Source organism: Pseudomonas paraversuta (genome assembly GCF_904067025.1).
Classification (GTDB): domain Bacteria; phylum Pseudomonadota; class Gammaproteobacteria; order Pseudomonadales; family Pseudomonadaceae; genus Aquipseudomonas; species Aquipseudomonas paraversuta.
Window position 1 is genome coordinate 1,190,827 of record NZ_CAJFDA010000001.1, and the last position, 112,571, is coordinate 1,303,397.

General features: G+C 58.4%; 103 protein-coding genes, 10 tRNA genes, 2 pseudogenes and 1 riboswitch (2 of these 116 only partly in view). Of the genes and pseudogenes, 81 read left to right on the forward strand and 34 right to left on the reverse strand.

Annotated features, from left to right (window positions below; translation table 11 throughout):
- The 7 genes from JQ848_RS05670 to JQ848_RS05700 all read left to right on the forward strand — a co-directional run.
- Positions 1-603, forward strand: partial view of a response regulator transcription factor gene (locus JQ848_RS05670; RefSeq protein ID WP_010655749.1) — the 3' portion only. It extends 126 nt beyond the left edge of the window; the window shows 603 of its 729 coding nt (coding positions 127-729); its start codon lies off the left edge, out of view; the stop codon is at positions 601-603.
- Positions 593-1,957, forward strand: coding sequence for a sensor histidine kinase (locus tag JQ848_RS05675; RefSeq protein WP_202210343.1), 1,365 nt, complete (start codon positions 593-595; stop codon positions 1,955-1,957). The genes JQ848_RS05670 and JQ848_RS05675 overlap by 11 nt, the downstream gene beginning before the upstream one ends.
- 201 nt (positions 1,958-2,158) lie before the next feature.
- Positions 2,159-3,061: a cysteine synthase CysM gene (cysM, locus tag JQ848_RS05680; RefSeq protein ID WP_029612294.1), complete on the forward strand. Its 903-nt coding sequence runs from the start codon at positions 2,159-2,161 to the stop codon at positions 3,059-3,061.
- Positions 3,061-4,413 (forward strand): 23S rRNA (uracil(1939)-C(5))-methyltransferase RlmD, encoded by a 1,353-nt coding sequence (gene rlmD, locus JQ848_RS05685; RefSeq protein WP_010655751.1) that lies wholly within the window; start codon positions 3,061-3,063, stop codon positions 4,411-4,413. The genes cysM and rlmD overlap by 1 nt, the downstream gene beginning before the upstream one ends.
- 119 nt (positions 4,414-4,532) lie before the next feature.
- Positions 4,533-6,785, forward strand: coding sequence for a GTP diphosphokinase (gene relA / locus JQ848_RS05690; protein WP_003442805.1), 2,253 nt, complete (start codon positions 4,533-4,535; stop codon positions 6,783-6,785).
- Positions 6,786-6,880: 95 nt separating this feature from the next.
- Positions 6,881-7,714: a nucleoside triphosphate pyrophosphohydrolase gene (mazG, locus tag JQ848_RS05695; protein ID WP_003442803.1), complete on the forward strand. Its 834-nt coding sequence runs from the start codon at positions 6,881-6,883 to the stop codon at positions 7,712-7,714.
- Positions 7,715-7,736: 22 nt separating this feature from the next.
- Positions 7,737-8,282, forward strand: coding sequence for a DUF2058 domain-containing protein (locus JQ848_RS05700; RefSeq protein WP_003442800.1), 546 nt, complete (start codon positions 7,737-7,739; stop codon positions 8,280-8,282).
- A gap of 102 nt (positions 8,283-8,384) precedes the next feature.
- On the opposite strand, the gene JQ848_RS05705 is transcribed toward JQ848_RS05700, so the two are convergent.
- The 4 genes from JQ848_RS05705 to purM form a co-directional block, all read right to left on the reverse strand.
- Positions 8,385-8,567, reverse strand: a complete 183-nt coding sequence (locus tag JQ848_RS05705; RefSeq protein WP_003442797.1) for a hypothetical protein — start codon at positions 8,565-8,567, stop codon at positions 8,385-8,387.
- A 323-nt stretch (positions 8,568-8,890) separates the two neighbouring features.
- A complete protein-coding gene (locus JQ848_RS05710; protein ID WP_003442792.1) occupies positions 8,891-9,604 on the reverse strand; it encodes a DUF3108 domain-containing protein in 714 nt (237 codons plus the stop codon).
- A gap of 8 nt (positions 9,605-9,612) precedes the next feature.
- Positions 9,613-10,263, reverse strand: coding sequence for a phosphoribosylglycinamide formyltransferase (gene purN / locus JQ848_RS05715; protein ID WP_003442790.1), 651 nt, complete (start codon positions 10,261-10,263; stop codon positions 9,613-9,615).
- Positions 10,263-11,321 carry a phosphoribosylformylglycinamidine cyclo-ligase gene (purM, locus tag JQ848_RS05720; protein ID WP_003442788.1) on the reverse strand — a complete coding sequence of 353 codons (1,059 nt, stop codon included), beginning with the start codon at positions 11,319-11,321 and terminating at the stop codon, positions 10,263-10,265. Before purM ends, purN begins: the two co-directional genes overlap by 1 nt.
- 378 nt (positions 11,322-11,699) lie before the next feature.
- Between purM and JQ848_RS05725 the strand changes: the two genes are divergently transcribed.
- From JQ848_RS05725 to JQ848_RS05745, 5 genes are all read left to right on the forward strand, one after another.
- Positions 11,700-12,707 (forward strand): DUF2066 domain-containing protein, encoded by a 1,008-nt coding sequence (locus JQ848_RS05725; RefSeq protein ID WP_160626915.1) that lies wholly within the window; start codon positions 11,700-11,702, stop codon positions 12,705-12,707.
- 33 nt (positions 12,708-12,740) lie between these two features.
- Positions 12,741-13,814, forward strand: a complete 1,074-nt coding sequence (locus JQ848_RS05730) for an AI-2E family transporter (RefSeq protein ID WP_202210344.1) — start codon at positions 12,741-12,743, stop codon at positions 13,812-13,814.
- 227 nt (positions 13,815-14,041) lie between these two features.
- Positions 14,042-14,746, forward strand: a complete 705-nt coding sequence (gene hda, locus JQ848_RS05735; protein ID WP_003442781.1) for a DnaA regulatory inactivator Hda — start codon at positions 14,042-14,044, stop codon at positions 14,744-14,746.
- A 235-nt stretch (positions 14,747-14,981) separates the two neighbouring features.
- Positions 14,982-15,605 carry a C40 family peptidase gene (locus JQ848_RS05740; protein ID WP_010655754.1) on the forward strand — a complete coding sequence of 208 codons (624 nt, stop codon included), beginning with the start codon at positions 14,982-14,984 and terminating at the stop codon, positions 15,603-15,605.
- Between the two features lie 144 nt (positions 15,606-15,749).
- Complete coding sequence (locus JQ848_RS05745; RefSeq protein ID WP_003442777.1) at positions 15,750-16,289, forward strand: C40 family peptidase; 540 nt, start codon at positions 15,750-15,752, stop codon at positions 16,287-16,289.
- A 51-nt stretch (positions 16,290-16,340) separates the two neighbouring features.
- Here the strand turns inward: JQ848_RS05745 and JQ848_RS05750 are convergent, their stop codons facing one another.
- On the reverse strand, positions 16,341-17,648 hold the full coding sequence (locus JQ848_RS05750) for a PQQ-dependent sugar dehydrogenase (RefSeq protein WP_037001549.1): 1,308 nt from the start codon (positions 17,646-17,648) through the stop codon (positions 16,341-16,343).
- A 109-nt stretch (positions 17,649-17,757) separates the two neighbouring features.
- A riboswitch (cobalamin riboswitch) is annotated at positions 17,758-18,000 on the forward strand.
- An 80-nt stretch (positions 18,001-18,080) separates the two neighbouring features.
- On the opposite strand from JQ848_RS05750, the gene cobO reads away from it, so the two are divergent.
- The 14 genes from cobO (at position 18,081) to JQ848_RS05815 (ending at position 29,479) form a co-directional block, all read left to right on the forward strand.
- The gene (gene cobO, locus JQ848_RS05755; protein WP_003442773.1) at positions 18,081-18,692 is read left to right on the forward strand and encodes a cob(I)yrinic acid a,c-diamide adenosyltransferase; all 612 of its coding nucleotides are present in this window, start codon (positions 18,081-18,083) and stop codon (positions 18,690-18,692) included.
- Positions 18,693-18,702: 10 nt separating this feature from the next.
- Positions 18,703-20,016 carry a cobyrinate a,c-diamide synthase gene (locus tag JQ848_RS05760; RefSeq protein ID WP_010655756.1) on the forward strand — a complete coding sequence of 438 codons (1,314 nt, stop codon included), beginning with the start codon at positions 18,703-18,705 and terminating at the stop codon, positions 20,014-20,016.
- Positions 20,013-20,663, forward strand: a complete 651-nt coding sequence (gene bluB / locus JQ848_RS05765) for a 5,6-dimethylbenzimidazole synthase (RefSeq protein WP_127196167.1) — start codon at positions 20,013-20,015, stop codon at positions 20,661-20,663. Before JQ848_RS05760 ends, bluB begins: the two co-directional genes overlap by 4 nt.
- On the forward strand, positions 20,660-21,568 hold the full coding sequence (gene cbiB / locus JQ848_RS05770; protein ID WP_202210345.1) for an adenosylcobinamide-phosphate synthase CbiB: 909 nt from the start codon (positions 20,660-20,662) through the stop codon (positions 21,566-21,568). The genes bluB and cbiB overlap by 4 nt, the downstream gene beginning before the upstream one ends.
- A complete protein-coding gene (gene cobD, locus JQ848_RS05775; protein ID WP_010655757.1) occupies positions 21,561-22,553 on the forward strand; it encodes a threonine-phosphate decarboxylase CobD in 993 nt (330 codons plus the stop codon). The genes cbiB and cobD overlap by 8 nt, the downstream gene beginning before the upstream one ends.
- The gene (locus JQ848_RS05780; RefSeq protein ID WP_127196168.1) at positions 22,550-24,001 is read left to right on the forward strand and encodes a cobyric acid synthase; all 1,452 of its coding nucleotides are present in this window, start codon (positions 22,550-22,552) and stop codon (positions 23,999-24,001) included. Before cobD ends, JQ848_RS05780 begins: the two co-directional genes overlap by 4 nt.
- A 76-nt stretch (positions 24,002-24,077) precedes the next feature.
- Entirely contained in the window at positions 24,078-24,599 is a 522-nt protein-coding gene (gene cobU / locus JQ848_RS05785; RefSeq protein WP_202210346.1) for a bifunctional adenosylcobinamide kinase/adenosylcobinamide-phosphate guanylyltransferase, read from the forward strand.
- Positions 24,596-25,651, forward strand: coding sequence for a nicotinate-nucleotide--dimethylbenzimidazole phosphoribosyltransferase (gene cobT / locus JQ848_RS05790; protein WP_010655758.1), 1,056 nt, complete (start codon positions 24,596-24,598; stop codon positions 25,649-25,651). The genes cobU and cobT overlap by 4 nt, the downstream gene beginning before the upstream one ends.
- Positions 25,648-26,223, forward strand: a complete 576-nt coding sequence (gene cobC / locus JQ848_RS05795) for an alpha-ribazole phosphatase family protein (protein WP_202210347.1) — start codon at positions 25,648-25,650, stop codon at positions 26,221-26,223. The genes cobT and cobC overlap by 4 nt, the downstream gene beginning before the upstream one ends.
- A gap of 2 nt (positions 26,224-26,225) precedes the next feature.
- Positions 26,226-26,963, forward strand: a complete 738-nt coding sequence (locus JQ848_RS05800) for an adenosylcobinamide-GDP ribazoletransferase (RefSeq protein WP_161718164.1) — start codon at positions 26,226-26,228, stop codon at positions 26,961-26,963.
- 115 nt (positions 26,964-27,078) lie between these two features.
- A complete protein-coding gene (locus tag JQ848_RS05805) occupies positions 27,079-27,492 on the forward strand; it encodes a MarR family winged helix-turn-helix transcriptional regulator (RefSeq protein WP_003442752.1) in 414 nt (137 codons plus the stop codon).
- 52 nt (positions 27,493-27,544) lie between these two features.
- Positions 27,545-28,753, forward strand: a complete 1,209-nt coding sequence (locus tag JQ848_RS05810; protein WP_010655760.1) for an MFS transporter — start codon at positions 27,545-27,547, stop codon at positions 28,751-28,753.
- Entirely contained in the window at positions 28,750-28,872 is a 123-nt protein-coding gene (locus JQ848_RS22825) for a hypothetical protein (protein WP_003442738.1), read from the forward strand. The genes JQ848_RS05810 and JQ848_RS22825 overlap by 4 nt, the downstream gene beginning before the upstream one ends.
- Positions 28,873-28,927: 55 nt before the next feature.
- Positions 28,928-29,479, forward strand: coding sequence for a glutathione peroxidase (locus JQ848_RS05815; RefSeq protein ID WP_003442723.1), 552 nt, complete (start codon positions 28,928-28,930; stop codon positions 29,477-29,479).
- Positions 29,480-29,565: 86 nt separating this feature from the next.
- On the opposite strand, the gene JQ848_RS05820 is transcribed toward JQ848_RS05815, so the two are convergent.
- The 3 genes from JQ848_RS05820 to JQ848_RS05830 all read right to left on the reverse strand — a co-directional run bounded on the left by JQ848_RS05820 (position 29,566) and on the right by JQ848_RS05830 (position 31,951).
- On the reverse strand, positions 29,566-30,834 hold the full coding sequence (locus tag JQ848_RS05820; RefSeq protein WP_010655762.1) for an OmpP1/FadL family transporter: 1,269 nt from the start codon (positions 30,832-30,834) through the stop codon (positions 29,566-29,568).
- Between the two features lie 146 nt (positions 30,835-30,980).
- Complete coding sequence (locus JQ848_RS05825; protein ID WP_003442713.1) at positions 30,981-31,460, reverse strand: hypothetical protein; 480 nt, start codon at positions 31,458-31,460, stop codon at positions 30,981-30,983.
- A gap of 266 nt (positions 31,461-31,726) precedes the next feature.
- The gene (locus JQ848_RS05830) at positions 31,727-31,951 is read right to left on the reverse strand and encodes a hypothetical protein (protein ID WP_003442709.1); all 225 of its coding nucleotides are present in this window, start codon (positions 31,949-31,951) and stop codon (positions 31,727-31,729) included.
- 971 nt (positions 31,952-32,922) lie between these two features.
- Between JQ848_RS05830 and JQ848_RS05835 the strand changes: the two genes are divergently transcribed.
- On the forward strand, positions 32,923-33,246 hold the full coding sequence (locus tag JQ848_RS05835; protein WP_202210348.1) for an SEL1-like repeat protein: 324 nt from the start codon (positions 32,923-32,925) through the stop codon (positions 33,244-33,246).
- A 173-nt stretch (positions 33,247-33,419) separates the two neighbouring features.
- Positions 33,420-34,784: a DNA recombination protein RmuC gene (locus tag JQ848_RS05840; RefSeq protein WP_177412972.1), complete on the forward strand. Its 1,365-nt coding sequence runs from the start codon at positions 33,420-33,422 to the stop codon at positions 34,782-34,784.
- A gap of 99 nt (positions 34,785-34,883) precedes the next feature.
- Here the strand turns inward: JQ848_RS05840 and JQ848_RS05845 are convergent, their stop codons facing one another.
- Entirely contained in the window at positions 34,884-38,354 is a 3,471-nt protein-coding gene (locus tag JQ848_RS05845; RefSeq protein ID WP_160626927.1) for a PAS domain-containing hybrid sensor histidine kinase/response regulator, read from the reverse strand.
- A gap of 238 nt (positions 38,355-38,592) precedes the next feature.
- On the opposite strand from JQ848_RS05845, the gene JQ848_RS05850 reads away from it, so the two are divergent.
- Entirely contained in the window at positions 38,593-39,744 is a 1,152-nt protein-coding gene (locus JQ848_RS05850) for a TDT family transporter (RefSeq protein ID WP_202210349.1), read from the forward strand.
- 133 nt (positions 39,745-39,877) lie between these two features.
- Entirely contained in the window at positions 39,878-41,752 is a 1,875-nt protein-coding gene (locus JQ848_RS05855) for an MFS transporter (RefSeq protein ID WP_202211246.1), read from the forward strand.
- A gap of 71 nt (positions 41,753-41,823) precedes the next feature.
- Here JQ848_RS05855 and sugE read toward each other — a convergent pair whose 3' ends face one another.
- The 3 genes from sugE to rdgC form a co-directional block, all read right to left on the reverse strand.
- Positions 41,824-42,138, reverse strand: coding sequence for a quaternary ammonium compound efflux SMR transporter SugE (sugE, locus tag JQ848_RS05860; RefSeq protein ID WP_003442696.1), 315 nt, complete (start codon positions 42,136-42,138; stop codon positions 41,824-41,826).
- 118 nt (positions 42,139-42,256) lie between these two features.
- Positions 42,257-43,222: a bile acid:sodium symporter family protein gene (locus tag JQ848_RS05865; protein WP_127196171.1), complete on the reverse strand. Its 966-nt coding sequence runs from the start codon at positions 43,220-43,222 to the stop codon at positions 42,257-42,259.
- 72 nt (positions 43,223-43,294) lie between these two features.
- Positions 43,295-44,215 (reverse strand): recombination-associated protein RdgC, encoded by a 921-nt coding sequence (gene rdgC, locus JQ848_RS05870; protein ID WP_003442690.1) that lies wholly within the window; start codon positions 44,213-44,215, stop codon positions 43,295-43,297.
- Between the two features lie 160 nt (positions 44,216-44,375).
- Between rdgC and JQ848_RS05875 the strand changes: the two genes are divergently transcribed.
- The 4 genes from JQ848_RS05875 (at position 44,376) to JQ848_RS05890 (ending at position 44,938) form a co-directional block, all read left to right on the forward strand.
- Positions 44,376-44,451 (forward strand) — tRNA-Val (locus tag JQ848_RS05875).
- Positions 44,452-44,470: 19 nt separating this feature from the next.
- Positions 44,471-44,547: transfer RNA gene (locus JQ848_RS05880), tRNA-Asp, on the forward strand.
- A 219-nt stretch (positions 44,548-44,766) separates the two neighbouring features.
- A tRNA-Val gene (locus JQ848_RS05885) sits at positions 44,767-44,842 on the forward strand.
- Between the two features lie 19 nt (positions 44,843-44,861).
- Positions 44,862-44,938 (forward strand) — tRNA-Asp (locus JQ848_RS05890).
- Between the two features lie 196 nt (positions 44,939-45,134).
- On the opposite strand, the gene JQ848_RS05895 is transcribed toward JQ848_RS05890, so the two are convergent.
- From JQ848_RS05895 to rloA, 8 genes are all read right to left on the reverse strand, one after another.
- A complete protein-coding gene (locus JQ848_RS05895; RefSeq protein WP_202210350.1) occupies positions 45,135-47,573 on the reverse strand; it encodes a TonB-dependent siderophore receptor in 2,439 nt (812 codons plus the stop codon).
- A 76-nt stretch (positions 47,574-47,649) separates the two neighbouring features.
- On the reverse strand, positions 47,650-48,636 hold the full coding sequence (locus JQ848_RS05900) for a FecR family protein (protein ID WP_202210351.1): 987 nt from the start codon (positions 48,634-48,636) through the stop codon (positions 47,650-47,652).
- A 7-nt stretch (positions 48,637-48,643) separates the two neighbouring features.
- Positions 48,644-49,162, reverse strand: coding sequence for a sigma-70 family RNA polymerase sigma factor (locus JQ848_RS05905; RefSeq protein WP_003442682.1), 519 nt, complete (start codon positions 49,160-49,162; stop codon positions 48,644-48,646).
- Positions 49,163-49,306: 144 nt separating this feature from the next.
- Positions 49,307-50,041: a phosphoadenylyl-sulfate reductase gene (locus JQ848_RS05910; RefSeq protein WP_003442671.1), complete on the reverse strand. Its 735-nt coding sequence runs from the start codon at positions 50,039-50,041 to the stop codon at positions 49,307-49,309.
- A 68-nt stretch (positions 50,042-50,109) separates the two neighbouring features.
- Positions 50,110-51,453 carry an aminodeoxychorismate synthase component I gene (gene pabB, locus JQ848_RS05915; RefSeq protein ID WP_202210352.1) on the reverse strand — a complete coding sequence of 448 codons (1,344 nt, stop codon included), beginning with the start codon at positions 51,451-51,453 and terminating at the stop codon, positions 50,110-50,112.
- A gap of 205 nt (positions 51,454-51,658) precedes the next feature.
- Positions 51,659-52,642, reverse strand: coding sequence for an alpha-L-glutamate ligase-like protein (locus tag JQ848_RS05920; protein WP_003442658.1), 984 nt, complete (start codon positions 52,640-52,642; stop codon positions 51,659-51,661).
- Entirely contained in the window at positions 52,642-54,174 is a 1,533-nt protein-coding gene (gene rloB / locus JQ848_RS05925; protein WP_003442656.1) for an osmotic stress tolerance membrane protein RloB, read from the reverse strand. The genes JQ848_RS05920 and rloB overlap by 1 nt, the downstream gene beginning before the upstream one ends.
- A 5-nt stretch (positions 54,175-54,179) precedes the next feature.
- Entirely contained in the window at positions 54,180-54,716 is a 537-nt protein-coding gene (rloA, locus tag JQ848_RS05930; protein WP_003442655.1) for a retropepsin-like aspartic peptidase RloA, read from the reverse strand.
- Between the two features lie 279 nt (positions 54,717-54,995).
- On the opposite strand from rloA, the gene JQ848_RS05935 reads away from it, so the two are divergent.
- The 5 genes from JQ848_RS05935 (at position 54,996) to prpF (ending at position 61,795) form a co-directional block, all read left to right on the forward strand.
- On the forward strand, positions 54,996-55,718 hold the full coding sequence (locus tag JQ848_RS05935; protein WP_003442652.1) for a GntR family transcriptional regulator: 723 nt from the start codon (positions 54,996-54,998) through the stop codon (positions 55,716-55,718).
- Positions 55,715-56,602, forward strand: coding sequence for a methylisocitrate lyase (gene prpB, locus JQ848_RS05940; RefSeq protein ID WP_003442649.1), 888 nt, complete (start codon positions 55,715-55,717; stop codon positions 56,600-56,602). The genes JQ848_RS05935 and prpB overlap by 4 nt, the downstream gene beginning before the upstream one ends.
- Before the next feature lie 101 nt (positions 56,603-56,703).
- The gene (prpC, locus tag JQ848_RS05945) at positions 56,704-57,831 is read left to right on the forward strand and encodes a bifunctional 2-methylcitrate synthase/citrate synthase (RefSeq protein ID WP_003442646.1); all 1,128 of its coding nucleotides are present in this window, start codon (positions 56,704-56,706) and stop codon (positions 57,829-57,831) included.
- Positions 57,832-57,965: 134 nt separating this feature from the next.
- Positions 57,966-60,557, forward strand: a complete 2,592-nt coding sequence (gene acnD, locus JQ848_RS05950; protein ID WP_003442643.1) for a Fe/S-dependent 2-methylisocitrate dehydratase AcnD — start codon at positions 57,966-57,968, stop codon at positions 60,555-60,557.
- Positions 60,558-60,604: 47 nt separating this feature from the next.
- Positions 60,605-61,795 (forward strand): 2-methylaconitate cis-trans isomerase PrpF, encoded by a 1,191-nt coding sequence (gene prpF, locus JQ848_RS05955; RefSeq protein ID WP_003442640.1) that lies wholly within the window; start codon positions 60,605-60,607, stop codon positions 61,793-61,795.
- 253 nt (positions 61,796-62,048) lie between these two features.
- Here the strand turns inward: prpF and pyk are convergent, their stop codons facing one another.
- Entirely contained in the window at positions 62,049-63,500 is a 1,452-nt protein-coding gene (gene pyk / locus JQ848_RS05960) for a pyruvate kinase (RefSeq protein ID WP_003442637.1), read from the reverse strand.
- Between the two features lie 153 nt (positions 63,501-63,653).
- Between pyk and JQ848_RS05965 the strand changes: the two genes are divergently transcribed.
- The 3 genes from JQ848_RS05965 (at position 63,654) to sbcB (ending at position 66,077) form a co-directional block, all read left to right on the forward strand.
- The gene (locus JQ848_RS05965) at positions 63,654-64,034 is read left to right on the forward strand and encodes a tetratricopeptide repeat protein (protein WP_003442634.1); all 381 of its coding nucleotides are present in this window, start codon (positions 63,654-63,656) and stop codon (positions 64,032-64,034) included.
- 176 nt (positions 64,035-64,210) lie between these two features.
- A complete protein-coding gene (locus JQ848_RS05970; protein WP_003442630.1) occupies positions 64,211-64,570 on the forward strand; it encodes a PilZ domain-containing protein in 360 nt (119 codons plus the stop codon).
- 61 nt (positions 64,571-64,631) lie between these two features.
- A complete protein-coding gene (sbcB, locus tag JQ848_RS05975) occupies positions 64,632-66,077 on the forward strand; it encodes an exodeoxyribonuclease I (RefSeq protein ID WP_003442627.1) in 1,446 nt (481 codons plus the stop codon).
- An 80-nt stretch (positions 66,078-66,157) separates the two neighbouring features.
- Here sbcB and mvaT read toward each other — a convergent pair whose 3' ends face one another.
- Entirely contained in the window at positions 66,158-66,535 is a 378-nt protein-coding gene (gene mvaT, locus JQ848_RS05980; protein WP_003442624.1) for a histone-like nucleoid-structuring protein MvaT, read from the reverse strand.
- Positions 66,536-66,883: 348 nt separating this feature from the next.
- On the opposite strand from mvaT, the gene purU reads away from it, so the two are divergent.
- The gene (gene purU, locus JQ848_RS05985; RefSeq protein WP_003442621.1) at positions 66,884-67,732 is read left to right on the forward strand and encodes a formyltetrahydrofolate deformylase; all 849 of its coding nucleotides are present in this window, start codon (positions 66,884-66,886) and stop codon (positions 67,730-67,732) included.
- 114 nt (positions 67,733-67,846) lie between these two features.
- A complete protein-coding gene (locus tag JQ848_RS05990; protein WP_202210353.1) occupies positions 67,847-68,044 on the forward strand; it encodes a hypothetical protein in 198 nt (65 codons plus the stop codon).
- Positions 68,045-68,051: 7 nt separating this feature from the next.
- Here the strand turns inward: JQ848_RS05990 and JQ848_RS05995 are convergent, their stop codons facing one another.
- The 4 genes and pseudogenes from JQ848_RS05995 to JQ848_RS22940 all read right to left on the reverse strand — a co-directional run.
- Positions 68,052-68,819 carry a DUF2334 domain-containing protein gene (locus tag JQ848_RS05995; protein WP_127196179.1) on the reverse strand — a complete coding sequence of 256 codons (768 nt, stop codon included), beginning with the start codon at positions 68,817-68,819 and terminating at the stop codon, positions 68,052-68,054.
- Positions 68,812-69,924: a glycosyltransferase family 4 protein gene (locus JQ848_RS06000; protein ID WP_202210354.1), complete on the reverse strand. Its 1,113-nt coding sequence runs from the start codon at positions 69,922-69,924 to the stop codon at positions 68,812-68,814. Before JQ848_RS06000 ends, JQ848_RS05995 begins: the two co-directional genes overlap by 8 nt.
- Positions 69,925-70,054: 130 nt before the next feature.
- Entirely contained in the window at positions 70,055-70,894 is an 840-nt protein-coding gene (locus JQ848_RS22935; protein WP_369826387.1) for a methyl-accepting chemotaxis protein, read from the reverse strand.
- A gap of 18 nt (positions 70,895-70,912) precedes the next feature.
- Positions 70,913-71,944: pseudogene (locus JQ848_RS22940) on the reverse strand (HAMP domain-containing protein); the annotation flags it as partial.
- Between the two features lie 196 nt (positions 71,945-72,140).
- Here JQ848_RS22940 and JQ848_RS06010 point away from each other — a divergent pair.
- Complete coding sequence (locus JQ848_RS06010; RefSeq protein WP_003442606.1) at positions 72,141-73,613, forward strand: helicase HerA-like domain-containing protein; 1,473 nt, start codon at positions 72,141-72,143, stop codon at positions 73,611-73,613.
- A 96-nt stretch (positions 73,614-73,709) separates the two neighbouring features.
- Here the strand turns inward: JQ848_RS06010 and JQ848_RS06015 are convergent, their stop codons facing one another.
- Complete coding sequence (locus JQ848_RS06015) at positions 73,710-74,168, reverse strand: DUF721 domain-containing protein (protein ID WP_003442603.1); 459 nt, start codon at positions 74,166-74,168, stop codon at positions 73,710-73,712.
- A 308-nt stretch (positions 74,169-74,476) separates the two neighbouring features.
- Between JQ848_RS06015 and secA the strand changes: the two genes are divergently transcribed.
- From secA to JQ848_RS06035, 4 genes are all read left to right on the forward strand, one after another.
- The gene (secA, locus tag JQ848_RS06020; protein ID WP_202210355.1) at positions 74,477-77,230 is read left to right on the forward strand and encodes a preprotein translocase subunit SecA; all 2,754 of its coding nucleotides are present in this window, start codon (positions 74,477-74,479) and stop codon (positions 77,228-77,230) included.
- A 116-nt stretch (positions 77,231-77,346) separates the two neighbouring features.
- A complete protein-coding gene (argJ, locus tag JQ848_RS06025; RefSeq protein WP_003442593.1) occupies positions 77,347-78,564 on the forward strand; it encodes a bifunctional glutamate N-acetyltransferase/amino-acid acetyltransferase ArgJ in 1,218 nt (405 codons plus the stop codon).
- Positions 78,565-78,613: 49 nt separating this feature from the next.
- The gene (locus JQ848_RS06030; protein ID WP_202210356.1) at positions 78,614-79,246 is read left to right on the forward strand and encodes a glutathione S-transferase; all 633 of its coding nucleotides are present in this window, start codon (positions 78,614-78,616) and stop codon (positions 79,244-79,246) included.
- Complete coding sequence (locus JQ848_RS06035) at positions 79,243-80,187, forward strand: Nudix family hydrolase (protein WP_160626938.1); 945 nt, start codon at positions 79,243-79,245, stop codon at positions 80,185-80,187. Before JQ848_RS06030 ends, JQ848_RS06035 begins: the two co-directional genes overlap by 4 nt.
- Before the next feature lie 115 nt (positions 80,188-80,302).
- Here the strand turns inward: JQ848_RS06035 and JQ848_RS06040 are convergent, their stop codons facing one another.
- A complete protein-coding gene (locus JQ848_RS06040; RefSeq protein WP_202210357.1) occupies positions 80,303-81,058 on the reverse strand; it encodes a hypothetical protein in 756 nt (251 codons plus the stop codon).
- A gap of 307 nt (positions 81,059-81,365) precedes the next feature.
- Here JQ848_RS06040 and JQ848_RS06045 point away from each other — a divergent pair.
- From JQ848_RS06045 to JQ848_RS06100, 12 genes and pseudogenes are all read left to right on the forward strand, one after another.
- A tRNA-Glu gene (locus JQ848_RS06045) sits at positions 81,366-81,441 on the forward strand.
- Positions 81,442-81,443: 2 nt separating this feature from the next.
- Positions 81,444-81,519, forward strand: a tRNA-Gly gene (locus JQ848_RS06050).
- Positions 81,520-81,622: 103 nt separating this feature from the next.
- A tRNA-Glu gene (locus tag JQ848_RS06055) sits at positions 81,623-81,698 on the forward strand.
- Between the two features lie 5 nt (positions 81,699-81,703).
- Positions 81,704-81,779 (forward strand) — tRNA-Gly (locus JQ848_RS06060).
- A gap of 174 nt (positions 81,780-81,953) precedes the next feature.
- Positions 81,954-82,029: transfer RNA gene (locus tag JQ848_RS06065), tRNA-Glu, on the forward strand.
- Positions 82,030-82,034: 5 nt separating this feature from the next.
- A tRNA-Gly gene (locus JQ848_RS06070) sits at positions 82,035-82,110 on the forward strand.
- A gap of 188 nt (positions 82,111-82,298) precedes the next feature.
- Positions 82,299-83,240 carry a fatty acid desaturase gene (locus tag JQ848_RS06075; protein WP_202210358.1) on the forward strand — a complete coding sequence of 314 codons (942 nt, stop codon included), beginning with the start codon at positions 82,299-82,301 and terminating at the stop codon, positions 83,238-83,240.
- An 18-nt stretch (positions 83,241-83,258) separates the two neighbouring features.
- Positions 83,259-84,045 (forward strand): annotated as a pseudogene (locus JQ848_RS06080) (phosphate/phosphite/phosphonate ABC transporter substrate-binding protein).
- Positions 84,046-84,170: 125 nt separating this feature from the next.
- On the forward strand, positions 84,171-84,719 hold the full coding sequence (locus tag JQ848_RS06085; RefSeq protein WP_003442573.1) for a sigma-70 family RNA polymerase sigma factor: 549 nt from the start codon (positions 84,171-84,173) through the stop codon (positions 84,717-84,719).
- Entirely contained in the window at positions 84,716-85,738 is a 1,023-nt protein-coding gene (locus tag JQ848_RS06090) for an ABC transporter substrate-binding protein (protein ID WP_010655782.1), read from the forward strand. The genes JQ848_RS06085 and JQ848_RS06090 overlap by 4 nt, the downstream gene beginning before the upstream one ends.
- 26 nt (positions 85,739-85,764) lie before the next feature.
- The gene (locus JQ848_RS06095) at positions 85,765-86,616 is read left to right on the forward strand and encodes an ABC transporter permease (protein WP_161718149.1); all 852 of its coding nucleotides are present in this window, start codon (positions 85,765-85,767) and stop codon (positions 86,614-86,616) included.
- Positions 86,613-87,446, forward strand: a complete 834-nt coding sequence (locus JQ848_RS06100; protein ID WP_127196186.1) for a quaternary amine ABC transporter ATP-binding protein — start codon at positions 86,613-86,615, stop codon at positions 87,444-87,446. The genes JQ848_RS06095 and JQ848_RS06100 overlap by 4 nt, the downstream gene beginning before the upstream one ends.
- On the opposite strand, the gene JQ848_RS06105 is transcribed toward JQ848_RS06100, so the two are convergent.
- Positions 87,439-88,065 carry an alanyl-tRNA editing protein gene (locus JQ848_RS06105; RefSeq protein WP_010655783.1) on the reverse strand — a complete coding sequence of 209 codons (627 nt, stop codon included), beginning with the start codon at positions 88,063-88,065 and terminating at the stop codon, positions 87,439-87,441. The two genes, JQ848_RS06100 and JQ848_RS06105, sit on opposite strands and share 8 nt — an antisense overlap.
- Positions 88,066-88,152: 87 nt before the next feature.
- On the opposite strand from JQ848_RS06105, the gene JQ848_RS06110 reads away from it, so the two are divergent.
- Positions 88,153-89,079 carry a LysR family transcriptional regulator gene (locus JQ848_RS06110; protein ID WP_202210359.1) on the forward strand — a complete coding sequence of 309 codons (927 nt, stop codon included), beginning with the start codon at positions 88,153-88,155 and terminating at the stop codon, positions 89,077-89,079.
- Positions 89,080-89,169: 90 nt separating this feature from the next.
- Here JQ848_RS06110 and JQ848_RS06115 read toward each other — a convergent pair whose 3' ends face one another.
- Both JQ848_RS06115 and JQ848_RS06120 read right to left on the reverse strand, forming a co-directional pair.
- The gene (locus JQ848_RS06115; protein ID WP_003442567.1) at positions 89,170-89,586 is read right to left on the reverse strand and encodes a PA2817 family protein; all 417 of its coding nucleotides are present in this window, start codon (positions 89,584-89,586) and stop codon (positions 89,170-89,172) included.
- Positions 89,587-89,648: 62 nt separating this feature from the next.
- The gene (locus JQ848_RS06120) at positions 89,649-92,096 is read right to left on the reverse strand and encodes an acyl-CoA dehydrogenase (protein WP_003442566.1); all 2,448 of its coding nucleotides are present in this window, start codon (positions 92,094-92,096) and stop codon (positions 89,649-89,651) included.
- Between the two features lie 149 nt (positions 92,097-92,245).
- On the opposite strand from JQ848_RS06120, the gene JQ848_RS06125 reads away from it, so the two are divergent.
- The 3 genes from JQ848_RS06125 (at position 92,246) to JQ848_RS06135 (ending at position 94,724) form a co-directional block, all read left to right on the forward strand.
- Positions 92,246-92,869 (forward strand): glutathione S-transferase family protein, encoded by a 624-nt coding sequence (locus tag JQ848_RS06125; protein ID WP_127196188.1) that lies wholly within the window; start codon positions 92,246-92,248, stop codon positions 92,867-92,869.
- Between the two features lie 146 nt (positions 92,870-93,015).
- Positions 93,016-93,948 (forward strand): ABC transporter ATP-binding protein, encoded by a 933-nt coding sequence (locus tag JQ848_RS06130; protein WP_003442562.1) that lies wholly within the window; start codon positions 93,016-93,018, stop codon positions 93,946-93,948.
- Positions 93,945-94,724, forward strand: coding sequence for an ABC transporter permease (locus JQ848_RS06135; protein WP_003442560.1), 780 nt, complete (start codon positions 93,945-93,947; stop codon positions 94,722-94,724). Before JQ848_RS06130 ends, JQ848_RS06135 begins: the two co-directional genes overlap by 4 nt.
- A 218-nt stretch (positions 94,725-94,942) precedes the next feature.
- Here the strand turns inward: JQ848_RS06135 and JQ848_RS06140 are convergent, their stop codons facing one another.
- On the reverse strand, positions 94,943-95,458 hold the full coding sequence (locus JQ848_RS06140; RefSeq protein WP_003442559.1) for a DUF2062 domain-containing protein: 516 nt from the start codon (positions 95,456-95,458) through the stop codon (positions 94,943-94,945).
- A gap of 133 nt (positions 95,459-95,591) precedes the next feature.
- Here JQ848_RS06140 and JQ848_RS06145 point away from each other — a divergent pair, with 133 nt between their 5' ends.
- From JQ848_RS06145 to JQ848_RS06185, 9 genes are all read left to right on the forward strand, one after another.
- A complete protein-coding gene (locus JQ848_RS06145) occupies positions 95,592-97,808 on the forward strand; it encodes a DNA internalization-related competence protein ComEC/Rec2 (protein ID WP_202210360.1) in 2,217 nt (738 codons plus the stop codon).
- Between the two features lie 118 nt (positions 97,809-97,926).
- Positions 97,927-98,562 carry a MotA/TolQ/ExbB proton channel family protein gene (locus JQ848_RS06150; protein ID WP_003442555.1) on the forward strand — a complete coding sequence of 212 codons (636 nt, stop codon included), beginning with the start codon at positions 97,927-97,929 and terminating at the stop codon, positions 98,560-98,562.
- Complete coding sequence (locus JQ848_RS06155; protein ID WP_003442553.1) at positions 98,559-98,987, forward strand: ExbD/TolR family protein; 429 nt, start codon at positions 98,559-98,561, stop codon at positions 98,985-98,987. The genes JQ848_RS06150 and JQ848_RS06155 overlap by 4 nt, the downstream gene beginning before the upstream one ends.
- Positions 98,987-99,997, forward strand: coding sequence for a tetraacyldisaccharide 4'-kinase (gene lpxK, locus JQ848_RS06160; RefSeq protein ID WP_202210361.1), 1,011 nt, complete (start codon positions 98,987-98,989; stop codon positions 99,995-99,997). The genes JQ848_RS06155 and lpxK overlap by 1 nt, the downstream gene beginning before the upstream one ends.
- Before the next feature lie 26 nt (positions 99,998-100,023).
- Positions 100,024-100,209 carry a Trm112 family protein gene (locus JQ848_RS06165; RefSeq protein WP_003442540.1) on the forward strand — a complete coding sequence of 62 codons (186 nt, stop codon included), beginning with the start codon at positions 100,024-100,026 and terminating at the stop codon, positions 100,207-100,209.
- Entirely contained in the window at positions 100,206-100,970 is a 765-nt protein-coding gene (gene kdsB / locus JQ848_RS06170; RefSeq protein WP_003442538.1) for a 3-deoxy-manno-octulosonate cytidylyltransferase, read from the forward strand. The genes JQ848_RS06165 and kdsB overlap by 4 nt, the downstream gene beginning before the upstream one ends.
- Positions 100,970-101,434: a low molecular weight protein-tyrosine-phosphatase gene (locus JQ848_RS06175; protein ID WP_003442536.1), complete on the forward strand. Its 465-nt coding sequence runs from the start codon at positions 100,970-100,972 to the stop codon at positions 101,432-101,434. The genes kdsB and JQ848_RS06175 overlap by 1 nt, the downstream gene beginning before the upstream one ends.
- Complete coding sequence (gene murB / locus JQ848_RS06180; protein ID WP_010655786.1) at positions 101,431-102,450, forward strand: UDP-N-acetylmuramate dehydrogenase; 1,020 nt, start codon at positions 101,431-101,433, stop codon at positions 102,448-102,450. Before JQ848_RS06175 ends, murB begins: the two co-directional genes overlap by 4 nt.
- 25 nt (positions 102,451-102,475) lie before the next feature.
- Positions 102,476-103,087, forward strand: a complete 612-nt coding sequence (locus tag JQ848_RS06185; protein WP_202210362.1) for a transglycosylase SLT domain-containing protein — start codon at positions 102,476-102,478, stop codon at positions 103,085-103,087.
- A 117-nt stretch (positions 103,088-103,204) separates the two neighbouring features.
- On the opposite strand, the gene rne is transcribed toward JQ848_RS06185, so the two are convergent.
- A complete protein-coding gene (rne, locus tag JQ848_RS06190; RefSeq protein WP_202210363.1) occupies positions 103,205-106,432 on the reverse strand; it encodes a ribonuclease E in 3,228 nt (1,075 codons plus the stop codon).
- Between the two features lie 707 nt (positions 106,433-107,139).
- On the opposite strand from rne, the gene rluC reads away from it, so the two are divergent.
- From rluC to JQ848_RS06205, 3 genes are read left to right on the forward strand one after another with little or no spacing between them, the layout of a single operon-like run.
- A complete protein-coding gene (gene rluC, locus JQ848_RS06195) occupies positions 107,140-108,099 on the forward strand; it encodes a 23S rRNA pseudouridine(955/2504/2580) synthase RluC (protein WP_003442528.1) in 960 nt (319 codons plus the stop codon).
- Complete coding sequence (locus JQ848_RS06200) at positions 108,089-108,751, forward strand: HAD-IA family hydrolase (protein WP_202210364.1); 663 nt, start codon at positions 108,089-108,091, stop codon at positions 108,749-108,751. The genes rluC and JQ848_RS06200 overlap by 11 nt, the downstream gene beginning before the upstream one ends.
- A 20-nt stretch (positions 108,752-108,771) precedes the next feature.
- Complete coding sequence (locus JQ848_RS06205) at positions 108,772-109,758, forward strand: S49 family peptidase (protein ID WP_003442525.1); 987 nt, start codon at positions 108,772-108,774, stop codon at positions 109,756-109,758.
- 50 nt (positions 109,759-109,808) lie between these two features.
- On the opposite strand, the gene JQ848_RS06210 is transcribed toward JQ848_RS06205, so the two are convergent.
- Complete coding sequence (locus JQ848_RS06210) at positions 109,809-110,387, reverse strand: Maf family protein (RefSeq protein ID WP_127196191.1); 579 nt, start codon at positions 110,385-110,387, stop codon at positions 109,809-109,811.
- Positions 110,388-110,492: 105 nt separating this feature from the next.
- Between JQ848_RS06210 and JQ848_RS06215 the strand changes: the two genes are divergently transcribed.
- The 4 genes from JQ848_RS06215 to fabD all read left to right on the forward strand — a co-directional run.
- A complete protein-coding gene (locus tag JQ848_RS06215; protein WP_003442521.1) occupies positions 110,493-111,020 on the forward strand; it encodes a YceD family protein in 528 nt (175 codons plus the stop codon).
- A 13-nt stretch (positions 111,021-111,033) separates the two neighbouring features.
- Positions 111,034-111,216 carry a 50S ribosomal protein L32 gene (gene rpmF / locus JQ848_RS06220; RefSeq protein ID WP_003442519.1) on the forward strand — a complete coding sequence of 61 codons (183 nt, stop codon included), beginning with the start codon at positions 111,034-111,036 and terminating at the stop codon, positions 111,214-111,216.
- A gap of 4 nt (positions 111,217-111,220) precedes the next feature.
- Positions 111,221-112,231 (forward strand): phosphate acyltransferase PlsX, encoded by a 1,011-nt coding sequence (plsX, locus tag JQ848_RS06225; RefSeq protein WP_202210365.1) that lies wholly within the window; start codon positions 111,221-111,223, stop codon positions 112,229-112,231.
- 126 nt (positions 112,232-112,357) lie between these two features.
- Positions 112,358-112,571, forward strand: partial view of an ACP S-malonyltransferase gene (gene fabD / locus JQ848_RS06230; protein WP_029612305.1) — the beginning only. It continues 725 nt past the right edge of the window; only the first 214 of its 939 coding nucleotides appear in the window; its start codon is at positions 112,358-112,360; its stop codon lies beyond the right edge, outside the window.

The window sequence follows — 112,571 nt, forward strand, 5'->3', positions numbered from 1 at the left end:
GAGGGGCTGGCACGTGCCCGGCAAGAGCCGTTTGACGTGGTGCTGATGGATATCCTGCTGCCGGGCATGAATGGCCTGCAGGTGCTCACGCAATTGCGCCAGACCCATGCACTGCCAGTGATTCTGATGTCTGCCCTGGGGGCCGAGGCGGATCGTATCAGCGGCTTTCAGCTGGGAGCCGATGACTACTTGCCCAAACCGTTCAGCATGGCCGAATTGCGGGTGCGGATTCAGGCCATCCTGCGCCGGGTCGCGCTGGACCGCATGCCGCGCCAGGCACCGGTGGCGGATGGGGCCCCGGGCGAGTGCGAGCTGTTTGTCGATGAAGAAACTGCCGATGTGCGCTATGGCCAGCAATGGGCCGGCCTGACCCGCAGTGAATACCGTTTGCTCGACACGCTGCAGCGCAATCCCGATGAAGTACTGAGCAAGGCATTCCTCTATCAACAGGTGCTGCAGCGTGGCTATGCGGCCCACGACCGCAGCCTGGACATGCATATCAGCCAGATCCGGCGAAAACTCAAAACCATCGGCTACCACACACGGGAAGTGCGTACGGTGTGGGGCAAGGGGTACGTCTTGAGTGCCAGCGATGCGCTGTAAGGTGCCCGGCAAGCATTCGGTGTTCTGGAAACTGGCGTGTTTGCTGGTGGCTTTTTGTTTGTTGATGATCTGGCTCAGTTGGTCCTGGGGCCGCTACATGGACAAGCGCACCGGCTATTTAACCGAGCTGGCACAGAGCACCCTGGTGCGCTATGCGGGGGAGGCCGAACGCGCCTGGGAGACCGGCCAGCAAGCGGGTGTCGACCAGTGGTTGCAGAAGATGGGGCGCAAGGAGCCTGGCTGGATCGGTGTGGTGGGGCAGGACCTGCAAGCACTCAGCAGTTATCCGTTGAGCGAGACCGAAAGTCAGCGAATGACCTTTCTGCGCGGTCTGGACTGGCCCATCAGCCACGTCAGAACGGCCCGGCCGTGGATCAAGGTGCCGTTCCCCAAGGATACTTCTGCGGGGTACCTGATTATTGAACTGCCCCAGCGCTTTATGCCGGGCCATTCGCAACTGATCTGGCGCATTCTCACCAACGGTGTGATTCCGGGCCTGTTCACGTTGCTGCTGTGTGTGGGGCTGTATCGCTTACTGATCGTGCCGCTGAACCATTTGCGCGAGCAGGCCAGCGCCTGGCGGGCCGATCAGCTGGGTACAAGGCTGTCGAGCCAGACCCCCAGCCGTCAGGACGAGCTGGGGGACCTGGGGCGGGCATTCGATCAAATGTCCGAGCGCCTGCAAAGTACCGTCAACCAGCAGCAACAACTGCTGCGCGATTTGTCCCATGAGCTGCGAACGCCTTTGAGTCGGCTGCGGGTGGCCTGTGACAGCGAGCAGGACCTTGAGGCCCTGCGCGAACGCCTGGGCCGTGAAGTTGACGGCATGCAGCGGCTGGTCGAAGACACCCTGCAACTGGCCTGGCTGGATGCCGAACGCGGGCCGTTGCCGGTGGAAGACATTCAGATCCAGGCGCTGTGGGAGATGCTCACTGAAAACGCCGGCTTTGAAAGTGGCTGGCCGCAATCGCGTTTGCCCTGCTTTGTTGAAGCTGATTGTTGGGTGCGAGGGCATTTGAACAGCCTGGCCCAGGCCCTGGAGAACATCCTGCGTAATGCCATTCGTCACTCTCCGGCCGAAGGTACTGTCAGTCTGAACGGGCAGCGCGAGGGCGAGATGTGGCATTTGTGGCTCGATGATCAGGGCGGCGGGGTGGCGCCTGAAGAGCTGGAACGGATCTTCGCCCCCTTTACCCGGCTCGATGGTTCACGCCCGGGTGATGGTGGCTTTGGTCTGGGCTTGAGCATTGCGCGCAATGCGCTGCGGCTGCAGGGCGGCAGTTTGTGGGCGGAAAATGTCGGGCCGGGCTTGCGGGTGCATATCCGGTTACCGGCCAGTTCCGGGCAGTCCTGATTACTTGTGGGGGCTTGCCGGCGCTGGGGGGTTTCCAGCCCCGGTTGTTCACCTCACAGGCAAGCCGTGTGCCACCGGGTTTGCAGTGTTTGCCCGGGAGGCTTATAGCCTTTCGCCATAAGCACCGTACTTTGCGTGATATGGGCTGTGGGCGTTTGTCGGTATGATGTGCGGCCCCGCGGTCTGGATTGCGAATACGCCATGATATTGCAGTACCCAACTATCGCCGATTGCGTCGGCAACACCCCGCTGGTGCGCTTGCAGCGCCTGGCGGGAGACACCACCAATACCTTGTTGCTCAAGCTCGAAGGGAATAACCCTGCGGGTTCGGTCAAGGATCGCCCGGCTCTGTCGATGATCAGCCGCGCCGAAAACCGCGGCCAGATCCAGGCCGGCGATACCTTGATTGAAGCCACCTCGGGCAATACCGGGATTGCGCTGGCCATGGCTGCCGCGATCAAGGGCTACAAGATGATCCTGATCATGCCCGACAATTCCAGTGCCGAGCGCAAGGCCGCCATGACCGCCTATGGCGCCGAGCTGATTCTGGTCAGCCAGGAAGAGGGCATGGAAGGGGCCCGCGACCTGGCCGACAAGATGCAGGCCGAAGGCCGTGGCAAGGTGCTCGATCAGTTCGCCAACGGTGATAACCCCGAGGCGCATTACACCAGCACCGGCCCGGAAATCTGGCGCCAGACCCAGGGTACGATCACCCACTTCATCAGTTCGATGGGTACCACCGGCACCATCATGGGCGTTTCGCGCTATCTCAAAGAGCAAAACCCGAACGTGCAGATCGTCGGTTTGCAGCCGATGGAGGGCGCCGCCATTCCGGGCATCCGTCGTTGGCCACATGAGTATCTGCCCAAGATTTATCAGGCCGACCGGGTTGACCGGATCGTCGACATGGCCCAGCGCGAAGCCGAAGACGTGACGCGTCGCCTGGCCCGGGAAGAAGGCATTTTCTGCGGTGTGTCTTCAGGCGGGGCAGTGGCAGCGATGCTGCGCTTGTCCCAGGAAGTCGAAAATGCGGTGATGGTCGCGATCATTTGCGACCGGGGCGATCGTTATCTGTCGACCGGCATTTACGATGAGCCGAACTGATGGCTAAGCAAGAAAGAGGGCTGCGCTTCCAGCCAGCTGGCGGTACCAAGGCTGCGCAAGTGCCTGTGGGCAAAAAACAGCGTTTGAACATCGAGCGTCTGGCCAACGATGGCCGTGGCATAGCCTTTGTAGAAGGGCGTACCTGGTTTGTCTCGGGCGCCCTGGCCGCAGAGGAAGTAGAAGCACGGGTTCTGGGCGCGCACGGTAAAGTCGTCGAAGCGCGCACCGAGCGCGTGTTCAAGGCCAGCGACGTACGACGCGTGGCCCCTTGTGCCCATGCAGGTAAATGCGGTGGTTGCAGCCTGCAACACTTGCCCCATGAAGAGCAGCTTGCACTTAAACAGCGCATGCTCGCCGAGCAACTGTCCCGCGTGGCCGGTGTCGAACCTCAGGAGTGGGCGCCGCCGCTGACCGGCCCCGAGTTCGGCTATCGCCGCCGGGCACGCATTGCCGTGCGCTGGGATGCGCGGGCCAAGCACCTGGAGGTCGGTTTCCGCGCTGCCGGCAGTCAGGACATCGTGGCCATCGATCACTGTTTGGTGTTGGTACAGGCATTGCAACCTATCATGGCCGGGTTGCCTGCCATGTTGCGTCAACTGAGCAATCCCAAGGCTTTGGGGCATGTCGAACTGTTCAGCGGTTCGGCGATTGCCGTGTTGCTGCGTCATATGGCACCGCTTAACGATGCCGACATGCAGGTTTTACAAGCATTTTGCCGTACCCATGACGCCCAGCTGTGGCTGCATGGCGACGCCGGGCCACAGCCGGTCGATGTGAACCAGAACCTGGGCTACCGTTTGCAGACGTGGAATCTGGAGTTGGCCTATCGCCCGGGCGATTTTGTTCAGGTCAACGCCGGCGTCAACGAAGCGATGGTGTCCCAAGCATTAGCGTGGCTTGCTCCGCAAGCTGATGAACGGGTTCTTGACTTGTTCTGTGGGCTGGGTAACTTCGCATTACCGCTGGCGAGCCAGGTGCGCGAGGTGGTGGCTGTCGAAGGTGTTGCGACCATGGTCGAACGCGCCGCGCAAAACGCGGTCAGTAACAAGCTGAATAATGCAGCGTTTTTCCAGGCGGACTTGTCGCAGCCGCTGGACGACGCAGCCTGGGCCAAAGAGGGCTTTGCCGCCGTACTGCTCGACCCGCCGCGTGACGGGGCTTATGAAGTGGTGCGCAAACTGGCGGGGCTGGGTGCCAAACGTTTGGTGTATGTGTCGTGCAACCCGGCAACGCTGGCGCGCGACACCCTTGAGTTGATGAAGCAGGGTTATCGGTTAAAACGTGCCGCAATCCTCGATATGTTCCCGCAAACAGCGCATGTCGAGGCGATGGCGTTATTTGAAGCAGACTAGGACGTCTGTCTATTTCAACTGGCCCGCAACCCCGTGCTGCTGAGCCCTGCAGCGCGTGGTTGGTATTAGGGGCGGTGATTTTGACACATTGAATCTGTGTCGTAGGGAAGGTAAGCAAGATGGTACAGGTCAGAGCACACCAGCCGATCAACACCGACGGCAGTCTCAACCTCGAGGCATGGCTTGATCACGCGGTGAGTGTCGATGCGGCGCTGGACCGTGAAGCCTTGAAGGAAGCGTGCGAGTTTGCGCGTGAGGCGGAACAGCAGGCCAATGCGGCTAAAAACCTGTGGGCCGAAGGCATGTCGAGCTTTCGCACCGGTTTGGAAATCGCCGAGATTCTCGCTGATCTCAAGCTGGATCAAGACTCTCTGGTGGCAGCGATTCTTTACCGCTGTGTTCGCGAAGGGCAGGTGCAGTTGCCTGCCGTCAGTCAGCGCTTTGGTCCGGTGGTGGCCAAACTGATTGATGGCGTGCTGCGCATGGCGGCCATCAGCGCCAGTCTCAGTCCCCGTCAGTCCATGGTGCTGGGCACCCAGGGCCAGGTCGAAAACCTGCGCAAGATGCTGGTCGCCATGGTCGATGACGTGCGTGTGGCACTGATCAAGCTGGCCGAGCGCACCTGCGCCATTCGTGCGGTCAAGAATGCGCCGGATGAAAAGCGCAACCGGGTTGCCCGCGAAGTGTTCGATATTTACGCGCCGCTGGCACACCGTCTGGGTATCGGCCATATCAAGTGGGAACTGGAGGACTTGTCCTTCCGCTACCTCGAGCCTGAACAGTACAAACAGATTGCCACTTTGCTGCATGAGCGCCGGCTTGATCGCGAGCGCTTTATCAGTGACGTGATGAACCAGTTGCGCACTGAACTGGTGGCCACCGGGGTTGACGCCGATATCAGCGGCCGGGCCAAACATATCTATTCCATCTGGCGCAAAATGCAGCGCAAGGGCCTGGCCTTCAGCCAGATCTATGACGTGCGTGCGGTCCGGGTTCTGGTCCCGGAGATGCGCGACTGCTATACCGCGCTGGGTATCGTCCACACGTTGTGGCGACACATTCCCAAAGAGTTCGACGATTACATCGCCAACCCCAAGGAAAACGGCTACCGCTCGCTGCACACTGCGGTGATCGGGCCTGAAGGCAAGGTGCTGGAAGTGCAGATCCGCACCCACGCCATGCACGAAGAAGCGGAGCTGGGGGTTTGCGCGCACTGGCGTTACAAGGGCACCGACGTAAAAGCCGGGTCCAACCAGTACGAAGAGAAAATCTCGTGGTTGCGCCAGGTGCTGGAATGGCACGAAGAGCTGGGAGACATTGGCGGCCTTGCCGAGCAGCTGCGGGTCGATATCGAGCCGGACCGGGTTTATATCTTCACCCCTGACGGTCATGCGATCGACTTGCCCAAAGGCTCCACACCGCTGGACTTCGCTTATCGGGTGCATACCGAGATCGGCCACAACTGCCGTGGCGCCAAGATCAACGGGCGCATCGTGCCGCTCAACTACACCCTGCAAACGGGTGAGCAAGTCGAGATCATCACCAGCAAGCACGGCACGCCGAGCCGCGACTGGCTGAACCCGAACCTGGGCTACATCACCACGTCCCGGGCGCGGGCCAAGATCGTTCACTGGTACAAGTTGCAGGCCCGCGACCAGAACGTTGCCGCCGGTAAAACCTTGCTCGAGCGCGAGCTGAGCCGTTTGGGCTTGCCGGGTGTGGACTACGAGAAGCTCGCTGACAAAGCCAACATGCGAACCGCCGAGGACATGTACGCGGCCCTCGGTGCCGGCGATCTGCGGTTGGCGCAACTGATCAACCTGGCGCAACAGCTGGTGGAGCCGGAGCGCGGCAACGAGCAGATGGAGCTCATTCCCCGCAAGGCCACCGGCTACAAGCCGGGCAAGCGTGGAGATATCCAGATCGAGGGCGTGGGCAACCTGCTGACCCAAATGGCCGGATGCTGCCAGCCACTGCCGGGCGATGCGATTGTCGGCTACATCACCCAGGGTCGTGGTGTGAGCATTCACCGTCAGGACTGCGCCTCGGTGCTGCAACTGGGTAGTCGTGAGCCAGAGCGGATCATTCAGGTCAATTGGGGGCCGATCCCGGTCTCGACCTATCCGGTCGATATCGAGATCCGTGCCTACGACCGTTCGGGATTGTTGCGTGACGTGTCCCAGGTGCTGCTCAATGAGCGGATCAACGTGCTGGCGGTCAATACCCGCTCGAACAAGGAGAACAACACGGCGTTGATGTCCTTGACCATCGAGATCCCGGGGCTGGATGCATTGGGGCGTTTGCTGGGGCGGATTTCGCAGCTGCCGAACATCATCGAAACCCGCCGCATAGGGCGCAGCGAGCCACGCTAGCGGCGAGCTTTGAGCAGCAAGCAGCAAGTTAAAGCCGGGCGCGGTCTGTCTTTGTTTTCTCTTGCAGCTTGCCGCTAAAAAACTGAAGGATCCTGATGCATACCTTGGACGATTTGCTGTTTTTGATGACCCGACTGCGGGATCCGCAGTACGGCTGCCCGTGGGATATCAAGCAAACCTACGCCACGATCGTGCCCTATACCCTCGAAGAAGCCTACGAAGTGGCTGATGCCATTGAGCGCAGCGACTTCGAGCATTTACAAGGCGAACTGGGCGATCTGCTGTTTCAGGTGGTGTATTACAGCCAGCTGGCCCGCGAAGAAGGGCGGTTTGAATTCGCCGGGGTGATCGACAGCATTACCCGCAAGCTGATTCGTCGTCATCCCCATGTATTCCCGACTGGCGATCTGTATGCGCCGCTGGATGTGCCGCGCCTGAGCGAAGAGCAGGTCAAGGTGCGCTGGGATGAGATCAAGGCCCAGGAGCGAGCAGAAAAGTCTGCGGCACCCGAGCAGTTGTCGTTGCTCGATGACGTGCCTGTGGCCTTGCCGGCCTTGTCCCGGGCCGCCAAGTTACAAAAGCGCGCGGCTCAGGTCGGGTTTGACTGGCCTGCTGCTTTGCCGGTACTGGACAAGGTTCGTGAAGAGCTGGACGAAGTGCTGGAGGCCATGGCGGATAACGATTCGGTGGCGATCCATGATGAGATTGGAGACCTGCTGTTTTCAGTGGTAAACCTCGCCCGGCACCTTAAAGTTGATCCCGAAACAGCCTTGCGCGGTGCCAATGCTAAATTTGACCGACGTTTCCGGTTTATTGAGCAGGCATTGCGCGATACCCTGCGTCCCATTGAAGATTGCACCCTTGAAGACCTGGACGCCCTGTGGGGCGAAGCCAAGCGTCAGGAAAAGAATTTACCCAGCTGCGGCTGAGTTTGCCTAAGTGAGTAAGTAGATGAGCATTTCCCTACGCGACCAGTTGCTCAAAGCCGGACTGGTCAACGAGAAGCAGGCCAAACAGGCCGGCAAAGAAAAGCAGAAGCAGCAACGCCTGGTACACAAAGGCCAGATTGAGCAGGACGATACTCAGCAGCGTCTGGCTGCCGAAGCCAAGGCCGAAAAGGTCAAGCGCGACCAGGAGCTCAATCGTCAGCAACAGGAAAAGGTCGAGCAAAAGGCCCGCGCGGCGCAGATCAAGCAACTGATCGAAGTATCGCGTCTGCCCAAGCTGACCACCGAGGACTATTACAACTTCGTTGACGACAAGAAGGTCAAGCGCCTGTCGGTCAACACCTTGATGCGCAACAAGCTGGCCAATGGTTCGCTGGCAATTGTGCAGCACCAGGGTGGTTACGAAGTGATTCCCCGTGAGGCCGCACTGAAGATCCAGGAGCGCGACCCGCGCCGTATTGTCCAGCTCAACATCCTGGTGGAGTCGAAGACGCCGGAAGAAGACGATCCGTACGCGGCTTATCAGATTCCGGACGACCTGATGTGGTAACCCTGCAGGAGCGAGCTCGCTCCTGCAGGTGTTGATTGCCCCGGATACGACAAACCCCGCTTCGGCGGGGTTTGTGTTTTTCAAGTCTGTGGTTTTAGTGACTCATGCCTGATGTTTCTGCGCTTCCAGCTTTTCCAGCTCAGCCTTGTAGCTTTGAGCGTCGCTTTCGCGGTGGAACATACCAACCAGTACGTCTTCCTGATGCACGTCCCACAGGTGAATACCGTGGGCTACAAGCTGGTGGAACATACGTGAATCGTCGCGTTCAGTTACTTTGATAGTCATCTGCTTGCTCCAAATTCTGATGGGGATCTGCGGCAAGGCGTCGCAGGTCTTCTTTATAGAATTTGTTAGCTTCCTAAGTAAATAGCCAATTGTCATGCTGTCATGTTGTTAAAAACGTCATATCGCTGCAGCCCTTTAACTACGGGGTGTTTACGAAATGATCCAATAGTTTTATGACAAATGTTTCATGTTGGAAGGCTTTCTGATGGCAGGAGAGGCGGCTCCTGCGGGGATAGCGCTTTGCACTCAGATCAGGCTCAGAAACGAAAAAACCTCGCCGAAGCGAGGTTTTGTCTTATAGCTTGCAGCTTAGGGCTTGCCGCTTAGTTGCCCTTGACTGTTTTGCCATTCACCGTGCCGTCCAGCAGCATGATGTTGTATTCCTTGCCGTCTTTTTCGACCTGACGCAGTTTTACCAGCAGACCATCCCAGTTCTTGGCGAACCACATTTCAGTGATGCGCTTGTTCTGGGACGGGTCGCGAACACGTTCGACCTTGATCGCGTCTACCTTGCCGGCTTTGGTCTCGACCACTTCCGGGCCGATGACGCGGAAGTCATAGGTATCAACATCGTTGCCATCGACCACCTGATAGCTCATCGACTTTTTGCCCGCAGCCACATCGCGCTGCAGGGCCAGTTGGTAGGTGGACTTGTCGAGCATGCCAGTCAGCAACTTCACGTTTACCGGCTCTTTATTGTCGGTGCCGGTGACGGTCATGTCGGACCAGTCGAAATTGAGATCGATGTTCTTGGCCTTGCCCAGACCGCCACGTTCGAAGTGGTAGGTCAGCGGAACCGGCTTGTCTTTTTCCAGCTTGAGGGTGCTTTCTTCGTTCAGGCTGGCCACCAGCATCGAGGCCTTGAAGTTCAAGGTCCAGTTGCCGTCGCTGTTTTTAGTCAGGCTACGCTCGGCAGAACCGCTCATCGGCAACTGTTTCCAGTCTGCGGTGTAGCTGGCGTTGAAAGGCTGAAGATCGGCCGCCTGCACTGCTGGAATAGTCAGCAGGCTGAGGGCGAGGAGCAGGGCACGACGCATAATGTCTCCTAGGTTCGTATCAAGTGGCCGCTGGCCGCAAGTAATTGACCGTCTAATAATGCGCCTTGCTCGTCAAGTGCCAAACGACCTTCGGCAAACCAGCGCACTGCAAGCGGATAAATCCGGTGTTCCTGGGTATGAACCCGTTGCGCCAGACTGTGTGGCGAGTCGTCGGACTTTACCGGCACTACTGCCTGTACGACCAGAGGCCCGCCATCGAGTTCCTCGGTTACAAAGTGCACGCTGCAGCCGTGCTCGCGATCACCCGCCTCCAGCGCGCGCTGATGGGTATGCAAGCCTTTGTATTTGGGCAGCAACGAGGGGTGGATATTGAGCAGGCGACCCTGATAGTGGCGTACGAAGTCTGCGCTGAGAATGCGCATGAATCCGGCCAGAACCACCAGTTGCGGTTTGAAAGTGTCAATGACTTCGATCAGTGCAGCATCGAAGGCCTCTCGGCCCTCGAATGCTTTGTGATCCAGTACGCAGGTATCGATACCTGCGTCTTTGGCGCGTTGCAGGCCGTAGGCATCTGCGCGGTTGGAAATCACCGCGCGAATTTTAGCCGGGCTGTCCTTGATGTCATTGCTGTCGATCAAGGCCTGCAAGTTGCTGCCGGTGCCGGAAAGCAGCACCACTACATCACAGGTGTCAGGCATTAGTGCGCCTTGAGGTTTTGCAGCTCAACTTGTGGCGCGCCTTCGGCGGCCGTTTCGATATGGCCGATCACCCATGGCTGCTCGCCAGCTTCACGCAGTACGTTCAGGGCGGTCTCTACGTCGGCCTGGGCTACGCAGATCACCATGCCTACGCCGCAGTTCAGCACGCGATGCATTTCGGTTTCGGCCACGTTGCCTTTTTCCTGCAACCAGTCGAATACCGCCGGGCGCTGCCAGCTGGCAACATCAACTACCGCCTGAGCGCCTTTTGGCAGAACGCGCGGGATGTTGTCGAGCAGGCCGCCACCGGTGATGTGGGCCATGGCTTTGACAACGCCGGTGTCTTTGATCAGCTTGAGCAGCGGCTTGACGTAGATGCGGGTCGGAGCCATCAGCAGATCGGTCAGCGGCTTGCCGTCGAGCTGGATGTTTTCGATGTCGGCACCGGACACTTCGATGATCTTGCGGATCAGCGAGTAACCGTTGGAGTGCGGGCCCGAAGATGGCAGGGCGAGCAGGGCATCACCGGCAGCAACCCGGGAGCCGTCGATGATTTCGGACTTCTCTACAACGCCAACGCAGAAACCGGCTAGGTCGTAGTCTTCGCCTTCGTACATGCCCGGCATTTCAGCGGTTTCGCCGCCTACCAGCGAGCAGCCGGACAGTTCACAGCCAGCGCCGATACCGGTTACCACCTGGGTCGCGGTTTCTACGTTGAGCTTGCCGGTGGCGTAGTAATCGAGGAAGAACAGTGGCTCTGCGCCGCACACGATCAGGTCGTTAACGCACATTGCAACCAGGTCGATGCCGATGCTGTCGTGTTTGTTCAGGTTCAGTGCCAGGCGCAGCTTGGTACCTACACCGTCGGTGCCGGAAACCAGAACAGGCTGCTTGTAGCCAGCCGGAATTTCGCAGAGGGCGCCAAAACCGCCGAGGCCGCCCATCACTTCCGGGCGTGCAGTGCGCTTGGCCACGCTCTTGATGCGTTCGACCAATGCTTCACCGGCGTCGATGTCTACACCGGCGTCTTTGTAGCTCAGGGATGGTTGCTTGCTCATAATCCAGGCCTTTAGGGGGGATTCGGGGGTATCGACCGAGTTCAGAGGGCTGGCTTGCACGTGCTCAGGTTTTGAACGGAGCATTTACATGGCGCCCGGCTGTTGCCGGTCTGCGAAGGCGCGCGATTTTATCAGGCTTGAAGGGCAGCGGCCATCCTCGGGCCGACAGGCAGGGTTATATCTGTCGAAAAAAACCTTTTTTAGTCGTATTAGGGTCTGTGCCCGGGCCTGTATAAGGTATAGATGTCTGGTTTCTATTTGTTATACCGAATGAAAACTGCTGGGTTGGGGTGAATGATTCGGCTGCGGCCCTGTCTGAAGCCTTGTCGAGTGTTTTTATACGGCTTTTATAGTGTCTTTTGCCGTCGGGAATTTTTCATGCGCTTTCATCAATTTTTAGCTGTGGGCTGTTTGTCATTTTTTAGCCTGGCCAGTCACGCCGAAATTCTGACCGGTCTGTATCAAGTTCGGGAACCGGTCTCCAGTCAAACTCCAGAAGAACGTACCCAAGCCACGCAAAAAGCCCTGGAAACCCTGGTTTTGCGCCTCACGGGCGATGCCAAGGCTGTACAGAACCCGGCGCTGGAAGCGATTCGCAAAGACCCGCAGCAAATCATCAGCCAATACGGTTATGACGCAGGCCCGCCCGAAAGCCTGCAAGTTGACTTCGATCCTGTGAGCACTGACCGGGCTCTGCGCCAGGCCGGATTGTCGTTGTGGGGCACCAACCGTCCGGCGCTGCTCGGCTGGTGGTTGAATGATTCGGTTGACGGATCGAGCCTGGTCGGTGATGGCCAGTCGGCTGCCGGACCTTTGCGGCTCGCGGCGCAACACCGCGGCTTGCCGCTGCGCCTGCCGTTGGCGGACTTGAGTGAGCAACTGGTCGGAACTGCGGAAAATCTCGAGGGCAGTAACCCGGCCCCCTTGAAGGATGCTTCCGAGCGTTACGGCGCAGATGCGTTGCTGGCCGTGCATGCCCGTGAGGATGATGGCAAGTGGAGCGCCAAGTGGCGTCTATGGGTTGGCGATCAGCAAGAACAAGGCACTGCTGAAGCGTCCGATCAGGCCGCTCTGGCTGATGCGGTGATGCTGGCCGTGAGTCAGCGGCTGGCCCCGCGCTATGCAGTCAAGCCCGGTATTTCCACTGAGCAGTTGCTGCAGGTGCAGGGCATGACGCTGGAGCGTTACGCGCAGTTGGGGCGTTTGCTCGAGCCGTTTGGTGGTCAGCTCAAAAGCGTCGAGGGTGACCGCATTGTTTATCAGGTCAACGGTAGTGCCGAACAGTTGCGCTCACAGCTGGGCTTGGCCCAGTTGCATGAAGTGACTGCTGATCAGGCGCAGGGCGCAACTGATGCGCCGGGCGTGCAGTTACGGTTTCGCTGGTAGGTTTTTTTCTTCTATATAAAGGATGGGTAGTTCATGGCAGATTCGCGGCGTTGGGTATGGTGGGGCGTAGCGTTTGCAGCGGCCTTGTTCGTGTATTTTTTGCATCCAATACTCACGCCGTTTCTGGTCGCGATCGTTCTGGCCTACATGTTCGACCCTGTGGTTGATCGTCTTGAAAAGTACGGTTTTTCAAGAACCTGGGGCGTCGTCACGGTTTTCGCGCTGTTCACCGTCATTTTCATGACTCTGCTCCTGGTGTTGGTGCCGTTGCTGGCCAAGCAGTTGCTGAAACTCTATCAACTGGCACCTCTGGTGCTGGATTGGCTGCAGCACACGGCCATGCCCTGGGTACAGGCCAAGTTCGGGTTGAGTGACGGTTTCTGGCAGTTTGACAAGATCAAGGCGGCGATCACCGAGCACGTGGGGCAGGCCGGCGACATCGTCGGGGTGGTGTTGTCCAAGGCGACCGCTTCAAGTCTGGCGCTGGTAGGCTTTCTGGCGAATCTGGTGCTGATTCCGGTGGTGGCGTTTTACCTGTTGCGGGACTGGAACATCTTGCTGGAAAAAATCCGCAATTTGCTGCCGCGTGACAGTGAAGAGCGGATTGTGTCCCTGGCCAAAGAATGTCACGACGTACTCGGTGCGTTTGTTCGCGGTCAGTTGCTGGTGATGCTGGCGCTGGGGGTTATCTACTCGGCCGGGCTGATGCTGGCCGGGCTTGAGCTGGGGCTGTTGATTGGACTGATGGCAGGTCTGGCGGCCATCGTGCCCTACATGGGCTTTATCATCGGGATCGGCGCGGCGTTGACCGCAGGCCTGTTCCAGTTCGGCGGTGACCTGTACCCGATGCTCGGCATCGTTGCGGTGTTCATGGTCGGGCAGGCGCTGGAAGGCATGGTGCTCACGCCATTGCTGGTGGGAGACCGGATCGGCCTGCACCCGGTAGCGGTGATCTTTGCCATTCTGGCCGGTGGCGAACTGTTCGGTTTTACCGGGGTGTTGCTGGCGCTGCCGGTGGCGGCCGTGATCATGGTGCTGGTGCGCCATGTGCAGGATGCATACAAGGACTCCCAGGTATACAAAGGCGATGAGGACCCTCAGCTGTAACGGTGTGAGGGTTTGACGAAGGCCGGTTCATTCTGCAATGAACCGGCCTTTTTTCTTGCCCCGTGATTTTGCCGATCCATGAGATAAAGCTCATTCAATCCAAGACCTTAACGCAAACCTTTGATTTTGTTCGTGGTCTGTTACATTGTGCGCCCGGCTACACGGGTATAAACTTTGCAAACTTTACACAGAGGCCACTAACGGTTCGTTTGAACTGTTCAGTCAGCATGAAACCGATTCAGCTGCCCCTAGGTGTGCGTCTGCGTGATGACGCTACCTTCATAAACTACTATCCAGGCGCCAATGCCGCTGCACTAGGCTATGTCGAGCGTCTGTGCGAAGCCGACGCCGGCTGGACAGAAAGCCTGATCTATCTTTGGGGCAAGCAGGGCGTAGGTCGTACGCACTTGCTACAGGCTGCATGCCTGCGCTTTGAACAGATGGGGGAGCCGGCAGTCTATCTGCCGCTGGCCGAGTTGCAGGATCGCGGGATTGAAATCCTGGATAACCTTGAACAGTACGAGCTGGTCTGCCTGGACGACCTGCAGGCGGTGGCCGGGCGTGCTGATTGGGAAGAAGCGCTGTTTCACCTGTTCAATCGTCTGCGCGACAGCGGGCGCCGCCTGTTGATTGCAGCTTCGGCATCGCCCCGTGAGTTGCCGATCAAGCTGGCCGACCTCAAGTCACGCCTGACCATGGCTCTGGTTTTCCAGATGCGCCCCCTGTCCGATGAAGACAAATTGCGCGCCTTGCAATTGCGTGCATCCCGTCGCGGCCTGCACCTGACCGACGAGGTGGGGCATTTTATCCTCACCCGCGGTACCCGCAGCATGAGCGCGCTGTTTGATCTGCTGGAGCGGCTTGATCAGGCGTCCCTGCAAGCGCAGCGCAAGCTGACCATCCCCTTCCTGAAAGAAACCCTCGGCTGGTAACTCGCCCTCGTTCGTCCACGCCTTGTCATGTGTGCCTGCGGGGCTGCTGACAATATTCAGGCGTCAGAAAACCTGCGTGGCAGAGGGCTGCGCGCACAAAATCGATTGTCAGGGGTGTAAAGCCTTAGATGTCATGACAAAACGCTCAGGTCACATTTAGATCGATTGAATTTGCAAATGAGGATCATAGAAGGCATAGTCGCGGCTACTTTTCTTTCAAGCCACGGTCGTGCCCATGCTAAAGCGCTTCGCACCCCTCGTGCCCCTCGCACTCGTTACCCTGTTGTTCGGCTGCGCTGCACACACACCAGTGTCACAGCAAGTTGTGCAACAACAGGTTCAAAAGCCATCAGCGTCCCAGGCTTCCGCTGTTTATCAGGAAGAACTGGCGACTGAAAAAGAACTGGCCCAATTTTCCGCCAACAGCAAGCCTTATGAACTGCCAGCCCTGGCTGACAGCATTCTTGAGCGTGGCATGTCCTTGATCGGTACCCGTTACCGTTTTGGCGGCACCTCTGAGGCAGGCTTTGATTGCAGCGGGTTCATCGGCTACCTGTTCAAAGAAGAAGCGGGCATGCAACTGCCCCGTTCAACGCGGGAAATGATCAACGTAAAAGCACCGTTGGTCGCGCGAAACAACCTCAAACCGGGTGACTTGCTGTTCTTCAGCACCAATGGTCGCGGCCGTGTCAGCCATGCCGGGATTTACCTGGGCGATGACCAGTTTATTCACTCCAGCAGCCGCCGTAGCGGTGGTGTGCGGATCGACAGCCTGGGCGATACCTACTGGAACAAGACCTTTATGGAAGCCAAGCGTGCATTGGCGATGGCGCCTACAAACGTTGTAGCGCGCAAGTAAAGTTAAAGTCTTACTTGAAGTTTGGCCTCTAAGGTCTAGAATTCAGTCGCATAGTTAATTCCTGAAGCCGCGAAGGTGCCCCCTGTCGCGGTTTCGGGTTTCGCGGCCCCAGTAGCCGTATCCAGAATCAGGAACATTCTGTTTATGTCGACCATGGCCCGCGTTGCCCTTCTGACTCTAGCAGCACTGCTCAGTGCCTGCGCCAGCCACCCCCCGCCAGCCCCCGTGGTGCAAAAGCAGGTGGTGTTTTCCAACTCCCCTGAAGACGCTTCGCCGATTGCTGCGGATGTGCTGTTCCGTGCCCTGGGGCTGGTCGGTACGCCTTATCGCTGGGGCGGTAATACCCCGGATTCCGGTTTTGATTGCAGTGGTTTGATCAAGTACGTCTACAACGATGCCGCAGGTATTTCCTTGCCCCGTACCACTCGCGAGATGATCGTGATGCGGGTGCAGAGTGTTGGCAAAGACAAGCTGCAAACCGGTGACTTGCTGTTTTTCGCTACCAGTGGTGGTTCCCGGGTCAGTCATGCCGGGATTTATGTCGGCGAGGGCCGCTTCGTGCATGCGCCTGCAACAGGCGGCACGGTCAAGCTGGACAGCCTGAACAAGGCCTACTGGCAGAAAGCCTATCTGGAGGCCAAGCGTGTACTGCCGACCGAGCAGCATCTGGCCCACAACCCGTAAGCCAAAGCCGAACCAGTAGGAGCGAGCCCTTGAGCGGCTCGCTCCTGCAGTTTATTTCCCGGACACCCGCCAGATCTTGTTGCCAACATCATCGGCAACCAGCAGATCCCCCTGTTTATCAATCACTACCCCTACCGGGCGGCCCATGGCTTTCTCATCGGCATTGAGAAAACCGGTCAGCACGTCCACCGGCATGCCGGCAGGTTTGCCTTCAGTGAACGGCACGAAAATCACTTTATAGCCACTGTGGGGTTTGCGGTTCCAGGAGCCGTGCTGGCCAATAAATGCGCCCTCGGTAAAGTTGGGCAGCTTGCTGTTTGTCGCAAAACTGAGCCCCAGGGATGCCGTATGCGGGCCCACGGCATAGTCCGGCGCAATGGCTTTGGCTACTAGCTCCGGGTTTTGTGGATTAACCCGTGTATCCACGTGTTGCCCGTAGTAGCTGAAAGGCCAGCCATAGAAGCCGCCATCCTGTACCGAGGTGATGTAGTCAGGCACCAGATCGCTGCCGATTTCGTCGCGTTCGTTAACCGCAGTCCAGAGTTTTCCTGATTTTGGCTCCCAGTCCATGCCGTTGGGGTTGCGCAGGCCCGAAGCGAAAATACGGTGGCTGCCAGTAGCCGGGTCCACTTCCCAGATCGCGGCGCGGCCTTGCTCTTTGTCCAGGCCGTTTTCGCCCACGTTGCTGTTGGAACCCACGCTGACATAGAGTTTTTTGCCATCCGGGCTGGCGATGACGTTTTTGGTCCAGTGGTGGTTCAACGGGCCGCCGGGCAGGTCGACGACCTTGGTCGGCGGGGCGCTGATGGATTGCTCGCCGGCCTGATAGGGGAAGCGCAGCAGTTTGTCGGCGTCTGCGACATACAGATCATTGCCCACCAGGGTCATGCCGAACGGGGAGTTGAGCTTGTCGATAAAAACCGTGCGGGTTTCTGCCACGCCGTCATGGTTGCTGTCGCGCAGCAGCGTGATTCTGTTGGCGCTGGGGACTGCGGCCCCGGCCCGGCCCATGACTTTCTCCATCACCCAGCCGCGGATGCCCTTGCTGTCATCCGGCTTGGGCGGTGCATTGGTTTCTGCCACCAGTACATCACCATTGGGTAGCACGTAGAGCCAGCGGGGGTGGTCGAGGCCTTCGGCGAAGGCTGCCACTTTCAGTCCCTGGGCGGCAGTCGGCGTAGTGCCCTCGGGCCAGCCTATGGCCGGTGCGATGTTGACTGTCGGAATCAGCGTCTTGTTCGGTTCCGGCAGCTTGGGTGAAGGGCCGGTGCCATCCACCACTTGCAGGGTCGAACTCTCGCCACAGGCGGCCAACCCTGCTGCAAGTACGATGACAATGGCGTGCTGGCGCTTGAGCATGAAGATCTCCATCAGTTCTTGGGCTTGTCAGTCATAGAGGAGCGTAGCTGCTCAAAGGTTCAAGTCGTTGCTGCCGGCTTTAATTGACGCTCCACCCCCAACCCTCTAACCTTCGCGGCTTGTTTCAGGTGCTCTGTGGCCAAAGGTCGACAGGGTGAAACAGGGAAGCCGGTGAGGGCGTGTTTGATCCACACAACCGCTTTGATCCCGGCGCTGCCCCCGCAACGGTAAATGAGTAAAGGCTGCGCTCGATGTCACTGTGTTTTTGCACGGGAAGACGCGTGGTCAGGGTTGCTCCGTCTGGAGTATCCCGCTTGTGAGCCCGGAGACCGGCCTGATCCATCCAACACCTCGCGGCGGGCGATGGTGTGCTTTTTGTTGCAATGTCCCCCGCCTCCCGTTTGCATGATTGAGCCCCAACGGAGAGCTGCCATGAACGAATCCCCCGAACGCGACGAACGTCACCAGGCGCGCATGCTGCGCAAAAAAGCCGTAATGGATGAGCGCATTGCCAGCGCCCCTAACGAGTGCGGGCTGCTGCTGGTACTGACCGGCAACGGTAAAGGCAAAAGCAGTTCGGCCTTTGGCATGCTGGCACGGGCCATGGGCCACGGCATGCAGTGCGGTGTGGTGCAATTCATCAAGGGTCGCAACAGCACCGGCGAAGAGATTTTCTTCCGCCGTTTCCCGGAACAGGTGCGTTACCACGTGATGGGTGAAGGCTTTACCTGGGAAACCCAGGATCGCCAGCGTGATATCGCCGCGGCCGAGGCTGCGTGGGAAGTATCCCGCGAGATGCTGCGCGACCCCTCCATCGGTCTGGTGGTGCTGGATGAACTGAATATTGCGCTCAAGCACGGCTATCTCGACCTCGAGCAAGTGTTGAGCGACCTGCAAGCCCGTCCGCCGATGCAGCATGTATTGGTCACCGGACGCGGCGCTAAACCTGAACTGATAGACCTGGCCGATACCGTGACCGAAATGGGTGTGATCAAACATGCCTTCCAGTCCGGGATCAAAGCCCAGAAAGGCATCGAATTGTGAGTGTTCAAGCATGAGAGAGTCGCGTCATTGCCCGGCGGTATTGATCGCCGCACCGGCCTCGGGCCAGGGCAAGACCACCGTCACCGCCGCCCTGGCCCGATTGCATCGCAATCAAGGGCGCAAGGTGCGGGTATTCAAGTGTGGCCCGGATTTTCTCGATCCCATGATCCTCGAGCGCGCCAGCGGGGCGCCGGTATATCAGGTGGATTTGTGGATGGTGGGCGCCGATGAAAGCCGCCGCCTGTTGTGGGAAGCCGCAGGTGAAGCGGACCTGATTCTGATTGAAGGGGTGATGGGCTTGTTCGACGGCACGCCGTCCAGCGCTGATCTGGCGCGTCATTTTGGCGTGCCGGTGTTGGGCGTGATTGATGGCACTGCCATGGCCCAGACCTTTGGTGCGCTGGCGTTGGGCCTGGCGCGGTATCAGCCGGACTTGCCGTTTGCCGGGGTGCTGGCCAACCGCGTCGGTACCGTGCGCCATGCGCAGTTGCTGGAGGGAAGCCTGACTGAAGGTCTGCGCTGGTATGGCGCGCTGTCCCGTGAAACCGCAATCGAACTGCCAAGCCGTCACCTGGGCCTGGTCCAGGCCAGCGAGTTGAATGATCTGGACGCACGCCTTGATGCGGCAGCCGCAGCCCTGGCCAGCACCTGTGAGGTAGCGCTGCCACCGGCGGTGGAGTTCGCTGCACCGCAGTTGGTACCTGCCGAGCCATTATTGGCCGGAGTGCGTATTGCCGTGGCCCGGGATGAAGCCTTCGCCTTCACCTATGGCGCGAGCCTGGCGCTGTTGCGGGACATGGGCGCCGAATTGCTGTTCTTCTCGCCGATTCACGATGCCCGCTTGCCCGAGGCTGACAGTCTGTATTTGCCGGGCGGTTATCCTGAACTGCATCACCTTGAGCTGTCGCGTAATACGCCGATGCTGCAGGCCATTCGCGCGCACCATGCTGCGGGCAAACCCTTGCTTGCGGAATGCGGTGGCATGCTCTATCTGCTGGATGCCCTGACCGACGTCGACGGCCAGCGTGCCGAGCTGGTGGGGCTGCTGGCCGGTGAAGCGACCATGCAAAAGCGCCTGGCGGCACTGGCGTTGCAGGCGGTCGAGATGCCCGAAGGGCTGCTGCGCGGTCACACCTACCATCACTCGTTGACCACTACTGAGCTTGAGCCCATTGCCCGGGGCCTGAGCCCCAATGGCGGGCGTGGTGCTGAAGCGGTGTATCGTGACGGGCGGATGACAGCGTCTTATGTGCACTTTTACTTTCCGTCCAATCCCCAGGCCATTGCTGCGTTGTTCGCGCCCTGTGCCGTGAAGGTGTCATGAGCGACAACGCATTCAGTCCTGACGAGCGAGCCGCTGTCTATCGCGCCATCGCCGAACGCCGCGACATGCGGCACTTCAGCGGTGGCACGGTGGCTCCTCAACTGTTATCACGGCTGCTTGAAGCCGCGCATCAGGCCCCCAGTGTGGGCCTGATGCAGCCGTGGCGGTTCATCCGCATCAGCGATCGCCAGTTGCGCAGCAAGGTGCAAGCCCTGGTGGAAGAAGAACGGGTACGCACTGCTGAAGCGTTGGGTGAGCGTTCCGATGAGTTCATGACCCTCAAAGTAGAGGGGATCAACGATTGCGCCGAAGTGTTGGTGGCTGCGTTGATGGATGACCGTGAGAAGCACATTTTCGGTCGCCGGACCTTGCCGGAGATGGACATGGCATCCTTGTCCTGTGCGATCCAGAACCTGTGGCTGGCCGCCCGGGTCGAGGGGTTGGGCATGGGCTGGGTGTCGCTGTTCGAACCCCGGGCGCTGGCCGAGCTGCTGGGCTTGCCTGCGGGCGCCAAGCCGTTGGCTGTACTGTGCCTGGGCCCGGTCGAGAGCTTTTATCCAGCACCTATGCTGATACTCGAAGGATGGGCCAAAGCGCGTCCCTTGAGTGAACTGGTCTATGAGAATTATTGGGGAGTGAGCCCATGAGTGTGGCGTTGCTGTGCGTCGCCGGAGTGGCACTGGACGCGCTGTTCGGTGAGCCCAAGCGCAGGCATCCGCTGGTTGCGTTTGGCCGGATGGCTGAGCGTATCGAACAACGTTTCAATTCCGGTGGCCGGGGCTGGCGCAGCCATGGCGTGACAGCCTGGGTGCTGGCGGTTGTGCCATTTACGATCCTGGCCACAGCCTTGTCGTGGCTGCCTTACATCGGCTGGCTGGTGGACATTCTGGCGCTGTACTGCGCGCTGGGCATGCGCAGTCTGGGCGAGCATGTGCAGCCGGTGGCACAAGCCCTGCGCAGCAATGATCTGGACGAAGCCCGTACCCGGGTCGGCTACCTGGTCAGTCGCCAGACCAGCGAACTGGATGCGACTGAAGTGGCCCGCGCCGCCACTGAATCGGTACTGGAGAACGGCAGCGATGCAGTGTTCGCCGCCTTGTTCTGGTTTGCCGTGGCCGGTGCGCCGGGTGTAGTGCTCTATCGTTTGAGTAATACCCTGGATGCCATGTGGGGCTATCGCAACGAACGCTTCGAGCGTTTTGGCTGGGCGGCTGCGCGGATCGATGATGTGCTGAACTACATTCCTGCGCGTCTGGTTGCCTTGACCTACGCCGTACTGGGTAAAACCCGACTCGCCCTTAAGTGCTGGCGCAAACAGGCGCCGCAATGGGACAGCCCTAATGCAGGGCCGGTGATGGCGGCGGGCGCAGGTGCCCTGGAGGTCGAGTTGGGCGGCCCGGCGATTTACCACGGTGAACTGCACGAGCGCGGGCAATTGGGCGAAGGTGCGCCGGCGGATGCCGATTCGATCAGTCGCGGCTGGCAGTTGGTGCAACGCGGGGTGTGGCTGTGGTTATTGATCCTGTGCGTGGGGAGTGAATTCTATGCTTGAGCACGGCGGACGTTTACGCCAGGCAGTCCTGCACTACGGCATTGCCGAGGCCGACTGGCTGGACCTGTCCAGTGGCCTGGCGCCCTGGCCATTCGCAATTCCCGAGATTGATCAGCGTGCCTGGGCGCGCTTGCCGGAAACCGACGACGGGCTTGAGCATGCGGCCTGTGCCTATTACGGCGCACCCAATGTGTTGCCGGTGCCGGGTTCGCAGTGCGCCATTCAGTTGCTGCCGCGCCTGCGTCGGGGGGGCAAGGTCGGTGTGCTGTCGCCCTGTTATGCCGAGCACGCTGAGGCATGGCGGCGCAGCGGGCACATCGTGCGCGAAATCATGGAACAGGAAGTCGATTTCTACCTCGATACCCTGGATGTACTGGTGGTGGTTAACCCCAATAACCCCACAGGCTTGAGCCTGTCCGCCGAGCGCCTGCTGGAATGGCACGCCAGGCTGGCCCAGCGCGGAGGCTGGCTGGTGGTGGACGAGGCCTTTATGGACAACACGCCGGATTTGAGTCTGTCGGCCCAGAGCTGGCGTACCGGACTGATTGTGTTGCGCTCCTTCGGCAAGTTCTTTGGCCTGGCCGGCATACGCCTGGGCTTTGTTCTGGCGGAACTCAAATTGCTCAAATTGCTGGCCGAACAAGTCGGGCCATGGGCCGTCAGCGGGCCGACCCGGATTGTCGGTCAGGCCTGCCTGCTAGACACCGCAGCCCAGGCGCTGCAGCGCGAGCGCAGCGTACTGGCCAGCGGGCGTCTGGCGCGATTGCTTGGCGTACATGATTTGCCGCCCCAGGGCGGATGCGCGCTGTTTCAGTGGCTGATTACGCCCCATGCCGACCGTCTTTACGAATTCATGGCCCAGCGCGGCATTTTGCTGCGTCTGTTTGCCCATAACAGCAGCGTACGTTTCGGTCTGCCGGCCACCGAGGCTGACTGGTTGCGGCTGGAGCAGACGTTGCTGGCCTACACCAAGGAAGTTGCATGAGTACTTTGATGGTGCAGGGCACCACCTCCGATGCCGGTAAAAGTACCCTGGTCACGGCCTTGTGCCGCTGGCTGACCCGTGAGGGTGTGCGTGTGGTGCCGTTCAAGCCGCAGAACATGGCACTCAACAGTGCCGTAACCGCTGAGGGCGGCGAGATCGGCCGGGCGCAGGCAGTTCAGGCGCAGGCGGCCGGCCTGGCGCCGCACACGGATATGAATCCGGTGCTGCTCAAGCCCAACAGTGACACCGGCGCGCAAGTGATTATCCATGGTCGTGCGGTGACCAGCATGAACGCGGTGGCCTACCACGACTACAAGGCCATTGCCATGCAGGCGGTGCTGGCCTCGCATCGACGTTTGAGTGCCGAGTACCCGGTGGTGATGGTCGAGGGCGCGGGTTCGCCTGCCGAGATCAACCTGCGTGCCGGTGACATCGCCAACATGGGCTTTGCCGAAGCCGTGGATTGCCCGGTGATCCTGATCGCCGATATCAACCGCGGCGGCGTGTTCGCGCATCTGGTCGGCACTCTGGAGTTGCTCAGCGAAACCGAGCAGGCACGGGTCAAGGGCTTCATCATCAACCGTTTCCGTGGCGACATTGCCTTGCTCCAGCCCGGTCTAGACTGGCTCGAGCAGCGCACGGGCAAGCCGGTGATCGGGGTCTTGCCCTATGTGATGGATTTGCACCTCGAGGCCGAAGACGGCATTGATCAGCGTCAGACCGACAAGGCGGATCAAGTGCTCAGGGTGGTAGTGCCGGTGCTGCCGCGTATCAGTAACCACACCGACTTCGACCCGCTGCGTTTACACCCGCAGGTGGACTTGCAGTTTGTCGGGCCGGGCCAGCCCATCCCGGCTGCAGACTTGATCATTCTGCCGGGTTCCAAGAGCGTGCGCAGCGATCTGGCCTATTTGCGGGCCAATGGCTGGGACACTGCCATCAACCGTCACTTGCGCTATGGCGGCAAGTTGCTGGGGATTTGCGGCGGTTTACAGATGCTCGGCGAGCAGGTTCACGACCCGTTGGGCCTGGAAGGTACTGCGGGTTCAAGCGCGGGGCTGGGGTTGCTGGCATTCAGCACCGAGCTCGCCGCCGAGAAGCAGTTGCGCAATGTGCGCGGGCATCTGGCTCTGGAAAACGCTGAAGTCTGTGGTTACGAAATCCATGCGGGGGTGACTACCGGCGTGGCGCTGGAGCGGCCGGCGGTGCAACTGGAAGATGGCCGCTGTGACGGCGCGCAAAGCGCCGACGGGCAAATTTTCGGCACCTATTTGCATGGCTTGTTCGAGTCGCCTGCGGCCTGCAGTGCCTTGCTGCGCTGGGCCGGCTTGCAGGATGTGCAATCGGTGGATTACCACGCCCTGCGTGAGCGGGATATCGAACGCCTGGCGGACCTGGTGCAAAACCATCTGGATACCGGGCTGCTTCGTCAATTATGCGGGCTCTGATATCCCTGCGGGGGCCCGGCTTGCCTGCGTTAGCGTCAGTGGCCAGAGCGCCTTCTTCTGCTAGAGGTTCCAAAACATGCTGCAACTGATTCTGGGCGGAGCCCGCTCGGGGAAAAGTCGCCTGGCCGAGAAGCTCGCGGCCGGGTCCGGTCTGGCCGTCACCTATATTGCCACCAGCCAGCCGCTGGACGGTGAGATGAACGAGCGCGTGCGTCACCATCGTGAGCGCCGCCCCGGGCATTGGGCGCTGGTTGAAGAGCCGGTGGAGCTGGCCCGGGTACTGCGCGACAACGCCCAGGCAGATTCTTTTCTGCTGGTGGATTGCCTGACGCTATGGCTGACCAACCTGTTGCTGCTTGAAGATCCACAGCGCCTGAGCGCCGAGCGTGATGCGCTGCTGGAGTGCCTGGCTGAACTGCCGGGTGAAATCGTGTTGGTCAGCAACGAAACCGGAATGGGTGTCGTACCGCTGGGCGAATTGACTCGCCGCTATGTCGATGAAGCCGGTTGGTTGCATCAAGCCTTGGCCGAGCGCTGTCAGCGAGTAGTGCTGACGGTGGCGGGCCTGCCCCTGACGTTGAAAGGAACTGCACTATGAATACCCCGTGGTGGCTGACCCCGTGCAAGCCGGTTGATCATGCAATGTCGACGGCAGCGGCCGAGCGTCAGCAGCAATTGACCAAGCCGGCAGGTTCTTTGGGCCAGCTGGAAGCTTTGGCAGTGCAGCTGGCCGGGTTGCAGGGGCGGTTGAAACCCCGTGCCGATCAAATATGGGTTGCGATTTTTGCAGGTGATCACGGCGTGGTGGCGGAGGGTGTATCGGCTTATCCGCAAGCGGTCACCGGGCAAATGCTGCACAACTTTGTCAGCGGCGGCGCGGCAATCAGCGTGCTGGCCCGTCAGTTGGGCGCGCAACTGGATGTGGTGGATCTGGGCACAGTTACCCCGATGCTCAATCTGGCGGGGGTCCGGCATTTGCAGCTGGGGGCCGGCACGGCCAACTTTGCCACGGGCGCGGCGATGACCGACAGTCAGGGCTTGAAAGCTCTGCAGGCGGGTCGTGACAGCGTATTGCGTGCACTGGCAGCGGGCAGTGAGTTGTTTATCGGCGGTGAAATGGGTATCGGCAATACGGCGTCGGCCAGTGCCGTGGCCTGTGCGCTGCTCGATTGCCCGGCTGCGCATTTGACGGGGCCGGGTACCGGTCTGGATGCGGCGGGTGTGAGCCATAAAGCCCGGGTGATCGATCAGGCGCTGGCGTTTCACGACGGACTGCTGGATGACCCGTTGCAGACTCTGTTTCGCTTGGGCGGCTTTGAAATTGCAGCCTTGGCCGGGGCCTATGTGGCGTGTGCGCAAGAAGGCCTGGTGGCGCTGGTCGATGGCTTTATTTGCACGGTTGCGGCCATGGTCGCCGTACGCTTGAATCCCGAATGCCGAGAGTGGCTGATCTTCGCCCATCGCGGCGCCGAGCAGGGGCATCGCCATGTGCTGGAAAGCCTGCAGGCACAACCGTTGCTCGACCTCGGCTTGCGCCTGGGCGAGGGCAGCGGTGCTGCGCTGGCGGTCCCCTTGGTGCGTCTTGCCTGCGACCTGCACGGGCAGATGGCAACCTTTGCCGAGGCCTCCGTGGCGGACCGCCCGGCATGAGTGTGCAGCTGGATCTGTTGCGCCATGGTGAAACCGAACTGGGCGGCGGTCTGCGCGGCAGTCTCGATGACGCGCTGACGGCCCTGGGCTGGGAGCAGATGCGGGAGGCGGTCAAAGGCCGCGGGCCGTGGGATCGTATTGTCAGCTCGCCATTGCAGCGTTGTGCCTTGTTCGCGCAGGAATTGAGCCAGCAGCTGGCGTTACCGGTGTCTTTCGACAAGGACCTGCAGGAGCTGCATTTTGGTGCATGGGAGGGCTGTAGTCCTGCCGCGCTGATGGAGACCGATGCCGAGGCGCTGGGCTTGTTCTGGACAGACCCCTACGGCTTTACTCCGCCGCAAGGCGAGCCAGTGCTGGAGTTCTCGGCGCGGGTGCTGTCAGCGGTTAGCCGTTTGCAGCAACAGTTTGCCGGCGAGCGGGTGCTGGTGGTGTGCCACGGCGGGGTGATGAAACTGCTGCTGGCCCGGGCCCGGGGTCTGCCCCGTGAGCACTTGTTGCAGGTGCAGGTGGTCAATGGGGCGCTGTTCGGCCTGCGTGTCGCAGCGCATGGCGTATTGAGCGAAGAGGGTTGAGCATGCTGCCATTCTGGATCGCCCTGCAGTTTTTAAGCAGTTTGCCGATTCGCCTGCCCGGCATGCCTGCGCCGCAGGAGCTGGGGCGTTCGCTGCTGTTCTATCCGCTGGTGGGTTTGTTGTTCGGCCTGTTGCTTTGGGGGCTCAATGGCTTGCTGGCCGGTGCACCGTTGATGCTGCACGGGGCCTTGCTGCTGACGGCGTGGGTGCTGCTCAGCGGCGGGCTGCACCTGGACGGTCTGGCTGACAGTGCAGATGCCTGGCTGGGCGGTTTTGGTGATCGCGAGCGCACCCTGAGTATCATGAAAGACCCGCGCAGCGGACCGATTGCCGTGGTCACCCTGGTGTTGCTGTTATTGCTCAAGTTTTGCGCGCTGCTGGCATTGATAGTGCAACAACAGACGGCGGTCTTGCTGATTGTACCGTTGATCGGCCGCAGCGCTTTGCTGGGAGTGTTCCTTACCACGCCCTATGTTCGTGCCGGTGGCCTGGGGCAGGCGCTGGCTGATCACTTGCCACGCAAGGCGGGATGGCAGGTGCTGGGGCTCAGTGCTGTGGCGTGTGTGGTGATAGCCGGTTATGCAGGGTTGTACGCGCTGGTGCTGGCTGCGCTTGGGTTTGTTTGGCTGCGCAAGGTGATGCTGCGTCGTTTGGCCGGCACCACGGGTGATACCGCCGGCGCCTTGCTTGAATTGCTTGAGGTTCTGCTGTTGGTGGGGCTGGCGCTTATTCAAGTGTGACCCTGCTATGCGTCAGCCTGGATATCCTGAGAAGCCGTGTCGCTGGCATACCGGCCCCCTCAAGGGTGTGTTTATAAATCTTGATTCTGTTTAATTGCGGGTATATACATACAAAATGTTACCGACCCAGTGTTTATGCACCAATCTGCGTCGCGCTTCCCGCGGCATCAGCAGGCATTACGACGGCGCTCTTGATGGCTTCGGGATCAACGTTGCCCAGTATTCCTTGTTGTGTAATCTCAAGCGTCTCGATCAGCCGAGTATTTCCACTCTGGCCGAAGCCATGGGGCTGGATCGCAGTACCTTGGGCCGTAATTTGCGGGTGCTCGAAGCTGCAGGCCTGGTGAAGCTGGCCGAGGGCGAAGACCATCGCAATCGACTGGTGTGCCTGACCAAGGCCGGTGAAGAGCGGCTCGAGGCTGCCCTGCCTGCCTGGGAGGCTGCACAACAGCGTCTGATTGACCGTTTGGGCGAAGACCGGCGTGAACAACTGTTGCAGCTGCTGGATGAGTTGGCGGGCGCGGACTGAGCGCCTGTTTCACGAATAGAAATGGGTATATACCCGCATTAGGAGAATAATAATGACATCGGTGTGGCGTACCAGCGGCTGGGTGCTTTTGGGCAGTGCATTGATTCTGGCGCTGTCCCTGGGGGTAAGGCATGGTTTCGGGCTGTTTCTGCCGCCCATGAGTGCGCAGTTTGGCTGGGGCCGTGAGGTTTTTGCGTTTGCCATCGCCCTGCAAAACCTGATCTGGGGCCTGGCACAACCGTTCACCGGTGCTCTGGCTGACCGTTTCGGTGCAGCCAGGGTGGTGATCATTGGGGGCATTTTGTATGCCGCCGGTTTGATTCTGATGGGCATGTCGGACTCATTGATGACCTTGTCACTGAGTGCGGGGTTGTTGATTGGTATCGGTCTGTCCGGTACTTCTTTTTCGGTGATTCTGGGGGTGGTGGGGCGCGCCTTGCCCCCGGAAAAACGCAGCATGGGCATGGGGATTGCCAGTGCGGCGGGGTCGTTCGGTCAGTTCGCCATGCTGCCAGGCACCCTGGGTTTGATCGGCTGGCTCGGCTGGTCGTCGGCTTTGCTGGTTCTGGGCTTGCTGGTGGCGCTGATCGTGCCCCTGGTGAGCATGCTCAAGGATCGCCCGCTGCCGAGTCTGGGTGGCGAGCAAACCCTCAAGGAAGCCCTGGGTGAGGCCTGCTCGCACTCCGGCTTCTGGTTGTTGTCCTTCGGTTTTTTTGTCTGCGGGTTTCAGGTGGTGTTTATCGGCATCCACCTGCCGGCCTATCTGGTAGACCAGCATCTGCCAGCGACCGTTGGTACGACTGTGCTGGCGCTGATTGGGCTGTTCAATATCTTCGGCACCTACACGGCGGGCTGGCTCGGCGGACGCATGTCCAAGCCGCGTTTGCTGACCGCCCTGTATCTGGCGCGAGCGGTAGTGATTGTGCTGTTTTTGTGGGCACCGGTGACGCAATTCAGTGCCTATCTGTTTGGTATGACCATGGGTTTCTTGTGGCTGTCGACGGTGCCGTTGACCAATGGCACCGTCGCCACTCTGTTTGGTGTGCGTAACCTGTCAATGCTGGGAGGCATCGTGTTCCTGTTCCATCAGTTGGGCGCGTTCCTTGGCGGCTGGCTGGGCGGTGTGGTCTATGATCGAACCGGTAGCTACGATCTGATCTGGCAGGTTTCGATATTCTTGAGTCTATTGGCTGCAGCCTTGAACTGGCCGGTGCGTGAGCGTCCTGTTGCCCGTTTGCAGGCGCAGGGGAGTATGGCGTGAGCTCGATGTGGTTGTGGGTCGCGGGCCTGGGCGGCGGTTCATTGCTGCTGGCTCTGGCGTGGTGGGGCTGGCATCAAGGCGGGCTGGCGCTGATGCAGTTGGGCATGGGTGCTTGCTAGTATGTTGTCGGGGCGAGTAAGTTCTGGGTCTGCCTCTATTTAAAGGACTTTCATAATGCTCAAGCGCTGGATTGCGATGCCCGTACTGTTATTGGCGTGCGCCGGTTCGGTATGGGCGACAGATTGCCCACCGTTACTGGAGGGCTCGTTGCCCAAGTTGCGGGCCAAGGAGTCTATCGATCTGTGCCAGCGTTTTGCCGGTAAACCGCTGTTGATCGTCAATACCGCGAGCTTCTGTGGCTTTGCTCCACAGTTCAAAGGGCTTGAGGCGTTGAATCAGCGCTTTAAGGGGCAAGGGCTGGAGTTGATCGGGGTGCCGTCCGATGACTTTAAACAAGAAGCCAAGAGTGGCGAGGAAACAGCCAAGGTCTGCTACGTTAATTACGGCGTCACGTTCACCATGATTGATCCGCAACATGTACGTGGCCCTGACGCCGCACACATGTTTAAAGTGCTGGCTGAACAGAGCAGTGCTCCGAAGTGGAATTTCTATAAGTACGTTGTTGATCGCAAAGGTAACGTAGTTGCCAACTTTTCGAGTCTGACCAAACCCGACAGTCCCGAGTTGATTGACGCGATAGAAAAAGCCATTGCTTCAAAACCCTGACTTCCGTTCATTAAAAATCCCCGCCTCGGTAACGAGAGCGGGGATTTTTTTAATTCAGTTGGCGAGGGGTCAAGTCTCGCGCTGAATTAGAACTTGTAGGTTGCACCTACACCAAACCCGTTTGCACTGTTGTGGTAAGAGGATTTGTAGTTGCCTTTGGCTGGCAGGTTGACGCTAACCGACTCTTCCTTGAGGTAGGAATAAGCGGCATCAATAGTCAGATCATCAGTTGGGCTCCAGCCGACGCCAAAGCTGATTGCTTTACGGTCGCCAGTCGGGATGCGAACCGAACGGTCAGTATTGTTGGTAGGTGACTGATCAACCGACAAGCCGGTGCGCACTGTCCATTGCTTGTTGATCTTATAGGCAGCACCAATGGCCGAAGCCCAGGTGTCATGCCAGTTCTGATCCTCTTTAATGGTCCCGATCGGGCCGACACTGCCGCCTAGCGCAGGTGGAACACCATTGTTTTCAACGGTGATGTCTTTCAGGCGGCTCCAGCGAGTCCAGGTACTACCTGCATAGATGGTCCACTGGTCATTCAGCTCATGGGTAACCGAGAAGTCAACAGATTCGGGCGTAGTGATATCCAGGCCGGCATCGTATTTAGTGCCATTGAAAGGCCCGAAACCTATGCCCGAGATTTTGGTGTTTCCATCCAGGCTGTATTTGACTTTAGAGTGATAAGTCAGACCCAGGCGAGTCCTGTCAGTGGCCTGAACCAGGATGCCGGCGTTGAAACCAAGTGCAGTATCGTCACCCTTGATTTTAACTTCACCGTCGCTGGCGGGGCCGCGTGGACCAGGCGTAGCGGAAGTCAGGGTGCCGTCAATGCGGTTGATGGTAGGACCAAAACCGATCGAAACTACATCGTTGAAGGCGTAGCTGACAGTAGGCTGGAAGGTAATAACCTGAACCTTGCTCTCTTTACCAGCATAGCGACCGGCAAAGCTGCTTTCGTAGTCAGTGACCAAGCCGAAAGGAGCATACAGGCCTACACCAAATGCCCAGTGCTCATCAATTGGCTTCACGTAGAAGCCCATTGGCACGGCAGTGAAAGGAACCATGTCGCCTTTGTTGGTGCCGCCTGGAGCGCCGCCACTTGCGTGCTTGATATCGGTGCTTGCGTCGATTGCAGCAACACCACCGGTAACTTGTTCGCGCTTGATGCGGGACATGCCTGCCGGGTTGCCGAAAACGGTGCTCGCATCTTCAGCAGAAGACGAACGCCCTGCGAAGCCGGTCCCCATACCGCTAATGCTTTGTTCGTTGAGGGCGAAGCCACTTGCGAAAATATGGCTGGAAGCCAAAGTGACGGCGAGGCTAAGTGTGGTCTTGAGCATTACTTTTTTCATTATTAGAACTCCTTTTGATCACCGGACGAAAACTACCAACATTTTTGTTTAAGCGCTATAGGCTAAATCGCAGAAGTTAGCGTTGTTTTGTAGGACAATCCGACCGGTTTCCGATCATTTAAATATTATTGTAGGTGGGTGAAATCTCAGGCGACATGGCCAAGAGGAGAAACAAAGTTGTTCCATGCGTGAGTGAAATCACGCAAACGTCCTTGTGGTTCAAAGGCTTGGCGCCAAACTCTGGCCATACCGAGCAGGTCATCTGCAGCGGGTATGGTTAGTTGCTGCTGTTCTATCAGCAACCACGCTATGGCCGTTGCGTAACGTAAATTAACCGTGAGTTCCAAATGCGGGCTGCACAAGAATGCATGCTGACTGGCCAGTCCGCGAACCAGGCTCGCCAGTTCGGGGTCTTGCGCCAGGTACTGATCCCACAAGGCGGCGTGACGGGGTTCGCGAATGCAGTACAGGCCATGACCGCGCCGATCATGCAGGGCTGAGCCCAAACTTGACTGGCTGGCTGCAATACCCAGCAACAATGCTTCTGCATCCGGGTTGTTCTGGCCCAGATACATCAGCGTTGGCCGAATTACATAAAGGCTCAACTCCCTGGCAGCGATACCCATATCGTCCTCGACGCCTGAAAATGGCCGGCGGTCCCAAGAGCTTGGCAGCAGTGGGTCGTAAGGGATCGCCGGAAGCGGATTATGCCGCTTGAGTTGAAGTGTAGTCTCATATCTTTGTTCTAAAGTTCTGTTTTTAAAACATTTATAGCTTCGAGTTGTTAGCTATATATCCGCAAGTAATTAAACGATGCCGGATATTTCTTAAATTTTTAGCAACAAAAAGCCCTGCGGATCAGGCAGGGCTTGTTGGGTTACCGCTTATCAGATCAGGCAATAAGTGCCTGACGAGTACGCTCGATCACAGCTTGCAGAGGTGCTGCGCTGGAATATTGATCGGGGTACAGGCGTTCGCTGTGACGAGCGATGCCGTGTTCGTTGACCAGGGTGAAGCTGAAGCATCCTTTGCGAGCGGCCATAATCAGGCAGTTCATTGGAGCAAAGGCGTTGGTTAGGGTGCGAATGGCATCCTGAGTATGGATTTGAGTAGACATAGTTATTAGGTGTTCCTACAAATGACACGGATTAGAACCGTGCAACGTTAAAACGTTCCAGTGACGTCGAGCCATCTTTGGCTGGACGAAGAACCTGACTGGAACAAAGCCGCCAGTTGGAGCGCATTAAGTATGTGGCGCTTGGGCTGGCAGGTAGGTACTTAGGAGGGCAGGCAATCACAACAGGAGCTAAGGTTCCGTGCTCCGGGTGAAGATCCTGATCAATTTGCAGGTTGGTTCGGTCAGAGTAAGAGCTTCGCGATACCCTTTGCTTTTCAAAGGCAGTATCGTCGCAAGATTTACCTGGAAACCATCGAGGGGGTCGATCCCGTTTTATCAGCGTGTCTTCAATTTATTGAAGAGTGCTTGAGGGATTTGTTCGGCCCGAATTGACTTTCAGCTTGGTACTAACGCTGCGGATACTAACGGGTTGAAAAATTAAACGCAAGTGTGCTAGCGAAAAATACCTCATAAAGACCTTGGGTATGGGCTTGTCGCGGCTGCCGATGGGCGCTTTTAGCCCATTTTTACCGGTGCGCAAGCCCCGTCCGGCAAGCAATGGCCGCTTGAACCTGCGTTGGAGGCTACTCATTAGCAGTGCGCAGGCCTACAGGTTCTGCCCTGCATTTGTCCTGTTTACTGGGGGGAGTGTGAACTTGTGCACATTTAAGGTGCTGCGTACAAAATGCCGGCAGGGGCTGGATTTACCCCGCTCATAGCCTGTTCGCCAAATTTAAGTCAATGAAAAACATCGTTTTTTTTAATTGGTGAAAAAATCGTCAGTTTGACCTGAGGCCCCGTAGGGTGGGCGTTTGCGGCGGTTAAATGCAGGTTGTCCACTGACTTATCCACAGGATCTGTGGATTGTCCCGTGGGCTTGCTCTAGATCGCGGGTGTAGTACTTTTTCGACTTTACCCAAACGAAAAAAGGAGTAGAGTTGCGCGCCTTCTGTTCTGCCCTACAGTGTCATATGAAGTTTCGCACAGCTACTTCCTCCGTTACCCGTCCTGCTCCTCCAGCAGAAGCCCCAAAACGCTTTTCTCTGCGGGTGGCAATCTGGTTACTGGATAATCCTCGATTGGGCGCTAACCCCAGCGTCAAGCACGTTGCCGGGCATTTGCTGAAACAACCCGCACGACAAGGCGTAGTACTGGCCCAGAGTCGTCTGGGGCAATTGATGTGCCGTGATTGCGGGAGTGCCCGGGATCAACGAATCGGTCATGAACTCTTGCGCCAGGCAGCCCGTGCCGGTGACCGCGCTGCACAACAGGAACTGAGCAAAACCGAAGACTGAGCTGTCTTCAGGCCTGTTGCTTGGTTAACCTTGCTCTTTTATCTCGTGCGGAGGGGGCTATGGCCCTGGACTTGAGCAGCATTTTGCTGGGCCTGGCGTTGGCAGGTGTGCCGCTGCTGGCAGTTTTATGGCAGGTGCAGCGTCGCGCCAGTAGCCTTGATGCAGAGCTGGCGATGTTCAGCGAGCGCCTGAGTACGGCGCAGTTGGCCCAGGAAGGCCTGAGCGCCCAACTGGATGCCAGTCGCGATGAAATCAGTGATCTGGGCCAGGCCAATGCGGCCAAGCAGGCAGAGCTCGCGGCATTGCGGCGAGAGGTCGAGTTGTTGCAGCTGGAGCGTGACAATACCCGCGATGCAGCCCATGCCTGGAGCCTGGAGCGCAGCCAGAAAGAAACCGAGTTAAGGCGTCTGGACGCGCATGGGGCCGCCCTGGCCGCTGAACTGCGGGAGCAGCAAGACAGCCATCAACAACGATTGAACGATCTGCAAGGCTCCCGTGATGAGTTGCGGGCTCAATTTGCGGAACTGGCCGGCAAGATTTTCGATGAGCGCGAGCAGCGTTTCGCCGACACCAGCAGTGAACGCCTGGGGCAGTTGCTCGACCCCCTCAAAGAGCGCATCCAGTCGTTTGAAAAGCGGGTCGAAGAAAGCTATCAGCAAGAAGCCCGGGAACGATTTTCCTTGGGTAAAGAGCTGGAGCGTCTGCAGCAGCTCAACCTGCGCCTGAGTGATGAAGCCACCAACCTGACCCGGGCCCTGAAAGGTCAGAAAACCCAGGGCAACTGGGGGGAGCTGATTCTGGAACGGGTGCTTGAACATGCCGGGCTTGAGAAAGGCCGCGAGTACCAGACCCAGGTCAGCCTCAAGGGGCCGGACGGCGAGCGTTTTCAGCCCGATGTCCTGATCATGCTGCCGGGTGACAAGCAGGTGGTGGTCGACTCCAAGGTCAGCCTCACGGCGTATCAGCAATATGTAGGGGCAGATGACGAAGTCATCGGCCAGGCGGCACTCAAACAGCATGTACTGTCGTTGCGCAATCATGTGAAGGGGCTGGCCGGTAAGGACTACAAGCGACTCGAGGGGCTGCACAGTCTGGACTTCGTGTTGCTGTTTGTACCGATCGAAGCGGCCTTTTCCGCCGCGTTGCAAGCCGAGCCCAATCTGTTTCAGGAAGCATTCGATCGCAATATCGTGATTGTCAGCCCGACCACCTTGCTCGCGACCTTGCGGGTCATTGACAGCCTGTGGAAGCAGGAGCGGCAAAGTCAGAACGCGCGGGAAATTGCCGAGCGGGCAGGCTGGCTATATGACAAATTCGTGCTGTTTATTCAGGATCTGGATGAGGTCGGCAATCGACTGCAGCAACTGGATAAAGCCTATGCCGCCGCGCGTAACAAGCTGACAGAAGGTCGGGGCAACCTCGTCAGTCGCAGCGAACAGCTCAAACTGCTGGGCGCAAGGGCCAGTAAAAGCCTGCCGGCAGACCTGCTGGAACGGGCGATGACCGATGTGGATGGCGTGGCGCACCCGGCTGAGTGAGCGGGGGATGGTATCTCTGTAGTCGCTGCCGAGGCCCCGTTGCAAAACCCAAGGCCCTTCGGTCCTTTCGGCAGCGACTACAGATTTAATACGGCGTGATCACAGCGGCACATGCCGACTCAGCAGGGCCCGCAATACTGCGGGTTTTACCGGCTTGGGCAGATACTCCAGACCTGCGGCATGCACTTCGGCAATCATCTCCGGGCGTCCATCAGCGCTGATCACCACCCCTGGCACCGGCTCCCCCAGCTGGGCCCGCAGCCAGCGCATCAGGTCGGTTCCCACTTCGCCGTCATCCAGATGGTAATCAACCAGCACCAGCTGTGGACGTACGCCCTCATTGAGCAGGGCCGCGCATTCGTCGCGATTGCGTGCGGTCCAGACCCGGCAGCCCCAGCGTGTCAGCAAGCTCTGCATGCCGATCAGAATGCTGTCTTCGTTATCGATGCACAGCACTTGGGCGCCATTGACCGGCTGACCATTTTGCTCCGCAGCCACGGGCTGTGGCGCAGCCTGGGTCCTGGCCAGCGGCACCCTGACACTGAACACGCTGCCTTTTCCCTGCCATGAACGCACTTGCAAACTGTGCCCCAGCACGTGGCACAAGCCGTCGGCAATCGCCAGGCCCAGGCCCAAGCCTTTTTCGGCGCGGGTCTGGTGGCTGTCCAGGCGTTTGAACTCTTCAAAAATGACTTGCAGCTTGTCGGCAGGAATACCCGGTCCGCGATCCCACACTTCAAGGCACAGCTCTCCCCCGCGGCGGCGTACGCCCAGCAACACCGGACCTTTGGCGTAGCGGAAGGCATTGGTCAGGAAGTTCTGCAAGATGCGCCGCAGCAGCTTGATATCGCTACTGACGCGCAAACGACTGCTGCGAACCCTGAAACTCAGGCCTTGTTCCTGCGCTTGGGCGGTGAATTCATTGCCCAGGGTCTCAAACAGGTCATTCAGTGCAAAAGGCTTGATGTCCGGAGTTATTTTTCCGTTTTCCAGGCGCGAAATATCCAGCAGGTCACTGATCAGGTCTTCGGCGGAACGCAAGGAACTGTCCAGATGCTGCACCAGTTTCTGCGCTTCCGGACTCAGCCCTTCATCCTGGTGGGACAGCGCGGAGGAGAACAGGCGTGCCGCATTCATGGGCTGCATCAGGTCATGGCTGACGGCTGCCAGAAAACGGGTCTTGGACTGGTTGGCCGCTTCGGCCACGCCTTTGGCGTCGGTCAGCTCCTGATTAAGCTGCGACAACTCATGGGTGCGCTCGGCCACCCGTTGCTCAAGACCTTCGTTGGCCTCGGTCAGCGCCTGCTCGGCTTCGCGGAACGCCGTAATGTCGGTGAAACTCATGACAAAGCCGCCGCCCGGCATGGGGTTGCCAATCAGTTCGATCACCCGGCCATTGGGGAACAGACGTTCGGATGTATGCGCCCGGCCTTGACGCATCCAGTGCAGGCGGCGGGCCACATGCACTTCGGCTTCACCGGGGCCGCACAGGCCGCGTTCAGCATTGTGGCGAATGATGTCGGCAATCGGCCGTCCTACGCTGATCAGCCCGTCCGGATAGTTGAACAATTCCAGATAGCGACGATTCCAGGCCACCAGCTTGAGCGACTGGTCGACCACGCTAATCCCCTGGGTGATGTTTTCAATGGCGCCCTGCAGTAATGCGCGGTTGAACTGCAGCACTTCCGATGCTTCGTCGGCAATGCGTACCACGTCTTCGAGCTGCATCTCCCGGCCTTCAATGGCCGCTTTGACCACCGCCCGGGTAGAAGAGGCGCCGAGTACCCCGGCCAGCAGGCGTTCGGTGTGGGCGATCCATTCGCCGTTGGCATTCTGGTTCGGATTAAAGCCTTTGCCCTGGCGATAGGCGAAACGGATGAAGCTCTGGTGGGCACGTTCCTCGCCGACAAAACGCGCCGCGAGGGCCAGCAAGTCGTTGATCTGCACCGCGAGCATGGAGCGTCCGCTAGGGTGACTGCTCAGCTCCTGGCCGATAAAGCGTCCGGCTTGCCAGTGCTCCGAAACCCGGGTGCGCGACAGCACCGAAACCCAGGCAAACAGAGTGAAGTTACCGGCCAGCGACAACACCACGCCTTGGGTCAATGGTGTGATCGACAGCCCCAGCGGGTTGCTGTGCAGCCAGGTCAGACCCGGGAAAAGGCTCAAAGGCCAGCCGGCACTGTGGGCGATGAGCGGCAGCACCAGGGTGTAGAACCAAATGAAGGTACCGGTGGCGAGGCCGGCAAATACGCCCCGGCGGTTGGCTTGCTTCCAGTACAGGGCGCCGAGCATGGCAGGGGCCAACTGGGTGACTGCGGCGAAGGCAATCTGGCCGATGGTGGCCAGGCTCGCCGTGGAGCCCAGCAGGCGGTAACTCACATACGCCAGCAGCAAGATCACCACAATCGTTACGCGGCGTACCGAAAGCATCCAGTGGCGGAACACCTCGAACGGGCGCTCGGCGTTTTTGTGGCGCAGCAGCCAGGGCAGCAGCATGTCGTTGGAGACCATGGTCGACAGTGCCACGCTGGCGACGATCACCATGCCGGTGGCCGCCGATGCGCCGCCAATAAATGCCAGCAATGCCAGTGCCGGGTGAGCCTGGGCCAGTGGCAGGCTGATCACGAACGAATCCGGCAGCACCGAGCTGGGCAGCAGCATTTGTCCGGCCAGTGCAATCGGCACCACGAACAGGCCGGCCAGAATCAAATAGGCCGGAAACACCCATTTGGCCAGTTGCAGGTCCTGCGGCTCGATATTCTCGACCACGGTTACGTGAAACTGTCGGGGCAGGCAGATGATTGCCATCATTGCCACGCCGGTTTGTACCACCATCGACGGCCAGTTGATGGTTTCCTTCCAGTACTGCTCAAGGCGCGGTGCAAGCATGGCCTGGTTGAAAAGATCGTCGAAACCGTCATACAGGCCGTAGGTCACAAAGGCACCTACGGCAAGAAAGGCGAACAGTTTGACCAGCGACTCGAAGGCAATTGCCAGCACCATGCCGCGGTGGTGTTCGGTGGCATCGAGGTTGCGCGTGCCGAATACGATAGTGAATAGCGCCAGAATCAGGGTCACAATCAGGGCCGTGTCCTGGGCGCGGGTGCCCGTGGCGTCTGCTCCGGCACCGATCAGCAGGTTCACGCCGAGCACAATGCCCTTGAGCTGCAGGGCGATGTAGGGCAGCACGCCCACCAGGCAGATCAGTGCCACCACAATCGCCAGAGATTGGGACTTCCCGTAGCGCGCGGCAATAAAGTCGGCAATCGAGGTGATGTTCTCCTGCTTGCTGATCAGCACCATCTTTTGCAGGACCCAGGGCGCGCACACCAGCAGCAGCACCGGCCCCAGGTAAATCGGTAAAAAGGCCCAAAGCTGCTCGGCGGCCTGGCCGACGGCGCCGAAGAATGTCCAGCTGGTGCAGTACACCGCCAGCGACAAGCTATATACCCACGCGCGGACCCGCGGCGGCAGCGGTGTGCTGCGCCGGTCACCATAAAAGGCAATGGCAAACATGATGGCCATATAGGCCAGGGCGACGGCGGCAATGAGCCCGCTGGACAGCGACATGGTGACTCCTGGAGGTGTAAGGCCACAGCAATCCGGCTGTGGCGGGTTAGTCTCGCATGATGTTTATGCGCCGTCAGTGTCGACCATGGTCTGATCGCGGCCAAGGGTCGCAGGGTTTGCAGCGGGATGCAGAGACGAATATCTGCAAAATAGATAAGTGTTAGAGAAATTACCCGTTATATAGATATTCGATTTGGTTCTACTCTAATTTCACCTCATGAGAGGAAAGGAGGAACCCATGACTTGCCCAAACAAAGCCCAGCCCGGATTTCGGCCATTCAGCCAGTTGCAGTACCCCCGGGAAGTGATTCGCCAGTTCACCCCGAACTGGTTTGCAGCCACCATGGGCACGGGGGTTCTGGCGTTGGCGTTGGCCCAGTTGCCGGTGCATATCCCCGGTATGCATGTCTTTGCCGAAGGGTTGTGGCTGTTCAATATCGGTTTGTTCATTCTGTTCAGCGTGCTCTATGGCGCGCGCTGGGTGCTGTACTTCGACGAAGCGCGGCGGATTTTCGGGCACTCCACCGTGTCGATGTTTTTCGGCACCATTCCCATGGGGCTGGCGACCATCATCAATGGTTTTCTGGTGTTTGGAGTCCCGCGTTGGGGCAGCGACATGGTGCAGGTGGCCGAGTTTTTATGGTGGATAGATGTAGCCATGGCCCTGGGTTTCGGGGTGATCATCCCGTACCTGATGTTCACCCGGCAGGACCACAGCATTGATCAGATGACCGCGGTCTGGTTGCTGCCAGTGGTGGCGGCGGAGGTAGCCGCGGCCAGCGGCGGGCTGTTGGCACCGCATTTGAGCGACACCCTCGCGCAGTTTCATGTGTTGATTACCAGCTATGTACTGTGGGCGTTCTCGGTACCGGTGGCGTTCAGCATTCTGACTATCCTGATTTTGCGCATGGCACTGCATAAATTGCCCCACGAAAGCATGGCCGCTTCAAGCTGGCTGGCTTTGGGGCCGATCGGCACTGGCGCCCTGGGTTTGCTGCTGCTGGGTAGCGATGCTCCGGCGATTTTCGCGGCCAATGGCCTGGGCCGGGTCGGTGAAATTGTCGAGGGCCTGGGCCTTATCTCTGGCGTGATCCTGTGGGGCGTGGGCTTGTGGTGGATTGTGATGGCTTTGATGATCACGGTTCGCTACTTCCGGGCGGGTATCCCGTTCAATCTTGGCTGGTGGGGCTTTACCTTCCCGCTGGGCGTGTACTCATTGGCCACTTTGCGTCTGGGTAGCGTTCTGCATCTGGCATTTTTTGATATTGCCGGCTGCGTGCTGGTGGTGATGCTGGTGCTGATGTGGTTGATCGTTGGCACGCGAACCGTGAAGGGTGCCTACCGTGGCGAGTTGTTTGTGTCGCCCTGCATCGCCGGGTTGAAGAAGTAGATACGGCGCTCAGGTTCTGTGCGAAATGGCTGAACAGGCTGATTTAGTACAGAACCTGAGCAAGCTTGTGCCCTGAGTGATACAACGGCCCTCCAATGAGAAAGCCGTTCGGCGCAACGTGAGTACATGGATGATGAGTCACCCCTCGCAGTTCAGTTTGCTGAGGAAGCGCCGCTTCCTGCCCTTCTTCGTGACCCAGTCCCTGGGCGCACTCAATGACAACCTGTTTAAACAGTCGCTGATTCTGGCCATCCTTTACAAATTGAACATCGAAGGTGATCGCGGGATCTGGATCAACCTGTGTGCGCTGCTCTTTATAGTGCCGTTCTTTTTGTTTTCGGCACTGGCCGGGCAGTTTGGCGAAAAGTACCCGAAGGATCGTTTGATCCGCCTGATTAAACTGGGCGAGATTGCGATCATGGTGGTGGGTGCCATCGGCTTTGCCTTCGATCACCTGGCGTTGATGCTGGTGGCGCTGTTCGCGATGGGGACCCACTCGGCACTGTTTGGGCCGGTGAAGTATTCGATCCTGCCGCAGACCTTGCATGAAGACGAGTTGGTGGGCGGCAATGGCCTGGTCGAGATGGGCACTTTTCTGTCGATTCTGGCCGGCACTATTGGTGCCGGGATCATGCTCTCATCCAGCAACTACACGGCGATTGTGTCCGTGGTGATAGTGTCGGTCGCAGTGCTCGGCTATCTGGCCAGTCGCGCAATTCCGCGGGCGGCGGCGGACACCCCGGACCTGAAGTTGAACTGGAATATCTTCAGCGAGTCCTGGGCCACCTTGCGGATGGGGTTGAACCAGACGCCTGCGGTGTCGCGTTCTGTAGTCGGAAACTCATGGTTCTGGTTTGTCGGTGCGATTTACCTGACGCAGATCCCGGCCTACGCCAAAGAGTGGCTGTATGGCGATGAAACCGTGGTCACCCTGATTCTTACGGTGTTTTCGGTGGGGATTGCGCTGGGCTCGATGCTTTGTGAAAAGCTCTCGGGACATAAGGTCGAGATTGGCCTGGTGCCCTTTGGCTCGTTTGGTCTGACCCTGTTTGGCTTGTTGCTGTGGTGGCATTCGGGGCACATGCCACAAAACATTCAAGCCAATGACTGGCTGGGCGTGCTGGGCTTCAGTCAGGCCTGGTGGGTACTGTTGGATATTCTCGGCCTGGGCGTGTTCGGCGGCTTCTACATTGTGCCGCTGTATGCGCTGATTCAGTCGCGCACGGCCGAAAACGAGCGGGCCCGGGTGATTGCGGCCAACAACATCCTCAATGCGCTATTCATGGTGGTGTCGGCAATTGTCACCATCCTGCTGCTGAGCGTGGCCAGGCTGACGATTCCCGAGCTGTTCCTCGTGGTCTCGTTGATGAATATCGCGGTCAACACTTATATCTTCAAAATCGTCCCTGAATTCAGCATGCGTTTCATGATCTGGCTGCTCGGCCATTCCATGTACCGGGTGGAGCACAAGAATCTGCAGCTGATTCCGGATGAAGGCGCCGCGTTGCTGGTGTGTAACCACGTTTCGTTTGTCGATGCGCTCTTGATTGGTGGCGCTGTACGCCGGCCGATTCGCTTTGTGATGTATTACAAAATCTACAACTTGCCGGTACTCAACTTTATCTTCCGCGCCGCGGGCACGATTCCGATTGCCGGGCGGGCTGAAGATGAAGCGATTTATGAGAAAGCCTTCAGCCGCATTGCCAGGTATCTGGAAGATGGCGAATTAGTGTGCATCTTTCCCGAGGGCAAGTTGACCACCGATGGCGAGATTGGCGAGTTCAAGGCCGGGGTGACGCGGATTCTGGAGCACACGCCGGTGCCGGTGATTCCGCTGGCGCTGCAGGGGTTGTGGGGCAGCTTCTTCAGCCGGGATCCGCACAAGGGGTTTTTCCATCGACTCTGGTCGCGGGTGACATTGGTTGCAGGTGCACCGATACCGGCCAGTGAGGCCAGTCAAAAGCTGTTGCGCGAAAGGGTCTGTGAGCTGCGGGCGCAGAAGAGGTAGATAGTGCTGGCGGGGCGGGAAGCGGTTTGCCGGCGATGGCGTCGATGCCATCGCCGGCAAATTGTGCCGGATCAAGTGCTTATTTTGAGACCAACCAGGCCGGCAATGATCAGCGCAACACTGGCCAGTCGGAACAGCGCCATGGATTCGCCAAACAGGATAATCCCGGCGATCACGGTACCGACTGCACCTACCCCGGTCCATATGGCGTAGGCAGTGCCCAGCGGCAGGTCTTTCATGGCCAGCCCGAGCAAGCCGAGGCTGATAATCATGGCGCCGACCGTCAGGGCTGTCGGCAGCGGGCGACTGAAGCCGTCGGTGTATTTGAGGCCTACGGCCCAGCCAACTTCAAACAGGCCGGCGAAAAACAGAATAATCCAGGGCATTGCAATCTCCATCAACGGATGGGGCCGTCCCCAGAAAAATCACTCGATGAGTCGCGAGGTCGTCCTCGCAGTGCGCAGTATATTGCACATGATTGATCTGATAGACAACCCCGAAGCGTTACTCGGTAACAGTTTTTTCTGCCGCGAGGCGGTCTTCTTTCTCGCTCATGCGTCGGAAGTACGTCGAAAGCAGTGCCCCTGAGATGTTGTGCCAAACGCTGAACAGCGCACTGGGTACCGCCGCCAGAGGCGAAAAGTGCGCGCTGGCCAGGGCGGCTCCCAGGCCGGAGTTCTGCATGCCGACTTCCAGAGCCAGGGATTTACGCTGGGCCAGGGGCAGTTTGAACAGGCGGCCGGTAAAGTAGCCAAGCAAATAGCCGAAGCTGTTGTGCAGTATGACCACGGCCATGATCAGCAAACCGGACTTGGCGATCTGGGCCTGACTGGCCGCCACCACGGCCGCCACGATAATCACGATGCTGATCACCGAAACCAGCGGCAGTACGTCCACCGCGAAGCGTACGCGGGCGCCAAGCAGTCGCTGGGCCACAACCCCCAGTACGATCGGCAGCAAAACCACCTGCAGAATCGACCAGAACAGTTCCATGAACGAAACCGGAAGCCATGCCGAAGCCAGCAACCAGATCAGCGCCGGCGTCAGTAGCGGAGCGAGCAGGGTGGTGACGGCAGCAATGGCAACGGACAGGGCCAGGTCGCCCCGGGCCAGCCAGGTCATGACATTGGACGAGGTGCCGCTCGGGCAGCAGCCGACGAGAATCACGCCAACGGCAATTTCGGGCGGCAGGTGGAAAACCTGGCACAGCAACCACGCCACACCGGGCATGATCACGAAATGAGCAACCACGCCCAGTGCCACGCGCCACGGGTGGCGGGCAACTTCGGCGAAGTCTTCGAGTTTGAGGGTCAGGCCCATGCCGAACATCACCAGGCCCAGCAGCGGCACGATGAAGCCTTTAAGGCCGACAAACCAGGCGGGTTCAAGAAACGCCAGTACGGCGAATATCAGTACCCAATAAGCAAAGGTATTACCGACAAAGCGGCTTAAAGCAGCAAGTGCGCGCATGGTGTTCCTTTATTGTGATTATGGGATATCCCCTGCAGTAGCACGCTCGCTCCTGCAGGGGATATGGGTGGGTCAGATTCCCTGGGGAATCTCTTCGCCACCCAGTGCTTCAAACAGCTGCGGCAAGAACTCGCCGAATGTCAGCATCATCAGGGTGAAACTGGCGTCCTGCTGGCCCAGGTCGTCGTCACCGCCGTCCTGTTCAGCCTGGTCTTGCAGCAGGTCTTCAAACTTGAGGCGTTTGACCACCAGTTTGTCGTCCAGTACGAATGACAGCTTGTCCTGCCAGGCCAGTGACAGTTGAGTCACGACTTTTCCGGTGCTCAGATGCAGCTGGATTTCGTCGCTGGTCAGGTCCTGACGTTTGCAGCGAATGATGCCGCCGTCTTCGTGGGTATCGCGCAACTCGCATTCATCAAGGACAAAGAAGTTGTCGGCAGCTTTTTGGGTTTTGACCCATTCGGTCATGACCGCGCTTGGAGCCATTTTCACCGCCAGCGGGCGAACCGGTAATGAACCGATGACTTCCCGCAGGGTGGAGAGCAAGTCTTCGGCACGTTTAGGGCTCGAAGCATTAACCAGGATCAGGCCCTGTTTAGGGGCAATGGCAGCAAAGGTTGCCGAGCGACGAATAAAGGCGCGCGGCAAGAAGGCCTGGATGATTTCATCCTTGAGCTGATCGCGCTCCTTCTTATAGACCTTGCGCATTTGTTCGGCTTCGATCTCTTCGACCTTGTCCTTTAATGCATCGCGAACAACGCTGCCCGGCAGGATGCGTTCTTCTTTACGGGCCGCGATCAGCAGGAAGTCCTGGCTGACGTGAACCAGCGGTGCGTCCTCACCTTTACCGAAAGGGGCAACGAAACCGTAGGTGGCTAATTCCTGGCTTGAACACGAGCGGGCCGGTTTGGTGGCCAGTGCAGTTTCCAGCACCTGCGCATCAAAAGGCAGATCTTGGGTCAGGCGATAGATAAGCAGGTTTTTGAACCACATGGGGTGAATCACTCCTATATACAAAGCAGGCATTATTCGCTTCATGGAGCCATAGGCCAACCCTGCGCTAACCCTTTGGCAGGCTTAGAAAAATTATTTTAAAAAGTGCTTGCCAGACTATAGGTCGCTCCGTAGAATGCGCGCCACACCGAGAGTGAAAGGGTGATTAGCTCAGCTGGGAGAGCATCTGCCTTACAAGCAGAGGGTCGGCGGTTCGATCCCGTCATCACCCACCATTCGCTCACAGTGTTACGCGCAGCGGTAGTTCAGTCGGTTAGAATACCGGCCTGTCACGCCGGGGGTCGCGGGTTCGAGTCCCGTCCGCTGCGCCATATTTTTACCACAAGCCCCTTGAACGCTTGTGGTTGGGGAAAGCCCGCTGAATGCGGGTTTTTTCTTGAAAGTCTTCGGTTCTGCAGTTCGCTGCCGGATCAAAGTGCAGGACGCAGGAAACGGAAGTTTTTACCGGGTTTTGAAAAAAACTTGAATAAAAACAACCACTTACACGAAAAGTGTGAGAGAATGCGCCCCGCAACGAGAGTGAAGTGAAAGGGTGATTAGCTCAGCTGGGAGAGCATCTGCCTTACAAGCAGAGGGTCGGCGGTTCGATCCCGTCATCACCCACCATTCGCTTTCAGTGTTACGCGCAGCGGTAGTTCAGTCGGTTAGAATACCGGCCTGTCACGCCGGGGGTCGCGGGTTCGAGTCCCGTCCGCTGCGCCATATTAGAGTCACAAGCCCCTTGAACGCTTGTGACACGCGAAAAAGCCTGCCTTGTGCAGGCTTTTTTGTGCGCCCGGGTTTTGTAGATCCTGTAGGAGCGAGCTTGCTCGCGAGCATTTCAACGCAGCAACGAAGAGCTCGCGAGCAAGCTCGCTCCTACAGGGGGGTTATTGCAAAAAATTCAGTTCAGCCTGTTTTAGAAATCCCAGCGGGTACTGACCATCACATTGCGCGGGTCACCGTAGTACGACGAGTTATAGAAGCCGATGTTGGTGTAGTACGACTTGTCGAACAGGTTGTTCAGGTTGACGCTGGCCGAGAGGTTTTTCGTAAACTGGTAGCGAGCCATCAGGTCAACCAGCCAGTACGGATCCTGTGAAAACTTCTCCTCGACCCCGCCTTTATTCCAGTTGGTCAGCATTTGCCAGCCCGTACCCTGCCAGCGAACCCCGCCACCCAGGGTCAGTTTGTCGAGGTCGCCGGTCAGCTTGTAGCTGGTGTACAGATTGATTTGATCCTCGGGCTCCCAGGTCGATACCTTTTTACCGTTCTGATCACGGCTGATCTTGTGCGTATAACCCGCCTGCAACTGCCAGCCGGGCATGAGCTCGCCAGAAATTTCCGCTTCGTAGCCTCTGGTTTTGGCTTTGATGCCTTTATAGGCGTATTCAATGTCCGGATTGGTCGGATGGGCGTTGTAGGCAGTGTCTGCTTCAGGCCGGTTGTCCTGATGGACCTCGAAGTAGGCCAGACTTGAATTGAGGCGACCATCAAAGAACTCGCCCTTCAAGCCCAGTTCATAGTTGGTGCCTTCATCGGGCTCAAGCATCTTGTTGTCGCGATCGCGGTAATACGACTGCGGCAAAAAGATTTCGGTATAGCTGGCATAGGCAGAAATATTTTCGTTGAGGTCGTAGATCACCCCGGCGTAGGGCAGTACCTTGCCGGTGTCTTTTGCATGGCTGGTGCCCGTCAGGGTGTAATCGGCCACCCGTGTACCGAGCATTAGCGTCAGATCATCGGTGAGGCTCAAGCGTGCGGTCATGTAAGTGCCGGTCTGGCGCGTTGTTTCATCGTTGTAGGAGGTTACGTTGCCCCAGTCCGGTTCCAGGCTGTCGCCATCCCAGTTGTAGTAGTCATAGGCGTTGTCGACCATTTTGGCGTTGGTGTAGTCCTTGCCGGTCCAGTGCGATTTAGCTACCGAGCCGCCGACCACCAATTGATGTTCGCGCCCCAGCAAGCTGAATGGACCGCTGGCAAACAGGTCGCCACTGTCGCTGACGTATTCGCCGGTGTACTTGCGGGCCAGCATTGGCGCCAGTCCGGTGCTTGCGTCCGGGTCCAGCAATGCGCCGAGCGGTGCGTTGTAGCCGTTGACCTGGTGGTTGTACTGGCCTTTGACTACCCAGCCGTTATCAAAGCTGTGCTCCAGGGTTGAAAAAACCGTGCGTGTGTATTGCTCCCAACTGCTCCATTTGGCGCCGTTGTTGAACGAACGAGGGGTGCTGATGCGCTCGCCGGCGGAGTTGAACAGCGAGGCACTGCCCGACCAGCTGGAGCCTTTTGGATGGTTGTTCTGATAATCGGCGCCGAGAGTCAGCAGGGTGTCCGGGGTCAGGTCCACTTCCAAAATGCCGTAGTAAACCTCGCTGTCGCGCTGGTAGTGGTCCATGAACGAGTGCTTGTCCTGATAGGCCGCTACGGCCCGGCCACGCACATTGCCGCTTTCGGTCAGCGGGCCGCTGACGTCGATCTCGGAACGGTAGTTGTCCCAGGACCCTGCGCCCACATCCACGTGGGCCTTGAACTCGCTTGTCGGTTTTTTGCGCACCATATTGATGGTGCCGCCGGGGCCGCCTGCGCCGGTGAGCAACCCGGTTGCACCCTTGAGAACTTCGACCCGGTCGTAAATTGCCGTGTCGGTAAGGGTGTGCCCGGCAGAGTACTGCGGGTCTTGCAGGATCGGGATGCCGTCGTACTGAAAGTTCTTGATCGCAAAACCGCGGGAATAGTAGCTGGTGCGGTCACTGTCATAGGTCGCAACGGTGATGCCGGGGGTGTGGCGCATCACGTCATCGATCGAGTTGAGACCGAAATCGTCCATCGCCTGGCGTGTTACCACAGAGATCGACTGTGGGGTTTCGCGCGGTGTCAGCACCATGCGCGTAGCAGTCGCAATGCTGCCGGGGGTGTAGGAGCCCGAACCTTCAGTGATGGTGCCCAATTGGTTGGCGCTGACTTGGGTGGCGCCCAGTTCCAGGCTGCCGCCCGCCGCAGGTAGTGCCTCGAGCATGTAGCCATTGGCACTTTTTACTGCGGTATAGCCACTGCCACGCAACAAGGCTTCGAATCCGGAAGGCTCGTTGTAGGTGCCGTGCAGGCCGGGAGTCGTCAGCCCCTCAAGGTTGGCGGGCTGAAAAATAATCGCTACCCCGGCCTGTTGTGCAAAACGGTTCAGGGCACTGCTCAGCGGGCCGGATGGAATGTCATAGGTCTGTATCGATGCCGACTGCGCCTGGGCGACGGTGCTGCACAGCACGCCAGTCGCCGAAGCGACAATCAAGTGAATGGCCAGGGCCAGCGGGGTGCAGGCCCGCGGGCTAAAACGCCCGCGAGGGTGGGAGGAAGTCAGCATGGAGAGCGCAGTCCTTTAGGGTTCTATGTATCTACCTTGACGGCTGGCTAGAAAAAAGCGGAACTAATGCGAATAATTATTCTTTAGATTGTTGCCCCTGGCTGATCACCACCAGCCACGGGGTATAGGTTTTTATCGTCAGCGGCAGGGTTTCAGCGATCAATTGCAGCGCCCGATCGGTGTTATCCAGCGGCAATACAGCCGATACACGCAAATTGGCCAGGGCCTGACGGTCAAACTGAATATGGCCGCGCCGATGTCGGGAAATTTCATCGAGCACCCGGGTCAGGGGCTGGTTATCCACCACCAGTTGGTGATCTCGCCATGCCTGATCAATGCTGGCGGGGTCGAGCGTACCGGACAGCTCGACCGAGTCGCGGCGGATCAGCGCCCGGGAGCCAGTGTCGACCTCCAGGGTCTGTCGTTCGTCAGCGCTCTGTGCGGCGACGCGCGACTGCAGCATGCTCAAAACAGTGGTGTCGTGCAGATGTTTGACCACGAAGCGGGTGCCCAGCGCGCGCATGCTGCCCTCGTCGGTCTGCACAATAAAGGGCCGGGCGCTGTCGTGAGCAACCTCCACCAGGACTTCGCCTAGCAGTACCTCGATACGCCGTTCCTGGCCGTTGAAGTGCACATTCACTGCACTGGTACCGCTAAGAGTGAGCGTTGAGTTGTCGGCCAGACGCAGGGTTTTCCAGTCATTGGGGCCGGTCCTGATGTCGGCCATCCATTGCTTTGGATACTGGCTTTGCAATAGCAGTGCGCCGGGTAGGCCCAGGCAGCCTGCAATCAGTAATGCGCGTAATACCCGCTTGCCTCGGGCAGCAGGTTTGCGCCCGCCAAAGGCGGCAGTGAGTGCGGCCTTGGCCGGGGCGGATTGCCCGCGCAACGCTTGCAGGCGGCTGATCACCTCTTGCATGCGCAGGGCGGCGGCTGCGTGTTGCGCACTTTGTTGTTTCCAGCACTCGAACTGCAGGCGCAGCGCATCGTTGGCGGCCTCTTCATGCAGTTGAAGAATCCACTCGGCGGCTTGCTCGTCAATGGTCGGGTGGGGCTCGGGCATGGCTTTATCAGGTATCCAGACTATGGCTGCAGTGCAGCAAGGCCTGGATCAGGTACTTGCGCACCGTGCGATCAGACAGTGCCAGTTGACGGGCGATCTCGCTCTGTTTCAGGCCATCGAGGTAGTACAGGACAAAGGCCTGGCGAACCTTGTCCTGCATGCCTTCCAGAATGAACGCGATGTGTTCGAGAGCTTCCAGCGTGGTGAGGATCTGCTCGGGGGATTGAAAGCCTTCAAGGGCTTGTGCGGTAAGCGCAAGTTCTTGCAGATAGGCGTTTTCGATTTGTTTGCGGCGCACCTGATCAATGATCAGGCGTCGTGCCGTGGTGCTCAAAAACGCCCGGGGCTCACGCAGGGTGGCTACCGACTCGCGGGCGTTGAGGATTCGGGTAAAGGTGTCTTGTGCCAGGTCTGCGGCATTCTGGGCGCAGCCGAGTTTTCTGCGCAGCCAGCCAAACAGCCAGCCGTGATGCTCGCTGTACAGATTGGAAATCGCAGCCTGGAACGCGGGTTCACCCGTTGACATAGGTCGTGGCTCAGACGTTATTGAGAATTATTACTAATTCTGAATGCAAGTCCGGGGTAAACGCAACTGAGAATGAATGCAGGAGCAAGCTTGTTTGCAGGCGCGAGCTGTTCAAGAGCTCGCGCCTACAGGGGGAGGGGGGGATCAGTTTTTGGCGATCAGGTTGCCGGCATGCAGGCCGCACTCTTTTTGCGTGGCTTCTTCCCACCACCAGCGACCTTCGCGCTCGTGCTGATTTGGCAGCACCGGGCGGGTGCAGGGTTCGCAGCCGATGCTGATAAAACCGCGCTCGTGCAGGCTGTTGTACGGCAACTCCAGCATGCGGATGTAGCCCCAGACTTCCTCGCTGGTCATTTGTGCCAGCGGGTTGAATTTGTACAGCGCACGTTCGGGGGTGGAGAACGCACCGTCAATTTCCAGTGCTGCCACCTGGCTGCGGGTGCCCGGGCTCTGATCGCGACGCTGGCCGGTGGCCCAGGCCTTTACGGTCGACAGTTTGCGGCGTAGCGGCTCGATTTTGCGCACGCCACAGCACTCGCCGTGGCCGTCCTTATAGAAGCTGAACAGGCCTTTTTCTTTAACGAACGGCTCAAGTTTGCTTTGATCCGGCGAAATCAGCTCGATCTGGATCTGGTAGTGCTCGCGCACCTGCTCGATAAACCTGTAGGTCTCGGGGTGCAGCCGGCCGGTGTCGAGGCTGAAGACTTTGACGTTCTTGTTCAGCTTCCAGGCCATGTCCACCAGCACCACATCTTCGGCGCCGCTGAAGGAAATCCAGAGCTCGTCGCCAAAATGTTCAAAGGCGAGTTTGAGAATGTCCTGGGGGGACTTGCTGGCGTATGTCGCGGCGAGTTCGGCGACGTTGAACGTATGGCTCATCAGGCGGCTTCCTACAGTGAATGGCGCTTGGCGCTCTCTAGTGCGGCGATGTTAGCAAAAACCGCGGGCTACAGGGTTTGCAGCGTATCGAGCAGCACTTTGACCTTGGTGATCGATTCCTGGTATTCGTCCTGCCAGTGCGAGTCGGCGACGATACCGCCGCCGCCCCAGCAGCTCACTTGCCCGTCCTTGATCAGCAGGCTGCGAATCGCAATGGAACTGTCCATCTCGCCGCGTACGTCCAGATACATGAGCGAGCCGCAGTAAATGCTGCGTCTTGTCGGTTCCAGCTGATCAATGATTTGCATCGCGCGGATTTTCGGGGCGCCGGTAATCGAGCCGCCAGGGAAGCTGTCGCCGATCAGGTCGAGGGCGTCTTTGCCTTCAGCCAGTTGCCCGGTCACGCTGCTCACCAGGTGGTGAACATTGGGATAGCTTTCGAGGCTAAACAGCTGCGGGACGCTGACCGAGCCAGTACGGCAGGTACGCCCCAGGTCATTGCGCAGCAAATCGACAATCATCAGGTTTTCAGCGCGGTCCTTGGGGCTGGCCAGCAGTTCGGCGGCGTTCGCCGCATCTTCGCTGCTGTCTTTGCCCCGCGGGCGGGTGCCTTTGATCGGGCGGGTTTCCACCTGATTGTTGCTGACCCGCACAAAGCGCTCCGGTGACAGGCTCAAAATCGCGTTGCTGTCCGTCAGGCGCATAAATCCTGAAAAGGGTGTCGGGCAGGCGGCCCGCAGTGCGCAATAGGCGGTCCAGCTATCGCCCTGGCAAGGGGCGCTGAAGCGCTGGGTGTAGTTGACCTGGTAGCAGTCGCCGGCCTGGATGTAGCGCTGAATCTGCTCCAGTGCCTGCTCATACTGGCTGGCGCTGATATCCGGCTGCATGGGCCGCTTGAGCGAGAACCTCGGGTTCGCCGCCGGCGCCGGCTGGCTGAACAGCGCAATCAGGCGTTCGCGTTCGCCGCCAGCCAGGCGCGGGTGAAACACCAGTTGGCTGGTGAGTTGCTGGTGATCGCTGATCAATGCCCAGGCGTACAGGCCCAGTTGCGCGTCGGGCAATTGCAGGTCATCCCGTGACCGGGCAGGGAGCTGCTCAAGCCGACGGCCGAAGTCGTAGCTCAGGTAGCCGATCAGGCCGCCGGCAAACGGCAGTTCATAGTTGGCCGGAAGGCTGGCGTTGCCGAGCTGGTTCAGGTTTTCCCGCAGGCGCTGTAAAAATTCGCGCCCCGACTCGCTTGGCCCCACAGTCAGCTCTTGCAGTGGCCAGGCGCTCAGCAGGTCATAACGGCCGCGCTCGGCTGCAGGGCGGCCGCTGTCGAGCAGTACGGCACCGGGCGCATGGCGTATCGCCGCAAAATACTCGGCGGGATTGGCGTGGTAGGGCAGGGGGTGTACAGAGCAGGTCAACATGCGAAGCCAATCAGCCATCGGAGCGGGGTGGCGATTGTAATCCTGTGCAGGGCAGCAACCAAGCCTTGAGGGAGCGGTGGCAAGAGTCTGTGGGAGCCGGCTTGCCAGCGATGCCTGTAATGCGGTTGTCTGTCGGGCCGCATTGAGGCCATCGCCGGCAAGCCGGCTCCCGCCGGGCTTGTCAGCGTCTTGTGGGGGGCCGGCTTTATTCGGCGGAGTGAATATGCCCGAACAATTCCTGGGCAAAGCGCATGCGCTCTTCCGGGGTTTCCTTGATGCCTTTGGCGGCCAGCTCTTCGAGGTGTGCTTCTACTGCGTGGGTACGCAGCGTCAGGCCACAGTCGTTGGCAATCTGGATATTCAGGCCCGGGCGGGCATTGAGCTCCAGAATCAGCGGGCCTTTTTCCTGGTCGAGCACCATGTCGACCCCGATATAGCCCAGCCCGCACAATTCATAGCAGCCGGCAGCCAGCTTCATGAAGCCGTCCCAGTTGGGCAGTTGCACGCCGTCCACCGCATTGGTGGTGTCGGGGTGTTTGCTGATGATGTTGTTCAGCCAGGTGCCCCGCAGGGTCAGGCCGGTCGCCAGATCGACACCGACCCCGATCGCGCCCTGGTGCAGGTTGGCCTTGCCCCCCGATTGTCGGGTCGGCAGGCGCAACATGGCCATCACCGGGTAGCCCATCAAGACAATGATGCGAATATCCGGCACGCCTTCGTAGCTGATGCTTTTGAATATCTGGTCCGGGATCACCCGGTACTCGATCAGTGCCCGGTCGCGGTGGCCGCCCAGCGAGTAAAGGCCGGTCAGAATGCTCGAAACCTGATGCTCGATTTCTTCGTGGCTGATGATCTTGCCCGAGACCGTGCGAAAACGGTCTTCGAAACGGTCAGCTATCACCAGAATGCCGTCGCCGCCCGCACCCTGGGCGGGCTTGATCACAAAGTCGTTACGGCCACCGATGATCTCGTCGAGTTTTTCGATTTCTTTTTCGGTGGAAATCACGCCATACATTTCCGGTACGTGAATGCCGGCTGCAATGGCGCGTTCCTTGGTGATGATCTTGTCATCCACAATCGGATACAGGCTGCGCTTGTTGTACTTGAGTACATAGTCCGCGTTGCGCCGATTGATGCCCATGATGCCTCGGGCTTCCAGGGCCTTCCAGGTTTTCCAGAAGCCAAACATCAGGAGTCAGCCTTCAGGAAGGCCTTGAAACGCACCAGTTCGGTCAGGCGGTAGCCGCGATAGCGACCCATGGCCAGCATGAAGCCCACCAGAATCAGCAGCACTGCCGGGAAGGTGAAGATGAAGTACACCAGCTCCGGAATGCTCATGATCAGGTACGCCAGCGTAGCGGCAAACAGGGTTCCGACTGCGACTTTCATCGCATGGCCGCCGCCACGTTCTTCCCAGGTAATCGACAGGCGCTCGATGGTCATGGTCAGAATCACCATCGGGAACAGTGCCACCGACAGTCCGCGTTCCAGGCCCAGTTTGTGACTGAACAGGCTGATGGCCGCGATCAGTATCACCACGAAGGTCAGTACCACGGACAGTCGCGGCAGCATTTGCAGCTTCAGGTGCTCCAGATAGGAGCGCAACATTAATCCAAGTGCCGTTATCACCGTAAACAGGATGATGCCGAACTCCAGCTGGGTTTCGCGGAACGCCAGGGCTATCAGTACCGGGGTGAAGGTACCCAGGGTTTGCAGGCCGATCAGGTTGCGCAGTACCAGAATCACCAGCACGCCAATCGGGATCATCACCATGATCATGAAGGTTTGCTGGGTTTGCAGTGGCAAGCCGTACAGCGAGTACTCAAGGAAGTTGGCGTCGGTGTTCTCGTCCGTCAGCTTGGCCAGGCGAATGGCGTTCATTTCGCTGTTGTTCAGGCTGAAGGTCACGTTGGGCTTCTTGCCGCCATCGACGGTGACCATTGGCTCATCGCCGATCCACCACAGCAGGCGGTCGGAGGGCAGGCCCTGCTCACCGGTTTCCGGGTTGAAATACAGCCAGTCGTTACCGTTGAAGCTGCGCAGCCACAGTTCAGGGTTCTGTGGTTGATCGGCCACCAGGCGGATGGTGTGGACTTTTTCCATCGGCACGTGGGCAATCGACAACAGCAGCTCGATGACCTGGGCTTTGTGCGGGGTGGAGGGGTCACCCGCCAGCAGCAGTTTCACGTTGTCATCGTTAGGGTTGTTCACCCGTTTGATGGTTTCGCTGATAAAGGTTTCGACGTCGGCAGAGTGCTGGCGAATGGGCGCCAGCAGTGCTTCGGCGGCGATTTTTTCCGGGCCTTCAACGGCAATGCTGTCACGGAAGACCGGGCCTTTGAGCTTGGTCTTGTCACCCGAATAGCGCTTGGTCAGCACCAGGCGGTAATAAAGGGTCTGCTTGCCGCTGACCCGGCGTGCGGACCAGGTGACCTTGCGGTTGCCATCCACCCGGTTGACGCTGACACCGTAGTTATTGGAGATAAAGCTCTCGTTCAGGCTGACGTAGTCGCGGTTGAGCGGCGGTACGAACATCTGGATCTTGACCGGGTCTTTAGAGCTGGCGACGAACTCGACTTTGGCATCGATGTTCCACAGGTCGTCGGTCGCGTCTTCGGTCACAGGAATGCCGAGAGCAAAAATCTGATAGGCAGTAATCGAAATGCCCAGCACCACGAGGACGGTGATCAGGATTTTCAGGTGAAGGGTAAGCGCGCGCATTTCAATTACTCTGCGGTTTGAGCGTTAGCGACGCAGGCAGGTTTGCCAGCAGCGTATTTAAGACTTGGGTCGACCAGCGCATCAAAGCGCTTGAGTGCTTCGGAGCCGATCAGCAGCGGGTATTGGAACGCACTTCTATCAGTCAAGTTCACTTCGATTGTGCGTAAAGCTTTGCCCATGCAGATTTCCAGGGCAATGACCGGGCGCGAGGTGTAGTTCTTGTCGGACTGGGGATCATAGTCACCCGAGCGGCGTTTGATCTTGCTGACCCGGGCCAGCGGGCGTTCGATGGGGTGCGAGTGGGCGTCATCGATGGCCAGATAAAAGCGGACCCAGCTCTCTCCATCGCGTTTGAAACGCTTTATGTCGCGTGCGCTGAGGGATGCGGTTTTGGCTCCGGTATCGAGTTTGGCGGCCACTTGCAGATCGATGCCGGCCAGTTCGGCATATTCATTGAGGCCGTACACGGTTTTCTCGGCACCAAGGCTCAAGCCCGGTACGCACAGCAGACAAAGAAGGGTGTAGAGGGGGAAAAATTTCATAAATCGGGGCACGTCTCTTGCAATCTTCAGTTCAAGGCACTGGCAGTACAGAGCAAGTTTCCTCGTGCGGCTGCCCGTGGACGGGGCAGGGCGGATGCGGCCGGCATTCTAACATGAAGGTTTTATGGCGCCAGCGTTGCGGCGCTTTTATGGGGGGGAACTGGCTGTCGATTAAACTAAGGTCGTATCGGGATATTGTCGACAATACCTATTTATACTTTGACTATTTGGCGTTGAATCGCTAGTTTTGGTGTCATTGATTTGAAAGGTGTCGACAATATGCTGCAAGCACTAGAGCCCGCCGCTATCGCCCAGGACGATTCTGAAACCCTGTCGGAGAACGTGTTTCGGCGTATTCAGGCGGCTATTGTCAAAGGTGAAATCGCCCCCGGCAGCAAGATATCCGAGCCCGAGCTGGCCCGCACCTACGGCATCAGCCGTGGGCCATTGCGTGAAGCCATTCACCGTCTCGAAGGTCAGCGCCTGCTGGTGCGCATCCCCCATGTCGGGGCCCGGGTGGTGTCGCTGAACCACGCCGAACTGATCGAACTCTACGAAATTCGCGAGTCCCTCGAAGGTATGGCCTGCCGCCTGGCCGCCGAGCGCATGAGTGATGAAGACATCGCCGAGTTGCGTCGGGTGCTCGAAACCCATGAGCGCGATGAGGCGTTCCAGGCGGGTGTCGGTTACTACCAGCAGGAAGGCGACTTCGATTTTCATTACAAGATCATTCAAGGCAGCGGTAATCGCACCCTGACCCAGATGCTGTGCGGCGAGCTGTACCAGCTGGTGCGTATGTACCGCATCCAGTTTTCCACCACCCCCAATCGCCCGCACCAGGCATTCGCCGAGCACCACCGGATTCTTGATGCCATTGCCGATCGCGACGGCGAACTGGCCGAGTTATTGATGCGCCGCCATATCGGCGCGTCGAAACGCAATATTGCGCGTCACTACCAAGACAGCGCCCAGCAGACAGCCACTCCACGAGGTGAGTCATGAGCAATAAAAACAGTCCAGGCCAGCGTTTCCGTGACGCAGTCGCCAGTGAACATCCGCTGCAGGTTGTGGGTGCGATCAACGCCAACCATGCACTGCTGGCCAAGCGTGCCGGCTTCAAGGCAATTTATCTGTCGGGTGGCGGTGTTGCAGCGGGATCTTTGGGGGTGCCGGACCTGGGCATTACCGGCCTGGACGATGTGCTGACCGACGTCCGTCGCATTACCGACGTCTGCGACCTGCCGCTGCTGGTGGACGTGGATACCGGCTTTGGCTCCTCGTTCTTCAACGTGTCGCGCACCGTCAAGTCGATGATCAAGTTTGGCGCGGCGGCGATTCATATCGAAGACCAGGTCGGTGCCAAGCGTTGCGGTCATCGCCCGAACAAGGAAATCGTCTCGCTGCAAGAGATGGTCGACCGCATCAAAGCAGCAGTTGACGCCCGTACCGATGACAGTTTCGTGATCATGGCACGCACCGATGCGCTGGCGGTCGAGGGCCTGGAGTCGGCGCTGGAACGTGCAGCAGCCTGTGTTGAAGCCGGTGCCGACATGGTCTTCCCGGAAGCCATTACCGAACTCGAGATGTACAAACTGTTCGCCAATCGGGTGAAGGCGCCGATTCTGGCCAACATCACCGAGTTTGGCTCGACACCGCTGTACACCACCGAGCAACTGGCCGGTGCTGATGTATCGCTGGTGCTGTACCCGCTCTCGGCTTTCCGGGCGATGAACAAGGCTGCTGAAAACGTCTACGGCGCCATCCGCCGTGACGGCACCCAGCAGAACGTGATCGACACCATGCAAACCCGCATGGAACTGTACGACGCCATCAACTACCACAGCTTCGAGCAAAAGCTCGACGCCGTGTTTGCCGCCAAGAAGTAACACAATTCCATGATCCTGCAGGAGCGAGCTTGCTCCTGCAGGGATAGGTATAGAACCCTGTAGTTGCCGAATCCCTAACAAATTCAAGATTGGAGAGCGCAATGGCCGAAGCAAAAGTATTGAGTGGCGCCGGATTACGCGGCCAGGTGGCCGGGCAAACAGCCTTGTCGACCGTTGGCCAGGAAGGCGCAGGTCTCACTTATCGTGGTTATGACGTCCGTGAGCTGGCCGCCGAAGCCCGCTTTGAAGAAGTAGCCTATCTGCTGCTGTACGGTGAACTGCCGAACAAAACCGAGCTGGCGGCCTATATGGCCAAACTCAAAACCCTGCGTGATTTGCCGCAGGCCCTCAAGGAAGTGCTGGAGCGCATCCCCGCCGACGCCCATCCGATGGATGTGATGCGTACCGGCTGCTCGTTCCTGGGCAACCTTGAGCCCGAGCTGGATTTTGCCCGTGAGCGCGATGTAACCGATCGCCTGCTGGCCGCTTTCCCGGCAATCATGTGCTACTGGTATCGCTTCAGCCATGACGGTCTGCGCATCAATTGCGTGACCGATGAAGAGTCCATTGGCGGGCACTTCCTGCACCTGCTGCACGACAAGAAGCCGAGCGAACTGCACGTCAAAGTGATGAACGTGTCGCTGATTCTGTATGCCGAGCACGAATTCAACGCCTCGACATTCACCGCCCGGGTCTGTGCTTCGACCCTGTCCGACCTGTACTCGTGCGTCACGGCCGCCATCGGCACGTTGCGCGGGCCACTGCACGGTGGCGCCAACGAAGCGGCAATGGAAATGATCGAGCGTTTCGGCTCGGCAGAAGAGGCGGTCAAGGGCACTCTCGAAATGCTGGCGCGCAAAGACAAGATCATGGGCTTTGGCCACGCGATCTATAAAGACAGCGATCCGCGTAACGAAGTGATCAAGGGCTGGTCGAAAAAACTCGCTGACGAAGTGGGTGACACCACGTTGTTCCCGGTTTCCGAAGCCATCGACCAAACCATGTGGGAGCAAAAGAAGCTGTTCCCCAACGCCGACTTCTACCATGCCTCGGCGTATCACTTCATGGGCATTCCAACCAAGCTGTTCACCCCGATCTTTGTCTGCTCACGCCTAACCGGCTGGGCTGCGCACGTGTTCGAACAGCGCGCCAACAACCGCATCATCCGCCCGAGTGCCGAGTACATCGGCGTCGAACAGCGCAAGTTCGTGCCAATCGAGCGCCGCTGACCAGCAGGCGGCTTGAACCTGTCCACCCTGCAGGAGCGAGCTTGCCCGTGAGCTCTTTGAAAAGCTCGCGAGCAAGCCCGCTCCTGCAGGAGGGGTGAGCCGCCTCAGACCTAACCGTGATCGAGTCCCACGCCATGAATACTGAATTTCGCAAAACACTACCGGGCACCCGGCTGGATTATTTCGACACCCGCGCGGCAGTCGATGCGATCAAACCCGGTGCTTATGACACCCTGCCATACACCTCCCGGGTACTGGCCGAAAATCTGGTGCGTCGCTGTGATCCTGCGACCCTGAACGCCTCATTGAGCCAGTTGATTGAACGCAAACGCGATCTCGACTTTCCGTGGTTCCCGGCGCGAGTGGTGTGCCACGACATTCTCGGGCAGACCGCGCTGGTCGACCTCGCCGGTTTGCGCGACGCCATTGCCCTGCAAGGGGGCGACCCGGCGCAAGTGAACCCGGTGGTCCCGACCCAGCTGATTGTCGATCACTCGTTGGCGGTTGAGCGTGACGGCACCGATCCCGAGGCGTTTGAAAAGAACCGCGCCATCGAGGATCGCCGTAACGAAGACCGGTTCCACTTTATTGAGTGGACCAAAAAAGCCTTCAAAAACGTCGATGTGATCCCGCCAGGCAACGGCATCATGCACCAGATCAACCTGGAGAAAATGTCTCCGGTGATTCAGGTGCGTGACGGTGTGGCATTCCCCGATACCTGCGTCGGCACCGACAGCCACACCCCCCACGTTGATTCGCTGGGCGTCATTGCCATTGGCGTCGGCGGTCTTGAAGCCGAGAGCGTGATGCTCGGTCGTGCCTCCTGGATGCGCCTGCCGGAAATCGTCGGCGTCGAGCTGACCGGCAAGCTGCAGCCGGGCATTACCGCTACCGATATGGTGCTGGCGCTGACCGAGTATCTGCGCAAGCAAAAAGTCGTCGGTGCCTGGCTGGAGTTCTTCGGCGAAGGTGCTGCGGCGCTGACCCTGGGGGACCGCGCCACCATCTCCAACATGGCCCCGGAATACGGCGCCACGGCTGCGATGTTCTACATCGACCAACAAACCATCGACTACCTCAAGCTGACCGGTCGTGAAGACCAGCAAGTGCAGTTGGTCGAAAACTACGCCAGGCTCACCGGGCTGTGGGGCGACAGTCTCAAGCATGCTGAGTATGAGCGTGGCTTGAGCTTTGACCTGTCCAGTGTCGTGCGCAACATGGCCGGCCCGAGCAACCCCCACGCCCGCGTCGCCACCAGCGACCTCGCGGCCAAGGGCATTGCCGGTCAGTGGGACGACGTGCCGGGGCAAATGCCTGACGGCGCGGTAATTATTGCGGCCATCACCAGCTGCACCAACACGAGCAACCCGCGTAACGTGATTGCGGCAGGCCTGATCGCCCGCAACGCCAACAAACTGGGGCTGACCCGCAAGCCTTGGGTCAAGTCGTCGTTGGCACCGGGTTCGAAAACCGTCGCGCTGTATCTGGACGAAGCCGGTCTGACCGATGAGCTTGAGCAACTGGGCTTTGGTGTGGTCGCTTTTGCCTGTACCACCTGCAATGGCATGTCCGGTGCGCTGGATCCGCAAGTGCAGCAGGAGATCATCGATCGCGATCTCTACGCGACGGCCGTGCTCTCGGGTAACCGCAACTTTGACGGGCGGATTCACCCGTACGCCAAGCAGGCATTTCTGGCTTCGCCGCCTTTGGTAGTGGCCTATGCAATTGCCGGGACCATCCGTTTCGATATCGAAAAAGATGTGTTGGGCCTGGATGCCAGCGGCAACGAAGTGCGTCTGAAAGATATCTGGCCAAGCGACGAAGAAATCGACGCCGTGGTCAAGCGCTCGGTCAAGCCGGAGCAGTTCCGCCAGGTTTATATTCCGATGTTCGCCATTCACGAGGACACCGGCCCGAAAGTCGAGCCGCTCTACGACTGGCGTCCGCAAAGCACTTACATTCGTCGTCCGCCGTATTGGGAAGGGGCTCTGGCCGGTGCACGTCCGCTCAAGGGCATGCGCCCGCTGGCAGTGCTGCCGGACAACATCACCACCGATCACCTGTCGCCGTCCAACGCGATCATGCTCGACAGTGCCGCAGGTGAGTATCTGGCGAAAATGGGCCTGCCGGAAGTCGACTTCAACTCCTATGCAACCCACCGTGGCGACCACCTGACCGCGCAACGTGCCACCTTTGCCAACCCCAAACTGTTCAACGAAATGGTGATCGAGGACGGCAAGGTCAAGCAGGGCTCATTGACCCGTCTTGAGCCTGAAGGCCAGGTGATGCGCATGTGGGAAGCGATTGAAACCTATATGGATCGCAAGCAGCCGTTGATCATCATTGCCGGCGCCGACTACGGTCAGGGCTCGTCCCGTGACTGGGCGGCCAAGGGCGTGCGTCTGGCCGGGGTCGAAGCCATTGCGGCAGAGGGCTTTGAGCGGATTCACCGTACCAACCTGGTCGGCATGGGCGTGTTGCCGCTGGAGTTCATGCCGGGCACCAATCGTAAAACCCTGCAGATTGACGGCAGCGAGACTTACGACGTGATCGGCGAGCGCACCCCGCGTGCCACGCTGACCCTGGTGATTACCCGCAACAACGGCGAGCGCGTCGAGGTGCCGGTGATGTGCCGTCTGGACACCGCTGAAGAAGTCTCGATCTACGAAGCGGGCGGCGTGTTGCAGCGCTTTGCCCAGGACTTCCTGGAATCGGCCACGGCTTAATAGCAGTGCCGGGGCCTGGCGCCCCGGCCCTAACAGGAATCAGTTTTATGGCCTATGCAGCGCAAATCAAAATCCCTGCGACTTATATGCGCGGCGGTACCAGTAAAGGGGTATTTTTCAGTCTGCTTGACTTGCCCGCCGTGGCCCAGGTTCCGGGCGCGGCCCGTGATGCCCTGTTGTTGCGGGTAATCGGCAGCCCGGACCCGTACGAAAAGCAAATTGACGGCATGGGCGCGGCGACCTCCAGTACCAGCAAAACCGTGATCGTCAGCCAAAGCCTGCAAGCCGATCATGATGTCGACTATCTGTTTGGCCAGGTGTCGATCGACAAGCCGTTCGTGGACTGGAGCGGCAACTGCGGCAACCTGTCGGCGGCCGTCGGTTCGTTTGCCATCAGCAGCGGCCTGGTGGATGCGGCCCGTATCCCGCAAAACGGCACGGCCGTGGTGCGTATCTGGCAAGCCAATATTGGCAAAACCATTATTGCCCATGTACCGATCACCGATGGCGCAGTCCAGGAAACCGGTGATTTTGAGCTCGACGGGGTGACCTTTCCTGCCGCCGAGGTGCAGCTGGAGTTCATTAATCCGGCGGCTGACGAGGAGGGTGCAGGGGGTTCGATGTTCCCTACCGGCAACCTGGTTGACGACCTTGAAGTGCCAGGGCTCGGCACCTTGAAAGTCACCATGATCAACGCCGGTATCCCGACCATTTTCGTCAATGCCCAAGCCATCGGTTACACCGGTGCCGAGCTGCAAAACGACATCAACGGCGATCCGAAAGCCCTGGCCATGTTCGAAACCATTCGTGCCCATGGTGCGTTGCGCATGGGCCTGATTGAAAGGCTCGAAGATGCGGCCAAACGTCAGCACACGCCCAAGGTGGCCTTTGTTGCCGGGCCGACCGATTACCTGTCATCCAGCGGCAAGCCGGTGCCTGCACAGAGTGTGGACTTGCTGGTGCGGGCATTGTCGATGGGCAAGTTGCACCACGCGATGATGGGGACGGCGGCGGTGGCGATTGGCACTGCGGCAGCGATTCCGGGCACCCTGGTCAACCTTGCCGCGGGCGGCGAGTTGCGCAGCGCCGTGCGTTTTGGTCATCCATCGGGCACCTTGCGGGTGGGCGCGCAGGCGCAGCAGGTTGATGGCGAATGGACAGTTACCAAAGCCATCATGAGCCGCAGCGCGCGGGTTTTGATGGAAGGTTGGGTGCGGGTACCGGGCGATGCCTTTTAACCCTGATTGCTGAATCCGACGCATAAAAAAGCCCCGCATCGCTGCGCAATGCTGTTCGCCTAAACGACTGCTATCTCAACTGTAGGAGCGAGCTTGCCTCGCGATGGTCTCGAAATGCCGTGTTTAATCTGTAAACACGGCGTTTTCGTTAACAATCATCGCTAGACAAGCTCGCTCCTACAACGGCAGGGTTTAGTTCTGTGAACAGCTTTGCTCATCGTTGCGGGGCTTTTTAGTTCAAGTCCTGTGGGACTTAAACCATTTTGTCGCCGACATGCAGAATCTTCATGCCGTTGGTGCCACCGATGGTGTGGTAGCTGTCGCCCTTGGTCAGGATGACCCAGTCGCCATTTTCTACGACGCCACGCTTGAGCAGTTCGTCGATGGCAGCCTGGCTGACTTGTTCTGGCGGCAGCGATGCCGGGTCGAACGGCACGGTGTAAACGCCACGGAACATGGCAGCACGGGCCTGGGTTTCACGGTGCGGGGAGAACGCGTAGATCGGCACCGAAGAACGGATGCGCGACATGATCAACGGCGTGTAACCACTTTCGGTCAGCGCGATGATCGCTTTGACGCCAGGGAAATGGTTGGCGGTGTACATGGCCGCCAGCGCAATGCTCTGGTCGCAGCTTTCGAAAACCTTGCCGATACGGTGGCTGGAGGTTTTGCTGGTCGGATGCTTTTCAGCGCCGACACAGATCCGCGCCATGGCCTGTACCGCTTCCAGCGGGTAAGCGCCGGCAGCACTTTCAGCCGAGAGCATCACGGCGTCGGTGTAGTCGAGAACGGCGTTGGCAACGTCGGACACTTCGGCGCGAGTCGGCATCGGGTTCTGGATCATCGACTCCATCATCTGGGTCGCAACGATCACCGCTTTATTGTGGCGGCGTGCATGCAGAATGATTTTCTTCTGAATGCCCACCAGCTCGGCATCGCCGATTTCCACGCCCAGGTCGCCACGGGCAACCATTACTGCGTCACTGGCCTTGATCAGCCCGTCGAGGGTTTCGTCATCCGCTACGGCTTCAGCGCGTTCAATCTTCGCGACCAGCCAGGCAGTACCGCCGGCTTCGTCACGCAGTTGACGGGCGTATTCCATGTCGGCGGCGTCCCGCGGGAACGACACGGCCAGGTAGTCGACTTGCATTTCGGCAGCCAGCTTGATGTCAGCCTTGTCTTTTTCAGTCAGGGCCGGCGCGGTCAGACCACCGCCGCGACGGTTGATGCCCTTGTGGTCAGACAGTGGGCCGCCGATCAGCACGGTGCAGTGCAGGGCGTCATCGGTGGCGGTGTCTACACGCATTACGACACGGCCGTCATCGAGCAGCAGCTCGTCGCCGACGCCGCAGTCCTTGACCAGATCCGGGTAGTCGATGCCGACTACTTGCTGGGTGCCTTCGGTCAACGGATGGCTGGTGGAGAAGGTGAATTGATCACCGACCTTCAGCTCGATCTTCTTGTTGGCGAATTTGGCGATACGAATTTTCGGGCCTTGCAGGTCACCCAAGAGGGCAACGAAACGGCCATGTTTGGCAGCGATTTCACGCACCAGCTTGGCACGAGCCTTATGCTCATCCGGGGTTCCGTGGGAAAAGTTCAGACGGGCGACGTCCAGGCCAGCGAGGATCAGCTGTTCCAGCATCTCCGGTGAATTGCTGGCAGGGCCAAGTGTGGCAACGATTTTAGTTCGACGAACGGACATGCAAAGACTCCTGAGTTCAAGCGCAGCCAAAGGCTACTATGGTCTTTGGCTGTAGTCATTGTTCCTCTGCACTACTTTCGACTTAAGTTGTGGTGCCGCAGCTTGAAGAATTTTCCCGCGGGGTCGATACAGTGTTAAGAACAGGAGATCCCCATGCGTTTTTTGCTCATTCTATTGATGGCCGGCAGTGTCGTCGGTTGTACCCGCTGGTCGATGAATCATCACCTGAACAGTGCCTACCGTGCCTATGACCGGGGTAATTGCGAAGCGGTGATGCTGGAGTTGTCCGAGGTGGATCGCGAGAGCCGCAGTCGCCCGTATATCTGGCCGCAGACTGCAATGTTGCGCGGACTATGCCTGGAACGAACCAAGTTCTATCTGGACGCTGCCCAGACCTATCAATACATCATCAATGAGTTCCCGAAGAGCGAGTATGCCTATCGCGCCAAGGCGAGGATCGAGACGTTGAGAATTCTTAAATTCATTCCGGGCCCCGGTGCAGGAGCGACTCCGGCACTGCCTGCTACCATTTGATGAAGTATCAACTGGCTAGTGGCTATATGATATCGCTGTGCTGCTGTTAGAGTATTCCGGGCTTTTTATGGATTAATAAAGGTATCGATGTCTGCTGGTTGGCCTGAGAGCGAGCTGCGGAACATTTCAGGTAGTAGCGCGGTCATGCTTAATGGCCTTTCAAAGTGATATTCGCCATGGTTATAGATCGCCGTATCCAGCGTCATCAACTGACAGGCTTCCTGGGCGTGCTCAACCGGTTTACAGGCAAACCTATCGGGTATCTGGGCAATGTGTCCGAGGGTGGGCTGATGCTGATCAGCCAGTTGCCGCTGCTGGTGGGAGCTGATTTTGAACTCAGGCTGCAAGTGCCCGGGCCTGACGGGGAGCTGCAGCTGGTGGATCTGACGGCACGATGCCTGTGGTGCATTGAAGACGTCAGCCCACAGTGCTACGACTCCGGTTTTATGCTGTATCAGCCTCCTGCGCAATACCTCGTGCTGATCGACAGCTTGCGCGAGTATTTCAGTTTCCTGCCGTTACAGGCCTCGGCTTAGGTCTGGCCTTGCACCGGTTTGAGCGCCTAGACTGACGGGGTCTACAGCTCAGGAACACCCCGTGACCTCTATTTTTTGGTACGACTATGAAACCACCGGCATCAACCCGCGCTGCGATCGGGCTGTGCAGGTTGCCGGTATCCGCACCGATGTCGACCTCAATGAGATTGATCAGCCGCTCAATCTGTATTGCCAGCCCAGTGACGATATTCTTCCTCACCCCATGGCTTGCCTGATCACCGGTATTACCCCCGGGCGCCTGGAAGACAAGGGCCTGGGGGAGGCCGAGTTCATGACCCGCACCCACGCGCAACTGGCATTGCCCGGCACCTGTGGCGCAGGCTACAACTCCTTGCGTTTCGATGACGAAGTCACGCGCTACAGCCTGTACCGGAATTTCTTCGATCCTTATGCCCGCGAGTGGCAGGGCGGCAACAGTCGCTGGGATTTGATTGATGTAGTGCGAACCGCGTATGCCCTGCGTCCGGAAGGAATTGTCTGGCCTGAAGACGAGGGGCGAGTGACCCTCAAGCTCGAGCGTTTGACGGCAGCCAACGGGATTGATCATGGCCAGGCCCATGATGCCTTGTCCGATGTGAGGGCCACCATCGCGTTGGCGCGGCTGATTCGTGACAAGCAACCCAAGTTGTATGAGTGGTTATTCAAGCTGCGCACGAAACAGCGGGTGCTTGATCAAGTTCGGTTATTGCAACCCATGCTGCATATTTCGGGGCGCTTCTCTGCGGCCAGGCATTATGCGGGGGTGGTATTGCCGCTGGCCTGGCATCCGAAAAACCGTAATGCACTGATTGTGTACGATCTGCATTTTGATCCTCAGCCATTACTGGACATGGATGCAGAGTCCCTGCGCCAGATGCTCTATACCCGGCGCGAAGACTTGGCTGAAGGCCAGCAGCCGGTTGCGCTGAAGCTGATACATGTTAACCGTTGTCCGGTGGTGGCCCCCTTGAATGTAGTGCGGGCCCAGGATCAACAGCGTTTGCAACTGGACATGGCGCTTTATCAAGCGCGTGCGGCGACGCTTATTGAGGCTCAGCAAGTTTGGCAGGACAAGTTATCGGCTATTTATGCCAGCGAAGATTTCGTCCCCGCTGCCGATCCCGAGCAACAGTTGTATGACGGTTTTCTCGGTGAGCGTGATCGTCGATTGTGTGAGCAAGTCAGGCTCAGTGATCCGGAGCAATTAGCAGGTACTACTTGGCCTTTTGATGACGAGCGTTTACCTGAATTATTGTTTCGCTACCGTGCGCGAAACTTCCCCCATACCTTGAGCGCGGAAGAACTTGAGCGTTGGCAATTGTTCTGTCGGCAGCGTTTGACCGACCCGGCCATGGGCGCGCCCCTGACCCTGGATGATTTCACCCGCGCAGCGCTGGAGCTGTCACGCAGTGCCAAGCCCGCCCAACTGAAGCTGTTGAGTGAATGGCAGCGCTATGCGCAAGGTCTTGGCCGCCGTCTGGGGATGAACTCGCAGGCGCAGGACTGACACTAAAAGGCAGGCAATAAAAAACGCCAGCAAGCTGGCGTTTTTTATTAGCGGTGCATAACGCAGCGCGAAGGGGGCACTTAGTCCAGCAGAGTTGCCCAGCCTTCAACTACGTCGCCGCCCCACTTGGCTTTCCACTCTTTCAGGGTCTTGTGGTTGCCACCTTTGGTTTCAATCACTTCACCGTTATGCGGGTTTTTGTATTGTTTAACCTTGCGGGCACGTTTGGTGCCGGTGGTTTTAACAACACCGCGTGGTGCTTTGCTTACTTTGGCTTCCGGATCCAGAAGGGCGATAATATCGCGCAGCGATTTTTGGTATTCGCCCATCAGCGTGCGCAGTTTGCCTTCGAATTCCAGCTCGGTTTGAAGTTTGTCGTCTTCCGACAGGTTTTTCAGGCGAGCTTGCAGTTCTTTGATCGCTTCTTCAGTTGCACGGTATTCGTTGATCAGGGACATGAGGATAACCTTATGTTGGAAAGGGTTTACAGGGAGACAGTGATGCAATAATAGTCAGACAGTTACTGCAAGTAAATATGCAAGGCTCGATTAATTTTAAAATTTAATTATTAACATTTTCCCATTCCTATATCAGCGCTATTAAATAAGCCGTTGTCAGGTGAATGTTAAGAAAGATTAATAAATGTCCTGGTTCACCAATAAAAACCCTGAAGGCCCCGCTCCCGAAGGCGTAGCAGGTGGGTGATGCGACCCTGGGGCGCACGCAATAAGCCTCAAGGAAGACTGTAGTTTTGCTGCGCACTCGCTAGAATGGCGGCCTTAGTAAAGTTTTGGAGTTTTTCCCTGATGCGCACTTTTCGGTTGGTGATCGCCTGCCCCGACGGCGTTGGTATTGTTGCCAAGGTCAGTAATTTCCTGGCCTCACACAATGGCTGGATCACTGAAGCGAGCCACCACTCGGATGATCAAAGCGGCTGGTTCTTTATGCGTCACGAAATTCGTGCCGACTCCCTGCCATTTGGACTTGACGCTTTTCGCGAGGCGTTTGCCCCGATCGCCGAAGAGTTTTCGATGGAGTGGCGCATTACCGATACCGCACAAAAAAAACGCGTGGTCTTGATGGCCAGCCGCGAATCCCACTGTCTGGCAGATTTGTTGCACCGCTGGCACAGCGATGAACTGGACTGTGATATCTCGTGCGTGATTTCCAACCACAATGACTTGCGCAGCATGGTCGAGTGGCACGGCATTCCTTTTTACCATGTGCCGGTTGACCCGAAAGACAAAGAGCCGGCCTTCGCCGAAGTCTCGCGTCTGGTTAAGCATCATGCTGCCGAGGTCGTGGTTCTGGCGCGCTACATGCAAATTCTGCCGCCGGATCTGTGTCGCGAATATGCCGGCCAGGTCATCAACATTCACCACAGCTTCCTGCCGTCATTTGTTGGGGCCAAGCCTTATCACCAGGCTTCGATGCGCGGTGTAAAATTGATTGGTGCAACCTGCCACTATGTGACCGAAGAACTGGACGCCGGTCCCATCATCGAGCAGGACGTCGTACGCGTCAGCCATAGCGACAGTATTGAAGACATGGTGCGTTTCGGGCGTGATGTCGAGAAGATGGTGCTGGCCCGTGGCCTGCGCTATCACCTCGAAGACCGTGTACTGGTGCACGGCAATAAAACCGTAGTGTTCTGATGCCGCAATCGATTACAGGGGTCGGCTGACCGGCTCCTGTATCGCCGCCTTCGTTGCTCTGCAGCGACTACACCCAGGGTTAGTGCAACATAAAACCTTCAAAGGATTTGTGTCATGACCGATCCGTTCGATAAAGCCACTTCCACGGCACCGGCAACCCTGGGTGAGGGCTGTCTAAGCCGTTACGACCCGCAAGCGTTAAGCCCGCAGGACGGCACAGAGTTTTCAGATGCCCGGGCCTTGTGGCTGGCGTTACACCCGCAACTTCCCGGCGATCAACCCTCGGATACGCTCTCACCGGCTGCTGACTGAGATGAACTCATGCTGGCGACGAGCCTGTGGGCGCACTTAAAGAGTCGAGCCATGCGCTTTTGGTGACGGGCCTGCGGCCGCTGTCGATCAGACGCTTGAGGGTTTCAAGCCAGTAATCGCGGGAGAATCCATGGCGCATATCCACAGGATGCAGGCCCAGTCGTATCAAAGGTGCATTTTGCCACTGGCGTTCACGCAGATCGCACACCACTTTTGACACCCCTCGACGCCATGCACTGCCAGCACTCCAGACCAGCCCCGGCGCATCAATGGCTGAAAAATCGGGCAGACGATAAAGGTGCTGTTGATCGCTGGTATAACTCAAGGGCAGTTGGCGCAAGGCCAGGCGTGTGCCTTCGCTCATCAGCCACGCCGGGGCAACAAAGCCGCGGACTGGCCATTGATAGCGCTCAAATACTTCAAGCCCACGCTCCAGCCGGTTCAGTGCCTGGGTTTCGGACAATTTGTAGAACTCCCCCTCCCAGGTATACACCCGGCGCATGAACCAATCGCGCGGGGTGCGCGGTGCAGGCATGTCATCGGCATGGAAGTAACCATGCAGTACCAGTTCGTCGCCCCTGGCCACGCGGCTGTCGAGCGTGTTGCGCAATTGGTCGGCACCGGCCAAAGAGCCGCCATGGTGAAAGTCCGGAACCACCAGCCAGGTGATCGGGATTGCGCCCATGGCATCGACAGCTTCGACAAACGGTTGATAATCGGCCCAGGTTTGCGGGGCGACATCGTGCAGCACCAGCGCCACCACCGGATCAGACATGGACAGGTACAGCCTGATGGGTGCCGGTCAATGCGTGATAATGAACCAGCAGGTCCTGCACCACGCGATCCCAGGAGTAATGCAGTTCGGCCCGTTGGCGGGCCTGCCGGCCAAGTTGCGCCGGATTGTTGGCGAACAGCTCACGGACGGCGTTGGCCATCGCCTCAGGGTTGTTCGGTTGGCACAGCAGACCCACCTCATCGTGCACGATTTCCCTGAAGGCCCCGGCGTCAACGGCCACCACCGGAATGCCGCTGGCCATGGCCTCGAGAATGACCAGGCCAAAGGTTTCCTGGTCTCCGGCATGTACCAGAGCATCGGCACTGGCCATGAGGCGGGCCAGTTGAGCGGGGGGGCAGAAGTCGTCAATGACTGTCACGTTATCCGGCACCAGGGATGGCATCTGTGAGCCCACCAGCAGCAGGTGCCAGTTCTGGCCCAAGTCGCGAATGCAGTCGAGCAGAACCGGGAGATTTTTTTCCTTGGCGCCGCGCCCGGCAAAAATCAGCAAATGGGCGTCAGGACTTATCTGCAGCTCTGCACGCAGATCGGGGTCGCGGTGCTGAGGATTGAATGTCTGCAAGTCGACGCCCAGGGGTTGCACGAACACATTGTCGACCCCCAGGCCGATAAGTTTGTTGGCCATGACCTGGCTCGGGGCCAGGACCCGGTCGAAATGCCGGTACAGCCGGCTGACATAGGCTTCTACATTAGGTGTCAGCCAGTTGCCCATGCGGTTGCGCACCAGCAGCGGCAGATCCGAGTGATAAAAGCCAATGACCGGTATGTCCAGCTGCCGCCGGGCATCGAGTGCGGCCCAGGCGGTGAGGTAGGGGTCGCCGACTTCGATCAGGTCCGGTTGCAGGTCTTGCAAAATATTGCACCAGGGCGCCAGGCGGATCGGGAACCGAAAACCGTTGCCAAATGGCAGGGCCGGGGAGGGGACCTGGTATATGCCGTCGTGCACTGTCCGGTTGCTGCCCGGCACCAGCAGGCTGTGACGGGTGCCCGGCAAACGGCTCAGGCGTCGGTGCTTGGCGTCCAGATAAGTGCGCACGCCGCCACTGGCGGGCGCATAGAACATGGTGATGTCAGCAATATGCACGGCCTTGAGCCCTTTAAATGTCTATCGTCCATGGGGTTGACCTTAATGGATGATAGATGTTCGCAGGAATTGAGCCGGGTAAAAAACGCGTAACCGCCAAGTGCGGGGTTACGCGTTGAGTGCAGGGCGATCAGATGCGGAAACTGCCCACCAGTTGCTTGAGGCGTGCGGCCTGTTGTTCAAGGTCCGTACAGGCTCGCAGGGTGGATTGCAGGTTCTCGACGCCCTCCTGGTTCAGGGTGTTGATCTCGGTGATGTCCATATTGATCGACTCAACCACCGAGGTTTGCTCTTCCGTGGCGGTAGCGACGGACTGGTTCATGCCGTCAATTTCGCCAATGCGCTCGGTGACGCTGACCAGACGTTCGCCTGCACGGTTGGCGATTTCCACACTGTCCTGACTGTGGCGCTGACTTTCCTCCATGGTGCTCACCGATGCGCGCGCGCTGACTTGCAGCTCCTCGATCATGGTTTGTACTTGCTGCGCCGACTCCTGGGTGCGGTGCGCCAGGTTGCGCACCTCGTCAGCGACCACGGCAAAGCCGCGTCCGGCTTCACCGGCGCGGGCGGCTTCAATCGCGGCATTGAGCGCCAACAGGTTGGTTTGCCGGGAAATGCTGGTAATCACTTCAAGGATCTGGCCGATGTTCACTGTCTTGTCATTCAGTGATTCGATGTGGCTACTGGAGGTGCCCAGCATTTGCGACAGTTGCTGCATCGAACCGATGCTGCGCTCAACCACTTGCTGACCTTCTTCTGCCAGGCCGCGGGCGTCGCTGGCTTGATGCGAGGCCAGGGCAGCGTTGCGGGCGATTTCCTGGGCAGCTGCGCCCAGCTCGTTGATCGCTGCTGCAACACTGTTAGTGCGGCTTGCCTGTTCGTCAGAGTTGAGCATCGATGAGTTGGAAGCACTGACCACCCGCAGGGCGACTTCGTTTACCTGTTCGGTAGCCGATGATACTTCGCTCATGGAGGTATGAATGCGCTCGACAAAGCGGTTGAAAGCGCTGCCCAGGGTGCCGAACTCGTCGTTGGATTCAACCACCAGGCGCCGGGTCAAATCACCTTCACCTTCAGCGATGTCTTGCATCGCGCGGGTCATCACATGCAAAGGTTGCAACAACAGGCGAATCAACAGGCCGAGCAGGGCGATGATCGAGACCAGGGCAATGCTGGTGGCAATGATCGCTGATGTGCGAAATGTGCTGAGCATTGCGAAGGCTTGTTCTTTATCTATAGACAGCCCGACATACCAGTTGACCGAACCCAGCCCTTTGACCGGGCTAAAGGTCACGATCCGTGTTTTGCCATTGGCCTCGGTTTCGCTGATAACCGGACTGATCGATGGTGTGTTTTGCGGGTAAATATCCTTCAGGTTCTTCGACACCAGATCCTTGTCCGGGTGAACCAGGATTTTGCCGTCGGCACTCACCAGGAAGGCAAAGCCCATGCCATCGAAATCCAGGGTGTTGATACTGTCAGCGATGGTTTTCAGGGTCAGGTCCGAGCCGACCACGCCCAGGGTTTGCCCGGCCTTTTTCACCGCGGTACCGATGGAGATAATCATCTGCCCGGTTACAGCATCTATATAAGGTTCGGTCAGGCTTGCGCTGCTGCTGTTGAGCGCGTCCTTGTACCAGGGCCGCGTGCGGGCGTCGAAGCCCTCGGGCATCTTGCTGTTGGGGCGAATGGTAAAGTCGCCCTGGCTGTCGCCAAAGTAGACTGCCATAAAGGTGCTGCCCAGGGCTTTTTGTTCGAGCAGGCTGGCCACTTGCGCTGGGTCTGAAGCAATGGCTATGGATTCTGCAAGATTTTCCGTGAGCAGAATCCGCCCTCCCATCCAGGTTTGAATGTTATTGGCTGTGATGTTGCCCATCTCGTGCAGATAGTTATCCAGATCATTGCGAATGGCATTGCGTTGCAGGTAATCGTTGTACAGCGTAAATAGCGAGAAGGCGGCTATTACGATCAGGGACGCGGCAAGCAGGATTTTATGGCTGAAACGCAGGTTTTTATTCATGGCTTGAAGGGTCCGCTAAGGTCTAAAAGTTTGAGGCCTACTCTGTGGAAACATGCCCATGCGACAAATCACTGTCAGAACCTGAATGGGCTCTATATTTGTCAGTACTGTTTCCTACGCTAAATCCGGTTTTATCTGATCTAGCATTAAGGATGTATCGACTCGCGATCGCGAAAGATTAATCAAAGGTGGAAAAATGCCGGACTTATCTGCTCTTGTTCTTGGTGCTGACCTTGCGGGTCAGCCCGTGGCCCAGTCTTTGCGCCTGGCAAACCGTCATGGCCTGGTGGCGGGCGCCACGGGGACAGGTAAAACCGTGACCCTTCAGCGCCTGGCTGAACAGTTCAGCGATGCTGGCGTGGCTGTATTTGCCGCTGACATCAAGGGCGATCTTTGTGGGCTGGGTGCGGCCGGCAACCCTCAGGGCAAAATTGCCGAGCGGATTGCCGGCATGCCATGGCTCGATTATCAGCCGAAGGCGTATCCGGTTACGTTGTGGGACATACAAGGCAAGACCGGTCATCCATTACGCACAACATTGAGTGAAATGGGACCGCTGCTACTGGGCAGTCTGCTGGAGTTGACGGACAGCCAGCAGTCGGCCCTGTATGCCGCGTTCAAAGTGGCAGATCGCGAGGGTTTGCTGCTGCTTGATCTAAAAGACCTGAAAGCCTTGCTTAATCATCTGCGCGACAACCCCCAAGTGCTGGGCGATGACGCGGCTTTGATGACCACCGGTTCCAGCCAGGCCCTGCTGCGGCGCCTGGCAACACTTGAACAGCAGGGCGCCGAGGCCTTGTTCGGCGAGCCGGCGCTGCAACTGGAAGACATTCTGCAGCCGACCAGTGACGGTCGCGGCCGGATTCATCTGCTCGATGCCAGTCGCCTGGTGCATGAAGCGCCCAAGGTTTACGCCACGTTCCTGTTGTGGCTGTTGGCGGAGCTTTTTGAACAGTTGCCGGAGCGCGGGGATGCCGACAAGCCTTTGCTGGCGCTGTTTTTCGATGAGGCCCATTTGCTGTTTGCCGGGACGCCCAAAGCATTGCAGGACCGCCTTGAGCAAGTGGTACGTCTGATTCGTTCCAAAGGTGTTGGTGTGTACTTTGTAACGCAATCGCCAGCGGACTTGCCGGACACTGTGCTCGCGCAACTGGGTTTGCGGATTCAGCATGGACTGCGGGCTTTTACCTCTAAAGAGCAGAGATCGTTACGGGCTGTAGCCGACGGATTTCGGCCTAACCCGGCTTTCGATGCGCTGGCGGTGCTGACCGAGTTGGGCACCGGCGAAGCGTTGGTGGGCATGCTTGAAGAAAAAGGCACGCCGGCCATGGTTCAGCGAGTATTGATTGCACCGCCGCAATCGCGGATCGGCCCGCTGACCGAGGCTGAGCGGGCGGCCTTGATTGTCGGTTCGCCGTTGCAAGGGCGCTATGACAAACCGATTGACCGGGAGTCGGCCTACGAAGTGTTGTTGGCCCGCAAGGGCGTAGCACCGCAGGAGCAAGTCAAGCCACAGGAACCGGGTCTTCTGGATCAGGCCGGGGACTTCCTGGGCTCCACGGCGGGCAAAGCATTGCAATCCATGGCGCGTCAGGCGGCGGGCCAGATGGGGCGGCAGTTGGTTCGCGGGTTGCTGGGCTCATTGCTGGGTGGCAGCAAACGCAAGTAGTGGCTGGCGTAGGCTGGGAAGGGTTGCGCAGCAGCCCGACTCAGCTGATGGGCCGGGCATTTTCATCGCTGGCAAGCCAGCTCCCGCACGTATCGGTTACTGAGGCTTGGGCTTGGCGTGACTGGCCAGCCGCTCAAGGGCGGCGCGCAGGGCCGGGTCGCTGATACCATCGGCCGTTGCCTGGATGGTCTGGGCGGCATTGACCGAAAGGTCGAGCGTATGTCCGGCAACTTTGGCCTGCACCGTCGGTGGCTGCACTTTAAACAGGATCCGGGTCAGGCTGGCGAACTCGTCAAATGCCTGCAACTGGCGCTGCAGGCGCTTTTGCTGATAACGCAGGCGAGTGGCCCAGTGGCCATCGGTCACAATCAGCAACAGGCTGCCTTCACGCCATGAAGCGACGTGGCAATGTTCGCGGGCGGCCGGCTGGAGCTGGCTTTCAAGAAGGCGTTGCAAGTGTGCCAGACGTTTGGCGTGGCCAAAAATGGCCTTCAGGGGCTTGGCCTCGCGGAGCAGAACGGAGGGTGCCCGTGCTGGGTGTGGGCGAAATGCCATGTTCAGACACCTGAGGAAACAGAGCCGCAATCTTAGCAGAAACCGCCTGTTTCACTCGATATGATCCTGATTTCAAAAACTTTATTTGTGGAATCAATGAGTAACTTCTGCTCTCCATGGGTTGAAGTTCAGCAAAAAGCCCTTATTTTAGTGAGGCCCCGTCACAACGCTGCACCAGTATCGTGGAATAACGCCACTTTCCTCACCGACGTTTCCGGGTAGAATGCTCGCTCGCATGCGGCCATCAGGGCTGCTCGGGCGACTCTCGGGGCCGCCCTCCATCCCTATGTGTGGAAGATCCTGCCGATATGTTTGCGCCTTTGTTAAAGAAACTTTTTGGAAGCAAGAACGAGCGCGAAGTCAAACGCATGCTCAAGACAGTACAGGTCGTCAATTCCTTCGAAGAGCAGATGGTTGCCCTGACCGATGAGCAATTGCGCGCCAAGACCGAAGAGTTCAAGGCCCGCATAGCCAAAGGTGAGACCCTCGACCAGTTGTTGCCAGAAGCCTTTGCGGTGTGCCGCGAAGCGGGTAAGCGGGTCATGGGCATGCGCCACTTTGATGTCCAGCTGATCGGCGGCATGACCTTGCACGAAGGCATGATCGCAGAAATGCGCACCGGTGAAGGCAAGACCCTGGTAGCAACCCTGGGTGTTTATCTCAACGCATTGTCGGGCAAGGGCGTACACGTTGTAACCGTGAACGACTACCTGGCTCGTCGAGATGCCAACTGGATGCGTCCGCTCTATGAATTCCTGGGCCTGACGGTCGGTGTTGTCACGCCGTTCCAGCCGCCTCAGGAAAAGCGTGAAGCCTATGCTGCCGACATCACTTACGGCACCAACAACGAATTCGGTTTCGATTACCTGCGCGACAACATGGCTTTCAGCATGGAAGAGAAATTCCAGCGCGAGCTCAATTTTGCCGTAATCGACGAAGTCGACTCGATCCTGATCGACGAAGCCCGTACTCCGCTGATCATCTCCGGCCAGGCCGAAGACAGCTCCAAGCTGTACACCGAAATCAACAAGCTGATCCCGCGCCTTGAGTTGCATGTCGAGGAAGTCGAGGGCGAAGTGACCAAAGCCGGTCATTTCACTATCGATGAAAAGACCCGTCAGGTTGAGTTGAACGAAGCCGGTCACCAGTTCGTTGAAGACATGCTGACCCAGATCGGTCTGCTGGCAGAGGGCGAGAGCCTGTACTCCGCACACAACCTGGGCCTGCTGACCCACGTCTATGCCGCATTGCGCGCCCACAAGCTGTTCAACCGCAACGTTGAATACATTGTTGAAGACGGTCAGGTATTGCTGGTCGACGAACACACCGGCCGTACCATGCCGGGCCGTCGTCTGTCCGAAGGCTTGCACCAGGCTATCGAGGCCAAAGAAGGCCTGAGCATTCAGGCTGAAAGCCAGACCCTGGCATCGACCACCTTCCAGAACTACTTCCGTCTGTACAACAAGCTGTCCGGCATGACCGGTACGGCTGATACCGAAGCGTTCGAATTCCACCAGATCTACGGTCTGTCGGTGATGGTCATTCCGCCGAACAAGCCCCTGGCACGTAAAGACTTCAACGACCTGGTGTTCCTCACCGCTGACGAGAAGTACGCGGCGATTGTGGCTGACATCAAGGACTGCATGGCCAAGGGCCGTCCGGTGCTGGTAGGTACGGCCACCATCGAAACCTCCGAGCACATGTCCAACCTGTTGAAGCAGGAAGGTATCGAGCACAAGGTTCTGAACGCCAAGTTCCACGAAAAAGAAGCTGAAATCATTGCCCAGGCCGGTAGTCCTGGGGCACTGACCATCGCTACCAACATGGCCGGTCGTGGTACTGACATCCTGTTGGGCGGCAACTGGGAAGTGGAAGTGGCTTCCCTTGAGAACCCGACTCCGGAGCAGATCGCACAGATCAAGGCCGACTGGCAAAAACGTCACCAGCAAGTGCTGGAATCGGGCGGCCTGCATGTGATCGCTTCCGAGCGTCACGAGTCGCGCCGTATCGACAACCAATTGCGCGGTCGTGCCGGTCGTCAGGGTGATGCGGGTTCCAGCCGTTTCTACCTGTCCCTTGAAGACAGCCTGATGCGCATCTTCGCCTCTGATCGGGTGAAGAACTTCATGAAGGCCCTGGGCATGCAGTCCGGCGAAGCGATTGAGCACCGTATGGTGACCAACGCGATCGAAAAGGCGCAGCGCAAGGTTGAAGGCCGCAACTTCGACATCCGCAAGCAATTGCTGGAGTTCGATGACGTCAACAACGAACAGCGTAAAGTGATTTATCACATGCGTAACACGTTGCTTGCTGCGGACAATATCGGTGAAACCATCGCCGACTTCCGCAAGGACGTTCTTGAAAGCACTGTCAGCGCGCATATTCCACCGCAGTCGTTGCCGGAACAATGGGACGTCAAAGGTCTGGAGTCGGCTATCGAAACCGGTTTCGGGGTGAAGCTGCCGATCCAGCAATGGCTCGATGAAGACGACCACCTGTACGAAGAAACCCTGCGTGAGAAGCTGCTGAACGAGTTGCTGGCGGCTTATAACGAGAAAGAAGAGCAGGCGAGCCCGGAAGCGCTGCGCACCTTCGAGAAACAAATTGTGCTGCGTGTACTGGATGACTTGTGGAAAGACCACCTGTCGACCATGGATCACCTGCGCCACGGTATCCATTTGCGCGGCTATGCGCAGAAGAACCCGAAGCAGGAGTACAAGCGCGAGTCGTTCAACCTGTTCTCCGAGCTGCTTGACTCGATCAAGCGCGATTCGATCCGTGTGCTGTCCCATGTACAGGTTCGTCGCGAAGACCCGGAAGCAGAAGAGGCTCGTCTGCGTCAGGAAGCGGAAGACCTGGCTTCACGCATGCAGTTCCAGCATGCCGAAGCACCGGGCCTCGATCAGCCCGAAGCGCTGGCTGAAGTGCTGCAGGGTGCCGATGTTGAAGACGTCGTACCGGCTACCGAGCCTGTTCGTAATGAGCCGAAGCTGGGTCGCAATGAGCTGTGCTACTGCGGCTCGGGCAAGAAATACAAGCATTGCCACGGGCAAATCAATTAAAACCCGTTCCAACTGCTGAAGTACCTGCGCCGCGACCGGCATTAGCCGTCGCGGCGTTTTACCATTGAATTTGCGTGCTTTCGCGGCGGCGCACAGAACTTATTTAGGAGCGCGTCATGGCTGTTGGTCTTGGTCCTTTGCCTACTTTGCACCCGGTTGCCGGTTTTGAACTGGGTATTGCTTCTGCCGGTATCAAGCGTGTGGGACGCAAGGATGTCGTGGTAATGCGCTGCGCCGAAGGCTCCAGCGTTGCAGGCGTATTCACTTTGAATGCGTTTTGCGCTGCGCCGGTGATCCTGGCCAAGCAACGTTTTCAGGGCGCGATCCGCTACCTGCTGACCAACACCGGCAATGCCAATGCGGGCACCGGTACCCCGGGTCTGATCGCGGCTGCCCGTACCTGCGACAAGCTCGCTGAACTGGCAGGGGTTGATGCCAATTCGGTTCTGCCGTATTCCACGGGGGTAATCGGTGAGCCGCTGCCGGTCGAGAAAATCGAAGGCGCACTGCAAGCCGCTCTGGACGACCTTTCCGAGGACAACTGGGCACAAGCGGCCACCGGTATCATGACTACTGACACTTTGCCCAAAGGTGCCAGCCGCCAGTTCGAGCACGAGGGTGTAACCATCACCGTGACCGGTATCAGCAAAGGCGCGGGGATGATTCGTCCCAACATGGCCACCATGCTCGGGTACATCGCGACCGACGCCAAGGTTTCCCGTGAAGTGCTGCAAAACCTGCTGCTTGACGGTGCCAACAAGTCGTTCAACCGCATCACCATCGATGGTGATACGTCGACCAACGATTGCTGCATGTTGATTGCTACCGGCAAAGCCGACCTGCCTGAGATCACCGAAGCCAACGGCCCGCTGTTCGCTGCCCTGAAACAGGCAGTGTTAGAGGTCTGCATGGAAGTGGCGCAAGCCATTGTGCGTGACGGTGAGGGTGCAACCAAGTTCGTCACTGTTGAAGTGAATGGCGGCGCTAACCATCAGGAATGCCTGGACGTGGGTTACACCGTTGCCCATTCGCCACTGATCAAAACGGCACTCTTTGCATCTGATCCGAACTGGGGTCGCATCCTGGCCGCTGTAGGCCGTGCTGGCGTACCTGATCTGGACGTGAGCAAAATCGATGTGTACCTGGGTGAAGTATGTATCGCCAGCGGTGGTGCGCGTTCGGTCAGTTATACCGAAGAGCAGGGCTCGGCAGTGATGGCCCGGGAAGAAATCACCATTCGTATCGAACTGGGCCGCGGTGTGTGCAGTGAAACCATCTGGACCACTGACCTGTCCCACGAGTACGTGAAAATCAACGCCGAATACCGCACTTAAATCCGGTTCTGCAACAAGTACCCTGTATTCGTCAAAAGGACGGCCCACCATGAGCTTGCATCTGATCATTGGCGACAAGTTGTACTCATCCTGGTCCTTGCGTGCCGCTCTGGCGCTGGAACTTGCAGGTGTTTCGTATAGCGAACAGATGATCAAGCTGGGTCAGCCCGATACCCGGGCTTTGATCCTGCAGTACTCGGCAACGGGCAAAGTACCCTTGTTGCAGACCGAACACGGCACCATTGCCGATTCTCTGGCAATTGCCGAATACCTGAATGAGCAATTCCCGGCTGCTCAATTGTGGCCGGCAGATATCGCCGCGCGGGCCCAGGCCCGATCGGCATGTGCGCAAATGCACAGCGGCTTTTTTGGCTTGCGGGCAAACTTGCCCTTTGATTTGAGCCACGATCAGGCGTTGGCGTCCATGCCTGCCGAAGCTCGGGCCGATATCGAAAGAATCAGTGCGTTGTGGGCAGAGTGCCGCGCACTGGCAATCGAAAGCGGGCCGTATCTGTTCGGGCCTCTGAGCCTGGTGGACGCTTTTTTCGCACCGGTGGCAGTCCGTCTTCATACCTATCGTGTAGCTCTGTCGGCTGAAGATGCCGCCTATGTTGAAGCCATTTACCAATGGCCCGCGTTCAAAGCCTGGCAACAGGCCGGATTAGAGGAAGTACAAGGGTGAAACGAGTTCATGTGGCTGCGGCCGTTATTCGAGGTACAGACGGTAAAATCCTGATCGCACGTCGTGCAGATTCCCAGCATCAAGGCGGGCTTTGGGAGTTTCCTGGCGGCAAGGTTGAGGCTGGTGAGTCGGTTGAGGCTGCTCTGGGTCGTGAACTGCAAGAAGAGTTGGGGATCAGGGTTGAATCGGCTCGCCCCTTGATCAAGGTGCAGCATGATTACCCTGACAAACAGGTCTTGCTGGATGTCTGGGAAGTCTCGGCCTTTGCAGGTGAGCCACATGGGGTAGAAGGCCAGCCAGTGGCCTGGGTCTCTGCGCGCGAATTGGCTGATTACCAGTTTCCGGCGGCTAACGAGCCGATCGTGGCCGCTGCCCGTTTGTCTGATCAGTACCTGATTACTCCGGACGGGCTGGAAACGCCGGAACTGCTACGGGGGCTGAAGAAGGCCATTGCTGGCGGCATCAAACTGGTTCAGCTGCGAGCCCCCAATGGTTATGACCCCAAGTACCGTGATCTGGCTGTAGATGCTACGGGGTTGTGTGCGGGCAAGGCGCAACTGATGCTCAAGGGGCCACTGGAGTGGCTGGGTGACTTTCCTTCGGCGGGCTGGCATTTAACTGCTGCGCAACTGCGCAAGTACGCGTCCAAGGGGCGGCCTCTGGCGAAAGATCGCTGGCTGGCAGCCTCATGTCACAACGCAGAAGAGTTGGCGTTGGCTGAGCAAATGGATGTGGATTTCGTGACCCTGTCACCGGTTCTGCCCACTCAGACCCACCCTGATGCGCAACCTTTGGGTTGGGAGCAGGCTCAGCAACTGGTTGCCGGCTTCAGCAAGCCGGTATTTTTGCTGGGCGGCCTGGGGCCGGATGATCTTCAACAGGCATGGGCGATTGGTGCGCAAGGTGTTGCCGGGATTCGCGCACTCTGGCCTGAGGCTTGATACGCAATCTGCAGGGGTTCTGGCAGTCGAGTGATTGCGCCCTGATTTAAAACGCTGTGCCTGAATAACCAAACCCGGCGCCTGCCGGGTTTTGCTATGCAGGGCGCGTCGGCCTTCAGTCGTAAATGGCTTTTTTCTTCCAGTCGCCGTCGGTCTCATCTGTTCTGAGTCCCTCGGTCAGTTCATTGACCTCGTCCGTGGACGGCTCAAGCCCGTTCTGCAACATTGCGTTGGCGCGGGCCAGCTGAGCTTCAAACGCCTTGAGCTGGGCGCTGTACTGCGCGTCAGGCTGTTTACGCAGGTATTGCACGCCACGCTCAAAGGCCAGGCGCGCCTGGCCCGGCTGATTCTGCTGCAGGGCCAGCTGGCCAAGGTTGTTGAAAAATTCGATATGCAAGATCACCAGCAGGTGACGGATTTCTTTGAGCCACTGCTTGGCTTCGTTGGTCGCCAGCACTCGATCCTTGGTGGCGCGGGTGATCTGGCCGTGCAGTGTTTCCAGCTGGAAACGCACATCCTTGGCTTTGGCTTCGGTGAGAATCGGGCGCGGAGGGTTGTTGACCGGTATCGACTCGCCTTGCACGAGCAGGGCATTGAGCTCGGCAACCCGGGCTTTCAATGCAGCACTGGATTTGTTCAGGAGTAACAGTCGCTGGGTGGCGTTGAGCTCGAGCCGAGTCAGTAGAAGTTTCAGGGCAGGGGACATCATTTGCCCTGGAAACGTTTCGTTCACTTCACTCAGGCGACGGATGCGGTCGTTGTGCTCGACCTTGAGGCGGGCCTTTTCCAGGTTTTTGTTTTCCACCACATGGTTCATGTAACCGATGGCGATCAGAAGTGCGATCCCGCCTATGACAAGCAGGGCGATCATGGAAGGAGTCAACGTTAGAACCTCTTCAGGGTGGTCTGCCGGCTCTATAAAAAGAAGCTGGGAATCGATAGGTACAAATTGCCATCACCTAATGCTGTCAATCATAACGCCTTGGGAGATGACGGAATATAGACGTCAGGAGTTCGGCGACATACTGCGCATGAAAAAGCCTAAAGGAGAGGGAAGTCATTGATTTCAATATATTTTAAGAATGGGGTTGACGACTTCCCAATCCATCCCTAGAATGCGCGCCAATTGCAGCGTAAAGCGAACAGCCAAACGCATGTAACCAGTGAAGTTGTAGCGTGTCCCCTTCGTCTAGTGGCCTAGGACACCGCCCTTTCACGGCGGTAACAGGGGTTCGAGTCCCCTAGGGGACGCCATTGCGGGAATAGCTCAGTTGGTAGAGCACGACCTTGCCAAGGTCGGGGTCGCGAGTTCGAGTCTCGTTTCCCGCTCCATTTTTAAGCAATCACGCTCTCGGGCGGGGTTGAGTGAAAGCCAAAGCATTAACTTCGGTAAATGTGGTTGGCACTGAAATATACAGTGTATGTTTCGGGCAACGTCCCCTTCGTCTAGTGGCCTAGGACACCGCCCTTTCACGGCGGTAACAGGGGTTCGAGTCCCCTAGGGGACGCCATTATTGCGGGAATAGCTCAGTTGGTAGAGCACGACCTTGCCAAGGTCGGGGTCGCGAGTTCGAGTCTCGTTTCCCGCTCCAAATTTTGTTTTTTGGAGCTACGCATAGTCCAGGAAACATGAAAAATCAGCCATTGGCTGTTTTTTTTTTGCTTCACCCAGCAACTTTGTTTCGACAAGGTTGAGTGAAAAGTCAGAGCGTTAACTGCGGTTAATGCGGCTGACACTGAAATGTACAGTGTACGTTTCGGGCAACGTCCCCTTCGTCTAGTGGCCTAGGACACCGCCCTTTCACGGCGGTAACAGGGGTTCGAGTCCCCTAGGGGACGCCATTATTGCGGGAATAGCTCAGTTGGTAGAGCACGACCTTGCCAAGGTCGGGGTCGCGAGTTCGAGTCTCGTTTCCCGCTCCAAATTTTGTTTTTTGGAGCTACGCAGTTGCAAAAAACTCCAGAAAGCAGCCTTAGGGCTGCTTTTTGCGTTTCAGCGTTTTAATCCCACCGGTACCCCCGCCAAACGCTCTAAGCCCATAACCAAACGATCTGCAAGAAAAGTACGACTCGCGCCACAGATGGATTCAAACCTGTGTTGAGTTCCGCAGATGTCGCATTATTTCGATAGCGCCCAGCGCCGGGACATCCTGGCCTTGTCCCGCACATTCACCGGCCGGACCCAATGGCCCACATGGTTATTGTTGATTGCCGTGCCCGGCGCATGGTTTGCCTTGCTGCTCGGCAGTTCGCTGATTGGCAGTTGGTGGGCCAGCGGATTACTGATTCCGGTTGTAGTGTTGTGGATGTCGCTGCAGCACGAGTTGCTGCACGGTCATCCCACCCGCTTTGAGTGGTTCAACAAGCTGCTGGGCTATGCCCCTTTTGCCGTGTGGTATCCATACACCCTGTACCGCGACAGCCATTTGTTGCATCACCGCGACCATGACCTGACTGTGCCGGGGGTTGATCCGGAAAGCCGCTATTTGAGCCAGGCGCGATGGCAGGGCAGCTCTAAAACGCTGCGCGGCGTGCACTGGTTGAACAAAACCGTGCTGGGACGACTGCTGCTGGGGGCGCCTCTGTCGTTGGCCGGCCTGGCTGGACAAGAACTGCAACGCTTGCTCAGTGGTGATGCCCGGGCCTGGCGCATGTGGCTGACCCACGGTTGTCTGACGCTGCTGATGTTTGCTTTTATTGCCCGCTACAGTGAAGTGACAGTTTGCCAGTATGTATTTTTTGTCAGCGTGCCGGCGCTGTCGGTGGGCGCCATTCGCTCCTTTTATGAACATCGGCCCGCTGTACGTCCCGAGCAGCGCACGGTGCTTAACGAAGCGGGCTGGCCCTGGACCTGGCTGTTCCTGAATCTGAACCTGCATCTGGTGCACCATGATCTGCCTGGTGTGCCATGGTTTTACTTGCCCGCAATCTATCAGGCGCGGCGTGCCCAATGGCAACAACGCAGTGGCGGCTTTCTGGTACGGGGGTATGGCGAATTGATTCGTGGTCACGGCCTGCAGCCGATTGATAGCCCGCAGCACCCGTTCAATTGAACCCACAGGGAGCACCCGATGCCGGGACGTTATGCAGAACTCGTGATGTACGTTGCGCCGCAACCGGTGAAGGTTGCCAGTGAGCAGTGGCTGACTCGAATTGTGGAGCTACTGGATGTACCTCGGCGTGATGGCCGGGGGCTGGAGTTGCTTGAGTTGTTCAGGTCCCCGGATCTGTTGCTGACCCAGACCTGTGGTTACCCGCTGATGACCCTGTTGCGCGGTCAGGTGCAGCTGGTGGGTCGCCCGCGCTATGAACTGAATGACAGCAGCGCGGGCAACCACTGCAGTTTGATCGTCAGCCGCGCCACCGACCCGCGTACCGATCTGGCTGACTTCAAGGGCAGTCGCGGGGTGATCAACGACCTGCACTCCAACAGCGGCATGAACCTGTTTCGTCACCGTCTGGCGCCGTTGCAGCAGGGTGGACGATTCTTTGCCAGCGTGGCCATCAGCGGTGCCCATCAACAAAGCCTGCGCCATGTGCGTGAAGGATGGGCTGACCTGGCTTGCATCGACAGTGTCACCTTTGACTGTCTGGCCCGTTACGCCCCGGCAGAGGTTGCGGGCTTACGCACTGTGGCACGTACCGAAAACAGCCCCACCTTACATCACCGCGCTCGGCACCGGGCGCGGTGGTGCAGAGCAGATTCGCCGGGCAATGAATCAGGCTTTGCAGCAATTGCCGCAGGTCAGGGCTGTATTGGGTGTGCAGGAGGTATTGCCGGTCAGCGAAGTGGATTATCAACCTGTACTCGATCTTCAGCGAGTCGCCACCGAATGTGGATATGCAGTACTGGCTTAGATGTTTTTTTAGTCAAATAACGAATAACTAAATGTGTTTTTAGTATTTAAATTGAATAAATGCCTTTGATAGGATCGCCGCACCGGATCACCGGACATACCGTTTTTACTTCTTTTGGAGCCTTTATGTCCGGCGCCGACACCTCTCACCGAGACTATGTGGGACTGCTTTATCGCACCCATCATGGCTGGCTGCAGGCGCGTTTGCGCCGCTACCCCGGTTCCAGCAGCTACGCTGAAGACATTGCGGCCGAAACCTTTACCCAGCTTTTGAGCGTCGGGCAGGGGATGTCGATCCGCGAACCCCGTGCCCTTTTGACCACCATTGCCCGACGCTTGATTTACCAGCGCTGGCGCCGCCGAGACGTGGAGCAGGCGTATCTGATGAAGATGCAGCATGAACTTGCGCTTTGTTCGCCATCACCCGAGGCGCTGGCCCAGGCTCATCAAGCCTTGCAGATGATTGACGCGCTGCTCGACGGTTTGCCGCAAAAGGTTCGGAACACTTTTCTGCTCTCAAGGGTCAATGGTCTTACGTATCCAGAAATAGCGGCGCAGTTGGGTATTTCCCGGCGCTCTGTCAGCGATTACATGAGCCTTGCCCTTGGCCGCTGCTTGATAAGCGACGCTGCACTGCCGAAACAAAGCCCCTTCATAACAAGAGACTCGCTATGAACAACCTTAAACAATGGCTCGGCGGCACGCTGCTGGCACTGGGGATCGCAACGCAACCGGTATTGGCCGCGCCTGCGGCTGCACCCGTGCACTTCGGTGATATCACTTGGGAAAGCGGCAGCCTGATCACTGAAGTACTGCGTTTAATTACCGAAAAAGGCTACGGCGTTGCCACGGATACCTTGCCCGGCAGTACCGTCAGCCTCGAAGCGGCGCTGGCCAAAAACGACATCCAGGTGATTGGCGAAGAATGGGCAGGGCGCAGCCCGGTGTGGGTCAAGGCCGAGGCTGAAGGCAAGGTGTTCGGTCTGGGTGACATCGTCAAAAACGCCAGTGAGGGTTGGTGGGTGCCGGAGTACGTGGTCAAGGGCGACCCTGAAAAAGGCATCAAGGCCGTGGCCCCCGACTTGAAGTCGGTAAAGGATCTGGCGCGCTATAAAGAAGTATTCCGCGATCAGGAAGACCCGAGCCGCGGGCGTTTTCTCAATAGTCCGACCGGCTGGACCTCTGAAATTGTAAACAGTCAAAAGCTCAAGGCTTATGGCCTGGACAAGGATTTTGTAAATTTCCGCACCGGCTCGGGCGCTGCGCTGGACGCAGAAGTCAGTTCTTCGATTCGCCGTGGCAAGCCCGTGTTGTTTTACTACTGGTCGCCAACCCCGCTGATCGGGCGCTATAAGCTGATCAAGCTGGAAGAACCGGCGTTTGATGCCGAAGCCTGGAAAACCCTGGCTGATGCCAACAACCCCAATCCCAAAGGTACGAGCTCATTACCGGCAAAACTGGCCATTGGTGTATCGGCCCCCTTTAAAGCTCAATACCCGCAGTTAGTGGAGTTCTATGAAAAAGTCGATTTCCCTATCGACCTGTTGAACACCACCCTGGCCCGGATGAGCGAAAAACGTACCGAGCCACGCAAGGCGGCAGAAGCCTTTTTACGTGAACAGCCGCAGATCTGGCATGCCTGGGTCACCCCCGATGCCGCGGCCAAGGTCGATGCGGCCCTCAAAGCCGATTAACGCTTTCAATCAAGCAAGAGCACGGCATGTTCCCTGAAAATTTGACGTTTTCCATCGCCGCTTGGGTCAATGATGGAGTTGATGCACTGGTGAGCAATTACGGGGATGTGTTCCGGCACATCTCCGACACTTTGCTTTGGGCCATTATCAACCTCGAAACCCTGCTGCGCCTGACCCCCTGGTGGTTGATGCTGGCCATTGTCGGTGCCATAGGCTGGCACGCCACACGTAAAATCCTCAGTACCCTGTTGATTGTCGGCCTGTTGTTTTTAGTGGGGGCGGTCGGCCTGTGGGACAAACTCATGCAAACCCTGGCATTGATGATGGTGGCCACGGTTATTTCGGTGTTGCTGGGGATTCCGCTGGGGATTCTGGCGGCCCGCAGCAATCGCTTGCGTGCGGTGATGATGCCGTTGCTGGACATAATGCAAACCATGCCCAGTTTTGTGTACCTGATTCCGGTGCTGATGCTGTTCGGCCTGGGCAAGGTTCCGGCGATCTTTGCCACGGTGATCTATGCCGTGCCGCCACTGATCCGTCTGACTGATCTGGGCTTGCGCCAGGTCGACCGGGAGGTGATGGAAGCGATCAACGCTTTTGGTGCCAATCCATGGCAGCAACTATTCGGTGTGCAATTGCCGCTGGCCATGCCCAGCATCATGGCCGGGATTAACCAGACCACCATGATGGCGCTGTCGATGGTAGTCATCGCCTCAATGATCGGTGCCCGGGGGCTGGGTGAGGATGTGCTGGTGGGCATTCAGACACTCAACGTCGGCAAAGGCCTTGAAGCGGGGCTGGCGATTGTGATTCTGGCCGTGGTTATCGACCGGATCACCCAGGCCTATGGCCGGACTCGGCACGGGGAGCAAAAATGACCCCGGTGGCCCTCGACAAGATCGAAGTACGCAACGTTTTCAAGGTGTTTGGCAGCCGCGAAAAAGAAGTCATGACCCTGCTCCGGGAGGGCCTGAAAAAGGAACAGGTACTGGCGCAAACCGGTTGTGTGGTGGGGGTCAATGATCTGTCCTTGTCGATTCGCGCGGGTGAGGTGTTCGTCATCATGGGGTTGTCCGGCTCGGGCAAGTCGACGCTGGTGCGCCACCTCAACCGTCTGATCGACCCCACCAGTGGCCAGATCCTGGTGGATGGTGAAAACATCCTGGATTACGACATGCCTGCCTTGCGCCAGTTTCGACGGCACAAAATCAGCATGGTGTTTCAGGGCTTTGGCTTGCTGCCCCATCGCAACGTGCTGGAAAACGTGGCCTACGGCCTCAAGGTGCGCGGCGAGAGTAAAGGTCAGTGCAATGAGCGGGCGCGGCACTGGATATCGATGGTCGGGCTGCAGGGCTATGAACAGGCTTTCGTGCAGCAACTGTCGGGAGGCATGCGCCAGCGAGTAGGGCTGGCGCGGGCTCTGGCGACTGACACCGACATTATTCTGATGGATGAAGCCTTCAGCGCGCTGGACCCGTTAATCCGTGCAGAAATGCAGGATCAGCTGCTGGAGCTACAGCGAACCCTGGAAAAAACCATTGTTTTTATCACCCACGACCTGGATGAAGCGCTGCGTATTGGTAATCGCATCGCCATGCTCAAGGACGGGCAGCTGATTCAGGTGGGGACGCCGCAGGAAATCCTGCTGAGCCCCGCGGACGATTACGTGGAGCGTTTTGTACAACGTCATCGGGCCAGGCTTATTTGACCTCATAGCGCACGGACAGCACGCCCTTTTTCTGGCCAACCGACAGCACGCTGACGGCATGTAACGCGGCCAATGAGCGGACATGGGTGCCGCCACAGGGATAACCCGGCAAGTCGCCAAAGCGGATAACCCGTTGCCCGGAGTCGTGCTGCATGTGCCTTGGCAAGTCGGCTCTTATCCATTGCTCAAGATGCTGTTCGATGGTTTCGGGCTCCAGCACTTGCGGATTATCGCCGGGGGTGAAGCTTACCCGGCATTCGCCCGGCCAGTGGTGGGCCTTGGCGGGAATCCAGCCTGCCTGCTCACCCAGAACGCCAATCAAGTGCCCGGCCGAGTGCAGGCGCGCATTTAGATGGCGGCGTGTCGCGTCAACTTCTGCCCGTGCCGGGCCTGGCAAAACCGGCTGTTTGAGGTAATGCACGATGGCGTCCTGTTCTTGCAGTACTTTCACCACTTCACTGTCTGCAATCCAGCCAGTATCAGATGGCTGCCCACCGCCCTGAGGGTGGAAGGGCGTGGCATTGAGGACCACTGCAAAGCCGTCTTCGTGGGGCGTACAGCGCAGAACCTCGACCTCTGCGGTCAGTGCGTCATCGGTAAAAAACAGGCGTTGGGTCATGGTTCTATCCTGGAGGGTTTCTTTTTCCAGTATAGGGGCGGCCCTTGAGTGTGATAATCCATCCAAATTTCAATGGACCTGTGCGTTGTGAGCATAAATCTCCCGCTGTCGTTATTGGCTGAAATGGTGATTTTCGTAAAGGTGGTCGAGGCCGGGAGTTTTTCCGCAGCTTCGCGTCAGCTTTCAATGTCGCCTTCAGCGGTCAGTCGCAGTATTTCGCGGCTGGAAAAAGCTCTGGCCATCCGTTTGCTGCAACGGACTACGCGCAAGTTGCGCCTCAGCGATGCCGGAGAAGAGGTTTTCAAGCGCTGCCTTGAGGTAACGGGCGCGGCGCAGTCAGTGATGGATTTAAGCGGGCGCTTTACCCTGGAGGCCGAAGGGCTGATCCGGGTCAGCGTGCCCAAAGCCGTGGGGCGCTATGTGATACACCCGCATATGCCCGAGTTCTTGCGGCGCTATCCCGGGGTTGATGTGCAATTAATTCTTGAAGATCGCTATGTCGACCTGATCGATGACAACGTTGACCTGAGCATCCGCATTACCGATCAGCCGCCACCGGGCCTGGTGGGACGCCAGCTGTTTGTGATTGAGCATTTGCTGTGTGCCACGCCGGGTTATCTGGCAGAGCACGGGGTGCCGCAACAGCCCGAGGACTTGCGTGATCACAGCTGTATTTATCTGGGGGAGACCCCGGTGGATGCGCGCTGGAAGTTCAGGCAGGGCGCCAAGTCAGTGACAGTCGGGGTACGTGGCCGTTATGCGGCCAACCATACGGGCGTAAGGCTGGACGCGGTGTTGCAGCATATCGGGATTGGCAGTCTGCCGTACTTCACGGCGTGTCAGGCGCTGGAGCAGGGGCTGATTGTACAAGTGCTGCCGGCGTGGAATTTTATCGCCTCCTACCACGGAGCTGCGTGGTTGTTGCATGCCCCTTCGCGCTATATGCCACCCAAATTGCGGGTGTTTATCGATTATCTGGTGGAGCGCCTGGGGCAAGAACCGCTGCGGCCCTGACAGTGGCATGGGGGCATCAGTACTGGAGGCACAAAAAAGCCCGCCAGGTAAACCGGGCGGGCTTTTAGAATCGGGCGCCTGGCGCGTCAATCAGTGCTGCGGGCTGTCTTCGTTGGTCGGCAGCGCCATAAATTGCTTTTCCTGGTTCCAGTCGAATGGTTCGCCGTTTTGTTCGGCTTCAAAGCGACGTTCTTCCAGGGCTTCGTACATGTCCAGCTCTTCATCGGACAAGAAGTTAAAGCACGCGCCGCCGAAGAACCACAGCAAATCGCGAGGTACCAGGTGGGCGATTTGCGGATAGCGTTCGATCACCTGACACAGGATGTCCTGGCCCAGATACTGGCTGCTGTCAAAGTCGGTCAGCAGGCCGCTTTTCATTTCATCGAAGCGTTCCAGGAACAGGGCATGGCTTTCTTCCGGGATCTGTTCGGCATCACCGACAGCAACCAGGATACTGCGCAACATATCGAGCAGGGCTAGGTTATGGTTGAGATCGTTGGTGGCCATTGCGGTGTCCTCTAGAGCAAAACGGGCGCCGGAGTATAAAGCCCCCGGCGCCTGCTGTCCTGCTAGCGAATCTTTCCTTCGCTGTGGGTGAGCTGCTCTTTGCTGAAGTCATCCACGTCGATCACCTTGCGCCGGGCGGCTTCTGCGGTGCGTAAAGTCTCGGCTTCGGCCGGTTGCAGTACACCTGCCTGCAATGCCGAATCGATAGGCGGTTCGCCCGCAGCCGGTTTGACCTGGCCGCTTTTCAATCCGTCGTGGAGTTTTTTGTGCAGTGGATGTGCGGCTTTGAGCAGGTCGCAGGCGTGTTGCAGGGCGCCTACCGCATCGTCCGGTGACTGCGGGCGATAGCAGCCGGCAAGCACGGCTTCCAGGGCCGGATCGCCTTTGGTGCGACCCAGTACGGCCGCCACTTCAGCATCCAGTGCATCCGACGGCCCGGTATGGCGACGGCCGAACGGGAACACCACGACCCGCAACGCACAGCCCAGCGCACGGCTCGGGAAGTTTTTCAGCAGTTCGTCCAGGGCACGTTCGGCGTGGCCCAGGCTTTCTTCCATGGCCCACCGGAACAGCGGGTTGAGGTACTCGGGGGAGTCCAGATCGTGATAGCGCTTCAGGGCGGCCGAGGCCAGATACATGTGGCTGAGCACATCACCCAGGCGCGCCGACAAGCGCTCGCGACGTTTAAGTTCACCGCCAAGCAGCATCATGCTCAAGTCTGCGAGCATCGCAAAGGCCGCTGCCTGACGGTTCAGGGCGCGGAAGTAACCCTGGCTCAGGGCATTACCGGGGGCGTGTTCGAAACGGCCAAGGCCCAGGTTCAGCACCAGGGTGCTGGCCGCATTACTCACGGCAAAGCCGATGTGCTTGAGCAGCAGGCCATCAAACTCCAGCAGGGCCTGGTCTTTGTCTTCACGCCCGGCCAGGGCCATTTCCTTGAGTACAAAAGGATGGCAACGAATCGCGCCCTGACCAAAGATCATCAGGTTGCGCGACAGAATGTTCGCACCTTCCACGGTGATGAAAATCGGCGCCCCTTGCCAGTTGCGCCCCAGGTAATTGTTGGGCCCCATGATGATGCCCTTGCCGCCATGCACGTCCATGGCGTGGCCGATGCATTCACGGCCGCGCTCGGTGAGGTGGTACTTGAGGATGGCCGACAGCACTGAAGGTTTTTCGCCCAGGTCCACGGCATTGGCAGTCAGCATGCGCGCGCTGTCCATCAGCCAGGCATTGCCGCCAATCCGTGCCAAGGCTTCCTGGATGCCTTCAAAAGCGGCCAGGGGCACGTTGAACTGTTCACGTACTTGCGCGTACTGGCCGGTCACCAGGCTGGTGAACTTGGCAGCCCCGGTGCCGACCGCGGGCAGTGATATGGAGCGCCCGACCGACAGGCAGTTCATCAACATCATCCAGCCTTTGCCGAGCATTTCCTGGCCACCGATCAGGTAGTCCAGCGGGATAAACACGTCTTTGCCCGAGTTCGGGCCATTCATGAATGCCGCGCCCAGCGGCAAGTGCCGGCGCCCGATCTCAACCCCCGGGGTATCTGTGGGGATCAGTGCCAGGCTGATGCCCAGGTCTTCTTTGTCGCCCAGCAGGTGGTCCGGGTCGTGGGCCTTGAACGCCAGGCCCAGCAGGGTGGCAACGGGGCCCAGGGTGATATAGCGCTTTTCCCAGTTCAGGCGCAGGCCGAGTACTTCTTCGCCTTGCCACTGGCCTTTGCAAATGATCCCGGTGTCAGGCATGGCGCCCGCATCGGAGCCCGCCAGTGGACCGGTCAGGGCAAAACAGGGGATATCATCGCCGCGGGCCAGTCGTGGCAGATAATGGTTGCGCTGCTCGTCGGTGCCGTAATGCAGCAGCAGTTCCGCCGGGCCCAGGGAGTTGGGGACCATTACCGTAGAGGCCAGATCACCGCTGCGGGTAGCCAGTTTCATGGCGACCTGGGAATGGGCGTAGGCCGAGAAACCCTTACCGCCGAACTCCTTGGGAATGATCAGGGCAAAAAAACCGTGGGTTTTGATATGGGCCCAGGCCTCGGGTGGCAAATCCATGGCCTGACCGATTTCCCAGTCGCTGACCATTGCACACAGTTCTTCGGTCGGGCCATCGATGAAGGCTTGCTCTTCTTCGGTCAACTGCACCTTGGGGTAGGCCAGCAACTGTTCCCAGTCGGGACGGCCACTGAACAGCTGGCCATCCCACCATACGGTCCCGGCATCGATGGCATCGCGTTCGGTTTGCGACATGGGCGGCAGGGTTTTCTGAAACCAGCTGAACAGGGGCGCGGTGAACAGTTTGCGGCGCAGGTCGGGCAGCAGAAGCAGGGCAGCGGGAACCGCCAGTAATACCCACAAAATAACCAGTAGCCAGCCTGGTACATGGCCGATGATGCCCATGGCCAGCAGATAAACCGCCACCACGGCCATGGACGTCAGGGGCGCGATGCGGCGGTGGGCCAACCAGGCTACACCCACGATCAAAACCAGAATCCACAACAACAGCATATTCAATCCTCCGTGAGGCCATTCAGGCACCCTTGTGAGCTTAGTCGCAAGTCCATATCAAGGTAGTTGCAATAGTGACCTCATGCGGGAGACGGAGTTCGACGTCCCGGCGTAGACTCCTGTGGCGTCTATCAATCAGGAGTTGAGTCATGCTGAAAGTGTGGGGTCGCAAGAATTCGTCAAATGTCAGAAAGGCCTTGTGGTGTATTGAAGAGCTGGCACTGCCCTACAGTCGGGAAGAGGCAGGTGGTGCGTTCGGCGTGGTAAACAGCCCGCAATACCGGGCGTTGAACCCGAATGGACAAGTGCCGACGATCGAGGATGACGGCTTCGTGCTGTGGGAATCCAACGTCATCGTGCGTTATCTGACCGCCCAATATGGCGCGGACACGTCCTGGTATCCCACCGATCCCAAGGTGCGGGCCCAGGCGGACAAATGGATGGACTGGACCAGCACTTCCTTTGCCGCAGCCTTCCGCCCGCTATTTTGGGGTGTCTTGCGTACTCCGGCCGAGCAGCAGGACTGGGTGGCGATCAATGCCGCCATCCAGGCTTGCGGGCAGTTGCTGGAAATCGTGGATCAGGCCCTGTCTGAAAAACCTTACTTGTCGGGTGATGAAATCGGTATGGGTGACATCCCGCTTGGCTCGTTCATCTACGCCTGGTTTGAAATGCCCATCGAACGTCCGTCCCTGCCGCATCTCAGTGCCTGGTATGAGCGTTTGAAACTGCGTCCCGCCTACCGCAGTGCGGTCATGACTGCGTTGACTTAATACCTACTATTAATACGGGCGACTGTACTTGTGCGGCCGGGCCAAGCACCATACGAGGTGTTTAAAGGCCTTGCCGGACTTGTCATGCAGACAGTTCGTCCTTACTTGGGTCTCTCCCTTTCCTTCATCTTGGTGCGTAATCCGATATGAGTTCCGCTCTGTCCATACGGCAGCTAACCAAAACCTACGGCAACGGTTTCCAGGCCCTGAGTGGTATCGATCTGGATGTTGCTGAAGGTGACTTTTTTGCCTTGCTGGGCCCCAACGGCGCCGGCAAATCCACCACCATTGGTATTCTCTCTACCCTGGTCAACAAGACCAGCGGCACAGTGAATATCTTCGGCCATGATCTCGATCGTGACCCTGCGGCACTCAAACGCTGTATTGGCGTGGTGCCGCAGGAGTTCAATTTCAATCAGTTTGAAAAGACCTTCGATATCGTGGTGACCCAGGCCGGGTATTACGGTATCCCGCCGAAAATCGCCAAGGAACGCGCCGAGAAGTACCTGACGCAACTGGGGCTCTGGGACAAGCGCGAAACCCCTTCGCGTTCGTTGTCGGGCGGCATGAAGCGGCGCCTGATGATTGCCCGGGCACTGGTGCACGAGCCGCGGCTGTTGATTCTCGACGAGCCCACTGCAGGCGTGGACATTGAGCTGCGTCGTTCAATGTGGACCTTCCTCACCGAATTGAATGAGCAGGGCACCACCATCATCCTCACCACGCATTACCTGGAAGAGGCTGAGCAGCTGTGCCGCAACATCGGGATCATCGATCACGGCACCATTGTCGAGAACACCAGCATGCGTCAATTGCTGGGTCAGCTGCATGTCGAGACCTTCTTGCTTGACCTGAAGAAGCCGCAGGCGGTGCCGGTGCAACTGATCGGTTATCCGAGCCAGTTGCTCGACGATCACACACTGGAAGTGCAGGTGGATAAAGCGGTGGGCATTACCGGTCTGTTCACTCAGTTGGCCGCTCAAAACGTTGAAGTGGTCAGCCTGCGTAATAAAACCAATCGTCTTGAGGAGTTATTCGTGTCGCTGGTCGAGAAAAACCTGGCAAAGGTGGCGATATGAGCTCGGAGCTGCGCCCCAACCTGATTGCGTTGAACACCATTATTTATCGTGAGGTACGGCGTTTTACCCGCATCTGGCCGCAAACCCTGCTGCCGCCTGCGATTACCATGGTTTTGTATTTTGTAATTTTCGGTAACCTGATCGGTCGGCAAATCGGTGATATGGGTGGCTTCACCTATATGGAGTACATCGTACCGGGTCTGATCATGATGTCGGTGATCACCAACTCCTACGGCAACGTGGTGTCGAGCTTCTTTGGCGCCAAGTTCCAGCGCTCGATTGAAGAGCTGATGGTATCGCCGGTATCGCCCCACACTATTTTGATCGGCTTCACGGTCGGCGGGATTCTGCGCGGGTTGATGGTGGGCGTGATCGTGACCCTGCTGTCACTGTTCTTCACCCATTTGCAGGTGCATCACCTTGGCCTGACCATAGTTGTGGTGGTGCTGACGGCAACGATCTTCTCTCTGCTGGGGTTTATCAACGCCGTATTTGCGCGCAACTTCGACGATATCTCGATCATCCCGACGTTCGTGCTGACGCCGCTGACGTACCTGGGCGGGGTGTTTTATTCAATTACCCTGCTGCCGCCGTTCTGGCAGACCGTATCGCTGGCCAACCCGGTGCTGCACATGGTCAACGCCTTCCGCTACGGCATTCTTGGGGTTTCGGACATCAAGATCAGCGTGGCCCTGACCTTTATGGTGGTGGCAACGATCGTGCTGTACATCGCTTGCGCACGCTTGCTGGTCAGTGGTCGCGGGATGCGCCAGTAGTCTTTCATCAGCATGCAAAAGGCCCCGTAGCGGCTAATGCTGTTCACATGAATAAACCCTGCCTTGGCAGGAGCGAGCTTGTCTCGCGATGATTGTTAACAAGAATGCGTGTTTACAGGTTGAACACGGCGCTCTGGAGACCATCGCGAAACAAGCTCGCTCCTGCAGTTGAGACAGCAGGCGTTTAAGTGAGCAGCATTACCCTTACGGGGCCTTTTTTATGGGCGCTTGTTATGTCGGCGTTTCCATTGGCGGCTGACCCACCAGCGCCAGTACAACTGGGTCAGGCAATAGGCCAGCGCCCCGAGTACGACGCCACACACCACTGACCCAAGCAAAAATGGCTGCCACAGGGTGGACAACTGGCTGCTGATCCATTCCCAGGTCAGTTCGTCGGGCAGTGAGCGGGCCGGGACATTCATCAGCCATGCCCCCATTTGGTAAGTGCAATAGAACACGGGCGGCATGGTGATCGGGTTGGTCAGCCAGACCAGACTCACCGAAATGGGCATGTTGCTGCGCACCGTGATCGCCAGAAAGGCGGCCAGCAGCATCTGGAAAGGCATGGGAATAAACGCGGCGAAGATCCCCACCGCCATTGCACGGGAAACGGAGTGCCGATTGAGGTGCCAGAGGTTGGGATCGTGCAGCAAGGTGCCCAGGAAACGTAAGGACTTGTGTTCCCTGATGCTGGCCGGATCCGGCATGTAGCGTTTGAAAATCCGCCGTGGCATAGGCTTCTCGCTCGGAGTAAGAGTGCAGTATGCCCAAGTTAAGCTAGCCGCTTGTTCAGACTTTGTGACAATTCTTGAAACCTGGAGCGCAGCTTCCGACTAATCCGATAAAACGGCTTTATTGGATCGGGTTATGCATACGGGAATGTTGGCACTGGCGTCGGGTTTGATGGCGTTGCGGTTTTTACCCGGGTTGCCACCGGGCGGGTGGTTGTTGTCAATGCTGGTTGCGGGACTGTTGCTGCTCATCATTCGTTTCTATCCGGTGGGGCTGTTCCTGATCGGGCTGACATGGGCCTGTTTTCAGGGGCAGAGTGCACTGGATGATCGATTGCCCGGCGCACTGGATGGTCGAACGCTGTGGGTTGAAGGGCGTGTAGTCGGGTTGCCCCGGCAGACTGATAGCACCGTGCGCTTTGAATTGCGCGATGCCCGCTCGCGGCACACTGCTTTGCCCGGGACTATCCGGCTGGGCTGGTACGGCGGGCCGCCGGTCAACAGTGGCGAGCGCTGGCGGCTGGCGGTGAAACTCAAGCAGCCCCGGGGTCTGCTTAACCCCCAGGGCTTTGATTATCAGGCCTGGTTGCTGGCGCAGCGGATTGGCGCGACTGGAACTGTCAAGGCGGGTCAACTGCTCGAACCGGCCAGTCATGCCTGGCGCGACGATTTGCGCAAGCGTGTGCTGCACAGCGATGCCAATGGGCGAGCGCCGTGGCTCGCCGCGCTGGTCATGGGCGACAGCTCGGGCCTGAGCAGTGACGACTGGAGGCTGCTGCAGGCAACCGGAACCGTGCACTTGCTGGTGATCTCGGGTCAGCACATTGGTCTGTGTGCCGGACTGATTTACGGCCTGGTCGCCTGGTTGGCACGCCGTGGCTGGTGGCCGCGGCGTCTGCCATGGCTGCCATGGGCCTGTGGCCTGGGGTTTGCCGGCGCGCTGGGTTACGGCTTGCTGGCAGGCTTTGAAGTACCGGTTCAGCGGGCATGCGTCATGCTGGGGCTGGTGCTGATATGGCGTCTGCGGTTTCGTCATCTGGGGGTTTGGCTACCGTTTTTGCTGGCGCTCAACGGGGTGTTGATCATTGAGCCGCTGGCCAGTCTGATGCCGGGATTCTGGCTGTCCTTCGCCGCCGTGGCGGTGCTGATTTTCACCTTCAGTGGACGCCTGGGGCCCTGGGACTGGCACGTGGCATGGGCCCGGCCCCAAGCAATGATTGCCCTGGGGCTGTTTCCGATGCTCTGGATCCTGGGCTTGCCCATCAGCCTGAGCGGCCCGCTGGCCAATCTGGTGGCTGTGCCGTGGATCAGTCTGCTGGTATTGCCCACGGCACTTCTGGGCACGTTGCTGTTACCGGTGCCCTGGCTTGGCGAAACCCTGCTTTGGGTGTCAGGCGGTTTACTTGATGGGTTGATCAGGGGGCTGACCTTGCTGGCCGGGTATTTTTCCCCCTGGTTGCCTGTAACAGTTCCCTTGGCAGTGTGGCTGTTGAGTGCTTTCGGGGCGCTGCTGTTGATGCTGCCGGCAGGCGTGATACTGCGGCCGCTGGGGTGGCCGCTGGTGCTGCTCGCAGTTTTCAGCCCGCGTGAGCAAATCCCTCGCGGTCAGGTTGAAGTGTGGCAGCTGGATGTGGGGCAGGGGCTGGCCATTGTGCTGCGCACCCGCAATCACGCCGTGCTTTATGACGCGGGACCGAAAGTCAGGGATTTTGACCAGGGCGAGCGGGTGGTGGTACCGGTGTTGCGCTCCCTGGGGATAGCCAGGCTGGACCTGATGCTGATCAGTCACGCGCACGCCGATCACGCCGGCGGGGCCCTGGCGGTACAGCAGGAAGTCGGTGCCCTGCGGGTCATCGGCGGTGAGTTGCCGGGGTTGGCGGAGCCGTTGCGGGCGCAGCCTTGTACCAGCGGCGAGAGTTGGGAGTGGGATGGCGTGAAGTTTTCGCTCTGGCAGTGGTCAGGGGCGAGTGACAGCAATCAGAGGTCCTGTGTGATGCAGGTTGAAGCCGGCGGCGAGAGGCTTCTGCTGACGGGGGATATTGACGCCCGGGCCGAACGGGCCTTGTTGCAAACTTCGTTGGGCGTTCCCACCCGCTGGCTGCAAGCCCCGCACCACGGCAGTCGCACGTCATCTTCGGTGGATTTGCTCAAGGCCCTGGCACCCCGGGTGGTGCTGATCTCCCGGGGCCACGGCAACAGCTTTGGCCATCCGCACCCTCAAGTGCTGGCGCGCTATCAGGGGTTGGGGGTGCAGATACTGGACAGTGCCGAGCAGGGAGCGCTGCGGTTTCGCTTGGGCACCTTCGGCAAGGCTGAGAGTCTGCGCGATCAACCCCGTTTCTGGCGTGACTGATGCTTGAAGCCGGCTGCTGTGCGTTGCATGCCCAAGCGGCGAGACAGGCATGGCTGCTACAAGAGGGAGAGTTCAATCATGTGGTAAAGTGGCGCACTTTTTCGAGGGGATTTTCACTGTGTGGGAACTGGTCAAATCCGGCGGCTGGATGATGCTGCCGATCATTCTGAGCTCTGTTGCCGCGCTGGGCATTATTGTCGAGCGCCTGTGGACCCTGCGTGCCAGCCGCGTGACTCCGCCTCATCTGCTCGGGCAGGTCTGGGTCTGGATCAAGGACAAGCAGCTGGACAAGGAAAAACTCAAGCAATTGCGCGCCGATTCGCCATTGGGTGAAATCCTGGCTGCCGGCCTGGCCAACTCCAAGCATGGTCGCGAGATCATGAAAGAATGCATCGAAGAGGCCGCCGCCCGGGTCATTCATGAGCTTGAACGTTACCTCAATGCATTGGGCACCATTGCCGCCATGGCGCCGTTGCTGGGACTGCTGGGCACGGTTCTGGGCATGATCGATATTTTCAGTTCGTTCATGGGCTCGGGCATGACCACCAACGCTGCGATACTCGCGGGCGGTATTTCCAAAGCGCTGATTACCACTGCTGCGGGACTGATGGTCGGTATTCCGGCGGTGTTCTTCCATCGCTTCCTGCAGCGCCGGGTCGATGAACTGGTGGTTGGCATGGAGCAGGAAGCGATCAAACTGGTCGAAGTGGTGCAAGGCGACCGCGAAGTCGACATGGTCGGGAGCAAAGTGTGAAGTTTCGCCGCAAGCCACGGGAAACGGTCGATATCAACCTCGCGTCGTTGATTGACGTGGTGTTTATCCTGTTGCTGTTCTTTGTCGTAACCACCACCTTTACCCGCGAAACCCAGTTGCGGGTGGATCTGCCGGAAGCCGTCACCGGCTCGCCCAGTGACGAGCAGAACACCAGGCAGCTGGATATCGCCATCAGCGCAGACGGGGTGTTTTCGGTGAACGACCAATTGCTGCCAAAAAACGATCTGGCGAGCCTGATCGAGGCCCTGCAGAGGGAGTCCGGTGGCGATACCAGCTTGCCATTGTCGATCAGTGCCGATGGCAAGACCCAGCATCAGGCGGTCATTATTGCGATGGATGCGGCCGGCAAGCTCGGCTTCAGCCATTTGCGCATGACCACCGTTGAGGCGCAGGCGCCTCACTGATGGCCATGTCAGATCGTTTGCTGCGTGCCTGGTATGCCGGGCATCCGCTGCTCAAGCTGTTGAGCCCGCTGGAATGCCTGTACCGCAAAGTGGTAGAGCGCAAGCGCGCGCGTTTTATCGCGGGAGAGGGCGAGATCTATCGTGCGCCCGTACCGCTGGTGGTGGTAGGCAATATCACTGTCGGCGGTACCGGTAAAACACCGCTGATTTTGTGGCTGATCGAGCATTGCCAGCGCAATGGTCTGCGGGTTGGGGTGGTGAGCCGTGGTTATGGCGCCAGGCCGCCTCAATTGCCGTGGCGTGTCAGCGCCGATCACAGCGCCAGAATAGCGGGGGACGAGCCCTTGCTGATCGTGCAGCGAACCGGCGTACCATTGATGATCGACCCCGATCGCAGTCGTGCGGTTCAAGCCTTGCTGGCCAGCGAGCCACTGGACCTGATTCTTTCGGACGACGGTTTGCAGCATTACCGCTTGGCCCGGGATCTGGAGTTGGTGCTGATCGATAACGCCCGGGGCCTGGGCAATGGTCATTGCCTGCCGGCGGGGCCGTTGCGGGAACCGGCGGAGCGATTACTGAGTGTGGATGCGGTGCTGTATAACGGCGCTGCCAGCGACCCCCAAGGTGGATTTGCGTTTCAGTTGCAGCCGACTGCGCTGATCAACCTGCTCAGTGGCGAGCGCAAGGCGCTGGACTTTTTCCCGCCTGAACAGGCCTTGCATGCCGTGGCCGGGATCGGTAATCCGCAGCGTTTCTTCACCACCCTCGAAACGCTACACTGGCGGCCAATCGCCCATGCTTTTGCAGACCATGCGCCCTATAGTGCCGAGGTCTTGAATTTCATGCCGCCATTGCCTCTGGTCATGACCGAAAAGGACGCGGTGAAGTGCCGCGACTTTGCGTCACCTGACTGGTGGTACCTGGCGGTTGACGCTGTTCCTTCCGAAGCCTTCGTGCTGTGGTTTGACCGGCAGTTATTGCGTCTTTTACCCAATCGTCTTTTGCCCTAACCGATCTTTATTCAGGGGAACATTTTATGGACACCAAGCTGCTCGATATCCTCGCGTGCCCTGTTTGCAAAGGCCCGCTCAAGCTCAGCGCCGATAAAACCGAACTGATCAGCAAGGGTGCAGGCCTGGCTTACCCGATCCGCGACGGGATTCCGGTGATGCTTGAAACCGAAGCCCGCACCCTCAGCACTGATGAGCGTCTGGATAAATGATTCCGGTTTTTACCGTCGTAATTCCCTCGCGCTTCGCGTCGACCCGTTTGCCCGGCAAACCGCTGCTGACGATTGCCGGCAAGCCGATGGTTCAACACGTCTGGGAACAGGCCTGTAAAAGCAGTGCGCAGCGGGTGGTAGTGGCCACTGACGATGCGCGCATTGTCGAGGCTTGCAAGGGGTTTGGTGCCGAAGTATTGCTGACCCGTGCCGATCACGAGTCCGGTACCGATCGCCTGGCCGAAGTGGCCACCCAACTGGGGCTGGCCAGCGATGCCATAGTGGTCAATGTGCAGGGCGACGAGCCGCTGATTCCACCGCAACTGATTGATCAGGTCGCGATCAACCTGGCGGCCCACAGCGAAGCAAGCATGGCGACGCTGGCCGAGCCGATCACAGACGTCGAGACCCTGTTCAACCCGAATGTGGTCAAGGTGGTCAGTGATATCAACGGGCTGGCGCTGACATTCAGCCGGGCTACCTTGCCCTGGGCCCGTGATGATTTCGCTTCGCACCCGGAGCAGTTGCCTGCCGGCGTGCCCTATCGTCGCCATATCGGGATCTACGCCTATCGCGCCGGTTTCCTGCATGACTTCGTCAGCTGGGGCCCTTGCTGGCTCGAAAACACCGAGCGTCTGGAGCAACTGCGGGCACTTTGGCATGGTGTACGAATCCATGTGGCCGACGTGCTCGAGTCGCCTGCGGCCGGTGTCGATACCATTGAAGACCTCGAGCGCGTTCGGCGTTTGCTGGAGGCTTGATGCGCGTCCTGTTCGTTTGTCTGGGTAATATCTGTCGCTCTCCTACGGCCGAAGGCGTACTGCGCCACAAGTTGCAGGTAGCGGGTCTGGCCGGGCGTGTTGAAGTGGCTTCTGCAGGAACGGGCAACTGGCACGTAGGCGGGGCACCGGACAAGCGTACCCAGCGCGCAGCCATGCGGCGGGGTTACGATTTGTCGGCGCAGCGTGCGCAACAGGTGGTCGCGGCCGACTTCAATCACTATGACCTGATTCTGGCCATGGACCTGAGCAACCTGCGCGACCTTAAAGCCTTGCAGCCTGCCAACGGCAAGGCCGGGCTTGACCTGTTCCTGCGTCGTTTCGATGGCGTTAAAGACGAGGTGCCCGACCCCTATTACGACGGTGAGGCGGGCTTTGAAGAGGTGCTGGATCTGGTTGAGTCTGCATGCGATTTGCTGGTGATTGAACTGAAGGGGCGTTTATGAGTTTGCTGTTGCAGGTTGATGAGTCGCTCAAGCCGTTCAATAGCTTTGGTGTGGATGTGCGCGCGAGCCTGTATGCCGAGGCCTGTAGCGATGACGACGTGCGCGAGGCATTGCAGTGCTCGGCGCAGCGCAATTTGCCTTTGCTGGTGATCGGCGGCGGTAGCAACTTGCTGCTGACCAGGGATGTCCCTGCGCTGGTGCTGCGCATGGCTAGCCGTGGCATTCGCCAGGTTGAAGACGATGGTCGGGAAGTGGTGGTCGAGGCCGAAGCGGGCGAGGTGTGGCATGCCTTTGTGTTGTGGACCCTGGAGCAAGGCCTGTCGGGGCTGGAAAACCTCAGCTTGATTCCTGGAACCGTGGGTGCCGCGCCGGTACAGAACATCGGCGCTTACGGCGTTGAGATCAAGGACGTTTTTGCGGGGCTGACCGCACTTGACCGGCAAACCGGTGAGCTGCGCGATTTCACCCTGGCGGACTGCGACTTTGGCTACCGTGACAGCGTGTTCAAACAACAGCCGGGGCGCTGGGTGATTCTGCGGGTCCGGTTTGCCCTGAGCCGTGCCGCAAGGCTGCATCTGGAGTACGGACCTGTACGCCAGCGCCTGAGTGAGCAGGGTATCGAACAGCCGACGGCGACCGACGTGAGCCGTGCCATCAGCAGTATCCGCAGTGAGAAGCTGCCGGACCCGGCGGTATTGGGTAACGCAGGCAGCTTCTTTAAAAATCCGCTGGTGTCAGCTGCGCTGGCCGCTGAGCTGAAACTGGCGCATCCCGGCATTATCGGTTACCCACAAGCTGATGGCCGAGTGAAGCTGGCCGCCGGCTGGTTGATCGAAGCCGCGGGGTGGAAAGGCTTTCGTGAGGCTGACGCCGGAGTGCATCGTTTGCAGTCGCTGGTATTGGTCAACTATGGCTCGGCCAGCGGTTTGCAGTTGCTGGCCCTGGCCCGACGCATTCAGGAAGATATCGAGCGGCGCTTTGCGGTGCAGCTGGAGATGGAACCGAACCTGTATTAATGGCTTCTCCCGATCTGGATAATAAATGAAGCAAATACCGGCATGGGCGTTAGCGCTGACCCTGGTGACATTAACCGGGTGTACGACAGCTCCGCCCAAAGACCAGGGCAATCTATGCAGTATCTATCGCCAGTATCCTGCCTGGTACAAGGACTCGGTCGCGATGCAGAGCCGCTGGGGAACGCCTCCCCATGTGGCGATGGCGATCATGAAACAGGAAAGCAGTTTTGTCGCTGATGCGCTTCCTCCCCGCGCTTATCTGTTGTGGGTAATCCCGTGGGGCAGGGTCAGCCCGTCATACGGCTACGCGCAAGCTCAACCGCCGGTCTGGAAGGATTTCGAGCGAAGCATGGGCAGTGGCGGTTCTCGCGATAACTTTGCCGATGCCATCATGTTTATCGGATGGTATGCCGCAGGTACCCAGCAGCAGTTGGGGATTTCCAAATGGGATACCTACAACCAGTATCTGGCGTACCACGAGGGCAGGGGCGGTTACAGTCGCAATACATACCGTGCCAAACCCTGGCTGATGCAGGTGGCCCGTAAAGTTGAGCAGCAGTCGAAAACCTATGGTGCGCAGCTTAACCAGTGCCGCGGCGAGCTGGAGCGTAACAGGCGTTCGTTCTGGTTCTTCTAGCCCCCCCCGCAATTCATTGTAGGAGCAAGCTCGCTCCTGCAGTTGATGCGGTAGACAACGGAAATAAAAAAGCCCCGCCAGTTCAGAACTGGCGGGGCTTTTTAGTGGCCTGCAGGTTTAGACGAGTGGTTTAGACTCGTGTTCCTTGCCTTCGGCTACGGTTTCGCCAGCAGCTGCCTGAGCGGCGGCAGCGGCGGCTGCTTCACGCTTGCGGCGACGTACTTCGCGCGGGTCGTTAGGAGCGCGACCATTGCTTGGTGCGGTGCTGGCAACCGGAGCTGCAACCACTACTTCAGTCACTTCAGTCACTTCAGTCGCGACAACAACTTCTGCCGGAGCAGGTTGTTCAACTACAGCTGTCTCGATCACGGCGGCTTCAGCCACTACGACTTCGACAGCCACAGGTTCAGCCACAGGAGCCGGAGCTGCCTCGACAATAGCCGGCTCGGCAATCGGCTCGCGTACAAAACGGGCTTCTTTGACGTGCTCTGGCGCTTTTTCGATGGCTGGTGCCTCAACAACCGGTGCTTCCACGCTTGGCGCTTCTACTGCCGGTGCTTCGACTACCGCTTCAACCACTGGCTCTGGCGCAGCTACAACAGGCGCTTCGACTGCCGGGGCAGGCTCGGCAACTACCTGAGCTTCAGGCTGTGCTTGCGGTGCTGCAGGCACTTCAACTTCTGGTGCCTTGACTGCTTCGACCGGGGTGACCGCTTCAACAGCTGGCGCTTCAACTACGGGTGCTTCAACCGCAGGGGCTTCTACAACCGGTGTTGGCACAATGGCTACTTCAGTTGTTTGAACCTTTTCAGCAATCACGGTTTCTGCCGGAGCCGATTCCTGGACGGTCTGGGTAGCACGCTCGGCCTGTTGATTGGCCTGGGCTTCAGCAGGAGCGCTGATGACCGAGCTGGCAACGGCTTCAGTGACGGCCAGACCGGCAGCCAGTTCAGTGGTGGAAGGAGCGTTTTCGGCAGTGCCTTCTTCGCTGTTTTCTTCCGACCCTTCAATCACGTTGCCATTGGCATCGCGTTGACGCTCACGACGGTTGCTGCGACGACGCTGGCCACGGGAGCGGCGGCGTGGACGATCGCCTTCGGCGTTGTCCTGCGACTCGTCCTGGGATTGCTCTTCGTTCGACAGAGCTTCTTCGTCTTCTGCGGCTACTGGCTGTACTTCGCGTGGTGCACGTTCTTCGCGGGGAGCACGCGGCTGGCGTTCTTCCCGTGGAGGGCGCGGTGCGCGCTCTTCTTCGACGACGACGGCTGCAACGGCTGCAGCAGGAACGGCATCCAGAGGCTCGCGCAATTCGCGAACGCGCTCTTCACGGGCTTCGCCGCGCGGTTTGCGTTCTTCACGAGGTGCGCGTGGAGCACGTTCTTCACGAGGTGGACGCGGTGCGCGCTCTTCACGGGCAACAGCAGCTACCGGAGTTTCTTCGCGCGGCTCGCGGACTTCGCGTGGTGCGCGTTCTTCTCGCGGTGCACGCTCTTCGCGTGGCTTGCGCTCTTCATCGCGACGGCCATTGCGATTGCGGCTTTGCTGGCGACCATTGCGGCGCTCTTCATTGCGCGCAGGACGCTCTGTCGTTGCCGGCTTCTCAACCACGGTCGGAGCAGCAGGCTCTTCCTTGGAGGCGAACAGGCTTACCAGCGATTTGACCAGGCCTTTGAACAGGCTTGGCTCGGCGATGGTAGCGGCAGGTGCAGCAGCAGGAGCCGGTGCAGCAGCTTCGGTCGGAACCGGTGCCGAGGTGCGCGGCGGTGCTGTTTTGACTGCAGCTTCCTGGCGAACCAGAGTGCGAGTGGCGGCAGCCGGCTGAACTTCTTCCACTTCCGCAGCAGCGGCAGCGATTTCGTAGCTGGACTGGTTGGTGTGGGCTTCCGGGCTGTCATCACGCAGGCGCTGAACTTCGAAGTGCGGCGTCTCGAGGTGATCGTTCGGCAGAATGATGATGCGTGCACGGGTCCGCAGTTCGATTTTGGTAATCGAGTTGCGCTTCTCGTTGAGCAGGAATGCAGCAACCGGGATTGGCACCTGGGCGCGCACTTCGGCAGTGCGGTCTTTCAGGGCTTCTTCTTCGATCAGGCGCAGAATGGCCAGCGACAGCGATTCAACGTCACGGATGATGCCGGTGCCATTGCAGCGTGGGCAAACGATGCCGCTGCTTTCGCCCAGGGATGGACGCAGGCGCTGACGGGACATTTCCAGCAAGCCAAAGCGCGAGATACGGCCTACTTGTACGCGGGCACGGTCTGCTTCCAGGCACTCGCGGACTTTTTCTTCCACGGCGCGCTGGTTTTTGGCAGGGGTCATGTCGATGAAGTCGATGACGATCAGGCCGCCGATGTCGCGCAGGCGCAACTGACGGGCGATTTCTTCAGCCGCTTCAAGGTTGGTTTGCAGTGCGGTTTCTTCGATATCGCTGCCTTTGGTGGCGCGCGCCGAGTTGATGTCGATGGACACCAGGGCTTCGGTCGGGTCGATAACGATGGAGCCGCCGGAAGGCAGTTCAACGACGCGCTGGAAGGCGGTCTCGATCTGGCTTTCGATCTGGAAACGATTGAACAGCGGAACGCTGTCTTCGTAGAGTTTGATTTTGCTGGCGTACTGCGGCATCACCTGGCGGATGAAGGTCAGGGCTTCGTCCTGTGCTTCAACGCTGTCGATCAGTACTTCGCCGATGTCCTGGCGCAAGTAGTCGCGGATGGCGCGGATGATCACGTTGCTTTCCTGATAGATCAGGAATGGCGCGGAGCGGTCCAGGGAGGCTTCTTTAATGGCGGTCCAGAGTTGCAGCAGGTAATCGAGGTCCCACTGCATTTCTTCGCTGCTGCGGCCCAGGCCTGCAGTGCGCACGATCAGACCCATGTCGGCCGGAGCGATCAGGCCGTTCAGGGCTTCGCGCAGCTCGTTGCGTTCTTCACCTTCGATGCGACGGGAGATACCGCCGGCACGCGGGTTATTAGGCATCAGAACCAGATAACGGCCAGCGAGGCTGATGAAGGTGGTCAGGGCTGCGCCCTTGTTGCCACGCTCTTCTTTCTCGACCTGCACGATAACTTCCTGGCCTTCGCTCAGGACGTCCTTGATGTTGACGCGGCCTTCAGGAGCTTTCTTGAAGTACTCGCGGGAGATTTCCTTAAGTGGCAGGAAGCCGTGGCGCTCAGAGCCAAAATCGACAAAGGCAGCCTCAAGGCTTGGTTCGATGCGAGTAATACGGCCTTTATAGATATTGGCTTTCTTCTGCTCGCGCGCGCCTGACTCGATGTCCAGGTCGTAGAGGCGTTGGCCATCTACCAGTGCAACACGCAACTCTTCAGGTTGAGTTGCGTTAATCAGCATTCTTTTCATGTTGTACCGTCGGTTTCCGGGCTACCGGAAACGGCGTTCGGCACACACGACTTCTCATGGTCGGTGTCAGGTGCGTCAGGAGCAGTTGGCCACTCCTGTGTCCAGCGAGGTTCGACCAATGGGGGCGAAGTCGCGACTTACGCTTCCTGCTTGCTGTGGTGACTTAAGCACTCAGTCAGGAGGAGGAATCAACCAGCGGCTGTGGACGAGATGAAGCGTCTTGATAAAGCCTATTGCTACACAGTCCGGCGGTTGTGCATCTCCACCCTACACGTATCCCTGATAATTCGGGTGCTGCCGCGCGCAGAATCCGCAGCGGGTTGGCATTTACCGTGTTCTCCAAAAGGGGAGTTCACGCATCATGGCTAATAAAGGCGATGTTTCCGAAGCATTCGCTTGATATGCCCGAAGCTGACTGCACTTTGTGAACTGGCCGTGAATATCGGCGTAAAAGGCGAGTTTGCACTCTGCTTTCCAGGCTCGCTTCAGGCCTCATGTCACCTGCGCTTGTTACAACTCCAGGTGTTCCGTATCCAGCAAAAGCCCCGTAGGACGGCCTCGCGTCCTGATTAAGAGCGTTGGGCAGGGCCGGTTATTCACCGTTAATCCGCTGTCCAGGCCGCTTTTGGCGGCGTTCGCGACTATAGCAGCAATGATTAAGTGCTTCAATTCCATAAAAAATTGTTATCATTCGCGGCATGACGACCACTACCCCCCCGACCCCCAGCGTCCAGCTGCTTGAGGTCTCGCCGGAATATGCCGGCCAACGCATCGACAACTTTTTACTTGCACGGCTCAAGGGTGTTCCCAAGACCTTGATTTACCGCATTTTGCGTAAAGGCGAAGTGCGTGTGAACAAGGGGCGGATCAAGCCCGAGTACAAGCTGCAGGCGGGCGATATCGTGCGCGTGCCGCCGGTTCGCGTGCCGGAACGCGATGAGCCGGTGCCGGTGGCTCAAGGTTTGTTGCAGCGACTCGAAGCCGCCATTGTCTACGAAGACAAGGCGCTGATAGTGCTGAACAAACCGGCCGGTATCGCTGTACATGGCGGTAGCGGTCTGACTTTTGGCGTAATTGAAGCCTTTCGTCAGATGCGCCCCGATGCCAAGGAACTGGAACTGGTGCATCGCCTGGACCGGGACACTTCCGGCCTGTTGATGATTGCCAAAAAGCGCAGCATGTTGCGTCACTTGCATGCCGCATTGCGCGGTGATGGTGTCGACAAGCGCTACATGGCGTTGGTGCGCGGTAACTGGGCGGCGTCCATCAAGCAGGTGCGAGCACCGCTGATGAAGAGCAACCTGCGTTCCGGCGAGCGTATGGTTGAAGTCAACGAAGAGGGCAAGGAGTCGGTCACCGTGTTCAAGGTGCTGCGTCGCTTCGGTGATTTTGCAACCATGATCGAGGCCAAGCCGATTACCGGCCGTACCCACCAGATTCGAGTGCACACATTGCATGCCGGTCACTGTATTGCCGGTGACACCAAGTATGGCGATGAAGGGTTTTCTAAAGAAATTCGCGATCTGGGTGGCAAGCGGCTGTTCTTGCACGCTTACATGCTGACGGTGCCTCTGCCTGAGGGTGGCGAGTTGAAGCTGCAGGCTCCGGTTGACGAAATGTGGGCCAAGACCGTGGAGCGCCTGCTGAGTGCGCCATGAGTACAAGCTGCTGATCTTCGACTGGGACGGTACGCTGGCCGACTCCATCGGTCGGATTGTCGCCGCGATGAAGGTCGCGGCACATCGCGCAGGCCGTCCTGAGCGTGATGAAGAGGCGATCAAGGGAATTATCGGCCTTGGTTTGCCTGAGGCGATCCTGTCGCTTTATCCCGATATGTCGGACGCCCAGGTGATTGCCTTTCGCCAGCACTATGCGGATGTCTACATGGCTATGGATACCGAGCCGTCACCGTTGTTTGCCGGGGTGGCTGAGTCGCTCGAGGCCTTTCGTGCCGAGGGTTACCGTTTGGCCGTAGCTACGGGCAAGGCGCGCCGGGGGCTTGACCGGGTGCTCAGGGCTCATGGCTGGGAAGATTTTTTCGATATCACCCGCGCTGCCGATGAGACCGCCAGCAAGCCTGATCCATTGATGCTGAATCAAATCCTGGCCCATTGCGACATACAGCCCGGACAGGCCTTGATGGTGGGGGATGCGTCGTTTGATTTGCTGATGGCCCGCAACGCCGGTATTGATTCAGTTGCAGTGAGCTATGGTGCTCAGTCAATGGAGCGCTTGCTTGCATTTGAGCCGCGGTTGGCGATCGACAGTTTTCCCGAATTGCGTACCTGGCTCAATTGCCAGGTTAATTAAAGTCTTTGCTGGGGTAGAGCATGGTTGATCAATGGAAGGCGCCTTCAGAGTCTGAGCCGGCTGCCGGCGATGACAAAAGCTGGAAGCTGCTGGAAAAAACCCTGTTGGCAGGAATTCAGGAGCAGCGTCGGGCGCGTCGCTGGGGCATTTTTTTCAAGGTGCTGACCTTTTGTTATCTGATTACGGTGCTGATCCTGTTTTCTCCGTTGGTGGATATGGAGCGCAGTGCCACCAGCAGCGGGTATACCGCTTTGATCGATGTGCGCGGCGTGATTGCCGACAAAGAGGCTGCCAGTGCTGACAATATTGTCACCAGCCTGCAGGCTGCGTTCGCCGATCCCAAGGTCAAGGGTGTGGTGTTGCGTATCAACAGTCCGGGCGGCAGTCCGGTGCAGTCGGGCTATGTCTACGATGAGATTCGCCGTCTGCGCGGCTTGCACCCTGATATCAAGGTGTATGCGGTGATTTCCGATCTGGGTGCCTCGGGTGCCTATTACATTGCCAGTGCGGCAGATGAAATTTACGCCGATAAAGCCAGCCTGGTGGGCTCGATCGGGGTGACGGCTGCGGGCTTTGGTTTTGTCGGTGCAATGGACAAGCTGGGTATTCAGCGCCGCGCTTACACCTCTGGCGAACACAAAGCCTTCCTTGATCCTTTCGAGCCTGAAAAACCGGACGAGACCAAGTTCTGGCAGGGCGTGTTGAATGTCACCCATGAGCAGTTCATTGCCAGCGTCAAGCAGGGGCGTGGTGATCGCCTTAAAGACAAGGATCATCCCGAGCTGTTTTCGGGGCTGGTCTGGACCGGGCAGCAGGCATTGCCTCTCGGCTTGATCGACGGGTTGGGTAATGCCAGTTCGGTTGCCCGTGATGTGATCGGTGAAAAAGAACTGATCGACTTCACTGTGCAAGAGTCGGCGTTTGACCGCTTCTCGAAAAAGCTGGGCGCCAGTGTGGCTGAACAGTTGGCGATGTGGATGGGGTTCCAGGGGCCGACCCTGCGCTGATCCATGGATGATTTAAAAAAAGCCGGCCTTTTCAGGCCGGTTTTTTTGTTTTACGGAATCGCCACGCCTTGCGCGAGCAGCATGTCGACCAGGCGGATAAGTGGCAGGCCGACCAGGCTGGTGGCGTCATCGCCTTCGGTGCGCCTGAACAGGCTCACACCCAGACCTTCCGCTTTGAAGCTGCCTGCGCAGTCATAGGGTTCTTCGGCAAGCAGGTAGCGTTCGACCTGTTCCGGGGTGAGGGTGCGCATGTGCACGGTGAAGGGCACGCAGTCGGTCTGATAGTGGCCTGTCTGGCTGTTGAGCAGGGTCAGTCCGGTGAGGAAGGTTACGCTGGCGCCGCTGGCGTCCAAAAGTTGCTGGCGGGCCTTGTCAAACGTGTGGGGTTTGCCGATGATTCGTCCGTTGAGCGCTGCAACCTGATCGGAGCCGATAATCAAGTGGTCGGGGTGACGGGTGGCAAGTGCTTCGGCTTTTTGCCGGGACAGGCGTTTCACCAGTTCGACGGCTGATTCGCCGGGGCGGTGGCTTTCGTCTATATCGGGGGAGCTGCAGCTGAAAGGCAGGCGCAGGCGAGCCAGCAGATCACGGCGATAAGCCGAGCTTGAAGCGAGTAATAAAGGCAGCATGCGCGTCTCCTGTGGGCGGTCAGGGATTCTAACGATCGTACAGGATGTCGCACAGGCACAATTTCCTTTGACAGGTGAAGGGGTCGTCCCTAGAATGCTGCGCCTATGTTGAATGACCCGATTCCACCTCACGTTGACCCGCGCAAATTAGCTGATCGTGGCACTACCCTCCAAGGTGAAGTGTTGCTGGCTGATTTGGAGAGACTCTGCGACCCGCTTTCCGATACTCTCGGAACGGTCCAGGCGAAATTTGTTTTTGAACGAGATGAACGTAGGTCTGTGGTCATCCACAGCTCTATCGACGCCGAAGTCAAAATGGTTTGCCAGCGTTGTCTTGAGCTGGTCACCCTGCCGATCCACAGCGAGTGCAGTTATGCTGTGGTGAAAGAGGGTGCGAACACCCAGTCGTTACCGCAAGGTTATGACGTGCTGGAGCTGGGCGAGGATCCTTTGGATCTGCTGGCACTGATCGAGGAAGAGCTTCTGCTCGCCTTGCCCATTGTGCCTGCTCATCATCCGGAAGAATGCCAGCAGCCGGCGGGTCTCGATGAGCCCGATCCAGGCGAGGACGAGGTAACGCGGTCCAACCCGTTCAGTGTATTGGCGCAGTTAAAGCGTGACCCAAACGTTTAGGAGTTAATTAATTATGGCTGTTCAGCAGAACAAAAAATCCCGCTCTGCCCGTGACATGCGTCGTTCGCACGATGCTCTTTCGGCTAGCACTCTGTCTGTAGAAAAAACCACCGGTGAAATTCACCTGCGTCACCACGTATCGCCAGAAGGCGTATACCGTGGTCGTAAAGTGATCGACAAGGGCGCTGACGAGTAATCACTTGTCCGTTCAGGTCATCGCGATCGACGCAATGGGCGGGGACTTCGGTCCCCGCAGCATTGTTCAGGCCAGTATTGCTTGCCTGTCTGCTACTCCCTCGTTACACCTGACCCTCGTCGGTCAACCCTCCGAACTTGAAAATCTGATTGCCAGCTATCCGGCTGTGGATCGCACGCGCCTGACTATTACCCCTGCTTCAGAAGTGATCGCCATGAATGAGCGGCCTTCGCTAGCTTTGCGCAGCAAGCCGGACTCTTCTATGCGTGTGGCGCTGGAGTTATTGCGTGACGGCAAGGTGCAGGCATGCGTGAGCTCAGGTAATACCGGGGCGCTGATGGCGCTGTCGCGGCATGTGCTTAAAACCTTGCCGGGGATTGATCGTCCGGCAATGGTGGCAGCGGTGCCGACCCAAACCGGCTACTGTCAGTTGCTGGATCTGGGGGCCAATGTTGATTGCACTGCCGGGCAGTTGTTTCAGTTTGCCGTGATGGGTTCGGTGGCGGCGCAGGCGCTGGGTATTCTGCGTCCGCGGGTCGCCTTGCTCAATATAGGCACCGAGGACGTCAAGGGTAATCAGCAGGTCAAGGAAACGGCGGTATTGTTGCAGTCGGCGCCTGGCCTCAATTACATCGGCTTTATTGAGGGTGACGGGGTGTACCGGGGTGAGGCCGATGTGGTGGTGTGCGATGGATTTGTCGGCAATATCTTGCTCAAATCCAGCGAAGGTCTGGCGACGATGATTTCGAGCAGGATCCGGGCGGTATTCAAGCGTACGCTGTTCGGCCGGTTTGTCGGTGCGCTGGCGTTACCGTTAATGCGGCGTTTGCAGGCTGATCTGGCGCCCGCCCGGCATAATGGTGCGAGTTTTCTCGGTTTGCAGGGCATTGTTATCAAGAGTCACGGTTCGGCAGGTGCTCAGGGCTTTCAGAGTGCAATAGAGCGCGCACTGATTGAAATCCATGAAGACCTGCCAAAGCGTTTGTATGGGCGCCTTGAAGGGTTGTTGCCGTAGGCGTTTTGCCGGCCGGGTACTGAAATGTGACCGCCCGGTCTAATCAGCCATCCAACTGTCAGTTTCTTGCGTCCGCCACGGCAGGACGTCAATTCTCCGACGACAAGATCATTAGGGGCTTGTTACATGTCTACATCCCTCGCATTCGTCTTTCCAGGGCAGGGTTCGCAGTCCCTCGGCATGTTGGCCGAGCTGGGCGCGGCTCATCCGCTGGTCATTGATACCTTCAAAGAAGCTTCTGATGCTCTGGGTTACGACCTGTGGGCCGTGACCCAGGAAGGGCCGGCAGAAAAACTCAATCAAACTGATGTTACCCAGCCAGCCATTCTGACTGCCTCGA

Coding starts and splice junctions, on each gene's coding strand:
- JQ848_RS05710 (WP_003442792.1), bottom strand. CDS start 9,604: ATGCGTCGTGCCCTGCTCCTCGCCCTCAGCCTGCTGACTATTCCAGCA.
- JQ848_RS06210 (WP_127196191.1), bottom strand. CDS start 110,387: ATGCTGCCTTTATTACTCGCTTCAAGCTCGGCTTATCGCCGTGATCTG.
- rloA (WP_003442655.1), bottom strand. CDS start 54,716: ATGAAATTTTTCCCCCTCTACACCCTTCTTTGTCTGCTGTGCGTACCG.
- JQ848_RS05970 (WP_003442630.1), top strand. CDS start 64,211: ATGGTTATAGATCGCCGTATCCAGCGTCATCAACTGACAGGCTTCCTG.
- JQ848_RS05830 (WP_003442709.1), bottom strand. CDS start 31,951: ATGTCTACTCAAATCCATACTCAGGATGCCATTCGCACCCTAACCAAC.
- JQ848_RS05935 (WP_003442652.1), top strand. CDS start 54,996: ATGCTGCAAGCACTAGAGCCCGCCGCTATCGCCCAGGACGATTCTGAA.
- hda (WP_003442781.1), top strand. CDS start 14,042: ATGAAACCGATTCAGCTGCCCCTAGGTGTGCGTCTGCGTGATGACGCT.
- rdgC (WP_003442690.1), bottom strand. CDS start 44,215: ATGTGGTTCAAAAACCTGCTTATCTATCGCCTGACCCAAGATCTGCCT.
- JQ848_RS05730 (WP_202210344.1), top strand. CDS start 12,741: ATGGCAGATTCGCGGCGTTGGGTATGGTGGGGCGTAGCGTTTGCAGCG.
- cbiB (WP_202210345.1), top strand. CDS start 20,660: ATGAGTGTGGCGTTGCTGTGCGTCGCCGGAGTGGCACTGGACGCGCTG.
- JQ848_RS06090 (WP_010655782.1), top strand. CDS start 84,716: ATGAACAACCTTAAACAATGGCTCGGCGGCACGCTGCTGGCACTGGGG.
- JQ848_RS06165 (WP_003442540.1), top strand. CDS start 100,024: ATGGACACCAAGCTGCTCGATATCCTCGCGTGCCCTGTTTGCAAAGGC.
- sugE (WP_003442696.1), bottom strand. CDS start 42,138: ATGCCCTGGATTATTCTGTTTTTCGCCGGCCTGTTTGAAGTTGGCTGG.
- prpC (WP_003442646.1), top strand. CDS start 56,704: ATGGCCGAAGCAAAAGTATTGAGTGGCGCCGGATTACGCGGCCAGGTG.
- JQ848_RS05745 (WP_003442777.1), top strand. CDS start 15,750: ATGTCGACCATGGCCCGCGTTGCCCTTCTGACTCTAGCAGCACTGCTC.
- JQ848_RS05705 (WP_003442797.1), bottom strand. CDS start 8,567: ATGACTATCAAAGTAACTGAACGCGACGATTCACGTATGTTCCACCAG.
- rne (WP_202210363.1), bottom strand. CDS start 106,432: ATGCTGATTAACGCAACTCAACCTGAAGAGTTGCGTGTTGCACTGGTA.
- JQ848_RS06100 (WP_127196186.1), top strand. CDS start 86,613: ATGACCCCGGTGGCCCTCGACAAGATCGAAGTACGCAACGTTTTCAAG.
- JQ848_RS06085 (WP_003442573.1), top strand. CDS start 84,171: ATGTCCGGCGCCGACACCTCTCACCGAGACTATGTGGGACTGCTTTAT.
- JQ848_RS05995 (WP_127196179.1), bottom strand. CDS start 68,819: ATGTCTGATCCGGTGGTGGCGCTGGTGCTGCACGATGTCGCCCCGCAA.
- JQ848_RS05780 (WP_127196168.1), top strand. CDS start 22,550: ATGAGTACTTTGATGGTGCAGGGCACCACCTCCGATGCCGGTAAAAGT.
- JQ848_RS06215 (WP_003442521.1), top strand. CDS start 110,493: ATGTTGAATGACCCGATTCCACCTCACGTTGACCCGCGCAAATTAGCT.
- argJ (WP_003442593.1), top strand. CDS start 77,347: ATGGCTGTTGGTCTTGGTCCTTTGCCTACTTTGCACCCGGTTGCCGGT.
- JQ848_RS06125 (WP_127196188.1), top strand. CDS start 92,246: ATGCTGAAAGTGTGGGGTCGCAAGAATTCGTCAAATGTCAGAAAGGCC.
- JQ848_RS05840 (WP_177412972.1), top strand. CDS start 33,420: ATGTTCAGCGAGCGCCTGAGTACGGCGCAGTTGGCCCAGGAAGGCCTG.
- JQ848_RS06130 (WP_003442562.1), top strand. CDS start 93,016: ATGAGTTCCGCTCTGTCCATACGGCAGCTAACCAAAACCTACGGCAAC.
- JQ848_RS05740 (WP_010655754.1), top strand. CDS start 14,982: ATGCTAAAGCGCTTCGCACCCCTCGTGCCCCTCGCACTCGTTACCCTG.
- JQ848_RS05855 (WP_202211246.1), top strand. CDS start 39,878: ATGAGTCACCCCTCGCAGTTCAGTTTGCTGAGGAAGCGCCGCTTCCTG.
- cobC (WP_202210347.1), top strand. CDS start 25,648: ATGAGTGTGCAGCTGGATCTGTTGCGCCATGGTGAAACCGAACTGGGC.
- cobU (WP_202210346.1), top strand. CDS start 24,078: ATGCTGCAACTGATTCTGGGCGGAGCCCGCTCGGGGAAAAGTCGCCTG.
- acnD (WP_003442643.1), top strand. CDS start 57,966: ATGAATACTGAATTTCGCAAAACACTACCGGGCACCCGGCTGGATTAT.
- JQ848_RS05820 (WP_010655762.1), bottom strand. CDS start 30,834: ATGAAAAAAGTAATGCTCAAGACCACACTTAGCCTCGCCGTCACTTTG.
- JQ848_RS06030 (WP_202210356.1), top strand. CDS start 78,614: ATGAGCTTGCATCTGATCATTGGCGACAAGTTGTACTCATCCTGGTCC.
- JQ848_RS22935 (WP_369826387.1), bottom strand. CDS start 70,894: ATGAGCGAAGTATCATCGGCTACCGAACAGGTAAACGAAGTCGCCCTG.
- JQ848_RS05850 (WP_202210349.1), top strand. CDS start 38,593: ATGACTTGCCCAAACAAAGCCCAGCCCGGATTTCGGCCATTCAGCCAG.
- cobD (WP_010655757.1), top strand. CDS start 21,561: ATGCTTGAGCACGGCGGACGTTTACGCCAGGCAGTCCTGCACTACGGC.
- purN (WP_003442790.1), bottom strand. CDS start 10,263: ATGCCTGACACCTGTGATGTAGTGGTGCTGCTTTCCGGCACCGGCAGC.
- JQ848_RS05895 (WP_202210350.1), bottom strand. CDS start 47,573: ATGCTGACTTCCTCCCACCCTCGCGGGCGTTTTAGCCCGCGGGCCTGC.
- JQ848_RS05990 (WP_202210353.1), top strand. CDS start 67,847: ATGACCGATCCGTTCGATAAAGCCACTTCCACGGCACCGGCAACCCTG.
- JQ848_RS06075 (WP_202210358.1), top strand. CDS start 82,299: ATGTCGCATTATTTCGATAGCGCCCAGCGCCGGGACATCCTGGCCTTG.
- JQ848_RS06120 (WP_003442566.1), bottom strand. CDS start 92,096: ATGCTGTTGTTGTGGATTCTGGTTTTGATCGTGGGTGTAGCCTGGTTG.
- rlmD (WP_010655751.1), top strand. CDS start 3,061: ATGGCTAAGCAAGAAAGAGGGCTGCGCTTCCAGCCAGCTGGCGGTACC.
- relA (WP_003442805.1), top strand. CDS start 4,533: ATGGTACAGGTCAGAGCACACCAGCCGATCAACACCGACGGCAGTCTC.
- purU (WP_003442621.1), top strand. CDS start 66,884: ATGCGCACTTTTCGGTTGGTGATCGCCTGCCCCGACGGCGTTGGTATT.
- JQ848_RS05910 (WP_003442671.1), bottom strand. CDS start 50,041: ATGAGCCATACGTTCAACGTCGCCGAACTCGCCGCGACATACGCCAGC.
- mazG (WP_003442803.1), top strand. CDS start 6,881: ATGCATACCTTGGACGATTTGCTGTTTTTGATGACCCGACTGCGGGAT.
- JQ848_RS05825 (WP_003442713.1), bottom strand. CDS start 31,460: ATGGGTATCGCTGCCAGGGAGTTGAGCCTTTATGTAATTCGGCCAACG.
- purM (WP_003442788.1), bottom strand. CDS start 11,321: ATGAGCAAGCAACCATCCCTGAGCTACAAAGACGCCGGTGTAGACATC.
- cobO (WP_003442773.1), top strand. CDS start 18,081: ATGAACGAATCCCCCGAACGCGACGAACGTCACCAGGCGCGCATGCTG.
- mvaT (WP_003442624.1), bottom strand. CDS start 66,535: ATGTCCCTGATCAACGAATACCGTGCAACTGAAGAAGCGATCAAAGAA.
- JQ848_RS05815 (WP_003442723.1), top strand. CDS start 28,928: ATGCTCAAGCGCTGGATTGCGATGCCCGTACTGTTATTGGCGTGCGCC.
- cysM (WP_029612294.1), top strand. CDS start 2,159: ATGATATTGCAGTACCCAACTATCGCCGATTGCGTCGGCAACACCCCG.
- JQ848_RS05810 (WP_010655760.1), top strand. CDS start 27,545: ATGACATCGGTGTGGCGTACCAGCGGCTGGGTGCTTTTGGGCAGTGCA.
- JQ848_RS06145 (WP_202210360.1), top strand. CDS start 95,592: ATGCATACGGGAATGTTGGCACTGGCGTCGGGTTTGATGGCGTTGCGG.
- lpxK (WP_202210361.1), top strand. CDS start 98,987: ATGGCCATGTCAGATCGTTTGCTGCGTGCCTGGTATGCCGGGCATCCG.
- JQ848_RS06105 (WP_010655783.1), bottom strand. CDS start 88,065: ATGACCCAACGCCTGTTTTTTACCGATGACGCACTGACCGCAGAGGTC.
- murB (WP_010655786.1), top strand. CDS start 101,431: ATGAGTTTGCTGTTGCAGGTTGATGAGTCGCTCAAGCCGTTCAATAGC.
- JQ848_RS05865 (WP_127196171.1), bottom strand. CDS start 43,222: ATGCGCGCACTTGCTGCTTTAAGCCGCTTTGTCGGTAATACCTTTGCT.
- JQ848_RS06185 (WP_202210362.1), top strand. CDS start 102,476: ATGAAGCAAATACCGGCATGGGCGTTAGCGCTGACCCTGGTGACATTA.
- JQ848_RS05845 (WP_160626927.1), bottom strand. CDS start 38,354: ATGTCGCTGTCCAGCGGGCTCATTGCCGCCGTCGCCCTGGCCTATATG.
- JQ848_RS06010 (WP_003442606.1), top strand. CDS start 72,141: ATGCCGGACTTATCTGCTCTTGTTCTTGGTGCTGACCTTGCGGGTCAG.
- rluC (WP_003442528.1), top strand. CDS start 107,140: ATGACGACCACTACCCCCCCGACCCCCAGCGTCCAGCTGCTTGAGGTC.
- JQ848_RS05750 (WP_037001549.1), bottom strand. CDS start 17,648: ATGCTCAAGCGCCAGCACGCCATTGTCATCGTACTTGCAGCAGGGTTG.
- JQ848_RS06095 (WP_161718149.1), top strand. CDS start 85,765: ATGTTCCCTGAAAATTTGACGTTTTCCATCGCCGCTTGGGTCAATGAT.
- JQ848_RS05760 (WP_010655756.1), top strand. CDS start 18,703: ATGAGAGAGTCGCGTCATTGCCCGGCGGTATTGATCGCCGCACCGGCC.
- JQ848_RS06115 (WP_003442567.1), bottom strand. CDS start 89,586: ATGGCCACCAACGATCTCAACCATAACCTAGCCCTGCTCGATATGTTG.
- rpmF (WP_003442519.1), top strand. CDS start 111,034: ATGGCTGTTCAGCAGAACAAAAAATCCCGCTCTGCCCGTGACATGCGT.
- JQ848_RS06015 (WP_003442603.1), bottom strand. CDS start 74,168: ATGGCATTTCGCCCACACCCAGCACGGGCACCCTCCGTTCTGCTCCGC.
- prpF (WP_003442640.1), top strand. CDS start 60,605: ATGGCCTATGCAGCGCAAATCAAAATCCCTGCGACTTATATGCGCGGC.
- JQ848_RS05965 (WP_003442634.1), top strand. CDS start 63,654: ATGCGTTTTTTGCTCATTCTATTGATGGCCGGCAGTGTCGTCGGTTGT.
- JQ848_RS05905 (WP_003442682.1), bottom strand. CDS start 49,162: ATGTCAACGGGTGAACCCGCGTTCCAGGCTGCGATTTCCAATCTGTAC.
- JQ848_RS06140 (WP_003442559.1), bottom strand. CDS start 95,458: ATGCCACGGCGGATTTTCAAACGCTACATGCCGGATCCGGCCAGCATC.
- secA (WP_202210355.1), top strand. CDS start 74,477: ATGTTTGCGCCTTTGTTAAAGAAACTTTTTGGAAGCAAGAACGAGCGC.
- JQ848_RS05725 (WP_160626915.1), top strand. CDS start 11,700: ATGCGCTTTCATCAATTTTTAGCTGTGGGCTGTTTGTCATTTTTTAGC.
- JQ848_RS05805 (WP_003442752.1), top strand. CDS start 27,079: ATGTTACCGACCCAGTGTTTATGCACCAATCTGCGTCGCGCTTCCCGC.
- JQ848_RS05700 (WP_003442800.1), top strand. CDS start 7,737: ATGAGCATTTCCCTACGCGACCAGTTGCTCAAAGCCGGACTGGTCAAC.
- cobT (WP_010655758.1), top strand. CDS start 24,596: ATGAATACCCCGTGGTGGCTGACCCCGTGCAAGCCGGTTGATCATGCA.
- rloB (WP_003442656.1), bottom strand. CDS start 54,174: ATGCGCGCGCTTACCCTTCACCTGAAAATCCTGATCACCGTCCTCGTG.
- JQ848_RS05900 (WP_202210351.1), bottom strand. CDS start 48,636: ATGCCCGAGCCCCACCCGACCATTGACGAGCAAGCCGCCGAGTGGATT.
- pyk (WP_003442637.1), bottom strand. CDS start 63,500: ATGTCCGTTCGTCGAACTAAAATCGTTGCCACACTTGGCCCTGCCAGC.
- JQ848_RS06040 (WP_202210357.1), bottom strand. CDS start 81,058: ATGATCGCCCTGCTTGTCATAGGCGGGATCGCACTTCTGATCGCCATC.
- JQ848_RS06175 (WP_003442536.1), top strand. CDS start 100,970: ATGCGCGTCCTGTTCGTTTGTCTGGGTAATATCTGTCGCTCTCCTACG.
- kdsB (WP_003442538.1), top strand. CDS start 100,206: ATGATTCCGGTTTTTACCGTCGTAATTCCCTCGCGCTTCGCGTCGACC.
- JQ848_RS05920 (WP_003442658.1), bottom strand. CDS start 52,642: ATGTTTGGCTTCTGGAAAACCTGGAAGGCCCTGGAAGCCCGAGGCATC.
- prpB (WP_003442649.1), top strand. CDS start 55,715: ATGAGCAATAAAAACAGTCCAGGCCAGCGTTTCCGTGACGCAGTCGCC.
- bluB (WP_127196167.1), top strand. CDS start 20,013: ATGAGCGACAACGCATTCAGTCCTGACGAGCGAGCCGCTGTCTATCGC.
- JQ848_RS06205 (WP_003442525.1), top strand. CDS start 108,772: ATGGTTGATCAATGGAAGGCGCCTTCAGAGTCTGAGCCGGCTGCCGGC.
- pabB (WP_202210352.1), bottom strand. CDS start 51,453: ATGTTGACCTGCTCTGTACACCCCCTGCCCTACCACGCCAATCCCGCC.
- JQ848_RS05835 (WP_202210348.1), top strand. CDS start 32,923: ATGAAGTTTCGCACAGCTACTTCCTCCGTTACCCGTCCTGCTCCTCCA.
- JQ848_RS05800 (WP_161718164.1), top strand. CDS start 26,226: ATGCTGCCATTCTGGATCGCCCTGCAGTTTTTAAGCAGTTTGCCGATT.
- JQ848_RS05675 (WP_202210343.1), top strand. CDS start 593: ATGCGCTGTAAGGTGCCCGGCAAGCATTCGGTGTTCTGGAAACTGGCG.
- JQ848_RS06135 (WP_003442560.1), top strand. CDS start 93,945: ATGAGCTCGGAGCTGCGCCCCAACCTGATTGCGTTGAACACCATTATT.